Source organism: Streptomyces sp. NPDC050423 (genome assembly GCF_040655445.1).
In the GTDB taxonomy this organism is placed as follows: domain Bacteria; phylum Actinomycetota; class Actinomycetes; order Streptomycetales; family Streptomycetaceae; genus Streptomyces.
Map to the genome: position 1 here is coordinate 1 of NZ_JBFAJY010000023.1, position 111,184 is coordinate 111,184.

Genomic DNA, 111,184 nt, shown 5'->3' on the forward strand with positions numbered 1-111,184 from the left:
ACTGCAGGGGGGACCCTGTGGGAGAGTAGGACGCCGCCGAACTCCTTTTATAGTTAAGCCCCGTGCCCTTGTGGCACGGGGCTTTTCTGCGTTCCCGACCAGAAGGACGGGATGCGAGGTGACGTACGAGCAGGGCCTGGAGCGGTCCGACGACTTCTGGCGCGAGCGGGCTGCCGATGCGTCCGAGGCGGGGGACGGCAGGGTGCGGCGGTTCGTCGCCGAGGCGCCGGACGGAAGCTGGGCCGGCGGGGGCAGGTGATCAGGGGACGCTCGGCGTGCGGAGCTGTTGGGTCCAGCGGGCGCGGCCCTGTTCGGGGGAGCGGAGCAGGGCGACGGTGGGCAGGCCCTGGTTCGTGCCGGTCGCCAGCAGTTCGGGAAGCCGGGGCAGGGGTGCCACGGCTGCGACGTCGTCGAGGACGAGTGTCATTGGTGGGTCGAGCCGACCGTCGGATGACCGTGCGGCCATGCGGCGGCCGTGCTCGACCACGTCTGAGGCGAGCGCCGTGAGCAGGGGCATGGCTCCGGGGCCCGACCGTGGGTTCTCGATGGGCTCACCCACCACATAGAGGGTGCCCCCCTCGTCCGCAAAGGAATCCAGCGCGAGCGCATCGGCCCGGTTGGGGGTGCAGGCGTCGCGGATGTGGACCGAGGAGAGCGCGCCGAAGGCCCGAACGGTGAGCTCCTGGGCCATCTCGCGGCGTTCGGGGTGGGCGGTGAGCGCGGACTCCAGGAGTCCGGCGAGTCCGGACGCGGCCTTGGGGTGGGTACGGAGCAGCCGCACCGGTTCGTGGGCGGTGCCGCCCTGTGCCCAGCGGTGGACCTGGCGGAAGGGGCGGCCGTCGATGGCGGCGGCGTGCAGCCAGCACTGGAGGAGCGTTTCGGCGGTGTCGGCCGTGGCCGCGTCGATGCGGGCCTGCGGTCGGACGGGGGCGAGGAGGGCCGCGGCGCGGGCGGCCGCCCGGTCGGGCAGCTCACAGCCGGCGGTGGGTGTCCAGTGGAGCCGGGCCGGGGTGTCGCAGAGGTGGCCGGGATCGTAGATGAGGACCGGTCCCAGCTTGGCGCGGGCGTCCTTGGTCTCGGCCCAGACGCCGGGGTCGGAGGTGACGACGAGCACGGGTCCGTCGGCCTCGCTGATGGCCTGGATGACGGTGGGCCGGCGGGTGGCAGCCGGCCCGTAGACGACGAGGGGGGCGCGGGGAGAGGGCACGGTGAGCGGCGGTGCGGTCGCGAGGAGCTCGGTGGCGGCTTCGGCGGCTGTGGTGGGGGCGTCTGGGGTGTCGGGCGGGGGTGCGGCCTGTGGTGTCGGCTGTGGTTGGGCGAGGGGCAAGGTGAGGGGTTCTGTGGGCTCCTGGGTCGGGGCCTCGTGCACGTACTCCTGTCGCTTCCTCAGGTCGGGCCGCAGCCGGGTGTGTTCCGGCTGGTGGTGCTCCAGTTGCTCCAGCCGTTGGGCGCGCTGCCGGGACCGTACGGCGCGCCAGCGCGCGACCACGCCCATGACGAAGATGCTCAGCACCACCAGCACCATCAGTTCGCCGATGAACAGGCCCCAGAACAGGCCGTAACCGGAGAACTCCCCCGCGGGCGTGGTCGGCCAGGCGGCCGGCAGGTCGTGCGGGGCCTCCACCAGCCGGCGCATGGCCAGCGGGGTCTCCGCGAGGGTGACGCCGTGCGGCCAGGCGCCGTGCGCGAGGAGTCCGGACAGACCGGTGGCCGTCCAGGCCAGCAGGGTCAGCCCGAGCAGGAAGGCCAGCAGGCCGATCAGCAGCCCGTCGGGGATGCCGCCGCTGCCGTTCCCGTTGCCACCGGGCCGTGCCTCGCCGCGCCGTGCCATGTCATGCCACCGTTGACTCGGACGACTCGTTGAGCCGCTGCTGGTTCTCGATCCGGGCCGCGCGTTGTTCCGCCTCCAGTTCGGCGGCGCGTACGTCCTCCGGGAGCAGGTCGACGGGGGAGGACTCGGTCATGGCGCGGTCGGTGAAGACGAGGGGGCGTTCGGCCTCGGTGATCAGGTGTTTGACGACCTGGACATTGCCGTTGACGTCCCAGACGGCGATGCCCGGGGTGAGCGTGGGGATGATCTCGACCGCCCATCGGGGCAGCCCGAGCACCCGGCCGGTCGCTCTGGCCTCGTCGGCCTTCTGGGCGTAGATCGTGCGGGTCGACGCCATCTTGAGGATCGCCGCCGCTTCCCGGGCCGCGGCTCCGTCGACCACGTCGCTGAGGTGGTGGACGACGGCGACGAAGGACAGCCCGAGCCGTCGGCCGAACTTCAGCAGACGCTGGAAGAGCTGGGCCACGAACGGGGAGTTGATGATGTGCCAGGCCTCCTCCACCAGGAAGATGCGTTTCTTCCGGTCGGGCCTGATCCAGGTGTGCTCCAGCCAGACACCGACGATCGCCATCAGGATCGGCATGGCGATGGAGTTGCGGTCGATGTGCGAGAGGTCGAAGACGATCAGAGGGGCGTCCAGGTCGATGTCGGCGGACGTCGGCCCGTCGAACATGCCGCGCAGGTCGCCGTCGACGAGCCGGTCCAGGACGAGGGCGACGTCCAGGCCCCAGGCCCGTACGTCGTCTATGTCGACGTTCATCGCCGCGGCCGACTCGGGTTTCGGGTGGCGGAGCTGGTCGACGATGTCCATCAGGACGGGCTGGCGTTCGTCCTTCGTCTCGTTCACGAAGGCGTGCGCGACCTTGAGCGCGAAGCCGGACCGTTCGTCGAGGCCGTGGCCCATGGCGACTTCGATGATCGTGCGGAGCAGGGCGAGCTGCCCGGTGGTGGTGATCGCGGGGTCGAGCGGGTTGAGCCGGATGCCGCCGTTGAGCGCGGAGGTGGGGTCGAGGCGGATGGGGGTGAGGCCCAGCTCCTGGGCGATGAGGTTCCATTCGCCGACGCCGTCCTCGCCCTGGGCGTCCAGGACGACGACCTGGCGGTCGCGGAAGCGCAGCTGGCGGAGCACGTACGTCTTCTCCAGCGCGGACTTGCCGTTCCCGGATTCGCCGAGCACCAGCCAGTGCGGGGCGGGGAGCTGCTGTCCGTAGAGCTGGAAGGGGTCGTAGATGTAGCCCTTGCCGGAGTACACCTCGCGGCCGATGATCACGCCGGAGTCACCGAGGCCGGGGGCGGCGGTGGGCAGGTAGACCGCCTGGGCCTGTCCGGTCGAGGTGCGGACGGGCAGCCGGGTCGTCTCCACCTTCCCGAAGAGGAAGGCGGTAAAGGCGTCCGACATCGCGGACAGCGGATCTCGCATGGCGTGACCGACCTCCCTCTCGTCTCTCTCGGTCGTGTGCGGCTAGCGGCGGATGCCGGTGGCGAACGGCAGGGTGTTGACGAACGCGCGGTGGTGCTCGCGGTCGCACCACTCCAGCTTCAGGTACGACTTGCCGGCCGAGGCCCGGATCGTCCGCTTGTCACGGGCGAGGGACTCGGGCGAACGCGACGACACGGTGATGTACCCCACCAGGTTCACCCCGGCCGCGCCGCTCGCGAGATCTTCACCCCGCTGGTCGAGCCTGCCGTGGGCGGCGATGTCGCGGGGGTCGACGGTGCGGTTCATCTTGGCCTGCCGGCTGGCCTCGGCCTCGTCGTTGGTCTTCTCGGTGAGCATGCGCTCGATGGCGATCTCGGTGGGTTCGAGGTCCATGCAGACCGCGACCGTACGGATCACATCGGGGGTGTGGACGAGGAGGGGGGCCAGGAAGTTGACGCCGACCGGTGTCATCGGCCACTCCTTCACCCAGGCCGTGGAGTGGCACCAGGGCGCGCGGGTGGACGACTCACGTGTCTTGGCCTGGAGGAACGTCGGCTCGACCGCGTCCAGTTCGGCCGGCCAGGCGTTGCGCTTCGTCATGGCCTGGATGTGGTCGATGGGGTGGTCGGGGTCGTACATCGAGTGGACGAGGGAGGCCAGGCGGCTCTGGCCGAGCGGCTGGCGTACCCGGATGTCGGCCTCGGCGAGGCGGGCGCAGATGTCGGTGAGCTCGCGCGCCATGACGACCGCGAGTCCGGCGTCCCGGTCGAGCTTGCGGCCGCCGTGCGGGCGGGCGGCGCGGGCCATGGCGTTGGCCTCCGCGGCGAGCTCGCGGTCGAACTCCATGCAGGCGACGAGGTAGGCGCGGTGCTGCTCGCTGGAGGTGGAGACCATGGACTGGAGCTGGTCGTAGGACTCCTGGAGCCAGCCCGGGGAGGCCTTGTCGCCGCGCTGGGCGACGTCCTTGGCGTGTGCGTCGGGGTCGGCGGGGAGGGTGCGGGCCAGCATCTGGATGCGGGTCACGAAGCCGTCGCCGTTGGCGACGTGCTTGAGCAGCGTGCCGAACCGGTCGACGAGTGCTTCCTGGTCCTCGCTGTCGCGCAGCCCGACGCCGGGCCCCTCGATCTCGATCGCGGCGGTGACGGTGCGGCGGTCGGCGTGCAGGAGTACGGCGATCTCGTCCGGTCCGAAGGGCGCGGCCAGCCAGTTGATCCGGCCGATGCCGGGGGGTGGCCCGATCTCGACCTCGCGCCCGTCGGCGCTCACGCCCGCTTCCATGGCGCCGGACTTGTACGTGGTGCCGCGGCGCAGGGAGCGCTTGTAGCTGCGGTTGATCTCGAACCACTTGTAGAAGGTCCGGTGCTTGTACGGGACGTAGACGATCGCCAGGGCGAGCAGCGGGAAGCCGGTGAGCAGCACGATCCGCATGGACAGGACCGGGACGAGCAGCCCGCTCATCATGCCGAGGAACGCGCCGCCGATGATCAGGGCGATCTCGCCGGTCTCGCGGTTCTTGCCGACCATCGCGTTGGGTCTGGCCCGGCCGATGAGATACGTACGGCGGGGCGCGATCGGTTGGGACTGCGTGCTCAACGCCCGCCACCTCCTGTGCTGTTGTTACCTGAACCGCCTGATCCGCGGCGTGGGCCGCGGCTGCTGTGGGGGGTGCCGGAGGTGGGACCCGATCCGCTGCGGGGCGGAGGTGCGGCGGAGGGGACAGATCCGCCGCCGACCCCGCTCCCGGAGTTGCGGGAGCTGTGGGCGGCGACTCCGCCGCTGACCGGATTGGCGGGGCGTCCGCCGCCGCTGTTGTTGCCTCCGCCGCCGTCCTGGCCGCCGCCGCGGCTGCTGTGGGTCTTGATGCCCTGGGAGACGAGAGCCGCGGGAGAGCTGATCATCGCGGCGGCCTGGGAGCCGTCGGTGGCCTGCTTGCGGTTGGTGCGGGCGCCCTGGATCTCGTCGCCGAAGCCGGGGACGAAGCGGTAGATCATGCCGGAGGCGAAGATCGCGAGCAGGATGATGGCCAGCCCGGAGACGACGGCGGAGAACGCGTTGGGACCGTCGTCCGATGACAGCGCGCCGGCCAGGCCGAGCACGATGACGATGACCGGTTTCACCATGATCACCGCGATCATGATGCCTGCCCAGCGGCGTACGTGTCCCCACATGTTCTTGTCGACGAGCCCCGCGTACACGGCGGTTCCGAGCAGGGCGCCGACGTAGAGCAGGGCGGCCCGGATCACGAGTTCCAGCCAGAGGATGCCCGCGGCGAGGATCGACACCAGCGAGACGACGATCAGCATGATCGGCCCGCCGCCGATGTCGGAGTCCTTCTTGAGGGCCTCGGCGAACGACCCGAAGAAGACGTCCGTCTGCCCGCCGGAGGACGAGGCGATGACCTCGGTGACGGCGTCGGTCGCGGAGACGATCGTGTACAGGATCAGCGGCGTGAAGGCGGAGGCGAGGACCGTCAGCCACAGGAAGCCGATGGCCTCGGAGATGGCGGTGGTGAGCGGCACGCCGCGGATGGCGCGCTTGGCGACGGCTAGCAGCCACAGGATGAGCGTGAGCACGGTGGAGGCGGCGAAGACGATCGCGTACTGCTGGAGGAACCGGGTGTTCGTGAAGTCGACGTTCGCGGTGCTTTTGACGGCGTCGCTGAGCTTGCCGACGATCCAGGCGGCGGCGTCGGCACAGCCGCGGCCGAGGGAGGTGAGGGGGTCCAGGGCGGGGTCGGTGCTTTTGGGGGCGTTGGACTTACTGGTGCCTGCGCCGCCTTCGCAGTAGTCCTTGGCGGGGCCGACGATGAGTGAGCAGTTTCCATCCCCTGAGGGCGAGGGGGAAGGCGTCGGAGCCGCCGCAACGCGGGTTGCCAGAATCACCAAAGTCGCTTGGACGCTCGCCAGGGCCGCACTCAGCTTGAGCGCTTGCCGTGAATTAGCGGGCATAAGTAAACCCTCCGTACTCCTCGACGGCCTTGGCGATTTCATCGGCGTTGGAGGCCGTACGGTCGGTATTGACCGGTGCAGGGCCGTCCTCCTGGGCGAAGCTGTCGACCTTCCAGTCGTTGTTCTCCCACTGGAGCTTGAGCGTCATGGTGAACCAGTCGTTGCTCACAGGATTGGTGGAGCCGACACCGGCTGTGCCGAAGACTCCTGTGCACCACACCTCAACGGTGGCGGAAGAGTCCGCGAACTGCGTCACCTTGGTTCCGACAGGCGCGGTCCTTGAGATGTACGTCATGCCTTCAGCGGCCTTGCCGCTCTCGTCAAGGCCGACCTTGTCAAGGAAGTCCTTGCTGTAGGCCTGGTTGAACCTAGTTTCAAGTTCGCCGACTCTGCCTGCGACGAAGACTTGGCGTACGATCTGTGTCCGTTGAGCTGGTTTGAGGATGTCTGCGGATACAAGCGCCACGGAATAGTTCGCCGCCGCACTCTGCGCCCCTTGCTGGTCATGCGCGAACCCGGAGGCGATGTCGCCGTTCTTCCCCGCCACCGGCTTCGTCCCCGTAGCCGCGGTAGGCGCTGATCCGGCCTTCTTGCCCCTGCTTCCCGGTGTGCCGTCGCCGTCGTCACCGCCGCCGCCTCCGCCCATGTTCGCGAAGGCGATAGCGGCCAGCAGCAGGACCACCACGCCGATGACCGTGAAGAGGGAGCGGGATTTGCGGGGCGGGCGGCGGAGGCCGTAGCCGTCGCCGCCTTGGCCGTCGGGGAGGCGGGTACGGGTCTGGCGCGTACCGCCGAGGGTGCTGTAGCCGTCGTTCGAACGGCCGGAGTCGTTGCCGTAGCCGTCATCGTCGCCGGGACTCATGCCGCGTACGCCCCCTCAACCGTTGCCTGAACCGCCTCGTGGTACGACGGTAGCCGTGCTGGTTTCCGCGCGGGCGCGGTGTGGTGACTCGACATCAGGGAGACGCAACCTCTGCCGGTGGGCACGACGGACGGATGGTGGGGACGGGGCGGGATCGCCCCCGGACGCGGGCTGACGGCTGGTTAGACGGCCATCCCGTAGACGATGGTGAACAGGGTTCCCAGCGATCCGATGATGAACACACCGGTCAGACCGGCAACGATCAGCCCCTTGCCCTGCTCCGCGCTGAACGTGTCGCGCAGAGCCGTCGCGCCGATCCGCTGTTTCGCCGCTCCCCAGATCGCGATGCCGAGGCAGAGCAGGATGGCGATCGCCATCACCACCTCGATCATTACGCGGGCCTCGTTGCCCAAGGTCCCGAACGGCCCCCAGTTCGGGGCGATTCCGCCGATGATGGTGGTGATGTCGCCCTTTTCCGCTGCCAGGATCATGTAAGTCACCGCCCCTGCTGGGTAGTTCGGTGCCCGTGCCGCTCGGCACGAGTCACCCTCTATCTTCGCTGATGAAACTGCCTTCGTACGACGACTTGGCGGCTCTCTTTGCCCGGATCTCGCACATTTGACCGGTCTGACCGCCCTGACCTGCGGATCGAATCGGTGTGTGAGTGAATTACGTATCGTTACTCTGTGTATCACGGAGGGTGACGCCGGGCAATGATTGCCATCACGCCACCCTGGCCGAGACCTGCATCGAGGCCCGGACCGCAGCCATCGGGGCAGGCGGGGCGAGGTGGGTGCGCGCATCGTTCAGAGGAGCGAGCGGCGGGGGTTCGGGGGGCGAGGTGGTGTCGTCCAGGCCGGCGGTGGCCGGAAATCGCACCAGGAGCCGTCGAAGGGAAACGTTCCGGCCTCGGCGAGCCGTGCCACCGTGTCGCCCTCGGTCCGGATGGCGGCGGCTTCTTCGGCGGTCCAGTACGCGGGGTGGCCGGTCTTCTCGGCGAAGGACTGCTCGTCCTTCCACCGCCAGGTGCGGTCCGGCGCCACGTTGAGGTCGAGTTCGTGGTCGGCGATGTCGATGTCGTCACCGTGGTGGACCCGACGTTCCAGATTGACGTACCAGCCGCGGAACTTCTGTCTGCGCCCGAAGAGCCACAGGACGGAGTGGGCCGCGGCGGTCGGCTGGTAGAAGAGGGCGTTGCCCATCGGCCACCGGTCGGCGACCACGGGGTAGCCCTCGGCGGGGCGGTCGTGCGGGGCGATGTCCCGCAGGTGTGTGGCGCCGCGTGGGAGGACGGTCCGCCACATCGGTGTGCCGGTCTCCATCCACACCAGTTGACCCGCGGTCGTACGTTCGACGAGGCGCACGGGTACGGAGGCGCTCAGGTGGCCGCCTATGAAGAAGTTCCAGTGCAGGATCTGCCCCGGCTTGTCGCTCGCGTCCTCGCCCGTGCCCGCGTTCATGCAGATGATCATGCCCGCGGCGGGACGTCGGGACACGTGGCCGGGGGTATCTGTCGACATCCGGCCACGGTTCGTCCCCGGCCGTAGCTCACCGCCGCCGTACCTCTGGCTCGGCCGGTCCGGCGGCCGGTGCCGTCACCCGTACTGGACGGCTGTTCCGTACGCCTGGTGGAGCACGGTGGTCTCGACCGTCGGACCAGCCGTGAAGTGCGTTTTTGTGCACGTGTCCGAGACCGTGGTGACGCGCACCGTCATCACCGTGCCCGCGTGTCCGCCCGGTGGCTCGCGGCAGTTGTCCGGAGTCCGGAGTCCGGAGTCCGGAGTCCGGAGTCCGGACATCGCGTGGCTGAGGGAGTCGGCTTGGGCGCCCCGGATCATCCAGTTGTGGGACACCTCGCGTCCGGGCGGCAGCGTCTCGGTGGCGGTATGTGAACCGCGCGGTTCTGATGCGCCATCGGGTCGGTGTGGCGGCTGCCGCAGGGGCAGCGGAAGCGGGCCATCGCATGCTTCCGGCCACCTTCGGCGGTACCGCGTCGCTCTTTGCTGTGGTCAGGCCTCTGATGCCGGGATGGCCTCGGCCGCTCCGTGCGGCGATCCCGCGCGGAGTCTTGCGTGTTGAGCGATTCCGTCTGATGGTGATGGTTCTTGTTGTCTTCCGTTCGGAGTCGCTTCATGAGCGCATACCGTCCGAGCCGTCGTTCCGTCCTTTCGACCGGTGCGGCCCTCGCGGGCTGGGCCGTCTTCTCAGCGCAGAGACAGGCCTTCGCCGCGGACGGTCCCGGCCCCGAGTGGGACGCGGAGCCGAGAGTGTTCCAGGTCGGCAGAGAGGCGGCGCGGTCCAGGCTCGTGCCGTACGCGAGCGGCTCCGAGGCGCTGCGCGGAGACATGGAGAAGTCGCCCTACTTCCGCTCCCTGAACGGAACCTGGCGCTTCAAGTGGTCCAGGAACCCCGACGCCAGGCCGGCCGGCTTCGAGGCGCCCGACTACGACGACGACGGCTGGGACCGGATCCCCGTACCGTCGAACTGGGAGATCGAGGGCTACCCGGAACCGATCTATCTCAACATCCGCTACCCGTGGATCGGCTACGAGACCCCCGAGCCGCCCGCGGTTCCGCACGACTTCAACCCGGTCGGCTCCTACCGCCGCACCTTCACCGTGCCGCGCGACTGGTCGGGCCGGCGCACCTTGATCTCCTTCCAGGGCGTGAAGTCGGCGTTCTTCCTCTGGGTCAACGGCGAGCGGGTCGGCTACAGCGAGGACAGCTACACGCCCGCCGAGTTCGACATCACCGGCCATGTACGGCCGGGCGACAACACCCTGGCCGTCGAGGTCTACCGGTGGTCCGACGGCAGTTGGCTGGAGGACCAGGACATGATCGACCTGTCCGGGATCTTCCGGGACGTCTACCTGTACGCGGTCGCGCCGGTCCATGTGCAGGACCTGTTCGTGCGGACCGCGCTGGACGACGCGTACCGCGACGCGGTCCTCACGGTCACCGCGACGGTACGCAACCGGGGCGACGCCGACGCGGGCGGCCACCGGATCGAGGCGGTGCTGTACGACGGCCGGGGGCGACGGGTCGGCGCTCCCCTCACCGGGGACGTCGACCCGAAGGGTTCGGGGCAGGGCGAGGGGGACGTGGAGGTGACGCTGAAGGCGGACGTCGCCGCGCCCGCGCTGTGGTCGGCCGAGGACCCGAACCTCTACACCGTGGTCGTCACGCTCACCGATGGCTCGGGGCGGACGGTCGACGTCCAGCGGACCCGCACCGGCTTCCGCGAGGTCGAGTACGGGCCCGGGAAGTTCACCGTGAACGGCAAGCCCGTCATGTTCCGCGGCACCAACCGGCACGAGTCCGACCCCGACCACGGCCAGGCGATCCGCGAGCCCCGGATGCTCCAGGACATCCGGCTGATGAAGCAGCACAACATCAACGCCGTGCGCACCTCGCACTACCCCAACAGCCCGCGCTGGCTCGAGCTGTGCGACGAGTACGGCCTGTACGTCGTCGACGAGACGAACCTGGAGACGCACGGTGTGCGCGACACCGTGCCTGCCTCCCTGCCGGAGTGGACCGACGCCTGTGTCGACCGGCTCCGCTCCATGGTCGAGCGCGACAAGAACCACCCGAGCGTCGTGGTCTGGTCGCTCGGCAACGAGGCCGGCGGGGGCTCCAACTTCCGGGCGATGGCCGACTGGGTGCACGCCCGGGACGCCTCCAGGCCCGTGCACTACGAGGGCATGAACGAGGTCGCCGACCTGCACAGCGAGATGTACACCAAGCCGGCGGACGTGGAGGCGTACGGCAGGTCGGGCAAGGAGACGCCCTTCATGCTCTGCGAGTACGCGCACGCCATGGGCAACAGCAGCGGCAACCTCAAGGAGTACTGGGACATCTTCGACCGCTACCCGAACCTGCACGGTGCGTTCGTGTGGGACTGGGTGGACCAGGCGATCCGGCTCCCGGTGCCGGGCGACGCGAAGCACACCTATCTGTCGTACGGCGGGGACTGGCACGACGGATACCCCACCGACGCCAACTTCTGCTGCAACGGCCTGGTCGCGGCCGACCGTACGCCGCACCCCGGCCTGCTGGAGCTCAAGAAGGTCTACCAGCCGGTCGCCGTCGATGCCGCGGATCTCGCGGCCGGGACGGTCAGGGTGCGGAACAAGCACCTGTTCAGCGGCCTGGACGCGTACGAGCTGCGCTGGGAGGTGACCTGCGACGGCCGCAGCGTGCAGCACGGCAGGCTCGCGGCACCGAAGGTGGCCCCGGGCGGCGAGGGGACCGTGCGCATCCCCTGCCGGAAGCCGCAGAGGCCCGAGCCGGGTGCCGAGTACTGGCTGAACGTCTCCTTCGTACTGAAGGCAGCGGCCAGTTGGGCGGATGCCGGGCACACCGTGGCCGCCGAACAGCTCGGTCTCGACTGGCACACCCCGGCCCCCGCCGACCCGGCCCCCGGCACGCTGCCCGCCCTCGACCTCGACGAGACCGACGCGCGGGTGCGGATCAGCGGGCGCGACATGGACGTGGTCCTGGACAAGTCCACCGGAACGCTGGCGTCGTACCGGGTGAAGGGGCGGCTGCTGCTGGCCGGCGGCCCGGTGCCGAACTTCTGGCGCGGGCCCACCGACAATGACATCGGCCGCGGTGCCCAGAACTCCCTGCGGACCTGGCGGGACGCCGGCACCGACCGCGAGGTCACCTCCGTCACGACCGGCCGGCCCTCGCCCGGAGTGGTCACCGTCGAGGTGGAGTGCACCCTGCCCACCGCCCCCACGCCCTCCACCTGGACCACGGTGTTCACCGTGCGCGGGGACGGCGAGATCCGGGTCCGGCACACCCTGGAGGCTGCCGACGGGCTGCCCGACCTGCCCATGGTGGGCGCGCTGCTGACGCTCCCGAAGGGCTTCGAGCAGATCGACTGGTACGGGCGTGGCCCGCAGGAGAACTACTGGGACCGGCACACCGGAGCGTTCGTGGGCCGCTACCGCTCCACGGTCGACCAGCAGGTCGCGCCGTACGTCCGGCCCGAGCAGACCGGCAACATGACCGACGTGCGCCATCTGTCGGTCACGGACCGGTCGGGGACCGGACTCCTGGTGCGGGCCGATCCGGACGAGGGCGGACCCCTGCTGGAGACGAGCGTCCTGCACCACTCGCCGTTCGACCTGGACGGGCCCAGGCACCCCCACGAGGTGAAGCGGCGCGACGAGACGATCATGGGCGTCAACCACCGGCAGATGGGGGTCGGCGGCAACGACTCCTGGGGAGCCCCGCCGCTCGCGGAGTACCTGCTGCACGCGGGGCGCACCTATACGTACGCCTACCGGCTGCGGTCCGCGTAACCGGGCCGGGGCCCGAACTCCCGTCAGGAACGCCGTGTCCCGCCCTCCCCGGCACCGGGGAGGGCGGGACACGTACAGCGCCGGGACAGGACTCAGGCGATTGCTCCGCCCGTCCCCGTCGCTCCGCCGATGTAGTCGGTCATGGCCTTCCCGTCGTACACCGTGATGTCCACATAGGCGCCTTCGGGAATGTCGAAGTCCCAGAAGCCGTAGTCGACTACGGCCGACGTGCCCGGAGCCGAGTGCGTGCCGAGGTTGTGCGTACTGCCCTTGTACGAGTACTGGACGTGTACGTAGAACGTGTCGCCGTCATTCTTGGTGTCGTAGACGTAGAGCTTCTCGTCGTACGGATGGAACTCCACCTTGCCGATGAACGAACCGCCGGCGGAGAGCTCCATCTTGACGGCGTAACCTCCGGGGTCGCGCTGGAAGTACGTACCGTCGAACGGGTCGCTGAGCGTGCCGCCGCTGCACGGGCAGCTGCCCGTGTCGCGGTAGTACGTCTTGACCGTCGGGTTCGGGCTGTAGGCCTGGGCCGGTGCGGCCGTGCCGGCCAACGCCCCGGCCACCAGAGCCGTTCCGGCGAGCAGCCCCGCAATGCGTTGTTTGATCCTCATCCCGTTTCTTTCCCCGTTCGGACAGGTGCCGTTCGGCACCTGTCGGTCAACCCCTGTCACTGTGGCAGACGGGGAAGTGGCGGGGTAGCCCACGAATGGGTATAAGAATGAACCGAGTTGAGGAAGAGGAACTTCCGGGTCGGGATATTCCGTAAGGATGTGCGATTCAATATCAATATCAGTACCAGTACCAGTATCGGCATTGGTATCGGTATCGGTACTGGGAAGGATTCGGGGACGTCGTTCTCCTGGCCGGCTCTCTGCCGGGTATATCGCGGCTGGTGACCACGGCATCCACGGGCGCCGCGCAACCGGAACCCCGCCGGCACGGCCGGTGGCTGTCCGCCCGGCCGTTGACCGCCCTCGCGTCTCACTAAGGTTGTCAGGTGCGGAATTTCGTCCGGGTGCGACATTGCCCGTGACCTCGACGGCCGAACCGCGTTAGGAGAGATGTGCCCAAGACTGTCATCTCGCAAGAGACCGCCGCCTCGCCGCCCGTGAAGCCCGTCCCCCCGCCCTTCCTGCTGACCACACGGCAAGGGGAGGCGGCACGCGCGCTCCTCTCGTACGTGGTCGAACTGCCGCTCGCGTCCGTCGACGCCCAGTTCCTCGCCGTCGTCGTGGCCATCCGGGCCGCGCGGGGCGGCGTGGGCAATGTCACCGGCACCGACGTGCGCTCGTTGAAGCTGGAGGACCCACGCCGGGCCGTGGCCGATCTGGAGGCCGTCGGATGGCAGGTGCCCGGTCCGCTGGTCGACGGGGACCAGGACGTCCCGGTGGGGATCAGGGTGCCGGACATGAGCAGCGAGACGGACCACCCGCTGCCCCTGGGCAAGGGAACGCGGTCGCGGGTGTCGGGATGGGCCATGCGCGCGCGGATCGCGAAACCCGTCAAGAAGACGTCGCCGGCCACCCGGCTGGCCGCCCTGTTCCTGGCGGCCCACAGCACCTCCGAGCTCCACGGGCAGATCCCCGCCCAGCTGCCGGAGGCCTGCCGCGCCGCCGTGCCCGAACTCGCCGCCAAGGGCTTCCTCGCCGACCTCTCAGGCGACGCGTACCGGCTCGACCCGGTGGTGCGCCACCTCGCGGGCATGTTCCGCACCCCCGCCGAGATCGCGGAGGAGGCGCGCGCCGAGGCGAACCGGACGCCTGCCGCCCCCGAACCGGAGCCGATCGGCCCGGCCGAGTGGGCCGCGTGGAAGTCCGGCGTCAGTCCCGCTCTGCGGCGGCACGTCGAGGCGGTCGAACACTGCGCGCTGTGCCGGTTCTCCACCGGACGCGTCGCGAAGGCGTTCATGTACCCCCCCGCCGACGTCCCCGCCCCCCGGTCCGTGTTCACCGCCTACGACGTCTGGCAGGACGGGCATCCCGACCGCGGTCCGCAGGCCGCGGGCTTCGCCGCGGCCTTCCGCGCCGAACACGGTCACGGCCCCTCCTACGGCCAGCTGTGCAAGGGCCTGGGCTGGAAGCTGCCGCGGTCGCTGCGCGGCTTCGTCGTGCACCGGATCGTCGCCGAGGACTGGCTGACCGACACCTCACCGGTGCCGTGGACCCTGCGTCCGGGGAGGGTCGCCCAGGCCCATGGCATCGTCGTGCCGGGGCAGGCGGCCCGCAGCACCCGCTGACCGCGCCGCGAGGCTGTTCAGCGATCGAGCGGGGGCAGGGCGGCCAGGCAGGTCAGGCCGGTCTCGTCTTCGTGGCGCCGCGTGCGGAGAGGGCCAGCTTCGCGGCGATGAGGAGCGCGGCGAGGATGCCCGTGACGAGGACGGACGAGGGCGTGAACGTTGCGGCGAGAACGGCGGCGACCGCGACCGGATGCACGAGGTCGGCGGCCTCGCGCCGCACCGGGGTGGGGTGGTGCAGCAGCCACACGAGGGTGACGAAGACCGCGACCGGAACGGTGTAGGCCGCTGCCGCCGCGTGGTCGGAGAGGTGACCGTGCCCCGCGGTGTGGGTCACGTTGAGTGCGAGGCCGGCACCGACGGCAGCCGCGGAGGCGAAGACGAAGTAGTGCCCGTAGCCCCAGAGGAGAGCGATGCGGAGGGTGGTGAGCCGTCGGGGCGCACTCTGCGCGAAGTACAGCCACCACAGGGCGAAGACGGTCAGGATCCCCCCGACGAGGAGCGCCGCGAGGTCACCGAGAGCCGCGTGGGTGTCGAGGGAGGTGCGCACGGCGCCGGTGGCGGCGGTGATCGATTCACCGAGCACGATCAGCGTGAACAGGCCGTACCGCTCCGCGATGTGATGCGGGTGCCAGGTGGTGACGGCCGCTCGCTCGGCCCATACCGGGACGGCGATCTCGGCGACCACGAGGACCGCGAACGTCGCGAGTCCGCTTCCTTCGGGCAGGGCGAGTCGGGCGACCCAGCCGACCTGCACCACGAGGATCCCCACGGCGTAGCGCAGACAGCTGCGGCGCCGTTCGGGATCGGCACGGGCGGCGCGCAGCCACTGGGCGACCATGGCTAGCCGCATGATGACGTAGCCCCAGGTGATGACCGTGAAGTCCTCGTGCTGAACCGCCTCGGTCGCGCCGGCGGCCAGGACGAGCGCGCCGGTGATGTGTACGAGGGTGAGCAGCCGGTAGGGCACGTCGTCGGTGTCGTACGCGGAGGCGAACCAGGTGAAGTTCATCCAGGCCCACCAGATCGCGAAGAACACCATCGCGTACCCGAGCACCCCGTGGCCGATGCGCCCCTCGGCGAGTTCGTGCTCGAACGCCGTCGCCGCTTGTGCCACGGCGGTGACGAAGCAGAGGTCGAAGAAGAGTTCCAGCATGGTCGCGGTGCGGTGCTGCTCGTCGGCCGGGCGGGCGACCATCGGCCGGTGCCACGCGGACCCGTTGCGGGCGGGCTGTGAATGGCTCATGGGCCCGCATTCTTCCCGCCGGGCGGGCCGGGGCGCGGTTGATCGCGCCGGGTGGCGAAGGCCGCCGGACCGTGTGACCGGCCGGAGCTCCTCTCCCGTTGGAACGTGCGACTGGGCTGGGTCGGCACGGACTTCCGGGACCCGACCGCGCGGCGGCGGCACTGCACCGGTTCGCCGCGGCGGACCCGGGGGGCGGACGCCGCGGTGCCCCGGTCCACCGTTCGGGTGATCCATGGGCGGTGGCGCTCCGTTGGGGGGCCAGGGGAACAGCGGGACTGGCCGCCCCCGGACGCAGGGTGTGCGGCGTGTCGCGGTTGCCCGGTTTGGCACAGTGCCGCTCCAAGATCAAGGAGCGGGGTGAGCGGTGTGGCCGTTGTGGGGCAGCCCGGGGGGCGGCAGAGGCTGAGCGACCTGGGGGTCGGCGGGGGCGGCGGCGGGGACGAGCTGAGGCACAGCGACGGGGTGTGGGTGCGGGCTGCGGGTGGCGCGGAGGGGATGGCCGTGCACCTCGGGCCGGTGAGGACGGAGCTGGAGGTGGCGCACGAGGGTCTGCTCGCCGGTACGGCGGGGCTGAGCGCGCTTGCGGAGCTGGGGACGGTACGGGAGTCGTGGGAGCGGCGCTTCGAGTCCGCGCGCCGGGAGTGCGGGTCCCTGGCCGGGAGCCTGCGGACCGTCGCACGGGCCCAGGGCGAGACGAACGAGACCGTGAGGTCGTCCTTCTCCGCCGTGGCGAGTCGCACGCACGGGGACGAGCGTTGACGCCGCAGGCCGCCCCGCTGACCTGGGGCCAGTTACGGGACCTGAAGTGCGCCGAGCTGGAGGGCGCGGCCGACGGATGGGGAAAGGCGAGCAACCGCGCCGACGCCGGACGGGACCGGATCGAGAAGCAACTGCTGAACGGCTTGCGCGAGACCCAGCAGGGCGCGGCGGCGGACGCTGCGGTGGGCAGGCTGCGGCAGCTGGGCCGGAACCTGCAGTACGTGTACACGGAATGCGGCTTGGTCCGTACGGCCCTGAACAGCCTCGCCCACGAGATGAGGGCTCAGCAACGGGTGTTGCGGGACGCGTTGGACGAAGCGGAGGCGCTGAGGTTCACCGTGCACGCGGACGGCTCGGTGACCTACCCGGCGGCCGGGGAGGGCCTGATCGACGGGAAGCCGTTGGCGGGCGGCACGGCGTCGGTGGGGGCGGCGCCGGGACTGCTGCCGCCGTCGGGGCTGGTGGCCCCGAACCCGAACGCGGCCAAGGCGCAGGACATCGCGGACCGGGTGACGAAGGCCGTGCGGACAGCGGCCGAGATCGACTGGCGGTTCGCCGGAATCCTGCGAGAGCTGAAGGCCGAGGAGGGCCTGAAGGTCCCGGACCGGACGTGGACGGACGCGGCGCGCGACGCCGCATCGGTACGGGACGCGGCGCGCGGCTACCTGAAGGCGGGCATCCCGCTCGATGCGAGTCCGGCGGCGCGCCGGGCGTGGTGGGCGGGCCTGACGGACGAACAGCGCGAGGAGTACCTCGCGGTGTACCCGGACCAGATCGGCAACCTGGACGGCATCCCGGCCCTGGTCCGGGACGCGGCGAACCGCGACAACCTCCAACTGCTGATCGGCAAGCTGGAGGGGCGGGGCGATGAGGGGGCGGAGACGCAGTTGGCGGGGCTGCGGGAGATTGACCGGCAACTTCGGGCAGGCCATAGGCCTGGGGAGCCGCCCATGTACTTGCTTGGCATCGGAGATGAAGGGAATGGTCGCGCGATTGTTTCGTTCGGCAATCCAGATGCGGCTAGGAATGTTGCTACGTACGTTCCAGGGTTGAATACTTCCCTTGATAAAGAGTTTGCGGATAGCGACCTAAAGCGGGCGCGTGATACGGCGATTGGCGCTCGATATTACGATTCATCGAGTGCGGCAATTGTGTGGCTTGGATACGACGCGCCGCAGTCACCAGATGGGGTTAACAGTCTCGATGTGATGGGTGATGAGCGGGCCGAAAGAGGTGGAGTCTCTTTCAATCGCTTCATGGCTGGCGTTTCTGTCACGAATGAGAACGAGGATCCTCACATGACGGCGATCGGTCACTCGTACGGTTCGCGAACGGTTGGAGCAGCGACGCAGCATGGGGGTGGTATTCCAGGAGTGGATGACATTGTTCTGGTCGGAAGCCCAGGGGTGGGTGTTGACCGTGCTGAGGACCTTGGAGTGGGCAAGGACCACGTATTCGTCGGGGCAGCAGAGAACGACATCGTGACCAAACTTCCATCGAAGCAGCAGGCCGCCATCGGCGCCGTCGGCTGGGCTACTGCCGGCCCTCTTGGTGCGCACCTTCTCGGAGAGGTGGCGGATCAGGGAGATGATGATCTTTGGTTCGGTAAAGACCCAGCAAGTAGAGCTTTCGGTGCTCGACGTTTCCAAGTAGACGACGGGCCCAAGTTGGTAAGTGCCGAAGGCTTTTCGATTGATGCGCACTCTCGCTATTTCGATCCAAATAGAGATGCTGTGTCCGCGAACAACATCGCCCTTGTGGCAGCTGGGCGGCCGGGCAAGTTGAAGACTGAGGAGTATCGATGATGCGTGGTATCGCCAGTGTGGTTATTGGGCTGTCCTCGTGTGCGTTGATCTCTTCGTGTGTCAGCGATGTTGGGAAATTGGATGGTGGTGAAAGGGTGGGCATGGATATGCAGGAAGCTGCTGAGCGTGCTGACGGGCTACTTGATGACGTTCTGGCAGAGATTCGCCCAGAAGTCCATTGGACGCATGGTCCGACCACCACTGGGAGTTGCGACGTGACCCGCAGAAGGGTGATCATGACCACTATCTCCGCTGAGCGTCGCGGAAGCTTCTTGGGCCTGGTTGATCGGTTCTGGAGAAAGAGTGACTACAAGATCAAGGCCGTCAATAATGATGTTGATGTGCCAGCAATCTTTGCGCAAACGAGGGATGGCTTCGGGGTTAGCCTGATCGTTGGGGGCAAGGGGCAGGCCTTTTTCGAGGTCGACAGTCCGTGTGTCCGAGAGTCAGAGGTTGCTGAGCCCATGGCTGAGCCGAACGGACCGAGCTACGCGGATGCTGAAGTCATTCCCCGCCCCAACGTCCACTCCGACTTCTGGTCCGCCGGAGCGTCCTGATGGGCCATCAGTGACCCCAATGACTCGTACACACCGTCGAAACCGCCCATGAACCCGTCCCCGATGGGGGATGGTTGAGGGGTGCGGAAATTCTGGATGGTGGGTGGGATCGGCGTCGGGGCCGCCATGTGCTTCGTGGCGTTGCTCGTCGTCGGTACGTACTCCGCCGCGGCCGGCCTCGGGGGCGGCGGCGGTGGGGCTGTTGGGCTGGCCAAGGGGGCCGTGCCGGCCAAGTACCAGCCGTTGGTGGAGAAGTGGGGCAACCTCTGTCCCGCCATCAACCCAGCCCTCCTGGCCGCCCAGCTGTACCAGGAGAGTGGCTGGGACCCGGACGCCGAGAGTCCGGCCGCCGCGCAGGGCATTGCGCAGTTCATCCCCGGGACCTGGGCCGGGCACGGGATCGACGGGAACAACGACGGCAACCGGGACGTCTGGGATCCCGCCGACGCGATTCCCTCCGCCGCGTCGTACGACTGCGAACTGGCCGGGTACGTGAAGAAGGTGCCGGGGGACGCGACGGACAACATGCTGGCCGCCTACAACGCCGGTGCGTACCGGGTGATCAAGTCGGGCGGGGTCCCGCACATCGCGGAGACGGAGAACTACGTCAAGATCATCCGCTCCCTGGAGAAGAGCTTCGCCAAGCCCGTGGGCCGGGTGCAGCCCTCGCAGCAGGCCGCGGGCGCGATCTACTTCGCGCAGAAGAAGCTCGGCACGAAGTACCTGTGGGGCGGAAACGGCACGGCCGAGCAGGGCGGGCGGTTCGACTGTTCGGGGCTGACGCAGGCCGCGTACCGGACGGTGGACATCGAGCTGCCGCGGGTGGCGAACGACCAGTACAACGCCGGGCCGCACCCCTCGCGCGACGAGCTGCTCCCCGGTGACCTGGTGTTCTTCTCCGACGACCTGACCAACTCACGGGCCATCCACCACGTCGGCCTGTACGTCGGCGGCGGGTACATGATCAACGCTCCGTACACTGGTGCCGTCATCAGGTTCGACAAGATCGACTCGCCCGACTACTTCGGTGCGACACGCGTCACCAAGGACGGTGCCGCCGCCCTTCCGACCACGCAGCCGGCCGCCTGACCGTTGGGCGGCGGTGGCCGGAACTCTCTGTGAAGCCTGGGCCCTGAGCTGCGACGATGAGTCACTCTTCGATAACGTCATGGTGATCATTCGGTGGAGAGTGGAACGTACGCACGGGACGCGTCGTTCTCTGGTTGGACCGGGGCCGCAGCCACTGACCGAGCGTCGTCCCACGTACGTGATCGAAGCGAACACGGGGGTTCGTCAAAGCGGTGCACATGGGTGTGTGCCGCAGTACCAACAGCAGACAAGGCAAGGGGCCGCGGCAGATGGCTGGACTCGCACTGGATGGGTCGAACCCCGACGTCAGCCTGCTCTACGACATCAACGGGCTCGCCAAATCCGCTCCCACCTGGTTCGACCGGGTCATGGAGTTCATCGGCGAGTACGGGATCATGCTCGGCATGGTCCTGGTGGTCCTGTGGTGCTGGTGGAGTGTCCGCAGGCGCGGCACCTCCGAGGATTCGGTGACGGCTGTCTCCGGAATCGTCTGGGCGCCGCTCGCCGCGGGGATCGCACTGCTCATCAACATCCCGATCCGCGGATTCGTCGAACGGCCGCGGCCGTTCAAGGACCACCAGGGGCTGAACGTCCTGGTGGACGGGAAGAACGACTTCTCCTTCGTGAGCGACCACGCCACGATGGCGATGGCCCTGGGTGTCGGACTCTTCGTGGCGAACCGCAAGTTCGGCATCGCGGCGATCGGGCTCGCGCTGCTGGAGGGTTTCTGCCGGATCTACATGGGCGTTCACTACCCGACCGACGTCATCGGCGGTTTCGCCCTCGGCACGGCCGCCGCGCTGCTGCTCGCGCCGCTCGCGATGATGCTGCTGACGCCCCTGGTGGGTGCCGTCTCACGGTCTCCCCGGCTGGGCCGGCTCGTGCGGTCGCGCCGGCCGCTGTCGGCGGCAGGGGCCGGGAGCCGGGGCGAGGCCCTCGGGATTCCCGAGCCGCGGCCGGGATCGGGCGGCGGCGAGGACGGCGAGAAAGGACTCGCGGCGTAGGGGTGCAGACGCCGCGAGTCCTTGACCACGCAGGTCCTTGACCACGCAGGTGTTTGACCACGCAGGTGCTTGACCACGCAGGTGCTTGCAGGCTGACGTGCTTGCAGGCTCAGCCCTCGGAGGGCGCCCCGCCGCTGGTGGCGTTCCGCAGCCGCAGCCGCAGCCGCAGCCTCCCCCGACCGGCCACCGCGAGGGCGGTCCGGTCCGGGGAAGCGGCGGCTGTCCGCACTGGTGGCCCGGTGCTCAGAGCGACTGCGGGAACGTGAAGAAGCCGTCCGGGTCGTACTTCTTCTTCACGTCGCCCAGACGGGCGGCTGCCGTGCCGTAGTAGGCGTTCCGCCAGTCGGTCAGCGCCGGGTCCGCGTAGTTCTGGTATGCCGCTCCGGAGGCGTAACGGCGAAATGCGGAATGGGTGTCTTTCAGCCAGTTCTGTTGGGTGTTGCCCGAGGTGCCGGGGCGCCAGGCGCCGATGTACTGGGCGAGTATCCGCGAGCTCCGGTGGACGAACGCCGTGGCCTGCGGGCCGACCCGGTTGATGGCCCCGCCCAGCGCGGTGAGCGCGATCGAACCCCCGCCGCCCTGCGTCGCGTCGAGCCGGGTGAAGGCCTCCGTCCGGTCGAGGAGGGCCTGGACGCCGGCCGGGGGCAGCGAGTGGTCGTAGAAGTCGGACGCGGCCGCGTACGTCTCGCGCCGGAGGGTGCCCTGCGAGGTGCGGCCGGGTGTGGTGCCCGGCAGGTGGCACTGGGCGTCGGTGATGCCCGAGCAGCCCGCGTACACGAGCATCGCCTCCTGGTAGCTGCGGCGGCGCAGCGAGACGGAGGAGGCCGGGGCGCCGATCCGGTCGGCGAGGCGGTCGACGGCGTTCTGCAGATCGCCGTACGTGCCGAGGCTGAACGCCGCGACGGACACGGTCGGGTTGCCGCCGCCGGGGCCCGCCGCGAGGTGGGCGGAGGACCAGATCTCGTCCGGCTGGTCCGGGCCCCACTCCTGCCAGGCCGTGACGACGGACCGGGCCCGCGACCACGGCCAGGACATGTACGCGGTGACGGTCTGCGGGGCGGGGCGGGTGCGGAAGCGGAGTTCGGTGACGACGCCGAAGTTGCCGTTGCCGGCGCCGCGCAGCGCCCAGAAGAGGTCCGAGTGGTGTTTGGCGTCGGCGGTGAGGGTCTTGCCGTCGGCGGTGACGATCGTCGCGGCGGTGAGGCTGTCACAGGTGAGGCCGTATGCGCGGGATGCGACGCCGTGGCCGCCGCCGAGGGTGAGGCCGGAGACGGCGACCGTGGGGCAGGAGCCGCCGGGGATGGTCACGCCGTGCGCGGCGAGGCCCTGGTAGACGTCGAGGAGGCGGGCCCCCGCGCCGATCGTGCCGTTCCCGTCGACGCGGGAGAGTGATGAGACGTCAACGACGAGCCGGCCGTTGCCGCTCGACCAGCCGCCGTAGGAGTGGCCGCCGCTGCGGATGGCGACGGGTGTGGAGCTGCGCCGGGCGAAGGCCAGGCACTCGCGGATGTCGGCCTCGTGCCTGACGTAGGCGACGGCGGCCGGCTTCTGGCCGTCGTAGCGGGTGTTGTAGAGCTGACGGGCGGTCCGGTAGGCCGCGTCGTCGGGGCGTACGAGGGACCCGTCGAGGCTCTCGGCCAGCGCGGGCCAGTCCGCAGGGCCGGAGGGTGCGGTCGTCGACGGGGCCGCGGACGTGCCCGTGGCCGTCGGTGGGGCGGTCGATGTGGCCGGGGTCGAGCCGCCGGTGGGCGTGCCGGATCCGGTGTCGTCGCAGGCGGTGGTGGTGGCTCCGGTGAGTACGGCTGCGGCGCCCGCGGTCAGGACGGTGCGCCGGTTCGGCAGGGTCATCGGACCTCCGGGGTGGGGGGACGGGTCCTCGTGGGGCATGGCGGGCGGCCCGGTCAGGGGGCCGCGCGGTGCGCGTCGGCGTCGGCGCGGGCCCGGTCGCGGGATCTGCGGGCCGGTCCGGACCAGCCGCAGCCGCATCGGGCGGTGCAGAACGAGCCGCGTTCGACGGTGGTGGGTTCGTGGGCGGACCGGGCCGGTGGGACGGCCGGCGGAACCTCGGCGGTGTGTTGGTCATACACGCGTCCACGGTACTGGGCGGGGCCGTCCGGCGGTGAGGGGTGGGCGAGCGGCGTTACGGGGGGCAGGGGCCGTCGTTATCCGGAACGGGTGGGGGGCTCGGGCAAGCGGCACGGCGTTGGGGGTTGGCAGGCGATGGTGGTGCGGCAGCACAGATCCGGAGGCGGGGCGCGCGCTGTGTGTGCCCTCGCCGCGATGGGCGCGATGGCGGCGGCCGCCGGTTGCTCGGGCGGTGGCGGGGACCGGGTCGCGGCTGACGGCCGGGCCGGCGCCGGGGCCGTCGAAGCGGTGCGGCGGGCGGCGGTGGTGCTCGCCGGGACGGGGACCGGCGGCGCGTCCCCCGCGGGGAACTCCGGCGCGGAGAACCGGTCCGTGGCCGCAACCGCCGAGGTGAGTACGTCGATGGAGACGGCTGCGGGCGGTACCTGGGTGACGATCAGGGGCAGGGGGACGTACGACTTCCGTACCCGGTCCGGCCGGCTCAGGGTCGTCCTGCCGCAGGACGCCGCGGGCGAGGAGGAGCACCTGCCCATCACGGAACTGCTGACCCCCGGCGCGCTCTACATGCTGAACCGCGGCGCCGGGGTGCCCGAGGACAAGTGGGTCAGGATCGACACGACGGCACTGGCGGACGGCAACCTGGTGACCGGTGGGGTGACCGATCCGATGGCGGCGGCGGAGCTGCTGCGCGGGGCGCGCGCGGTGACGTATGTGGGCGAGACCGATCTGGCCGGGGTGACGGTGCGGCACTATCGGGGCACCACGGACATCGCGCGGGCCGCGCGGCAGGCGTCGGCCCCCTCGCGGGGTGCGCTGACGGCGGCGGCCAAGGGGTTCCGCACGCGGACGGTGTCGTTCGACGCCTATCTGGACGAGCAGGGGCGGCTGCGCAAGGTGCGCCACCGGTTCAGCTTCGCCAACGAGGGGCCCGCGGTGGAGGTGGTGTCGACGACGTTGCTGTACGGCTTCGGAGTGGCGGTCTCCGTACCGATCCCGGCCGGGCGCGACATCTACACCGGTGAGATCGAGCAGGGGCGGCAGCCGTGACCGCCCCGGACGGGGCGGGTCCCCGCGAGCCCGAGGTGATCCGAGGGGCACGCCCTAGGCATCTGGCTGAGGCGAAATGGCCCGTCCGTGCCATGCGCGGTGCGTGGTGCGCTCCCTACCCTAGGAAGTCGGCGACGGCAGTGAGAGGTGAGTGACGTGGTGACGCTCAGCGCACGGACCGTATCGGACCATGTGGCACTCGCCGAGATCGAGCTGTGCGGGGAGCTGATGATCGCGGCGTCGGCGGCGATCGGGGAACGGCTCAGCGCGGACCGCATCGACGAGGTGCTCGACGTCAAGGTGATCACCGAACGCACCACCGTCCCCCGGCAGGGAGAGCGCCGGGGGTGACGGGGGCGGTGTGACGGGCGCGACAGGGCCGGCGCGGCAGCGGGTGCCGGTGTCTCAGGTGCGCAGCAGCCGGGCGATGGCCTTGGTGGCCTCCTCGACCTTCGCGTCGATCTCCTCGCCGCCCTTGACCGCCGCGTCGGCGACGCAGTGGCGCAGGTGCTCCTCCAGCAGTTGGAGTGCGAAGGACTGGAGCGCCTTGGTGGAAGCCGACACCTGGGTGAGTATGTCGATGCAGTAGACGTCCTCGTCGACCATGCGCTGCAGGCCGCGGATCTGGCCCTCGATGCGGCGCAGGCGCTTGAGGTGCTCCGCCTTCTGGTGGTGGTAGCCGTGTATGCCCCGGTCGTGATCGGTGACGATCGCGGCCGCGGGAGCCGTGGCGTCCGCCGGGGTCGTGACGTCCGCGGCGTCCGGCGACTGGGCCGCCCCGGTGGCCTCGGTGGTGGTCATTACTGCCTCCCGTTTTCCCTTTACCCTGCCGTATATACCCCTGGTGGGTATATCCTAACGAATTCAGCTGAAACGTGACCGGGGCCCCGTGCTGATCACTCTGCCTGATGCGCGACACTGAAGAATGCCGGTTAGCCGTGGCCGGATGATGCGCCTAGCATCAGCCTGACCGAATCCAAAGCACCCCGAGGACCCCACGTGCGCTTTCGTCTGACCCCCAGGGAGACGAGCTTCTACGACATGTTCTCCGCGTCTGCGGACAACATCGTCACGGGCTCGAAACTCCTGATGGAACTGCTCGGGGCGGATTCTGCCTCCCGAGTCGAGATCGCGGAGCGTATGCGGGCAGCGGAGCACGCGGGGGACGATGCCACCCACGCGATCTTCCACCAGCTGAACTCCTCCTTCATTACGCCGTTCGACCGCGAGGACATTTACAACCTCGCATCCTCGCTCGACGACATCATGGACTTCATGGAGGAGGCAGTCGACCTCGTCGTGCTGTACCAGGTCGATGAGCTCCCCAAGGGTGTCGAGCAGCAGGTCGAGGTTCTGGCGCGGGCGGCGGAACTGACCGCCGCGGCCATGCCGAACCTGCGGACCATGGACAACCTCACCGAGTACTGGATCGAGGTCAACCGCCTTGAGAACCAGGCCGACCAGATCCACCGCAAGCTGCTCGCCCAGCTCTTCAACGGCAAGTACGACGCCATGGAGGTGCTGAAGCTGAAGCAGATCGTGGACGTACTGGAAGAGGCTGCCGACGCATTCGAGCACGTCGCGAACACGGTGGAGACCATCGCGGTCAAGGAGTCCTGAACCACGTGGACACCTTTGTACTGGTCGTGACCATCGGCGTCGCGCTCGGTTTCACGTATACGAACGGCTTCCACGACTCGGCGAATGCCATCGCCACCTCGGTCTCCACCCGGGCGCTGACCCCGCGTGCGGCACTGGCCATGGCAGCGGTGATGAACCTCGCCGGCGCGTTCCTCGGCAGCGGGGTCGCCAAGACCGTCAGTGAGGGCCTCATCGCGACGCCCGAGGGCGACAAGGGGATGGGAATCCTCTTCGCCGCGCTGGTCGGCGCGATCATCTGGAATCTGGTCACCTGGTACTTCGGCCTGCCGTCGTCGTCCTCCCATGCCCTGTTCGGCGGCATGGTCGGCGCCGCGCTCGCGGGCGGGACGCTGGTGCACTGGAGCGGGGTGCTCGACAAGGTCGTCATCCCGATGTTCGTCTCGCCGGTGATCGGCCTGGTGGTCGGCTATCTGGTGATGGTCGCCATCATGTGGATGTTCCGGAAGTCCAACCCGCACAAGGCCAAGCGCGGTTTCCGGATCGCGCAGACGGTCTCGGCCGCGGGCATGGCGCTCGGCCACGGTCTGCAGGACGCGCAGAAGACGATGGGCATCGTGGTGATGGCCCTGGTCATCTCCGGTCACGAGAAGTACAGCGACCCGATCCCGGTCTGGGTGAAGCTCGTCTGCGCGCTGATGCTGTCGCTGGGTACGTACGCGGGTGGCTGGCGCATCATGCGGACGCTCGGCCGCAAGATCATCGAGCTGGACCCGCCGCAGGGATTCGCCGCGGAGACGACGGGGGCGTCGATCATGTTCGGCTCGGCGTTCCTGTTCCACGCGCCGATCTCGACGACGCACGTCATCACCTCGGCGATCATGGGTGTGGGCGCCACGAAGCGGGTGAACGCGGTGCGGTGGGGTGTCGCGAAGAACATCATCCTGGGGTGGTTCATCACGATGCCGGCCGCGGCACTGGTCGCTGCGGCGAGCTACGGGATCGTCGTGCTGCTGTTCGGCTGACGCCGGCCTGGGCACCACGGGCTTGAAGTGGGTCCGCCCCCGCTCTCCACAGGAGAGCGGGGGCGGACCCTTCGCCTTGTGGTGGCACCGCCATGCAGCACCTCAAGGCCGTCTGCGGGAGAGGTTCCGGCTCAGCCGAAGCGGCCGGAGATGTAGTCCTCGGTGGCCTGGACCGACGGGTTGGAGAAGATGCGTTCCGTCTCGTCTATCTCCACGAGCTTGCCGGGCATACCGACCGCGGCGAGGTTGAAGAACGCCGTGCGGTCCGAGACGCGGGCCGCCTGCTGCATGTTGTGCGTCACGATGACGATCGTGAAGCGTTCCTTCAGCTCGCCGATCAGGTCCTCGATGGCGAGGGTGGAGATCGGGTCGAGGGCGGAGCACGGCTCGTCCATCAGCAGCACGTCCGGCTCGACCGCGATCGCGCGGGCGATGCACAGCCGCTGCTGCTGGCCGCCGGAGAGGCCGGAGCCGGGCTTGTTCAGCCGGTCCTTGACCTCGTTCCAGAGGTTCGCGCCACGCAGCGACTTCTCCACGATGTCGTTCAGGGCGTTCTTGCGGTAGCTGCCGTTCAGCCGCAGGCCCGCCGCGACGTTGTCGAAGATCGACATGGTCGGGAACGGGTTCGGGCGCTGGAAGACCATGCCGACCGTGCGGCGCACGGTGACCGGGTCGACGCCGGAGCCGTACAGGTTCTCGTCGTCCAGCAGCACCTTGCCCTCGACGCGGCCGCCGGGGGTGACCTCGTGCATCCGGTTCAGGGTGCGCAGGAAGGTGGACTTGCCGCAGCCGGACGGGCCGATGAAGGCGGTCACGGAGCGGGGTTCCACGGTCATGGAGATGTCGTCGATCGCCTTGTGGGCGCCGTAGTAGGCCGACAGACCACTGATGTCTATGCGCTTGGCCATCTGAATCACTGCTTTCCGTCGGCCTCAGCGGCCGGTCTTCGGGGCCTTCCAGCGGGCGATGCCGCGGGCCACCAGATTGAGGATCATGACGAAGGCGATCAGGACCAGGGCGGCGGCCCAGGCGCGGTCGTACGACGCGGTCTCGCCGATCTTGTACTGCTCGTAGATGTAGAACGGCAGTGAGGACTGGGCGCCTTCGAAGGGGTTCGGGTTGATCAGCTGACTGCCGAAGACCAGCAGGATGATCGGTGCGGTCTCTCCGGCGATGCGAGCGATGGCGAGCATGACGCCGGTGGCGATGCCGCCGATCGCGGTCGGCAGGACCACCTTCAGGATGGTCCGCCACTTCGGGATGCCGAGGGCGAGGGAGGCCTCGCGGAGCTCGTTCGGTACGAGCTTCAGCATCTCCTCGGTGGAGCGGACCACGACCGGGATCATCAGGATCGTCAGGGCCAGCGCGCCCATCAGGCCGGAGGGTTCGAGACCCGCGATCAGCATGATCGAGAGGATGAACAGGCCGGCCACGATGGACGGGATACCGGTCATCACGTCGACGAAGAAGGTGACGGCCCTGGCGAGCGAGCCCTTGCCGTACTCCACCAGGTAGACCGCGGTGAGCAGTCCGAGCGGGGCGGAGATCACCGTGGCGATGCCGACCTGTTCCAGCGTGCCGATCAGCGCGTGGTAGACACCGCCGCTGTCCTCGGACCCCAGGACACCGGCCATCGAGTGGGTCAGGAAGTAGAGGTCCAGGCGGCCCGAGCCGCGGCTGACGGTCGTCCAGAGGAGCGAGGCCAGCGGGACGACGGCGATCAGGAAGCACACCCACACCAGGCTGGTGGCGAGGCGGTCCTTGGCCTGCCGCCGGTTCTCCACGACGCTGGTCGCGACGTACGAGATCACCAGGAAGAGCAGCGCGGAGACCAGGCCCCACTGGACGCGGCTGTGCCAGCCGGCGGCCGCACCGGTGCCGACGCCGAGGGCGATCGACAGGGCGGCGAAGCCGAGCGGGGCCAGGCGGGGGAGCGTACGGCTGCTGAGGCTGTTGCCCGGTGCGGGCGGTGTGGGCGTCGGACGGTCCTGGACGCTGGTGGACGCGTGGTTCATGCGTTGGCCCCCGAGTACTCCTTGCGGCGGGCGATGATGAGCCGCGCGGCGCCGTTGACCAGCAGGGTGAGGACGAAGAGGACCAGGCCGGAGGCGATCAGGGCGTCGCGCCCGAACGCGTCGGCCTCGCCGAACTTCGCGGCGATGTTCTGGGCGAACGTCCCGCCGCCCGGGTTGAGCACGTGCAGCGAGATGAGGAAGCTCGGCGACAGGACCGTGGCGACGGCCATCGTCTCGCCGAGCGCGCGGCCCAGGCCCAGCATCGAGGCCGAGATCACGCCGGAGCGGCCGAACGGCAGCACCGAGAGGCGGATGACCTCCCAGCGGGTGGCGCCGAGCGCGAGTGCGGCTTCCTCGTTCATCTTCGGGACCTGGAGGAAGACCTCGCGGCTGACGCTGGTCACGATCGGCAGGATCATGATCGCGAGCAGGATGCCGACGGTGAAGAGCGAGCGGGCGACGCCGACCTCGGTCTTCTCGAAGATGTACGTCCAGCCGAAGAACTGGTCGAGCCAGAGGTTGAGGCCTTCGAGGTACGGCACGAGGACGAGCGCGCCCCAGATGCCGTAGACGATGCTGGGCACCGCGGCGAGGAGATCGACGACGTACGCGATCGGGGTGGCCAGCCTGCGCGGTGCGTAGTGCGAGATGAAGAGGGCGATGCCGACAGCGATCGGAACCGCGATGACCATCGCGATGATCGAGCTGACGACGGTCCCGAAGAGCAGGACCGCGATGCCGAAGACGGGGGGGCTGCCTGCCGGGTTCCAGTCGAAGGTGGTGAAGAAGTTGCCTTCGTCCTTCGAGATGGCGATGCCGGCGCGGTAGCTGAGGAACACGGCGATCGACGCCATGAGCACGAGCAGCAGGATGCCGGAGCCCTGTGACAGGCCCAGGAATATCTTGTCGCCGAGGCGACCGGTCGGCCTGGGGCGGGTGCGCCCGCCCGGCCGGACCGGTGGTGTCTCTGTCTGTGTGGTGGAAGCCATGGTCTTTCCGGTCTGTGTGGGGGAGCGGAGGGCTCCCCTGGCGGCGGTGCACCGGATGGGGGTGGTGGGGGCCGGCCGGTCCGGAGGGGTGTACCGGACCGGCCCGCCTGTCGCGTCTGCGTTCGTGCCGGTTGCGCGGGTTCGGTTACGAGAGGGAGGCGACCGTCTCGCGGACCTTGGTGTTGATCGCCTCGGGGATCGGGGCGTAGCCGGCCTCGGTGAGGAGCTGCTGGCCCTCGGTGGAGGCGGTGTAGCCCAGGAAGGACTTGACGGTGTCGAGGGTGTCGGCCTTGTTGCCGGTGTCGCAGACGACCTCGTACGTCACCAGGACCAGCGGGTAGGCGCCCTCGGCCTTGGTGGTGTAGTCGAGGTCGAGCGCCAGGTCCTTGCCGGTGCCCTTGACCTTGGCGGCGGCGATGGCCTTGGAGGCGTTCTCCGAGGAGGCCTTGACCGGGGCGGCGCCGCCGGTGTTGATGTCGACGGTGGAGATCTTCTGCGACGAGGCGTAGGAGAGCTCGAAGTAACCGATCGAACCGTCGACCGCCTTCACCTGGGAGGCGACACCGGAGGAGCCGGACGCGGCCTGGCCACCGGGGGCCGGCCACTTCTTCTCGGCCTCGTACTTCCAGTCGCTCGGGGCGGTGGCGGCGAGGTACTTGCCCAGGTTCTGGGTGGTGCCGGAGTCCTCGGAGCGGTGGAAGGGCTGGATCGGCTTGTCCGGGAGCTTGGCGCCGGGGTTGAGCTTGGCGATCGCCTCGTCGTTCCACTTCTTGATCTTGGTGTCGAAGATCTTGGCGAGCGTCGGGGCGTCCAGCGTCAGGCTGTCGACGCCTTCGAGGTGGAAGCCGACCGCGATCGGGCCGCCGACCATCGGGAGGTTGATGCCCTGGCCGGTCTTGCAGATCTTCTTCGAGTCGGCGGCCTCTTCGGGCTTCAGCGCCGAGTCGGAGCCGGCGAAGCCGACGGTGCCCTGGTTGAAGGCGACGATGCCCTCGCCGGACGAGGAGGAGTGGTAGTTGATCTCCACGCCGGAGCAGGCGGCCATGTAGTCCTTGACCCACAGGTCCATGGCGTTCTTCTGGGCGCTGGAGCCGGAGGCACGCAGCTGGCCCTTGGCGCCGTCGCACTTGACGTTCGAGGCGGCCTTCGTCTTGCCGCCGCTCCCGCCGGTGTCGCCGCCGCTGTTGTTGTCCGAACCGCACGCCGTGAGGACCAGGGCGCCGGAGACGGCGAGGGCACCGAGCGCGGTGGCACGAAGCCGGTTCTTGCGCTGAAGCTTCACTTTCGGGTGTTCCTTCCAGGAGCCGCCGAGGTTGTTTTCGTTCTACGACGGCGTGCGAGGTGATGGGTGGTGCGGAAGTCTTGGCCGGTGCGGGGGTTTCCCGGGTGATGCGGTGGTTCGCCGTGCACCGTGTACTGCCGAAATTAGGCAGCAGAGGTGAAGCGGTTTGCGGGGGTGGGTGAACGGGAGGTGAACCGTGTCGGGCGGCCTGGTTCCGGACCGCGGAGCGGGTCCGGGGGCGCGGCTTCGGGGGCCCGGTGCGGGGGCCGTGCCGAGGCGGCCCGGTCCCGCGCAGGGGTTCCGTCCTCCATACGCCGGACGGGCTGGCGGGCGGGCGCGGCCCGGACCGGCCGGACGGGCTGGCGGGCGGGCCCCGTCCCGAGCGGCTACGCGTTCGGCAGCGTCGGGAGGGCCGTGTCCAGCAGGGCGCGGTCGCGCGGGTGGGTCAGGCGGGCGCGGGCGGCCTCCGGCGGGAGCCACACCACCTTGTCCACCTCGCGGTTCGGGACGAAGGCGCCCGCCGTGGCCTCGGCGGACCAGTACGTGACCTCCTTCGGGCGTCCGTTCGCCGGGTACCGGACCATGGGGAGCACGGCGCCCGGCACGCAGTGGTGGCCCGTCTCCTCCAGGACCTCGCGCAGAGCCGCGTCCCGCGGGGACTCGCCGCGTTTCAGCTTGCCCTTGGGGAACGACCAGTCGTCGTAACGCGGCCGGTGCACGAGACAGATCTCCACGCCGTCGGCGCCGCCCGCGCCGTGCGTGCCGTGCGGCGGGCGGCGCCAGAGCACGCACCCCGCCGCCCGCACCGTGGTGCTCATCGCGCGGTCACGGCCGCCGCGTACGGCCAGGTCTCCCGGAACACCGCGCGCGCCGCCCCCACCTCGTGGCGCTGGTCGGCGTGGAGCACCCCCAGGGCGTACGCGGTCGCCGGGGCGATCCGCGGTGTGCGGGCCGCGGACGCCGCGGCGGCGGCGGCCTCCGCCGCGTCCCGGTGCAGGTCGAGCGCGTGACCCGGGCCCGCCAGGACCGGGTCGGGGGCGCCGTGCACCACCTCGTGGGCGTACCGGTGCAGCCGCAGCAGCAGGCGGGCCTGGTGCCAGGGCGCGTCCCGCGACTCGTTGTACGGCTCGGCCGCCTCGTCCGACGCGAGCGCCGCCACCGCGCCGAGCAGCCGCTGTTCGGCCCGGTCCGCGGGCTCGCCCAGCAGCTCGGCGGCGGGTGCGGCGGCCGCGGGGGCGAGCGGGACCTCGGAGGCGAGCAGCGCGACCGCGTCGGCCACGGCGTGGAAGCGGGAGGAGCCGAGCGCCTGGAGCGCCGCGGAGTGGGCGCGGGTCCGGGCGAGGGTGAGCCGGCGTTCCAGCAGTGCCCCGGCGCGTGCCGCGCCGACGCCGAGGCCGGCGCCCTCCTTGGCGGCGGCCTCGGCGGCACGGCCGCCACCGGACTCCGTTCGGGCCGCGGGCAGCGGTGGCCCCGAGAGCCCGTGCAGCGCGTCCAGGAGCCGGTTCAGCCGGTCCGCGTAGGCGTGCTCGCGGGCGAGCGTGCCGGACAGCCAGGCCAGTTCGGTGCGCAGCTGCTCGGCCCAGGGCGGGTCGAGCGCGGTCCGGAAGGTGTGCAGGGTGCCGCTGATCCGGCGGGACGAGCGGCGGAGCGCTGCGGCGGCCTCTTCGGCGGCCTGCGGACCGGCGTCCGTGGGGGTGCTGTTCTCGCGGTGCAGGCGCAGACTGCGCAGGAAGTCCGCTGCCTGCGCCCGGAGATACGGTGCGAGCACCGCCCCCGCGGTCACGTCCGTCCGGGTCTGGTGGTCAGGGCGTCGCACGCCGGCGCCTCCGGGCGTCAATGAGCATTTCCTGTACGTGCCGCAGCGGCCGGCCCTCCGCGTCCGTGGCGTGCCGGGTCCAGTTCCCGTCGGGGCCCAGGTGCCAGGAGGAGGTGGTGTCGGCCATGCCCGTCTCCAGGAGCCGGCTGAGCGCGGCCCGGTGGGCGGGGTCGGTGACCCTGACCAGGGCCTCGATCCGGCGGTCGAGGTTGCGGTGCATCATGTCGGCGCTGCCGAACCAGACTTCGGGTTCGCCGCCGTTGCCGAACGAGAACACCCGGGAGTGTTCGAGGAAGCGGCCGAGTATGGAGCGGACCCGGACGTTCTCGGAGAGCCCGGTGACGCCGGGGCGGATCGCGCAGATGCCGCGCACCCAGATGTCGACCGGCACACCCGCCTGCGCGGCCCGGTAGCAGGCGTCGATGATCGCTTCGTCGACCATCGAGTTGACCTTGACGCGTACGTAGGCGGTGCGGCCGGCCCGCTGGTGGGCGATCTCGTTGTTGATCCGGGCGATCAGCCCGTCCCGCAGTGACTTCGGGGCGACCAGCAGGCGGCGGTAGGTCTCGCGGCGCGAGTAGCCGGAGAGCCGGTTGAAGAGGTCGGAGAGGTCCGCGCCGACCTGCGGGTCGGCGGTGAGCAGGCCGAGGTCCTCGTACAGCCGGGCCGTCTTGGGGTGGTAGTTGCCCGTGCCGACGTGCGAGTAGCGGCGCAGGGTGTCGCTCTCCTGGCGGACGACGAGCGAGAGCTTGCAGTGCGTCTTGAGGCCGACGAGCCCGTAGACGACGTGGCAGCCCGCCTCCTCCAGTTTGCGCGCCCACTTGATGTTGGCCTGCTCGTCGAAGCGGGCCTTGATCTCGACGAGCACGAGGACCTGCTTGCCGGACTCGGCGGCGTCGATGAGGGCGTCCACTATCGGGGAGTCGCCCGAGGTCCGGTACAGGGTCTGCTTGATGGCGAGGACGTCCGGGTCGCCCGCCGCCTGTTCCAGGAAGGCCTGGACGGAGGTGGAGAAGGAGTCGTACGGGTGGTGCAGCAGCACGTCGCGTTCGCGCAGGGCGGCGAAGATGTCGGGCGCGGAGGCGGACTCGACCTCGGCGAGGTCGCGGTGGGTGCCGGCGATGAACTTGGGGAACTTCAGCTCCGGCCGGTCCAGCGACGCTATGCCGAACAGCCCGGTGAGATCGAGTGGTCCGGGCAGCGGGTAGACCTCGGCGTCGGACACCTTCAGCTCGCGGACCAGCAGGTCCAGCACGTACGGGTCGATGGACTCCTCGACCTCCAGGCGGACCGGCGGGCCGAAGCGGCGCCGCATGAGCTCCTTCTCCAGGGCCTGGAGGAGGTTCTCGGCGTCGTCCTCCTCGACCTCCAGGTCCTCGTTCCTGGTGACCCGGAACATGTGGTGCGCGAGGACCTCCATGCCAGGGAAGAGCTCCTCCAGGTGGGCGGCGATGACGTCCTCTATGGGGACGTAGCGCTGCGGGGAGGCCTCCAGGAAGCGGGTCAGCAGCGGCGGGACCTTGACCCGGGCGAAGTGGCGGTGGCCGCTGACCGGGTTGCGTACGACGACGGCGAGGTTGAGCGAGAGGCCGGAGATGTACGGGAAGGGGTGCGCCGGGTCGACGGCCAGCGGGGTCAGTACGGGGAAGACGCGCTGGCGGAAGAAGGTGAACAGGCGGGCCTGCTCCTTCTCGGTCAGCTCGGGCCAGCGGATCAGCTGGATGCCCTCGTCGGACAGGGCGGGGGCGACGTCCTGCTGGTAGCAGGCGGCGTGCCGGGCCATGAGTTCGCGCGAGCGGGTCCAGATCAGGTCGAGGACCTCGCGGGGCTGGAGTCCGGAGGCGGAACGGGTGGCGACACCGGTCGCGATCCGGCGTTTCAGGCCCGCCACCCGGACCATGAAGAACTCGTCCAGGTTCGAGGCGAAGATGGCGAGGAAATTAGCCCGTTCGAGGAGGGGGGTCGAGGGGTCCTCGGCCAGTTCCAGAACACGTTCGTTGAACGCGAGCCAACTGCGTTCCCGGTCCAGGAACCGGCCCTGCGGCAGCTCGTCCCCGTCGACATCGGGTTCGTACGCGTCGGCGTCGGCGTCGATGTCGGGGTCCAGATCGGCGGCGGTGGACAGGGCGGCGCTGCCGGAGGCGGGGGCGGCGACGGCGTGCGGCCGGTGTGCGGCGATGGAGCCGACGGAAGGCTGAGCGGCGGGCTGGACCGGGACCTCGGAGCTGGGCTGCTGGCTCATGGACCCATTCTTCCGCGCGGAGCGCTCCGGGGGCGCGTCGGAGGGGTGCGAGATCGCGGAGATCGCACGCTCGGCGCGTTCTCTGCCGGGAATTCGCCCGTTGCGGGGGGACGGCACAGCTGGCTGCATTGTGAGAGGGTCGCAAGGGCGTCTGAATGGCCGGTAACGGCGACATGACATGCAGGAAGCGGTGTGGCCGTGTCCGGGGGACGGTCAGGCCCCCGGACACGGCCGCGCGGCCGTGTGTCCGCTCAGCCGTGGCTGCGGCGCAGGACGCGGAAGGCGAGGGCGACGGCGGCCGCCGCGAGGCCGAGCAGGATGCCGGTCTCGACGAGCTGGAGCGGCCAGAAGTGCGAGGCCGGGTGGTAGTCGATGTACCACGAGGTGGCGCCGTGGCGGGCCATGCACGCGCCGACATCGGTGGCGTCGACGCAGGTGGTGTCGCCGAGCCGGGTGCCGTCAGCGGTCATCCAGCCGACGGCGACGTCGGAGGCTGCCGACGGGTAGCGGAGCCCGGTCCGGAGAGCCGGGGTGTCGGTCCGCATCGGCCACAGTCCGCTGCGTACGGCGTTCATGATCACGACCACCGCGGCGTAGGCGACCGCGGTGACGGCCATCGCGGGCAGCGTGCGCCGGATCAGTACCGCGGCGAGTGCGCCGAGCGCGAGGCAGAGCAGGGCGTAGCCCACGGGGGCGGGGCCCATCGCCCCGTACACCTCCCGCTCGAACCACTGGGCCGGGTAGTTCGTGCCGAGCCCTCGGGACCAGGCCCAGGCGTACACGGCCGACAGGACGGAGACGCCGGCCACGGTGAGGACGGCGGGTACGGCGAGCTTCGCGGCCAGCCAGCGGGTGGGCGTGACGGACTGGCTCCAGGAGAGCCGGTAGGTGCCGTCCTCCAGCTCCCGGCCGATCATGGGCCCGGCGACGAACAGGCCGATGACCGCGGGCAGGATCATCATCGCGACGCCCGCGTACGCGAGCAGGCGGCTGAAGTACAGCTCGACGCTGAGGAAATGGCGGACGGCGATGCCGCAGCCGTGGACGGTGTGCCGTACCGAGCAGCCGGTGCCGGCGAAGGTGGTGGCGGCGGCGGACGTCACCCACCAGGCCACGCCCACCAGGGCGATCCCGACGAGCGCGAGCGCCCCCGTGATCCACAGGACGCGGCGGTGCTGGAGTACGACGACGCGGGCCGGGCCGCGCAGGGCGAGGGCGCTCATGCCGCGTTCACCGGCTCACGGGTCCGGGCGTCCGCGCTCGGCGTGAGCAGCACGGGTGCGCCGGGGGAGCGGAGGTGGGCGAGGAGCAGCTCCTCCAGGGACGGTTCGGCGGTCTCCCAGTCGGTGTCCACCGGGCCCTCCTTACGGACGAGTGCGGTCAGCAGCCGTCCCGTGGTGCGGGATTCGACGACGGTGTGCGGGGCGAGGTCCCGTACCGGGCCGGTGAGCAGGGTGTGCGCGGTGAGCAGGTCGTCCGTCTCGCCGCCGAGCCGGATGCGGCCGTCGTCGACGAGGAGGAGGTAGTCGCAGGCGTCCTCCAGCTCGGCGAGGATGTGCGAGGACATCACGATGGTGGTGGAGCGCTCGGCGGCCTCGGCCATCAGGGCGCCCATCAGCTGGTGCCGGCCGAGCGGGTCGAGGTCGGCCATCGGCTCGTCCAGCAGCAGCAGTTCGGGCCGCTTGCCGAGGGCGAGGGCCAGGGCGAGCCGGGTGCGCTGGCCGCCGGACAGGGCGCGGACCCTGGCGTCCCGGGGGAGCGGCTCGACGATGCGCTCGGCGGCGTCCTGGTCCCAGGTGTCCGGGTTCAGCTCGGCGCCCGCCCAGAGGGTCTCGGTGACCGTCAACTGCGGGTACAGCGGCTTGTCCTGGGCCACGAAGGCCATGCGGCGGCGGGCGTCGCCGGGCGCCGAGCCCAGCACCCGTACCGTTCCCTCGGCCGGCCGCAGGAATCCCGCGGCCAGGCTCAGGAGGGTGGACTTCCCCGCACCGTTGGGTCCGACGAGGGCGCACACGCGCCCGGCGGGCAGCCGGAACGAGCAGTCGCGCAGCGCCCAGCCCCCGCCCCTGCCCCGGTACCTCATGCCGAGGCCCTCGGCCTCGATCGCAGCGCCTGTCATCCGGCCTGGTCCCCCTCGAAAGTCTTGGTCAGTACAGCGGTGAAGAGCGCGCTCACGTCGTCCTTGTCCAGGCCGGCGGCGCGGGCGCGGGCGGCCCAGTCGGCGAGTTCGGCGCGCAGCGGGGCGTCGTCGGCCGCCGCCGCGCCGCCGAGGGTCCGGGTGACGAAGGTGCCGAGACCGCGCCGGGCCTCGACGAGCCCTTCGCGCTCCAGCTCCCGGTAGGCCTTGAGCACGGTGTTCGGGTTGATGGCGGTGGCCTCCACGACCTCGCGTGCGGTGGGCAGCCGGTCGCCGGGCTCCAGCAGATTCAGCCGCAGGGCCTGTTTGGTCTGCTGGACGATCTGGAGGTACGTGGCGACGCCGCTGCGCCGGTCGATGCGGAACTCGACCGCTGCGGTCCGTGCCATGTTCACCCCTTTCACTAATTGAGTAGTGAAAGGGTGGCGTAAAAGAGGGGCGGCGTCAACCGACGCCGCCCCCGGGTGGGTTGTGGCCGCTCAGGACTCCGTGCGGTACATCAGGTCCACCTCGTGCGTGGTGAAGCCCATCCGCTCGTAGACCGCCACGGCCGCGGTGTTGTCCGCGTCGACGTAGAGCATCGCGGTCGGCAGGCCCTCGGCGGCGAGGTGGCGCAGCCCGATCGCGGTGAGCGCCTTGCCCAGGCCGCCGCCCTGCGCGTCGGGCCGGATGCCGACCACGTACACCTCGCCGAGCCGCTCCTCGGCGTGCACCTTCGTCCAGTGGAAGCCGATCAGCTCGGCGGCGCCGCCATCGGTGGAGCGCTCGGCGAGGAAGAAGCCCTTCGGGTCGAACCAGGGCTCGGCCTTGCGGTCGTCGAGGTCACGCTGGGTCAGTGAGCCCTGCTCGGGGTGGTGGGCAAAGGCGGCGCGGTTCACGGCCAGCCAGGCGGCGTCGTCCTGGCCGGGGACGAACGCCCGGACGGTGACGCCCGGCGGCAGTGCCGGCTCCGCGATGTTCAGCGGGCTCAACGGCCGCCGCAGCTGGCGCAGTTCGCGGAAGAGCGAGAGGCCGAGCACCTGCGCGAGATGGCGCGCCGCGGACCTGCCTCCGTGCGCCCACACCCGCAGCCGCTTCCCGGTGGCGGCCAGCAGCGCCGCCCCGAGCGCCCGCCCGTGCCCGTGCCCGCGGTGCGAGGGATGCACGACCAGCTCGGCGGCCGGCGCCTCCACGGGGTCGGTGTCCTCCAGCTGCGCGTACCCGACCAGCACGCCCCCGGCGGTCAGCAGGAAATGCCGCACACCTTCCCGGTGCCCGCCCCGCAGCTGAAGCCGCCCCTGCTCGGACACGGCCTGCCTGCCATCGGAGACGGCCGCCTCGGCGAGAAGCCCGGAGACGGCTTCCGCCTGCTCGGGGGAGAGGGCGCCGAGCGTCTGGATCTCGCGTCCGGGGGCGGGGAAGGGTACGTCAGTCGTCATGCTTACGAGCGTACGGGGGCGGCGGCGCGGAACGGAGGGTGGCGCCGGGCCCCGGAGAGGCCGGGAGTCCGGCTCACCCGGCGACCGGCGGGGTCTGCAGCACGTTGTCCGCGATGCGGGAGAGATCCTCGGCGCTCGGGAGCAGGGCGCGGACCCCGTCGGGCAGCGCGGCGTACGTACTGACGGCAAGGGGCTGGTTGTGTCCCCGCAGCGCGTACTCGACCATCGCCCGGTCGCGGCTCTCGGCGATGAGGATGCCGAGAGTGGGCCCGTCGTGCTCCTTGTCACGGACCAGGTCGTCGACGACCGAGACGTAGAAGCCGAGCTGCCCGAAGTGCCCGGGACTGGCTTTCCTGGTCTTGAGCTCCAGCACGACGTAGCAGTGCAGCTTGCAGTGGTAGAAGAGCAGGTCGATGCGGTATTCGCTGTCGCCGACCACGATGGGGTACTGGCGTCCGACGAAGGCGAAGCCGACGCCCAGTTCGGTCAGGAAGCGGACCAGGTTGGCGACGAGGGCGTCCTCCAGGTCCCGTTCGGCGGGCCGGCCCTCCAGTTCGGTGAAGTCGAGGCGGTACGGGTCCTTGAAGATCTGCTTCACCGCGTCGGAACCGGCGGGGAGCGTGACGTCGAAGTTGTTGGCCGCGGCGCCTTCGGCGAGGTGCAGTTGGGCGTGGATCATCGAGCCCAGGGGGTCGCGGGACCAGCCGTGATGAACGGCGTGCTGGGCGTAGAAGTCCCGCTCGAAGGTGGTCTTGCACTTGCTCATGAGGGTGACGATGTGGCCCCAGGGCAATTGTCCAACGGCTTGTTGGACAATTGAGTCCGGCCACGTCCTGGCCATCTGCTGCATGTAGTGGATGTTGGACCGGCTGAACCCCCGCTGGTTCGGGAACTCCGTCCGCAGCTCGGTGGCGATCCGGTCGACGACCTTCGTGCCCCATTTCTCTCCGCGCTGCCGATCCAGGATCGTCCGTCCGATCGCCCAGTACATCTGGAGCATTTCGGTGTTGACCTTGAGCTGTGCGCGCACATGTGCGCCCCGCACGATCGCCTTCAGATCGTCGATCATCTCGTGGAACCCCGGCGGCAGTCCTCACCCTCCTGATCCCTGCTGAGCAGGGACGACGGCCTTCGGTGTGGTGTTGCTGTCCACGGCGTACAGATTTGCGGCCTTGATGCGAGCGGTGACGTTTCTGCTCGCATATGTACGCCATAAGGGTGAACGGTCCGGTTCTGCTCAGTCGGCAACCAGTTCGTAACCCCGGACACCTGTCGCGCTACGCGCGTTGACTCTAGGCTGCGGCACGCAGGCTCCAGACTCGTCACCACTCTCAAACCTCCCGCTGAACTCACAAGGGGACCGATGTCAGCGACACCGCAGAAGAACCGCGCGTCCCGGCGGGTGCTCGCCGCCGCAGCCGGCCTTGCCACCGTCGGAGCGCTCGTCGCGGCCATGCCGGCCGGGGCGCAGGAGCGCGGCCACGGACACGGCAAGGACCACGGGCACCACAAGCCGGCCGGCACCGTCGATGTGCAACTGCTGTCCTTCAACGACCTGCACGGCAACCTGGAGCCGCCGGCCGGCTCGGCCGGCACGGTCAACGAGACGCTGGCCGACGGCACGACCAAGGCTGTTCCGGCCGGAGGGGTGGAGTACCTCGCCTCCTCGCTGCGTACCGCGCGCAAGGGCCACCCGTACTCGATCACCGCGGCCGGCGGCGACATGGTCGGCGCGAGCCCGCTGCTGTCGGGGCTCTTCCACGACGAGCCGACCATCGAGGCGCTCAACAAGATCGACCTCGACGTGACGAGCGTCGGCAACCACGAGTTCGACGAGGGTGCCACGGAGCTGGCCCGTCTCCAGAACGGCGGCTGCCACCCGGTCGAGGGGTGCTACGAGAAGGGCAAGAAGTTCAAGGGTGCCGACTTCCCGTACCTCGCCGCCAATGTGACGAGCGAGAAGACCGGCAAGCCGATCCTCAAGCCGTACACGGTGTGGAAGAAGAACGGCGTCAAGATCGGCTTCATCGGGGTGACCCTGGAGGGCACGCCGAACATCGTCACGGCCAACGGCGTCAAGGGCCTGAAGTTCCACGACGAGATCGAGACGGTCAACAAGTACGCCAAGGAACTGGACCGGCAGGGCGTCAAGTCCATCGTCGCCCTGATCCACGAGGGCGGCGCACCCGCCTCGTCGTCGTACAACTACGACTGCGACAGCCCGGGTGCAGGTGACGGCATCTCCGGGCCGATCACCGACATCGCCAAGGGCATCTCGCCGAAGGTCGACGCGCTGGTGACGGGCCACACCCACCAGGCGTACGTGTGCACCATCCCCGACCCGGCGGGCAACCCGCGCCTGGTCACCTCGGCCTCGTCGTTCGGCAAGCTGTACACGGACACGACGCTCACCTACGACCGCCGCACCAAGGACATCGTGCGCACGGCGGTGAAGGGCTCAGGTGCGTCGAAGGCGTCGAAGGGGTCGAAGCACCACCCGCAGCCCAAGCCCGCGAACCCGGTCTCGGCGAACCACATCGTCGACAGGGACCAGGCCCCGGCCAACGACATGACGGCCCTCATCGCGCGCTGGAACACCCTCGCGGCGCCGATCGCGAACCGGCCGCAGGGCTACATCTCGGCCGACATCAACGGCCGCGGCTCCACGGCCCCGGAGAAGCCGCTCGGCAACCTGATCGCGGACGCGCAGCTGGAGGGCCTCGCGCCGGCGGACAAGGGCGGGGCGGTCGTCGCCTTCATGAACCCGGGCGGCATCCGTGCCGACCTGGTGTACAAGGCGTCGGGCAGCGAGGGCGACGGCGTGGTGACGTACGGCGAGTCGTTCACCGTGCAGCCGTTCACCAACATGATGAACGTCCTCGACCTGACCGGCGCGCAGCTCGTCACCGCGCTCCAGCAGCAGGTCAGCGGCTCGAACGAGGCCAGCCCGAAGATCCTTCAGGTGTCGAAGGGCCTCACGTACACGCTGGACATGACGAAGTCGGGCGCCGACCGGGTGGTCGCCGACACGATTCTGCTGAACGGCGAGGCAATCGACCCCGCCAAGACGTACCGCGTCGCGATGAACGAGTTCCTGGCGGGCGGCGGCGACGGCTTCGCGGCGCTCGGTGCGGGCACCAACAAGCTGGTCGGCGCCTCCGACCTGGACCTGTTCAACGACTACCTGGTCGCGCACTCCACGGCCGCCGCGCCGCTGGCGCCGCCGGCGACTGACCGGATCACGGTCGTTCAGTAGCGAGTACGCACGCGAAGGGGCGGTGGGCCTTCCGGTCCACCGCCCCTTCGCGTGCGTACATCCGGGCCGCCCCGTCCCGGAACGCGTGGGGGCGGGCTCCTCTCACGAGGGCTGCGGGGCCCGGTCGTACTTGCGCATCAGGCCGGGGAGCCGTTCGGCCTCGGAGGCCTTGTGGTCACGGGTCTTCGCCAGCTCCCGCGCGTGTGCGTCGATGGCGGCGTTCTCGTAGCCCGTCTCGACGGCGAAGTTCACCCCCAGCACGTTGGTCCGCAGTTTGCAGGAGATGTCGGCCGTGGCGACGGCGACCTCCGCAGGGCTCGGCCCGGCGCTCAGCAGGTCCCAGCGCGCGTCCTCGATCGCCGCGTCGGGGTCGCGGTAGGTGAGTCCCTTGCCCCGCATACAGGAGGACCACCTGCGGTTCACCGCCGCGACGCGGGGGTCGGAGCGCGAGCGGTCGAACGCCTCACCGCGCAGTCGGGCGACCAGGTCGTAGCCCCGCTGGACCTCTGCCGTCCGGTCCCCGTGGACGGTGCGATCGGCCAGCCCGGCACATCCGCCGTCGGGGACGTCCTTGTTCCGCACGGGTGTTGTGAGCTTCTGCCCGTTGGGTTCCTGGCCCGACAGCACTCTGCGTTCCGGGACCGAAAGAGTGGTGGCGGCCTGTGGAGCACGAGTTTCGGCGGTCGCTTCGCCGAGGTGGTATCCGCGCCGTGCGGCGATGGTGCGCTCGCTGATTCCGTAGCGGCGGGACTCGTACTCGCGCCAGGTCGCGACCGTGGTGCCGATGTAGTCCGACGACAGGTGGGGCAGGTGTCGGAAGCCGTAGCCGCGCATGCAGTGCTGTTCCACACGGTAGATGAGGTACTCGCCGGTGGCCTGCTCCTCGGGTGTCGGCAGGTACGCGTTCAGCGGCAGCCGGAGGTCCACCGTGGTGGTCGGTGTGGGCGTGGCGACGGGCGGTCGGGTGGCCGAGGTACCCGGCGCTCCGCCGCCGCAGCCGGAGACGAGGAGCGAGGCGGCGAGCGCGGCGGCGGACAGTGCGGCGAGCCATGCCGCACGGCTCCGTGACGCGGCCCGTTCCGTGTTCACGCCTGGTGCTGCCACGATCAACTCCTGGATGAGGGGGCTCTTCCGGCCGCAGAGCGGGCTCCGCACGTCCCGCGCTGTTCGCGGTGCCCGGGACGTGCGGAGCGGCTGTGCGCAGTGGGCTCAGGTGCAGCTGTCCACGCGGATCGAGGCGTTGTTGTTGCGCAGATCGCCGTTCAGGTTCCCCGCATACCCGGCGTGCAGCCAGTTGGCGTCGCCCTTCCAGCCGGGGGAGTAGAAGACGGCGACGTGGCAGTTGGTGGTGTTGTTGCCCATCGAAGCGGCGTTGTTGCGCACCACCTGCCCGGCGCCGGCCGTACCGGTGCCGTGGTTGGCGAACTTGTTGCCGGCCAGGTCCTTGTCGGAGGTCCGGGTCGGCGTCCAGCTCGCGTTGGTGAGGTTGGGGCTGTAGTAGAGGCACAGGTAGGTGCCGCAGGGCTGCCAGAACGACGACCAGGTGTCGATGTTCGTCGAGGTCGCACCGGCCGCGGGCGCGAGCCCGAGCGTGACGGCGCCGACCGCGGCCATGGCGGTGGCGGCCAGGGCCGTCCGCTTGAGGGAGACGGTTCGTAACAGGTTCATCTGTGACTCCTGCGATTCTCGTGTGCGCGGATGGGACTGCCGGGCACTCGGCTCCCGCAGCCGCCTGAACGGCTGCGGGAGCCCACCCCCGTCGGCCCGGCCCCGGCCCGGTGCGAGCGGTCCGCACGAGGCCGAATTGGTGCTTCCGCCCGAGGAGGGCCGGTGCCACCCTCGAATGGCTTGCGTGTCCCATGGTCGGGACCGGGCCGCAGGACGGCGATCTGTTCGGTTCTGGCCGAACCGTGGGGCGCCGCCGGGGGAGGCCCGGCGCCGGAGCGAGGGGGACGGATGCTCAGGGTGCGATTCACGCCCGAGGACCTGCTGGGGGTGACGTTCGCGACCGGGCCCGCGCCGCTGATGGAGCTGGTCCTCGTGGCCGCGATGGCTCAGCGGGAGGTCTCACCGGTCTTCGGGCGGTGGCACCGCACGGTCCGGGCGGGCTTTCCGCGTGAGGCGCGCAGGCTGCTGGAGCTGGTGCCGCCGACGGCGACGGGGCCGATGTTCCTGGACCCGTTGAGCCGGGGACTGGAGGACGGCCTGGACACGGTCCTGTCGGCCCCCACGGACGCCGTCCGCGGCGAACTGGACCGGGTGTGCCGGACGAGCCGTCCGGTCACCCCGTGGCTTCGCGGGCTGGCGGACCGGGACGCGGCGGCCTGGCAGGAGCTGGAGCAGTCGCTCAGGTCGGCGTACACGGGCCTCGTGGGACCGTCCTGGAATCGCATCCGGTCGGGCTTCGACGCCGAGCGCGCCTGGCGCACCCGCCAGCTCGCCGAACACGGGATGCGCGCGACGCTGGCCGGTCTCGTCCCCGGTGGCCGCTGGCAGGGGACGACCCTGGTCCTCGACTGCGCGAAGGAAGCCGAGGTCAACCTGACCGGGCACGGCCTGGTACTGCTGCCGTCCGCCGTGTGGGACGGCCCGCCCGTGATGGCCGTGCACGACGACGCCCCGAGCGTCTTCATCTACCCGGCGCTGACACCGCTGCCGCTGCTGGGCGCACGCGACGGCGCGGACCAGCCGCTGAGCGCCCTGCTGGGACGGACCAGGGCCGCGGCTCTCGGCCTGCTCACCCAACAGCTCACGACCACGGACATCGCCCGGGAACTGGACATCAGCAAGTCGTCGGCCTCCGAACACGCGAAGGCGCTCCGGGACGCCCGGCTCATCGTCACCCAGCGCGAGGGCAAGGCGGTCTGGCACTCCTGCACCCCACTGGGGCTGGATCTGCTCACGGGGTCGGCCTGAGTCCGTGGCGATGCGCTGTTCCGACAATGACGTGCACCCGACATAATCCGAGGGCTTGCTCCCCACGGCATCCGGAGGCGTCCCCGCATGAGCCCGTACACAGCCAACCGCCGGAACTTCCTGGCCGGCGCACTGGCCGTATCCGCCACCGCCCTCCTGGGCGCGGCCCCCGCCCATGCCTCGTCCCGCCAGGCCCTCACCACCCAGGACTGGATGAGCGGCATCGCGGACGGCACCGCGTTGCAGCGGCTCACCATCCCCGGCTCGCACGACTCGGGCGCCCGCTACGGCGGACCCTGGACCGAGTGCCAGAACACCACGATCGCGGAGCAGCTGAACAGCGGGCTGCGTTTCCTCGACGTACGGTGCCGGATCACGGGTGGCTCCTTCGCGATCCACCACGGAGCCTCGTACCAGAACCTGATGTTCGGCGATGTCCTGGGCGCCTGCTGGGACTTCCTGGCGGCGCACCCCACGGAGACGGTGCTGATGCGGGTCAAGCAGGAGTACTCGGAGGAGAGCGACGCGGCGTTCCGGGCGGTCTTCGACGACTACCTCGACGTCAGAGGCTGGCGGCCGCTGTTCCACATCGATCCGGCGCTGCCCTCGCTGGGTGAGGCGCGCGGCAAGGTCGTGCTGCTTGCCGACAACGGAGGTCTGCCCGGGGTGCGTTACGCCGACCCGGGGCTCTTCGACATCCAGGACGACTACATGGCGGAGCCGTTCGCCAAGTACCCCAAGATCGAGGCCCAGTTCCGCAAGGCGGCCGAGCAGCCGGGCAAGCTCTTCATGAACTACGTCTCGACCGCCGCCCTGCTGCCGCCCCGCGGGAACGCGGACCGGCTCAACCCGCAGGTCCAGTCGTTTCTCGACGGCTCGGGGACGGCCGGCTGGACCGGTCTCGGCATCGTCCCACTGGACTTCCCGGCGACCCGGTCCGGGCTGGTGGAGTCGCTGATCCGGCACAACCCGGGGGCCTGAGCCGCCGTTCCGGGTCACGACGGGGAGCCGGTGGCCCGTACGGCCCGTTTGACGGCGTAGGCGCAGAGCCGGGTTCCGTAGAGGTCCAGGGCGTCGTCGGGATCGTCGTCGTAGTGGGCAGCCACTTCGTACCACCGGTCCCACGCGTAGAGCCGGGCGTGGCGGCGGTCGTCGTCCGTACGCGGCGGGGTGTCCGGCCGCCTGCTGTTCAGCCACTGCTGCCACTCCGGGTGGGTGGCGGGGTCGGCCGCGAGTTCGGCGTCCGCCGTGGGGGCCGGTGCGGCGGTCCGGTCCCGGGCGAGAGCGGCGGCGATGTACGCGGCCGGTCGTGCGGGGCGCCATCCGACGGCCATCCCGATGAGTTCGGCGGCGATGTCGTGGGCCTCCAGGCCCCGGTCGATCAGCGGGCGCAGTGCGAAGGCCAGACGGCGAAGCCCCTCCGGCTGGGTCCAGCCGACGAGCGGGCGTACGTGCCGCGCGATGCGGACGTCACGGGCCACCTGCCACGGGTTCCGGCGCGGCGAACTCCCACTGCCTCCTGCCCTGTTGTGCGCTGTGGCTCTCGCGCGCGGCGCGCACGTGCGCGAGGTAGTTGAAGCCCCCGTCCAGATCAGAGGTCGGTACGTCGTGGTGCCGCCCAGGAGAATGGGGTGCAGGCGGTGCACAACCTCGCCTGCGAGTACGCCCGTTGCCGACAGGGCGTGGATTCGGCCGGACGGCGGCCTTCGTCGCGAGCGCCCGCCCCCTGTCCGTCACTCCGGCCATCCGGGCCCGGTACCCGGCACCGTCGAGCCGGTGCCCCATCGCCTCGTCGTACGCGGCCGGGATCGTCGCCGCGTAGATCGTCGCGGTTGCCGTGTACGGGCGGCCCGGGAGTCGAAGGTTTCTCTTCGAGCCGTGCCGGTGCCACGCCAGTGCGCCCAGTTCCCGCAGCACCCGGACGTGACGCTTCACCGTCGCCGTCGACACTCCGCATCGGGCGGCCGTGCCTTCGAGGTCGTACAGGACGAAGCCCAGCCGGTAGTCCATCCTGGCCGCCAGGTCCCGGGCCACGGTCAGCGTCGTTTCCGTCGCGCGCGGATGCAGACCGGCGCCGGCCAGCCACGTCACGGCAGTCAGCCACGCCCGTGGCTGACTGTGCCGAGCAGGCGTCGAATCGACCTCTTGCATGGCGCGGGGAACAGGGGCCCAGGCCGGAACCGGGCATGGCGAAGGAGCGCAGCGTGAGGCCGCGCCGGTGGTGGGGCGCATTACGGTCCGTCGGGGTAGGCGCAGACCGGGGACGGCGGGCCGGATGGCCTGCCGGCCCCGCTTGTGGTGGGTGCCGGGGAGTTACGCCCTGCCGTCGCCCGGGACGGGCCGCCCGAGCGTGAACCAGACGACCTTGCGGCCGGGGTGGTGCTCGCCTGCGGTGTTCGCTCCCCAGGCGAGGGCGAGGCTGTCCACGATCATGAGCCCCCGCCCGCCCTCCTGTTCGGGTCCCGCGCGCAGTGCGCGCAGGAGCGGCGGGGCGGCGGGCCCGTCGTCCGCGACGGCGACGGTGACCCGTTTGCGGTTGACAGCCACGTGGACGCGGATCAGGGGCGTCCGGGTGTGGCGGTGGGCGTTGGTGACCACTTCGGTGACGCAGAGCTGCGCGTCCCCGACCAGGTCGTGGTGTCCGCTGACGCCCAGCAGTGAGGTGACGAAGTCCCGCGCGAGTTTGGCCGCGCTGGCGGTGTTCGGCAGGGTGAGCCGGTAGGTCTCGCCGCCGAGCGGACGGCTGGGCCGGGGAGTTGTAGTGGCGTGACTCATGTAGTTCTCCCAACGCGCTGCGGTCTGAACGGGTGTGTCGCTCGTTGAACGGCGGTAGGCGCCGTGCGGGGCAACGCAGCTCAGTACGGCCGAAGTTCGGCTTTCCCTGCGTGCCGATCGGTGTGGGTACTACCGTAGTGATGTGTATCAAGTGTTGTGGAACTACTCATAACTAAGGCAAGAAATAGACCCCTTCGAGGGATGCGGACACACTGGGATTCGACAAGAGGAGAGGCTGATGCCACCGAGGAAGCCCCCTACCGCGCGGCAGTGCCGACTGGGTGCGGAGCTGCGCAAGATGCGCGAGCGGGCCGGTTTGCTGCCGACCGAAGCCGCTGCCCTGTTGGGTACGGACCGCACCACGATCAGCAACACCGAGTCGGGGAGGTTCGGAGTGAGCGGCACGCGCGTGCGCACGTGGGCCGCCGCCTATGCCTGCCCCGACGCCGCCTATATCGACGCGCTGGTCGGTATGGCCGAGGAGCGGATAAAGGGGTGGTGGGAGGACTATCGCGGTGAACTCTCGGTGAGCGCGCTCGACCTGGCAGAACTGGAGCACCATGCGACCGGGTTCCGCTCCGTGCAGATCATGCATATGCCCGGGTTGCTCCAGACCGAGGACTACGCACGTGCTGTCTACGCGGAAGCGCTGCCCGCGCCGACCCCGGTCGGTTTGCGGCGGAGGCTGTCGCACCGACTCAGGCGGCGGGATGTTCTGGACCGTCCGGTTCCGCCCATGTGTGTCTTCCTGATCCATGAGGCGGCACTGCGGATGCAGTACGGAGGGCGCAAGGTTGCGGCCGGCCAGCTCGACCACCTGTTGAAGGAGTCGGAGCGGGACAATGTCACGGTGCGAGTGATCCCGTTCTCGGCGGGTGGCTTCCCGAACTCCGGGAGTTCCACCCACTATGTCTACGGTCCGGTCGCGCAGCTCGACACGGTGCAGACGGACACGCCGAGTGGCTCCGGCTTCGTGGATGCCGAGGCGCGTCTTCTGACCTTCCGCGCGGTGCTTGACCGGACGGAAGGCCGATCGCTCGATCCGCAGAGTTCAAGAGACTTCATCAAGGAAGTCGCAGAGCAAGTATGAAGGCGTGAGGACCATGGATATTCAGTGGCGAAAGTCGTCCAAGTCTGCCGATGCCGACGGCGACAACTGCTTGGAACTCGCTGAGAGCGGAGGGGAGATCCTCATACGGGAAAGCGACAACCCGGACGTGGTCGTCCGTACGACCCGCGTGAAGCTCCAGGCGTTCCTGAGTGGCGCGAAGGCCGGCGAGTTCGATGACCTGGCATAGCTGACCGCGTCTCGTCCGTCTCGGGTGGCCCCCACCGGCGCAGGGTGGGGGCCACCCGTTCTGCTGCCTGCTGCGTGTGGCGGGTTGTTCGTCTCACTCGTTAGAAGTCAAATGCTTGATACGGATCTGTATCACGCACTAGCTTCGTGACGTGGCGCCACGGGCTGACCCGGTGGCGGTCAACACCCCTGGTCTCTGCGCGGATTGGGGTTCCCGACGGGTCTCCTTGCCCGCCGCTCGTCACGCCGGTTGCGGGCAAGGAGGTCCCTTGGGTGAGCCTCAGGAGGCGACGTGGTGAGTGATTCCGAACCCGATAACCCCATCGCGCAAGCGTTCTGGTGCGAGCGGGTCACGTTCCGGACGATAGAGGCGGACGAGATCGCGGAGGTCCGCCGCTCGTCCACCCCGAGGCCGGCGGACGCGATCCGGCAGATCCGGGTGGACGTCCGCTCACTGGCTCCCGAGCTGCCGCCCCTGGAGCGGCACCGGGCTCTGAGCTGGGTCGACGGCGGAGGCTGCATCGGTGCTCTCGGGGCCCTGCATCGTGGGGACCCCTGCGGATTCTCGCTCAGCCATCGCGGTACGTGGATCGAGTGGACCGTTCGTCCCCAGGTGGTCGTCCACGTCGGCGGCAGGACCCGGCTGCCTCTACTCGGGGACGCGGTCGGCACCGCTCCCGCTGTGGCGTGCACCCATAAGGATGCGTGAGCCGGTCCCGCGCGGCGCGCGGCCGAGGGGAACCACGCGGTAGGTGTCGGCACCTGCGTTCTCTTTCCCAACTACCTCAGGGACACCCTGCTGAAGCTGGCGGAGGCGGGGCTGTACGAGCCGCTCCGGTCGGCTGACATCTTGGAGGAACTGAGGCGGAATGTCGCCGAGAAGGTATCTGCGGGTAGGGCCAAGGGGCTGGTCGAGGCGATGGCAGGGGCTTTTCCCGACAGTCTCGTCACGGACTACGCGAAGCTCGTATCAGCGATGACGAACGATCCGAAGGACCGGCATGTGCCGGCGGCGGCAGTCCGGGCGCAGGCGCACGCGGTAGTCACGCTGAATGTGCGGGATTTTCCGGCAGGCACGGCGGAGCCGTACGAGATCGAGGTGCTCGGGCCGGACGACTTCCTGCTGGACCTGCTCGACCTCACTCCGGTGGACGTGTTCGCGGTACTGCGGACTCGGGCGCAGAGCTACCGGCGCGAACCGCGCGATGTGCATGGGCTGCTGGACCGCCTGGCTGCCGGAGGAACTCCGCAGTTCGCAGCGGAGTTCCGGCGTCGCCTCTGAATCCCCGCCCCCTCACCCCAGCGGCGCGTCCGGCGGCGGCTGCGGCGCCCCCGGCAGGCGGATCGTCGCCACCGTGCCGTCGCCGTCGTCCGCCGGGAGCAGGGCGATCTCGCCGCCTGCCTGCTGGACCGTACGCGCGACGATCGACAGCCCCAGGCCGGAGCCGGGGAGCTGGCGGGCGGACGGGGAGCGCCAGAAGCGTGCGAAGACGTGGGGGAGTTCGTCCTCGGGGATACCCGGGCCGTGGTCGCGGACCGTCAGTTCGCCCCGGTGCAGGACCACGTCGATCGTGCCGCGCGTCGGGCTGAACTTCACCGCGTTGTCCAGGACGTTGACGACCGCCCGTTCCAGCGCGGCCGGTTCGGCGCGTACGTACCAGGGGGCCAGCTCCGCCGTGATGAGCAGCTCGGGGCCGCGCAGGCGGGCCCGTTGCAGGGCGGTGCGGGTGATGTCGTGCAGGGCGACCACCTGGAGCGGGCCCGGCTGGGCGGCGTCCGGGCGGGCCAGCTCCTGGAGGTCTCCGATGAGCGAGGCCAGCTCGGTCATCTGGGCCTTGACCGAGGACATCAGCGCCTTGCGGTCGTCCGGCGGGATGGCCCTGCCCGTCTCGTCGCTGCGGGCGAGCAGCTCCACGTTGGTGCGGAGGGAGGTGAGGGGGGTGCGCAGTTCGTGGCCCGCGTCCGCGATCAGCTGGGCCTGGCGGTCGCGGGAGGTGGCGAGGGAGGCCGTCATCGAGTTGAAGGAACGGGAGAGGCGCGCGATCTCGTCCTCGCCCTCGACCGGGATGCGGACGGTGAGGTCCTCGGTGCGGGCGACGTGCTCGACGGCCTCGGTGAGCTCGTCGACCGGGCGCAGTCCGGACCGGGCGACCCAGAGGCCCGCCGCGCCCGCGCCGACGACACCGATGCCGGAGACGAGGAGGAGGACCCAGGCCAGGGTGGAGAGGGGTTTGTCGATCTCGCTCAGCGGGCGGGCGACGGAGACGCCGAGGTCGAGGTCGGTGCGCGGCAGACCGGGCCCGCGCGACACCGTCACCGTCACCCGGTAGGTGAAGACCCGCATCTTCACCCCGTTGGCATCGACCTCGGAGTGAAGTGCCCCGCTCCGCGCGTGATTGACGACCGCGAGGTCGGCCGCGGTCACCGGGAGCGCGGACGAGTCCGGGGCGGTGCAGGCCGTCCCCTGGGCGTCGATGAGCTGGACGGTGAAGCCCGTGTAGGGCTGGGGCTGCAGCTTGCTGGTGCGGGTGCAGTACTGGTAGAGGCCGGCCAGGTATTCGTTGTCGACCTTCGTGGAACGCAGCGTCGTGTCCCGCTGCTGCTCAAGCTGCGCCTTCGTCACGAACCAGCAGGCCGCCGCGACCGCCGCCACCGCCACGGCCACCGCCACGGTGACCAGCAGCGCGAGCCGGGAGCGGAGCGGCAGGGCGCGGAACCGGTGCAGGGGCCCCGTCACCCCTCGCCCCCGCCGGGCCGCAGCGCGTACCCCACACCCCGCACCGTGTGGACGAGGCGCGGTTCGCCGCCCGCCTCCGTCTTGCGGCGCAGGTACATCACGTACACGTCCAGGGAGTTGGAGCTCGGTTCGAAGTCGAAGCCCCAGACCGCCTTGAGGATCTGCTCGCGGGTCAGCACCTGGCGCGGGTGCGCGAGGAACATCTCCAGCAGGGTGAACTCGGTGCGGGTCAGCTCGACGCGGCGGGTGCCGCGGCTGACCTCGCGGGTGGAGAGGTCCATCCGGAGGTCGGCGAAGGCCAGCACGTTGTTGTCGGGAAGGCCGCCGCCCGCCGTGGCCGCGTACGAGCTGCGGCGCAGCAGGGCCCTGATCCGGGCGAACAGCTCGTCCAGCTCGAAGGGCTTGACCAGGTAGTCGTCGGCGCCCGCGTCGAGTCCGGTGACGCGGTCGCCGACGGTGTCGCGGGCGGTGAGCATCAGGATGGGCGTGGTGGTGCCCGTGGCGCGGATGCGGCGGGCTGCGGTCAGCCCGTCCATCCGCGGCATCTGGATGTCGAGGACGATGAGGTCGGGGGCGTACGACTCCGCCTTGGTGAGGGCGTCGAGACCGTCGACGGCGACCTCGGTGCCGTAGCCCTCGAACGCGAGACTGCGTTGCAGGGCCTCGCGCACGGCGGGCTCGTCGTCGACGATCAGGATGCGTTGCGGATCGTCTTCGGCGGGGCTCATCGCTGCTTCGTCCTCTTCTCGGTCCGTACGGGCTGCGGCGCTGCCCTCCAGTTCCTCAGCCTCGCACGGCCCGGGTGCGGTGGCGCGGATCAGGAGCTGTCACCGGCCCGCAGGGTGTTCAGGTCGGCCTTGAGGGTGTTGACGGGGATGGCGAAGCCGAGGCCGACGCTGCCGGCGCCGGAGCTGCCCGAGCTTTCGGACGAACTCGCCGAGTACATCGCGGAGTTGATGCCGATGATCTCGCCGTTCATGTTGATCAGCGCGCCACCGGAGTTGCCCGGGTTGAGCGAGGCGTCGGTCTGGAGCGCCTTGTACGTGGTGGTGGAGTCGCCGGTGTCGCCGTTGAACTGCTTCCCGCCGAACTCGAACGGCCACTGCTGTCCGCCGCCCTGGCCCTGGCCCTGTCCCTGGCTGTTGTCGCCCTCCTTGGCGACCGTGACGTCCCGGTCGAGCGCGGACACGATGCCGCTGGTGACGGTGCCGGTCAGGCCCTCGGGCGAGCCGATCGCGACGACCTGGTCGCCGACGGCGATCTTGGAGGAGTCGCCGAGGGTGGCCGTCTTCAGCCCGCTCGCGCCCTGGAGCTTGATCAGCGCGAGGTCCTTGTCGGGATCGGTGCCGACGACGTCGGCGGTGTACGTCTTGCCGGTGCTGAGCGTCACCTTGACGGAGGAGGAGCCGGCGACGACGTGGTTGTTGGTGACGATCTCGCCGTCGGACGTGATGATCACACCGGAGCCGGTGGACTGGCCCGCGGTCGAGGTCGCGCTGATCTCGACGATCGTCGGTGACAGGGCCGCGGCCACGCCGGAGACGGTGCCCTTGCTGCTCTGCGAGACAGTGGTGCCGGGGATGACGCCGCTGCCGGTGCTGTTGGTGCCGTGGTCGGTGAGCTGCCCGATCACGGTGGCGGTGCCGCCGCCGACGATCGCCGCCGCGATGGCCACCGCCGCGAGGAGCGCGACCGGGCGGCGGGCCCGGCGCCGGGAGGCGGGCGGCTCGGGCGCGGGCTGCGGCAGCCCGGGGGCGGGCCACACGGGGTCGCCGCCGCCCGAGCCCGTCGGCTGCGCGGGCTGGTATGACGGCGGCGGCGGGTAGGCCGCGTCGCCGTTGCCGTACGAGGGGTACATCGGGTACTCGCCGCTCGGGCGCTGGCTCTCTGTCATGTCTAGAAGAGTGTCCAGCGAAGATGAGAGGAGCGTGAGGACGCTCTGAGAAGCCCGGCAGAACCTCGTATGCCCGATATAAGGACCCTGCCGGAGCGGGTCCTTATATCGGGCATACGCGACTCAGGACTGGACCCTGGCCGTCGGCGGCTCGCCGCAGCCGCAGGAGCGCCGGACCACCAGCGCCGAGGGGAACTGCTTCAGCCGCTCCCGCCGCGAGCCCGACACCCGGAGCGAGTCGTCGAGCACCAGGTCCACGGCCGCCCGCGCCATCGCCGGGCGGTCCGAGAAGACCGTCGTGAGCGGCGGATCGGTCAGTCCGGCTTCCTTCACGTCGTCGAAGCCCGCCACCGCGAGCTCGCCCGGCACATCGATCCGCAGCTCGCGCGCGGCCCGCAGCACCCCGATGGCCTGGTCGTCCGTCGCACAGAAGATCGCCGGGGGACGGTCCGGCCCCGCGAGGAGCTCCAGCGCCACCAGGTAGGCGTCGTAACGGTTGTACGGGGCCTGGAAGAGCCGGCCCTGTGTGGACCGCCCCGACTCGTGCATCGCCCGGCGCCAGCCCTCGATGTGGTCGGCGACCGGGTCGCCGACCGCCGGGGTCGACTCCACGCCGCCGAGGCACGCCACGTACTCGTTGCCGTGTTCCAGCAGGTGACGGGTGGCGAGCTGGGCGCCGCCGACATCGTCCGTGACGACCGCGACGTCGTCGATCGCCTCGGGCCGCTCGTGCAGCAGCACGACCCGGGCGTCCCACGCCTCTATCTCGGCGGCGGCCCGCTCGCTGGGGCCCTGGCTGACCAGGATCAGTCCGGAGACCCGCATACCGAGGAAGGCCCGCAGATAGTGGACCTCGCGCTCGTCGCGGTAGTCGGAGTTGCCGACGAGCACCATTTTCCCGCGCTCGGCGGCGGCCTGTTCGACCGCGTGCGCCATCTCCGCGAAGAACGGCTGCCGCGCGTCCGGCACGATCATCCCTATGAGGTCGGTCCGCCGCGAGGCCATCGCCTGGGCGACCCGGTCCGGCCGGTAGCCCAGCTCCTTGATCGCGGCGAGCACCCGCTCGCGCGTGGCCGGGGCAACCGGCCTGGGTCCGTTGTTGATGACATAGCTGACGACCGCTGTCGACGTCCCCGCCAGTCTCGCCACATCGTCCCGCGTCACCTTGGCCACGCGCGGCAGTCTACGCGGATGGACCTACCTCGTGGCAGGCCGGACCGGGGCTTCTTCCGAGACCTCGGTTACCTCCGGCTGCTCCGAACGGGTGAGGGTTTCGGCGGCTGCCTTCGCGGCGGCCGCCTTGGCCTCCTCGGCGGCGGCCCGCTCCACCTTCTCCGGCGCCACGAAGCGGTAGCCCACGTTGCGGACGGTGCCGATGAGCGACTCGTGCTCGGGGCCGAGCTTGGCGCGCAGCCGCCGGACGTGTACGTCGACCGTCCGTGTGCCGCCGAAGTAGTCGTAGCCCCAGACCTCCTGGAGCAGCTGGGCGCGGGTGAAGACCCGGCCCGGGTGCTGCGCCAGATACTTGATCAGCTCGAATTCCTTGAAGGTCAGGTCCAGGACCCGGCCCTTGAGCTTGGCGCTGTACGTCGCCTCGTCGATCGAGAGATCGCCGTTGCGGATCTCCATCGGGGAGTCGTCGGAGGTGATCTGCTGCCGGCCGGTGGCCAGCCGCAGCCGCGCCTCGACCTCGGCGGGACCCGCCGTGTCCAGCAGTACGTCGTCGATCCCCCAGTCCGCGGTGACGGCCGCGAGGCCGCCCTCGGTGACGACGAGGACGAGTGGACAGCCGGGTCCGGTGGACCGCAGCAGCTGACAGAGCGAGCGGACCTGGGGCAGGTCGCGCCGTCCGTCGATGAGGATGACGTCGGCACCCGGGGTGTCGACGAGAGCGGGGCCTTCGGCGGGCGCCACCCGCACGCTGTGGAGCAGGAGGCCGAGGGCGGGGAGCACCTCCGTCGACGGTTGGAGGGCATTCGTCAGGAGCAGCAGTGAACTCATCGCCGCCCACCTGCCTGGGTCGTCGGTCGATGATCGTGCACGGTTGGCTCGCCCATTACGTCGGTCCTCCTCGTTCCCTGCGAGAGGGGCACTCCCGGGCGGGGCCCGGGGGAGTATGCGGCACTGCTTCGTACGCTTATTCGTCTGTGGCCGTACGACGTTTCGTCATACGGGATATACGGGTTCGGCCCGGCGCCCAGGGCCGCTGAGCTTGTTGAAACGTCTCCGTAACAACGCGTGGAATGCACAAAAGGACCCGGGGGCTGCATTGCCCGGATCCTCTTCCCAGCAGAATAGCCCACATGAGTTCTGTGTCCGAGGGGCGATTTCGGAGTTCCCCTGTTCCCTTGATCACGCGCGGGCCGTCGCGGACCGCATTGCGGGCCGATGACGGGGTCCGGATCGAGGCGGTGTACGACCCGTGTACGGCGGATGACGGCGCATGCGCGGAGACCGGCGACGCCGGGACGGCGATCGTCGTCGCGCACGGTTTCACCGGTTCGGCGGACCGCCCCGCGGTGCGGCGCGCCGTGGAGGTGTTCGCCCAGCGTGCGGCCGTGATCACGTTCTCCTTCCGGGGGCACGGCGGCTCCGGCGGACGGTCCACGGTGGGCGACCGCGAGGTGCTGGACCTGGCTGCCGCGGTGGCCTGGGCGCGGTCCCTCGGGCACCGGCGCGTCGTTACGGTCGGGTTCTCCATGGGAGGTTCCGTGGTGCTCCGGCACGGGGCGCTGTATACGGATCCCGCGGCGGAGGGCGAGGGCGCCCGGTCCGTTCCGGTGCGCAGGGGGCGCACGGAAGCGCGTATGGGGGCGTATGCCGATGCGGTGGTGTCCGTGAGCGCCCCGGCGCGTTGGTACTACCGGGGTACGGCGCCGATGCGTCGCCTGCACTGGGTGGTCACCCGTCCCGCCGGCCGGCTCGTCGGGCGGTACGGCCTCCGGACCCGGATCGACCGCAACGACTGGGACCCGGTCCCGCTCTCCCCGGTCGAGGCGGTCCCGCGGATCGCCCCCGCGCCGCTGCTGATCGTGCACGGCGACAGGGACCCGTACTTCCCGCTCGACCACCCGCGGATGCTGGCCGACGCGGCGGACGGGGCCGCTGAGCTGTGGCTGGAGCGTGGCATGGGCCACGCGGAGAACGCGGCGGACGAGGCCCTGCTCACCCGCATCGCCGACTGGGCGACGGGCCGGTGACGCGGTGAACGATGATGGACAGCCGACGCGAGACGAGAGGAGCGCCGCCATGCCCGCGGGAACGATCCGTTACTGGGCGGCCGCCAAGGCCGCTGCCGGAACGGCGGAGGAGCCGTACGCCGCCGCGACGCTCAAGGAGGCGCTCGACGCGGTGCGCGACCAGCACCCCGGCGAGTTGACCCGAGTGCTGCAAAGGTGTTCGTTCCTCATCGACGGTGACCCCGTCGGGACCCGGAGCCATGAGACCGTACGCCTTGCCGAGGGCGGCACGGTCGAGGTGCTCCCGCCGTTCGCAGGAGGGTGAACCGCAGAACATGAGCAGCAGCGATCAGCAGCATCCGTACCCGAATCAGCCGCAGCAGCCGAATCAGCCGTACGGCCAGGAGCCGCGGCCGTACGGGGACCAGGCGTACGGGGACCCGGCCTACCCGGATCCCGCGTACGGGCAGCAGCCCCACGGCGGTCAGCCCCGGAGCGGTCAGCCGTACGGCGAACCGTCCTACGGGCAGCAGGCTCCCCACCCGGGCGGCGCGGCGCCGTACGCACCGCAGATGCCGCAGGGCACCTACGAGCCGCCGCAGATGCCGCAGGGCACCTACGAGCCGCAGCAGGCCGTACAGCAGCCCTACCAGGCCGCGCACCACACCCACCCCCGCCAGGCCGCACAGCAGCCGCACGAGCCGCAGCCGGCTCCTCAGCCCTTCCAGGCCCCGCCGGCGGGGGACGACTGGCCGGCCGGGGAGCAGGGCGTCGCGCAGACCTGGGAGGGCCAGACCTGGGACACCCAGTACCAGCCCACCATCCAGCCGAGGCAGCAGCCGGTGCAGCCCGCGCAGCCGGCGCAGGCCGCCGAGCCCGTCCGGCCCGCCGCCGACGCCGACCACCTCTCGCCGCAGGGCGCGTCCGGCGCGTACCCGCTGCCCCCGGAGGTCCCGGCCGCTCCTCCCGCCGCGCCCGCGCCGGTGGCCGCCGCCGCGGGCGCCGCGCAGGACGACGGATACAGCGCGCCCACCACGCTGGGCAACAGCCGCATCACGGACGCCCAGCGCGCACGGGCCGAGGGCCGTTCGCCGATCATCGCGCCCGGTATGCAGCCGGCCGCGATCACCGCGGGGCTCGGGCTGCTGCTCGCGCTCGGTGCGGCCATCGGCTCGTACGCCCTGGTCGTCCCGCTCGTACTGCTCCAGGCGGTGACCGCGGCCGGGTGGTTCCGGCTCAACGGCATGTGGCCGGCCCGGCAGGGCATCGCGCTCGCGTTCGCCGGCGGTCTCGTCGCCGATGTGGTGCTGCTGGCCGCGGGCCGGGAGAACGGGCCGGCCGCGATCCTCGGCACACTCGGTGTCTGGGTGCTGCTCACCATCGTCCTCCAGCTGCGCAGCCGGGCGGGTGCCGACGAGCGGATGCAGGGGCTGATGGCCACCGTCGCCTCGGCCGCGCTCGCGGTCCTGGCCGCCGGGCACCTCGCGGCGGTCCCGGACGCGGTGACGGTCGGCGGGGTCGCCGTCGCCCTCGCGGTGCTCGCACGGGCTCTGCCGCTGCCCGGACCGGCCTCCGTCGTGGCGGCGCTGGTCGTCGCCGCGGGTGCGGGTGCCGCGGCGGGTGCCGTCACCGATCTGGGGGCGAAGGGTGCGCTGCTCGGCCTCGCCGCCGGCGGCTGTGCGCTGATCGGGCTGCGGGTGGCCAGCTATGACTACCCGTCACGCTTCGTGCACATGACGGCCGGAGTCGCGCTGCCGCTCACCGCGGCCGCGCCCGCCGTGTACCTGATCGGCCGCGCGATCGCGTAACCGTCGCACGAGACCGTCACGCGAATCGCGTCACGTCTCACACGTCACAGAGGCCGAAGCCCTCCACGGGGAACCGATGGGGGGCTTCCGCTCGTCGATCACCCGGGGTGTGACGTGCGGCCGCAGTAGGCTCACGGGCGCCAGGGGTCCGAACGGACGCGGGTGGGGAGGACAGGCATGCGTGCACTGCGAATACTGCTGGTCATAGTGGTGGTTCTGGCCGGCGTGTTCATCGCCGTCGACCGCGCGGCGGTGTATTTCGCCGAGTCCCGGGTCGCGGACCGGGTACAGGTCTCCGGTACGGAGATCGGCTCGACGGACGTCGACATCAAGGGCTTCCCGTTCCTGACCCAGGTCGCCGGATCGGAGCTCGACGAGGTCGACGTGAAGATCACCGGCGTCGAGACCAGCGCGAACGGCCACACGCTCCGGATCAGCCGGATGAACGCCGAACTGCACCAGGTCCGGCTGACCGACGGGTTCTCCGGCGCCACCGCCGCACGGGCGACCGGGACGGCCGTGATCTCGTACGCGGACCTCACCAAGGCGGCCAGCGCGGACGTCGCCGTCGAGTACGGCGGCAACGGCAAGGTGAAGGTGACCGGCGCGGTCGACATCCTCGGCCGCACGATCTCGCGCAGCGTCCTGTCCACCGTCACCCTGGTCGACGGCCACACCGTCCGGGTGCACGCCGACAAGGTGCCGGGCGAGGGAATCCCCGGGCTGGAGGGCCTGGTGCGCAAGAAGGCCGACTTCGAGCGCGAGGTCGGCGGACTGCCGAACGGCCTGAAGCTGGAGAAGATCCAGCCGACCGCCGCGGGCCTGGAGATCTCGGTGACCGGCACCGACGTCTCGCTCGCCGGCTGACCCCCGCCACGACAGGGCCGCGACAGGGCCGCGACCGGGTCGCGACAGGGCCGCGCCACATACTGAGACGGCCGCGTCCGTTCCGTAGATGTCCGACGGGCGCGACGCTCCGGTGAGCGGCCCGGAAGTGGGCGCGACGGCCCCTCCGTCCCGCATGGTGGACGATCGTGTCTCAATATGCGACACAACGGTGACATGTCCGCCCGTACATCCCTACGATCGGTCCCATGCAGTGCTCTATTAGCGGTCTCCCACAGCGGGGACGGGCGGATCTCACGAAGCGGCGGGCAGTGGACCTGTGCCGCGTCGCCGCCATGCTCTGTCGCACTGTCTGAGCGGGATCCGTCGATTTCCCGCATTCCCGGCCCTTCGACCGTTCGTCGGGGCCATCCCGATGCCTCTGTGCACGCGCCGGACCGGCTCCCGTACATCCGCATCCCGCACCAACTCGCACCATCTCGCCGCAGACTGCCCCGGAGGAGAACACAATGAGCCGCAGTGACGTCCTGGTAGACGCCGACTGGGTCGAGGCCCACATCGACGACCCGAAGGTTGTCATCGTCGAGGTCGACGAGGACACCTCCGCGTACGAGAAGAACCACATCAAGAACGCGGTCCGGATCGACTGGACCAAGGACCTCCAGGACCCGGTCCGCCGCGACTTCATCGACCAGGCGGGCTTCGAGAAGCTGCTGTCCGGCAAGGGCATCGGCAACGACACCACCGTCGTCCTGTACGGCGGCAACAACAACTGGTTCGCGTCCTACGCGTTCTGGTACTTCAAGCTCTACGGTCACCAGGACGTCCGCCTGCTCGACGGCGGCCGCAAGAAGTGGGAGCTCGACTCCCGCGACCTGGTGGACGGCGACCAGATCCCGTCCCGCCCGGCCACCCAGTACAAGGCCAAGCCGCAGGACGAGTCGATCCGCGCCTACCGCGACGACGTCGTCGCCGCGATCGGCAACGAGAACATCGTCGACGTGCGCTCGCCCGACGAGTTCAGCGGCAAGCTGCTCGCCCCGGCCCACCTCCCGCAGGAGCAGTCGCAGCGTCCCGGCCACGTGCCGAGCTCGCGCAACATCCCGTGGTCGAAGAACGCCAACGACGACGGCACCTTCAAGTCGGACGACGAGCTCAAGGCCCTCTACGAGGACGAGCAGGTCGACCTGGCGAAGGACACCATCGCTCTCTGCCGCATCGGTGAGCGTTCGGCCCTGACCTGGTTCGTGCTGCACGAGCTGCTCGGCGTCGACAACGTCAAGAACTACGACGGCTCGTGGACCGAGTACGGCTCCCTCGTGGGTGTGCCGATCGAGCTGGGCGCCAACAAGTAGTTCTTCGCGCGCATCGGTGAGTCCCCGGAGAAATCGCGGGACTTGCCGACCGGCCCGCACCGGACCGGCACGAACCAGACCGGCATGACCCCCGATCAGAAGGACAGAACACCATGTGTGGAGCAAAGGCCGGCGGCCCCGACGCTTCGACGATCAAGCCCGGTGAGACCACCATCCAGGGCAGCGTGACCCGCGACGGCGAGCCCGTCACCGGCTACGTCCGCCTGCTGGACTCGACCGGTGAGTTCACCGCCGAGGTCCCGACCTCGGCCACCGGACAGTTCCGCTTCTACGCGGCCGAGGGCACCTGGACGCTGCGCGCCCTCGTCCCGGGCGGCAGCGCCGACCGCACGGTCGTGGCACAGACGGGCGGCCTCTCCGAGGTGGCCATCGCCGTCTAGGAGAGGTACCGGCTGCCGCCGCTCCGCGGCTGCCGAACCGGCCTGAGGGCCGTACCCCAGGGGGTTGGACGCCCACTGAACCGGGGTACGGCCCTTCGCGCCGTCCGGGCGTCGTCCCGTCCGCTCCAGGATCGGCTGAGCAGGCGGATCAGGCCTACGCTGGTCCTATGTACGCCCGACGCCGTCGCGCATATTTCCTGATGATGGGCGGATGTCTCGCCCTCTTCGTCTCGGCCTGGGCCTTCGTGAGGCTCTGGTCGGTTCCGGCCGCCATCATCATGTGTGTGATCGCCATGGTCATCCCGCCCGTCGCGGCGATCGTGGCCAACCGGAAGGGCCCGGAGGACCGCTGGTGGGACGATCCGCCCCCGGGCCCCAGGGGCGGGGCGGGCAAAGTGAACCCCACGGGCGACCCGGAGTCCGACGAGTGGTGGGACGAACTCGACGGGAAGAAGCGCCGCCGGTGACGGACCGGATCCGTCAGTAGACGAGGGCCTGGACGCCGTCGGCCATGATCTCGCTGACGAAGACCTGGGCGCCGGCGATCCGTACGCCCTCCAGGACGTCCTGCTCGGTGATGTCGCGGCGGGCCGCGCACTGGGTGCAGAGCGTGATGAGGCCGCCCGCCTGGATCGACTCGATCAGATCCGGCAGCGGCGCCGAATGCGGCAGTTCGAACTCGGCGGCCCGACCCGGCAGCGCGAACCAGGCGGATTCCCCGGTCAGCCAGAGCGAGACCTCCACGCCACTGGCGACGGCGACCGCCGCCACCGTGAACGCCTGCGAGCAGCGCTCGGCGGAGTCGGCACCTGCGGTCACCTTGATCACGAGCTTCTTCGGCATGTGCCGAACTCTAATCCTCGGGCGGGCCGCCCCGCGGAGCCGGCCGCCCCGAGGCAAACCCCGAACCGGCGGGCCGGGCCCCCACCCATTAGGCTGGGCCCCGGCCCGTACTGCTGCCATATCGCTCGTTCAAGGAGCTCCCGTGCTTGAGGCATTCTTCACCACCCTGCTGGTCCTGGTCTGTGTCGGCACCCTCGCCTTCGTCGGCCTGACCGTGAAGAAGCTGTACGAGGGTCAGCGCTGACCTCCCGGCTCCACGCGCGCCCCTCCCCGTCCCCCCGCCTCACAGATCGTCTGAGCCGCTCATGATCGAGATTCCGTCCGACCTCCACCCGGACCTCGTCCCGCTGGCCTTCCTCCTGGGCAACTGGGTGGGCGCGGGTGTGTCCGACTTCCCCGGTGCCGAGAAGTGCAACTTCGGCCAGGAGGTCTCCTTCAGCCACGACGGCCGGGACTTCCTGGAGTACGTCTCGCACTCCTGGGTGCTCGACGCCGAGGGCGAGAAGGTCCGGCCGCTGGAGTCCGAGTCCGGCTACTGGCGCATCGACAAGGACCGCAAGGTCGAGGTCGTGATGGTCCGGGACCAGGGCGTCATCGAGATCTGGTACGGCGAGCTGGCCCACAGGAAGCCGCAGATCGACCTGGTCACCGACGCGGTGGCCCGGACCGCGGCCTCCGGCCCGTACAACGGTGGCAAGCGGCTCTACGGCTATGTGAAGAGCGACCTGATGTGGGTCGGCGAGAAGTCCACGCCCGAGGTGGAGCTGCGGCCGTACATGTCGGCACACCTGAAGAAGGTCGTCACCCCCGAAGAGGTCGCCGCGATGGCGAAGAGCCTCGGTGACCTGCCGGACGACGGGATCGCGTTCTTCAAGTAGCCGGTGGGCGGTCACCCCGTCCCGCGGACTCCGCACTCCGCTGGGTGCGGCAGCCGCGCCCGCCTACACTGGGCCTGTGGTGAGCACCGACTGGAAGACCGATCTTCGGCAGCGCGGCTACCGGCTGACGCCGCAGCGGCAGCTTGTCCTGGAAGCCGTCGACACGCTGGAACACGCGACGCCCGACGACATCCTCTCCGAGGTGCGCAGGACCGCGTCCGGTGTGAACATCTCGACCGTCTACCGGACCCTGGAGCTCCTGGAGGAGCTGGGGCTGGTCAGCCATGCCCATCTGGGCCACGGAGCCCCGACGTACCACCTGGCCGACCGCCATCACCACATCCATCTGGTCTGCCGGGACTGCACGAACGTCATCGAGGCCGATGTCGGCGTCGTCGCCGAGTTCACCGAGAAGCTGCGCGGCACCTTCGGGTTCGAGACGGACATGAAGCACTTCGCGATCTTCGGCCGCTGCGCGGACTGCGCGGCGAAGGCGGCGGAGCGGTCCGCGAAGCCGGCCTGAGAGGTCGCCCGACCGTCTCCGCGGGCCCGAGTCGTACGCTGGTCGCATGAAGAGCCCCCTGCTGTCCCTGCCCGGCGCCGTCCCCGCCGAGGGCTGCGACGAAGGCGTCGCCGCGCACTACGGCGACCTGTTCCGCGAGCAGCGTGCCCTCGCCGACGGCTCCGGCCTCGTCGACCTCTCGCACCGCGGCGTCGTCACCGTCACCGGGAGCGACCGGCTGGCCTGGCTGCACCTCCTGATCACCCAGCACGTCACCGACCTGGCACCGGGTGAGGCCACCGAGTCCCTGATCCTCACCGCGAACGGGCACATCGAGCACGCCATGTACCTCGTCGACGACGGCGAGACCGTGTGGATGCACGTCGAGCCGGACACCCAGGGCGAGCTGATCGGCTACCTGGAGTCGATGAAGTTCTTCTACCGGGTCGAGGTCGCCGACCGCACCGAGGACTTCGCGGTCGTGTACCTGCCGGCCGGTTCCATCGCTCCGGCGCCGGAGGGAGTCGCGGTACGGGAGATGCCGTACGGCCGTGACCTGTTCCTGCCGCGCGCCGAACTCGAGGCGTACGCGGCGGAGAACGGCCCGGCCGCCGGGGTCCTGGCCTACGAGGCGCTGCGCGTCGAGGGCCACCGTCCGCGCCTCGGCTTCGAGACCGACCACCGCACCATCCCGCACGAGCTGGGCTGGATCGGCACCGCCGTCCACCTCCAGAAGGGCTGCTACCGGGGCCAGGAGACCGTGGCCCGGGTGCAGAACCTGGGCAAGCCGCCCCGCCGCCTGGTCTTCCTGCACCTGGACGGCAGCGAGGTGCTGCTCCCCGGGCACGGCACCCCGGTCCGGCTCGCGGCGGACGGGCCCGAGGGCCGTCAGCTCGGCTTCATCACCAGCTCCGCCCGCCACCACGAGCTGGGGCCGATCGCCCTGGCCCTGGTGAAGCGGAACGTGGCGGTGGACGCGGAGCTGCTGGCGGGGGAGAACACGGCGGCGGCCCAGGAGACGGTCGTCGAGCCGTAGACCCTGCCCTGCCGCCCTCCGGCCGCCGGATCAGACCTCGATGATGACGGTGAACGGGCCGTGGTTCGTGAGCGAGACCCGCATGTCCGCCCCGAACCGGCCCGTCTCCACCCGCGCCCCCAGCGCCCGCAGCCGCGCGACCACCTCGTCGACCAGCGGCTCGGCACTCTCGCCGGGCGCGGCGGCGTTCCAGGTGGGCCGGCGGCCCTTCCGGGCGTCCCCGTAGAGAGTGAACTGCGAAATCACCAGAAGCGGTGCATTCACATCGGAGCAGGACTTCTCGCCCTCCAGGATGCGGACCGACCAGAGCTTGCGGGCGAGCTGCGCCGCCTTCTCGGGGGTGTCCTCATGAGTGACTCCGACCAGCACACACAGGCCCTCGCCGATGATTTCGCCGACCACGGCGGGGCCGCCGCCCTCGCCGTCGGCGTCGGCCACCGTGACGCTCGCGCCGTCCACCCTCTGTACCACTGCACGCATACAGACCAACCTATCTTGGGCTGAACGGGTACAGAGCATCTCCACCGGCACCCTCGGAGTGGCACGATGCTCGGAGGCGGTGCGCCGACGCACCGGTCGAGGGGATGGACACAAGCATGAGCACCCATGGAACCGGGCAGTCCCCGGGCACCGTGCCGGTCACGCGTGCCGGCGTCAACAGCAGTGCGGGTACGGGTACGAGCACCATGCGCCCACCCGTGCAGCGGACCGGACAGGGCTCCGACGAAGGTCCGGCCGCGCCCCCGCCCGAACTGGGCGCCCTGCGGCTGCCGGAGCTGCGCACCCTGCGCCGCGACTCGCAGCGCGACGAGGCCGACCTCAGCTATGTGCGGCGGCTGGTCCAGGGCCGCATCGACATCCTGCGGGCCGAGCTGGCCCGGCGGCGGGACCCCGAGTCGCCGGTGGTGGACCGGCTCTCGGAGATCCTCGCCGACGCCCCGTCGCTGCACCGCTCCTCCGCCCGGCACGTGACGCTGAGCACCCCGCGCAGCGACGAGTACCGGCAGCTGGCCGCCGAGACGCTCGCCGAGGTCGAACTCTCCGACCTCGACGCCCGTACGGACGAAGAGCTGCACACCGCGATGGGCCGCCTGGTCCGCTACGAGCAGCAGGTCTCCCGGCGCCGTCACCGGCTCCAGCGCACCGCGGACGGCTGCAGTGCGGAGATCGCCCGCAGGTACCGTGACGGGGAAGCACAAGTAGACGACCTGCTCGCCTGAGGCAACCCCTCCGGGGGCGGGTCCCGCAGCCCGTCCCCGGAAGGCCACCATGACCTCCAGCGCAGCCCCGTCCGCCCCGTCCGGCGCCATATCCGGCCCGGCACCCGCCCCGCCGGTGCTGGCCGAGGTCGTACGGTCCGGTTTCGTCGAGGGCCACCATCGCGGATCACTGGTGGTCCTGGCCGCCGACGGCAGCGTCGAGCTGGCCATCGGCGATCCGGCGGCACCGGTCTTCCCCCGGTCGTCCAACAAGCCGATGCAGGCCGCGGCCGTGCTGCGGGCCGGGCTCGAACTGTCCGGGGAGCGGCTGGCGCTGGCCGCCGCGAGCCACGCCGGCGAGGGCTTCCACCTCGATCTCGTACGCAAGATGCTCACCGAGCACGGACTGTCGACCGACGATCTGCAGACCCCGCCCGACCTTCCGCTGGACCCGGCCGAGGCGGAGGCGTATCTCGCCGCGGGCCACGTCCGGGAGCGGATCACCATGAACTGCTCGGGCAAGCACGCGGCGATGCTCGCGGTGTGCGTGCGCAACGGCTGGGACCCGGCCACGTACCTCGACCCGGCGCACCCGCTCCAGCGGCTGGTCCACCAGGTGGTCGAGGAGGCGGCGGGCGAACCGGTCGCCGCGGTCGGCACGGACGGCTGCGGGGCGCCGCTGATGGCGATCTCCCTGGTGGGCCTCGCGCGGGCGTTCCGTACGTTCGTCACGGCGGCACCGGACACGGCGGAGCGCCGGGTGGCGGACGCGATGCGCGCCCACCCCGAGTACGTGGCGGGCACCCGCCGCCCCGACACCTGGCTGATGCGCGAGGTGCCGGGCACGCTGTCCAAGATGGGCGCGGAGGCGGTACAAGCGGTGGCGCTCGCGGACGGCAGGGCCCTGGCCTTCAAGGTCGACGACGGCTCGGGCCGTGCGCTCGGCCCCGTCCTGGCCCGTGCGCTGGGGCTGCTCGGGGTGGACGCCCCGGTGGTGTCGCGGATCGGCCGGGCGCCGCTGCTGGGCGGCGCCGCGGAGGTGGGGGAGATCCGGGCGGCGTTCTGACGCCGGTGCACGGGGCCGGGTTCCGGCCCGAACGCCGGTCCCGTACACCAGGAAAAGCGGGCGACATCCCGCACCGCCGTGTCTAGCGTGGAGCGCATGAACAGCCTTGAGGCCCGTCCCGTCACCGAGTCCGAGTTCGCCGACTGGCTGCGTGCCTTGAACACCGGCTTCCTGCGCCCGCCGACCCCCTCGGACGAGGAGGTGGCCGGACGGCTGCCGCACATGGATCCGGCCCGCGTCCAGGGGGTGTTCGACGCCGGCCGGTGCGTGGCGACGTTCCGTTCGTTCGCGCAGGAGCTGACCGTCGTCGGCGGGGCGACGGTGCCGGCCGACGCGATCACCAACGTCACCGTGACCCCCACCCACCGCCGTCGCGGGCTGCTCACCCGGCTGATGGCGAACGACCTGGCGGCGGCCAAGGAGCGCGGCGACGTGGCCGCCACGCTGATCGCCGCCGAGTACCCGATCTACGGGCGCTACGGCTTCGGTCCCGCGGCCTGGACCACCGAGTGGGAGATCGACATACCCCGGGCGGGGCTCGACCCCCGGCTGTCCGGGACGTCGCCCGCGGACGGCGGCCGGATCGACCTGGTGGACGGCGCGGAGGTGCGCAAGCTGGGGCCGGCCCTCCACGACCGGCTGCGGGCCCGGCAGCACGGGGTGGTGAGCCGCGGCGACCGCTGGTGGGACCTGACGACCGGCAACGCGCTCTTCCCGAACGACCACTGGACCGAGCCGTTCCACGCCGTCCACCGTGACGCCGAGGGCACCGTGGACGGTCTCCTCGTCTACCGCGCCGACGACCACTGGGGCGACGCCAAGCAGCCGCTGAACCGGGCGACGGTGCGCAGCATGATCGCGACGACCCCGGCGGCGGAGCGGGCGCTGTGGCACTTCCTCTGCTCGGTCGACTGGGTCACCACGGTCCGTACCGGCAACCGCGCCCCCGACGACCTGCTCCCGCTGCTCCTCCCGGACCCGCGCGCGGCCCGCGTGGTGACGCAGGCGGACTTCCTGTGGGTGCGCGTCCTGGACGTCGTACGCGCGCTGGAGGCCCGCACCTATGCGGTCCCCGGCTCCCTGGTCCTGGACATCCACGACGCCACCGGCCTCACCGCCGGCCGTTTCCACCTGGACGCGTCCCCGGCCGGCGCCACCTGCGCCCCGACGACGCGCAGCGCGGATCTGGCCCTGGACGTCAGGGAGTTGGGGACGCTCTACCTGGGCGACGAGTCGGCCCTGCGGCTGGCGGCCCTGGACCGCGTAGAGGAGCTGACCCCGGGCGCGGCGGCGCTGGCGGACGTGGTGTTCCGGGCGGGGCGGCGGGCCTGGTGCCCGGACGTGTTCTGACCGGACAGGTTCCGGCAGGAGTGCCCGGTTCCGTCGTCACCGGGTCCGCACCCTGAACAGCGCGCCCGACAGCGCCATCGCTGTCAGCAGGATGCCGCCGGCCCAGGTCAGCGCGATCCAGGGGGAGTTGCCCACCGGCTGGTCCAGCAGGAGACCGCGCAGGGACTCGATGGCCGGGGTGATGGGCTGGTGGTCGGCGAAGCCGTGGAGCCAGCTGGGCATGGAGTCGACCGGGACGAAGGCGCTGCTCGGGTAGGGCAGGAACGACATCAGGAAGGTGAATCCCCCGGCCGCCTCCGGGGTCTTGGCGAGCAGGCCGATCGCCGCCGACAGCCAGGACAGCGCGACGATGTACGCGACCAGGACGGCGAGGGCGAGGAGCCAGCCGGTGGCGGTGGCGGTGGGGCGGAAGCCGATCAGGAGGGCGACGCCCAGTACCAGGGCGGTGGAGACCAGGTTGCGGGCCGTGCTCGCGGCGACGTGGCCGGCGAGGATCGGCGTACCGCCGATGTCGAGGGTGCGGAAGCGGTCGATGATGCCGCTCTTCATGTCCTCGCTGACGGCCACCGCGGTGGTGGCGGAGCCGAAGCCGGCGCACAGGAGCAGGACGCCGGGGACGACGTAGGTGACGTACGCGGTGTGCGCGACCCCGGTGTCGATCGCGCCGCCGAAGAAGTAGACGAAGATCAGCATCAGCATGATCGGCAGCATCAGCGAGGTGACGAGGGCGTCGGTGTTGCGCCTGCTGATGCGCAGCGAACGGGCGGCCATCGTGCCGGCGTGGAGGAGCGGGGCGCGGATCCCGGACAGGGGCCGGGCCGGGGCGGTGGTGGCGAGCGTTTCAGACATGGGCGGCCGGTGTCCGCGTCGTCGCGGTCAGGGCCAGGAAGACGTCGTCGAGCGTGGTGGTGTGCAGGGTGAACCGCTCGACCGCCGTGCCGTCCGGGTCGATCTCGTCGAGCAGCGCCCGGACCCGGGCCGCCGAGCCGTCCGTCGGCAGCCCGAGGGTGAGGGTCGCGGGGGCGTGGTGGACGGCGCGGTGGGTGAGCCGGAGGTAGCTCGCGTGGTCGGCCATGACCAGGTCCAGGCGGTGTCCCCCGACGCGTGACTTCAGCGCGTCCGCGGTGCCCTCGGCGACCTTGCGGCCCCGGTCGAGGACGGCGATGCGGTCGGCGAGCCGGTCGGCCTCCTCCAGGTACTGGGTGGTGAGCAGGACCGTGGCGCCGTCGGTGGCCAGGCCGCGGACCACCTGCCAGAGCTCCTGCCGGCTGCGGGGGTCGAGACCGGTCGTCGGCTCGTCCAGGAAGAAGACCTCCGGCCGCGGGCTGCCGACCAGTCCGGCCGCCAGGTCGAGCCTGCGCCGCATGCCGCCGGAGTACGTGCGGACGGTGCGGCGGGCCGCTTCGGTGAGGCCGAAGCGTTCGAGGAGTTCGGCGGCGCGGTGGCGGGCGTCGGCCCGGGAGCGGCCGGCCAGCCGGCCCATCATGCGCAGGTTCTCCTCGCCGGTCTGCGTCTCGTCGACGGCGGCGTACTGCCCGGTGAGGCTGATGGCGCGGCGCACCCGGCTCCGGTCGGCCACGACGTCGTACCCGGCGACGCGGGCCGTGCCGCTGTCGGCGGTGGTGAGCGTGGCCAGGATGCGGACGGCGGTGGTCTTGCCCGCGCCGTTGGGGCCGAGCAGGGCGAAGACGGTGGAGCGGTCGACCCGGAGGTCCACGCCGTCCAGGACGGGCGGCGCTGCCGCTGCGTACGACTTGGTCAGGCCGTGGGCCTCGATCATGGCGGCCGGGGGCATGGGTGTGCCTCGTGGCATGGGTGCACCGCTTTCTGCGCATGGGGTCTTCTGCGTATTGGTTACGCGTTACTGTGTAAGGGTTACGCATAACTAGGATGGCCGTCAAGGGAAGGTGGGTTCAGGTGACGGAAGAGAACGGTTCGCCGGGCGGTACGGGCCTGCCGGTCAGCATCGAGGCCGCCTGGGGGCTGCGGGCGCGCCCGGTGAAGGGACCCAAGCCGGGGCTCACCCTGGAGCGCATCGTGGACGCCGCGGTGGCGGTGGCGGCGTCCGAAGGGCTCGGCGGGGTGTCCATGGGCCGGGTCGCCAAGGACCTCGGCGCCTCGACGATGTCGCTCTACCGGTACGTGGGCGCCAAGGACGAGCTCTACGTACTCATGCAGGAGGCGGCCATGGGCCCGCCGCCCCCGCTGCCCGCCCTGGAGGAGGGGGCCGGCTGGCGGGAGGCGCTCGCGCAGTGGGCCTGGGCGCAGCGCCGGGTCTTCCACCGCAACCTGTGGATGCTCCGCATCCCGATCTCCGGACCGCCGGCGAGCCCGCACTCCGTCGCCTGGTGGGAACAGGGCCTCCAGGCCCTCGAAGGCAGCGGTCTCGGGCCGGGCGACGCGGTCTCCGTCATCCTTCTGGTCAGTGGTTTCGTACGGAACGAGGCGCTGCTCATGGGCGATCTGGACGCGGCCGTCGAGGCGCGCGGCGTATCGGCGCAAGAGGTGATGGAGGGTTACGCCCGCACCCTGGACCGGCTGGTCGACCCCGAGCGCCATCCCGCGCTCTCCCGGCTGGTGGCGTCCGGCGTGATCCTGGGCCCGGAGGAGCCCGGCCACGAGTTCCGCTTCGGCCTCGAACGGGTGCTGGACGGCATCGAGGTGCTGGTCCGGGAGCGGCGTCGGTGAGTCCGGCCGTACGCTTCATGGTCATGAGCGGAGAGAAGCCCGGGTCCGGCGCGGCGGCGGACGAGGACGCGCCCCGTGGGCCGAACGCGCCCATGAGCCTGCGCGAGCGGAAGAAGCAGCTGACGTACCAGGCCGTCTCCGACGCCGCGATCGCGATGTTCCTGGAGCGCGGCTTCGACAAGGTCTCGGTGGCGGAGGTCGCGGCCGCCGCGGACATCTCCAAGCCGACGCTGTTCCGGTACTTCCCGTCCAAGGAGGACCTGGTCCTGCACCGGTTCGCCGATCACGAGGACGAGCCCGCCCGGACGGTCGCCGCCCGCGCGGACGGCGAATCCCCGCTGGACGCGCTGCGGCGCAACTTCCTGGACGGCCTGGAGCGGCGCGACCCGGTCACCGGCCTCTGCGACGTGCCCGAGGTGCTGGCGTTCCACCGGCTGCTCTACGGCACGCCGTCCCTGGTGGCCAGGCTCTACGCGTACCAGGGCCGCTCCGAGGCCGCTCTCGCCCGTGCCCTGGGCGACCGGGTGCCCGATCGGCTGGCCGCGGGCCAGATCATCGCGGTCCTGCGCATCCTCGCCCTGGACAACTGGCGGCGGATCAGCGCGGGACAGAGCGCGGACCAGGTGTACGGGGACGCGGTCGAGGCGGCGGAGCTGGGGTTCGCACAGCTGCGGTCGGGGCTGGGGCGGTAGGCCGCGGACCGCCCCAGCAGGTGTTCTGCGGCCGGGATGTGGTCGGGTACCCGGATCGTCATCCCACTCGGGTACCCGACCACTGCGCGGGTCTCAGCGACGCGGCCCTCTCACGTCGGCCCCGTCGCGAGGGGTACGAAGGCGTCGCTCCCCGGCGCGAGTGTGCGGATCAGCAGCTGGTGGCCCACTTGTGAGACCTGAGGTGCGACCCGGTGTTGCCCTTGGCGCCCTGGTGGACGCAGCCGTTGTAGCCCTTGTAGTCGGCACCCTTGTAGAACTTCACGTGCCGGTAGGAGCCATCCCCTCCCGTACCGCGGTTCCAGACCGACAGGACGTTCTTCGACCCGGACCAACTGCACTGGACGGTGCCGCCGCGCCAGTCGAGGTCGTCTCCGTCCCAAGCGCATACCGACCCGGTGCCGTTGGCGCCCGAGTAGACGCAGATGTCCCCGACGGCGCAGCCGCCCCACGCCGCCGTGGTGCCCGCGGGCGTGGCCGCCACTGCTCCGGATCCGGTGCTCAGCGCGCTTCCCAGTGCCAGCGTGGCTCCGAGCGCGGCAAGGGTCAAACGATGACGTCCCATGTGGTGTTGTCTCCTTCGGCTGGGGAGCCGCCGACAGCCGGCAGCTCCGTGCGCGACCGAGGTCGCGGGCTTCCCTGGCCCGCACGGTCCTTCTCGGGCCGTGCGGGGGAGACCGCCGCGTCAGGTGCGGCCGTCTCGGGATGACCTCAGCTTTCGCGGCCGGGCGATTGTCCGGCAGCCCCCTTTTGCCACTTCGGACAATCGCGGCGGCCCACGCGGGCGGGCGGTGTGCCGCCTTGTGGACGCCCGCCGAGGTTCGTAGCTTCGATGGGGCAGCCTGCGGATGAGGGGGAAGCCATGGGGCGTCGTGAGCGGCCGTTGGACATGGACGGGGGGCCTGTCGCCGAATTCGCCGGCGCCTTGCGGAAGCTGCGTGACAAGGCCGGAGGAATCACCTACCGGGCGATGGCGGGCAAGGGGCAGTACTCCGCCGCGACCCTCGCGCAGGCCGCTGCCGGAGTGCGATTACCGACGCTCCCGGTCGTCATCGCCTACGTCCGTGCCTGCGAGGGCGACTGCGAGGAGTGGGAGGAACGCTGGCAGCGGGCGGTACGTGAAGTGGGCGACGACAACGCGGCCTCGGAAGCGGGCAACTCCCCCTATCCGGGCCTGGCCCGCTTCGACGTCGAAGACCACGATCGGTTCTTCGGGCGGGACCACCTCGTCGACGAACTGGTCGACCTGTTCGTCCGAAGAGAGATGGTCGTGCTGGTCGGGCCGTCGGGCAGCGGCAAGTCCTCCTTGCTGCGGGCAGGACTGCTGCACCGCGTGCGGCAGGGCGCGACCCGTGGCCACCGGACATCCACGATCCGCATCCTCACACCCGGTCCGCGTCCTGCGCACACCCATGCCGGACTGCTCGATCCCACAGCCATGACCGAGGGCACGCTGCTCGTGGTGGACCAGTTCGAGGAGATCTTCACGCAGTGCTCGGACCCGGGCGAACGCGCACGCTTCGTTGAACTGCTGTGCTCCGCCCCCGGGGCCGGCCGCGGTGCACGAGTCGTGATCGCTGTCCGCGCCGACTTCTACGGTCACCTCACCCGGTATCGAGCACTCGCCGAGGCGGCCCGCAAGTCGACCCTGCTGGTGCCTCCCATGAGTGCGGAGGAGCTGCGCGAGGCGATCATCAAGCCCGCGGCACACGCCGGGCTCGTCGTGGAACGTGCGCTGACAGCGCGGCTCCTCAGCGAATCCGCCGACGAGGACGGCAGCCTCCCGTTGGTGTCCCACGCTCTGCTGGAGACCTGGCGACACCGCAGAGGGAGGGTACTGACCGAAGCCGCCTACGACGAGGCAGGCGGCATCCACGGCGCGATCGCCCGCACCGCGGAGGACCTCTACCGGCGCCTGTCACCCGACCGGGCCGACACGGCCCGGCGCATCCTGCTCCGCCTGGTCACCCCGGGCAAGGGCAGCCCGGACACCCGCCGGCCCGCCCCACGCGCCGAGATCACCGCGTTGGGTCCGGGCGGCACGCAGGACACCGAACTCGTCCTCGAACGCCTCGCCCGCGCTCGCCTCATCACCCTCGACGAGGACTGGGTCGATCTCGCTCACGAGGCCGTGCTCGCTGCCTGGCCCCGGCTCGGCTCATGGCTCGACGCGAGCCGCGACCGGGTCCGCGCCCAGCGCCGGCTCACGGAAGCGGCCGCCAACTGGCAGAGCCTTCAGTGCGACACCGGGGCTCTGTACCGGGGGCTGCGTCTGGACGAGGCTGCGGGGTACTTCGGCAGCCCGGAGCACAGCAGGGAACTGACCGATGGGGAACGACAGTTCCTCAAGGCCAGTCTCACCGCCCGGCGCCGGCGGCACCACCGCCGCCGGGCCGGGATCACCGTCCTGTCCGCTCTCCTTGCGCTGAGCCTCCTCGCCGGCCTGGCTGCCTGGCAGCAGAACCGGATCAGCGAGCAACGCCGCCGCGAGGCCGAGGCCCGCCGCCTCGTCGGTACCGCCGCCGGCCTTCGTCTGTCCGACCCACAGACCGCCATGCGCCTGAGCCTGGCCGCCTGGCAGGTTGCCGACCTGCCCGAGACGCGATCGGCGCTGCTGAGCGCCATGGTGCAGAAGCAGCAGGACGTCTTCACCGACCCGGACAGCAGTGCCGCGTCCATGCGCCACCTCACCCCTGACGGCCGCACGCTCGTCAGCGTGGGCGCGGACCGGGTGGCCCGCTGGGACGTCGACAGCCACCGGCGCATCGACGTGCGTCCCGGGCTCGGCCGGGACTTCGACGAAGCGGGCTTCATCCGCGCGGACGCCCGGTGGCTGCCGGTATTCGGCGGTGAAGCGGTCCCGGTGCACGGCCGTCGGACGGTCTCACTGCGTGACCTCACCACCGGACACACGGACAGAAGCACGGCGCTGTCCGCCTACGACGGAGCGGAGATGACGCCGAGCGGCCGCAGCCTTGCCGTCTACGACTCCGACGCGGCCGGCTACTCGGTCAGCCTGGTCGACGCGGAAACCCGGCGCGTACTCCTGCGGATCGAGGTTCCCGGAGGCGGCGGCACGGATACCGGGATGCTGGAAAGGATCCCCTGGGCCCGGCAGACGGCGCTGAGGCAGCAGTTGGAGATGGAGCATCGGCCCTTCACTCTCATGGGCGGACACTCCGTCATCCCTGATGGGCTCGTTCCCGATGCGACGGTCAGCTCCGATGACCGTTACCTGGCGCTGTGCACGGAAGGCGAGCGACTACAGCTGTGGGACGTCGGCAAAAAGCGCCGCATCTCCGCTGCGTGGCTTCCCGAAGTCACTCTTGAGCAGTGCGTTCACGAACACATCGTCTTCAGTCCGGACAGCGCATACCTCGGGGTGATCACCGACAGAGGGTTTCGCGCCTGGCACATCGCCTCGGGCCGGGAGCTGCCGCCGGTGGAACAAAGCGGGCTGAAGACCGCGGTGCTGAGCGAGGACGGCTCCTACCTGGCAGCCTCGGACGGCACGGAGATCCTCGTGTGGCGACTGGCCAACCCGGACTTCCCGTCGGTACGACACCAGTTGTCCGGCGAGACCGTCAAAGACCTCCGTCTCGATGCCGCGTCGCACACACTCCGCTACCTCGGCGGCCCCGAAGGATCTTGGGGGCCCCTCGTGCACACCCTCGACCTGGGGCCGATGTTCACCGCCCCATGGGGCCGCGCGCCCGCGCCGGCCCAGTACAGCCGCTCGGGCGACAAGCTCGCTGTCGCCCGGCCGGACCCGGACGGCCGGCACGTCCGCGTGCGCATCCTCGACGGAAAGACCGGTGCGCTGCTCGCAACGCCACCGCGCGTGCCCTGTCCGCAGTACGAAAAAATCCAGCACTGCGTCGTCGCTCTCGCTTTCGACTCCACAGGACGGACCCTCGCCTACGGTGTGACAGAAGTCGAAGACCCGTCCGACCCGGGGCGAATCGCCCTCTACGACGTGCCCCGGCAGCGCACCACCGCCGTCCTGGCGGGCAGCGACCTCAGCGGGATCGAATGGCGGGACATCGTCTTCACCCCGGACGACCGGAAACTGGTCATCGCCGGCGAACCGGGCCCGTCGGCGGTCATCCGGATCTGGGACGTCGGAAAGAAGGCCGTCACCGCCACCATCCCCGATGCGGCCGGCCGGCCGGTACTGAGCCCCGACGGCGCCCTGCTCACCACGACGCAGGGCACGGCGTACCGACTGCCCTCCGGCACACCGCTCCCTCCGTCGCGGACTCCGGGCAGGGCCACGGCCCTGGCCTTCAGCCCTGACGGGAAGTACCTGGCCGTCGGTGACGGCTCAGGCCGGGTCGGGCTCTGGGACGGCCGGATCACGCGGCGGCTCGGCGAACTCGCCGACCCGGACACGTCCACCTCCCAGTACGTGTCCGCCCTGGCCTTCACACCCGACAGCCGCACCCTGGCCGTCGCCGGAGACGAAGGGTCCGTGCAGCTCTGGGACTCCACCACCCACCAGCGCATCGGTATGCCCCTGCCGACCGCGGGTGACACCATCGGCAGCCTCGTCTTCGAGAGCGACCACGTGCTGCGGGCGGCGGGCAGCCACACGGCGGCCCACACCTACGAGCTGTCACCGCAGGCCGCGACCCGGGCGATCTGCCGCCGCACGGGAAGGCAGATCACTCCCCGCGAATGGCGCGCTTACCTTCCCGAAATCCCCTACGGACAGACCTGCCCGCGACGCGACTGACGCAGGCGCTGCTTGCCGGAGAGCCGGAGAGCCGGAGAGCCGGAGAGCCGGAGAGCCGGCGAATAGCCCTTAGGGGGTGTCCTCGGCGTGCTGCACCGCTTCGGCTATCTCCCGCACCCGGTCGAGCGTGATCCCGTTCCGCTGCTCCACGGCCAGCGGGTGGTCGGTCGGCTCCAGCTCGATGAGCGGGCGCCGGCCGATGGGGCGGGTGTGCGCGTTGGTCTTCAGGTTGGTCGTACGGGGGGAGTAGAGCCCCAGCTCGGTGGTCAGCCAGCCGAAGTACGGCTTCTCGGACTCCCGGCCCGGGGTCTCCCACACATCGAGGGTCCGGCCGAAGTTCTCCCGGCTCAGTGATACCCAGACGCCCCAGGAGAACGGCTCCTGGCTGCCCGCCACGGGTATCTCGATCAGACCCTTGATGAAGTAGTGCTCGTGTCTGACGATGCACTGGTCCGTCGAGAGCATGCTGTCCGGGTCGCTCTCCAGACTCGCGTCCCAGACGTCGGGCGCCATGGTCGAGTACCCCATGGGGAGTTCCGTATGGTGTCCGCCGCAGCGGGAGCAGGTGTAGCCGGGGTCGGGTGCCATGGGCGGGATCCTAGAGCGTCTGCCCGCGCGGGTGCCGCACGGGCCGTCAGCGGGGCCGCACGGGCGGTCACCGCCGGGCCCGCCGGACAGGCCCTGGCGGACATTCCCCGGCGCACGGCAGACGGCCGTCCGCCTGGTGACGGTGCCCGATGAGGGGCTACGGCCCGGCCTGCCGGCGGAACCGGACGGGGAGTAGCGCCGGGCCCGGCAGCCGAGGACCGTTTCCGCGCCGGGTGTTCACTGCGCGGCGGGGATCTCCAGCGCCGTTCCGTACAGCCGCGAGACGCGGGAGCCGGATGACCACGCGCCGGTCCGCGACCACTCGGGCCGGTCTGGCAGGGTAACAATTCGGTCTGTGGCGGATCGTCCGCAAGCGAACTTTCCCGGTGCGGTGCGGTGCGGTGCGGTGCGTTCCGGCGCGGCCGGTCCGGGACTATTTCGCTGGCCGAACCGGTTCCGCCCCCGCACAGTGGCCGTATGACCCACCCCGAAGCCGCCTTCCTGCCCGGTCTGGAGCTCTCCCGGATTCTGTACGAGGAGGGGGTGCGGCCGGTCCTGGACGCCGCCTTCCCCGGACTGCCGTACGCCGCCGCGCGGATCGGGCCGGGCTCCGAGGTGCTCGGCTTCGACACGGCCCGGTCGGCCGACCACGACTGGGGCCCGCGTCTGGACCTCTTTCTCGCGGCGGACGACGTGACGGCGCACGGCGAGGCGATCCGGCGGCTCCTGGCGGACCGGCTGCCGAAGGAGATCCGCGGCTGGCCCACCCACTTCCGCCCCGCCGATGACCCGCTCGACCCGGTCGGGCACATGGAGGCGACCGACGGGCCGGTCAGCCACCGCGTGGCCGCGCACGACCTCGGTGACTGGCTGACCCGGGAAGCCGGCTTCGACGCGTCGGCCGCCGAACCCGCCGTCCTGGACTGGCTCGCGATGCCGCAGCAGAGGCTCGCCGGGATCACCGGCGGCGCGGTGTTCCACGACGGCCCCGGCCTCCTCACCGCCGCGCGGCGGCGGCTGGCCCGGTATCCCGAACAGGTGTGGCGTTACCTGCTGGCGTGTCAGTGGCAGCGGATCTCCCAGGAGGAGGCCTTCGTGGGGCGCTGCGCCGAGGTCGGGGACGAACTCGGCTCGGCCGTGGTCGCGGCCCGGCTGGTGCGCGACCTCATGCGCCTCAGCCTGCTCCTGGAGCGGCGGTACGCGCCGTACGGCAAATGGCTGGGCAGCGCGTTCGCTCAACTGGACGCGGCCGAAGGGCTGTTGCCATCCCTGCGCGGCGCGCTGGCGGCCACGGACCTGTCGGAACGGGAACGGCACCTCTGTGCCGCGTACGAGGCGGTGGCGATCCGCCAGAACGCGAGCGGCCTCGTCGACCCGGTGGACCCGTCCCCGCGCCCGTACCACGGCAGGCCGTTCCTGGTCCTGCACGCGGAACGCTTCGCCCGCCCGCTGGCCGCCTCGGTCACGGACCCGGAGCTGCGCGGCCGTCCGCTGACCGGGGCCGTGGACCAGTGGGCGGACAGCGCGGACCTGTTGACGGGCGCGGGCGGGGACGCACTCCGGGCGGCGACGGAGGCGGCGACGGCCCACCGGTGACGCGGCGCCGCACGCCCTTCCAGCTGCTGCCGCCCTCACCGCCCGCGGCAGCAGCTGGAACCCCCCCCTCCGCATCCCGTGCCCACCGGGCGGCTCCGCTGCCGTACCGGCCTGTTCACGGCAGAAAGGAACCCTCCTGTGACCACTTTCCGCGCGTCCGACGGAACCCGGCTCGCCTACCGCGTCCACGGGGACGGCGACCCGCTCATCTGCGTCCCGGGAGGCCCCGCGGACTCCCGCTACCTGGGCGAACTCGGCGGCCTGTCCGATCACCGCCGCCTGATCGTCCCGGACCTGCGCGGCACCGGACGGTCCGCGGTCCCCGAGGACGCCTCGTCCTACCGCTGCGACCGCCTCGTCGACGACATCGAGGCCCTGCGCGAACACCTCGGCCTGCCCCGGCCGGACCTGCTCGCCCACTCGGCCGGTACGAACATCGCGACGCTGTACGCGGCCCGGTTCCCGCACCATGTGGGCAGGCTCGCCCTGATCACCCCGAGCACCCGGGCCGTCGGTATCGACATCACCGGGGAGGAGCGTCGCGAACTCGCGGCGCTCCGGAGGGGCGAGCCGTGGCACCCGGCCGCGTCCACCGCGCTGGACGCGATCACCCGGGGAGAGGGCGGCGACTGGGAGGCCGTGGCCCCCTTCTTCTACGGCCGGTGGGACGACGCGGCACGGGAGCACTCCGCGGCGAGCCGGCCGGAGAACCCGGAGGCCGTCGCCGGCTTCGGGGCCGAGGGCGCCTTCGACCCGGACGCCACCCGAGCGGCGATCGCCGGCTTCGGGTCCCCTGTCCTGCTGCTCGCCGGGGAGTTCGACCTGAACAGCACCCCTCGGTCGGCGGCCGGATTCGCCGCGCTGTTCCCCGGAGCGGCGCTCGTCGTGCAGCCGGGGGCGGGGCACTACCCGTGGCTGGACGACGCCGGCCGGTTCACCGCGGCGGTCGAGGCGTTCCTGGGGTGATCCGGGCGCGGCAGGCCCGGATCGCCCCGGCTGCCGAGTACCCGCCCCGGATCCGGGCGGGCGCCCGCGCTCGTGGTCGCGGGCGACAAGGACGCCTCCGCCCACCTGACCGTCCGCGGCCCGGACTGGCACGACGACCCGTACCACCTCTCCCCGGGCCCCAAGTCCCTGCTCACCCTGTTCGGTGCGGAGCACGGGCTCGGCGGGGTCTCCGGATACGACGTCGCCGAGACCACGGACGAGAACCCCGAGCGGGTCTCCGCCGGCCGGCGGCTCACCTCGGCCTACCTCCGTACGGAGCTCTGCCCCGGGGATTCCGCCCGGCAGGCGGCGCGGGAGGTGGCCGGCGGCCGGGGCGGAGCCGTTCGGGCGGGCCGAGTCCAAGTAGGCCGAAGAGGCGTCGTCTCCGGTCCGGCCTCGGGATGACGTGGTGGACGGGGATGCCCTGGGCAGACGGGGCTGACATGGCACGCGGGGATGACGTGGCACGCGGGCCGGGGTGATGCTTGCGGTCATGGAACTCTCGACGGCGTTCACGGAATTGCTCGGTGTGCGGTACCCGATCGTGCTGGCGCCGATGGGCGGATCGGCCGGGGGCGCGCCGGCGGCGGCCGTCTCCCGCGGCGGCGGACTCGGCATGCTGGGCGCCGGAATGGGGGACCGGGACTGGCTGGCCCGCGAACTGCCGGTCATGGCGGGCGTGCAGGAGCCCTGGGGCGTCGGGTTCCTGAGCTGGGCGGCTGATGCCGGTGCGGTCGGGCAGGCGCTGGAGTACGGGCCCCGGGCGGTGATGCTGTCCTTCGGGGACCCGGCCCCGTTCGTGGAACCCGTCCGTGCGGCCGGTTCGACGCTGATCATTCAGGTCACCGATCTGGAGGAGGCCCGGCAGGCCGTGGACCTGGGCGCCGACATCATCGTGGCGCAGGGCACCGAGAGCGGTGGGCACGGTGCCCGGCGCGGGCGGTCCACGCTTCCGTTCGTGCCGGTCGCGGTGGATCTGGCGGAGCACGTACCGGTGCTGGCGGCCGGTGGGATCGCTGACGGCCGCGGCGTGGCCGCCGCCCTGGCCCTGGGCGCTGCGGGAGCGGTCATCGGCACCCGGTTCCAGGCCACGGCGGAGGCGCTCGCCGACCCCTCGGTCACCGAGGCGCTCGTGCGGGGACGCGGGCAGGACACGGAGCGCAGCCGGGTTCTCGATATCGCGCGGGGGTCCCGGTGGCCGGCGAAGTACACGGCTCGCACCCTCGGCCACCCCTACCTCGACCGCTGGCGGGGCCGGGAGGCGGAACTCGCGGCGTCCGCCGGTGCCCGGCAGGACTATCAGGCCGATGTCGCCAGAGGCGATGTGCCGCCCCTGCCGGTATGGGCGGGCGAGGCCGTCGACCTCGTCACCGACATGCCGCCCGCGGCCGGTCTCGTCGCCACCCTGGCGGCTCAGGCGGTCGAGGCCCTGGCACGGGCGGGGCGGCGCTGACCGGGCCGGGACGGGGGAGCGGTCCGGGTGCGGGCCGCGTTACCCACCGACCTCGCGCACGTGTGATGTCGATGCCGTGACGGGCCGGCCGCTCCGGTCCGGGACGCGGAAGCGGGGCTCAGCGGCCTTCGGCCTGCGGCGGTTCCCAGACCGAGCAGTCGTGGGCGAAGAGCACCCGTCGCGGGTCGAAGTCGGCGAGTCGGTCCAGCCAGTGCTGATAGGGAGGAAGTGGCTGCTCCACGCCCTGAAGTGTCGCGTGGCGGGCCAGCTGCTCGGACGCGAAGTGGGAAGCGAAGTCGTGTGCCTGGCCGGCGAGGACCACTGTGCCGTCGCCCTGCCGGACGACCAGCGACTGGTGCCCCTGGGTGTGACCGGGCGTCGGAATGATCCGGATTCCCGGCCAGACCTCGGCTTCGCCCGCGATCTCCTCGTAGGTGGCGCCGGGAAAGTCGATGAGCTCATCGAACGTGTAGTCGCCCCGACGAGCGGTGGCCAGTTCGACGTCCTGGACCAGGACGGGCTTTCCGCTCAGGAGAGGGTTCCCGCCGCAGTGGTCGAAGTGCAGGTGGCAGTTCACGACCATGGAGATGTCGTCAAGGGCGACTCCGGACGCTGACAGGGCGTCCTGCAACGCTCGCCGGCGGGGCCGGTAGTGTGCTTCGGTCCCGGGGTCCGCGCTGCCGATCCCGGTGTCGAAGAGGATCAACCCCTTGTCGTGCCGCACCAGGTAGGCAAGGACGGGTTCGACCCGTGGCTGTGGGCCGCCCGTCTCCGATGCGGGCCGGATGAAGTACCCCAGATCGAGTCGGCGCACCACTGTATTCATCCCCATGCGGCCATCCTGCCAGCTCCCCGTATGACGTCCAGCCGGTCTGCCGACAGCGGAACGGGTCCCCGGTGTGCCAGGACACGGCGCAGGCCGCCGACGAGCAGTTCCCTCACGCGTGTCCGAGGCGCAGGGGCGATCCGTAGGGTCGTCGGACGGCTGTCCACGGGGATCTTCCGGGTCGATGGGCGTCTGCGCGACGGACTGGCGGCGTGCACCGGGATGTGCCGGGAACATCGCCGTCGCGGCTACGGCGAAGTGATCACCGTCGCCGCAGCGGCCGCTGTCCAAGAGCGGAGCGGGTTCGGCGAGACGTGGGCCCGGACCGGAGCAGCTTCGATGAGGTCGGCGCGGATCGCGTGAGGCAGGGGCACACCTGTCGCACAGGCTCAGACACCCGTACGAGTGGTTCGGAACACTTTTGCAAGCGTCTGCTTGCAAAAGTTAGCACCGAGGGTCCACCATCGAGGCATGGCATCACTCAACGTCGGCAATCTCGGCGAGTACCTGCGTGAGCAGCGGCGGACCGCACAGCTGTCCCTGCGGCAGCTCGCCGATGCCGCCGGGGTGTCCAATCCCTATCTCAGCCAGATCGAGCGCGGGCTGCGCAAGCCCAGCGCCGAGGTGCTGCAGCAGGTCGCCAAGGCGCTGCGGATCTCCGCCGAGACCCTTTACGTACGGGCCGGGATCCTGGACGAGCGGGAGCGGGACGAGCTGGAGACGCGGGCGGTGATTCTGGCCGATCCGTCGATCAACGAGCGGCAGAAGAGCGTGCTGCTGCAGATCTACGCCTCCTTCCGTAAGGAGAACGGGTTCGAGGACGAGCCCGGGGGCGAGGAGGGGAGTGCGTCCGGTGCGGACGCGCCCTTCAATGCCGACGGCAGTGCTGCCGATACAGCTTCAAAGCCTTCAAAACCCTCACACTGAGTCTGATGATCCGGGAGGACCACAGTCATGGCCATCACCGATGACCTGCGCAAGACCCTCACCGACCCGACCCCCCTCTACTTCGCCGCCGGTACGGCCGATCTCGCCGTGCAGCAGGCGCGCAAGGTTCCGGCGCTGATCGAGCAGCTGCGGGCCGAGGCGCCGGAGCGTATCGAGGCCGTGCGCAACACCGACCCCAAGGTCGTGCAGGAGAAGGTGACCGGGCAGGCCAAGGAGGCGCAGGCCACCCTCCAGGCCAAGGTCACCGAGGTGATCGGGGCGTTCGACACCGATCTGAAGAAGCTGGGCGAGAGCGCCCAGGACCTGGCGCTGCGCAGCGTGGGTGTGGCCGCCGAGTACGCGGTCAGGGCCCGGGAGACGTACGAGAAGGTCGCCGAGCGCGGCGAGCAGACCGTGCGGACGTGGCGGGGCGAGACCGCCGGGGAGATCGTCGAGATCGCCGTCGTCGTCGAGCCGCGCAAGGAGTCCAGGCCGGAGGCCGGGACGGCCAAGGCGGAGCCCAAGGCCGCGCCGAAGCCGGTCGCCAAGCCCGCGCCCGCCGCCAGGAGCGTCAAGGCGGAGGCCAAGCCCTCGCCCGCGTCCGCCAAGAAGGCGCCCGCGCGCAAGCCCGCCGCCAAGAAGCCCACGCCGCCCACCGGCAAGTAGCGCGACGGCCGGCAGGAGTGCCGGAAGGACGGTCGGGCACCTTTCGGGGTGCTCCGGCCGTTGTCCCGGTACCTTGGCCGCGAGGCGCTCATCCACCTACTAGGCGGTGCACATCATGTTGCTCGAAGGCTTCAATTCAATCCTCGGGCTGATCTACACGGCAATGCTGGTCCTTGCCGTGGTCGCCCTGATCATGGCCGCGGTCGTCCGCGAGGACGCCTACCGGGCTGCCGACAAGCGGACCAAGCCCTTCTGGCTGATCATCCTCGGCGTCACGGTGGTGGTGAACCTCTGGGTGCCCATGCTCTTCATCCAGCTCGCCGGGCTGGTCGCGACCATCGTGTTCTTCGTGGATGTGCGGCCCGCGCTCAAGGCCGTCACGGGCGGCGGCAACCGCCGCGGGGGATCGAGCAGCGACGGGCCGTACGGTCCCTACAACGGCGGGCGCTGAGCGCCTGCGGGTGACACCTGTCCGGGGCGGGGGCGCGGAATGCTCCGGCCCCGGTCGCCGTTGTGCGCCCTGCGGCGCACGATGTCCTCGTCGCGGTCGAGCAGGAGGACCGCGACGTCGTCCGTCAGTTCGCCGCCGTTCAGCTCGCGGACGTGGGTGACGGCCGCCTCCAGCAGGTCCTCGCCGGTCAGCCCCTCGGTCAGCTGGCGGTTGATCATCGCGACCATTCCGTCCTGTCCGAGGCGCTGCGTGCCGATTCCGGTCCGGCCCTCGATCAGTCCGTCCGTGTACATCATCAGGCTCCAGGAGCCGCCCAGCTCCACCTGCCGGCGCGGCCACCGGGCGCGCGGCAGCAGGCCCAGTGCCGGGCCGCCGTCCTGGTACGGGAGCAGGTGCGCGGCCCGCCCCTGGCGGGCGATCAGCGGTGCCGGGTGGCCCGCCAGGCAGAGGCCCGCGCGGCGTCCGTCGGGGGCGATGTCGACCGTGCAGAGGGTCGCGAAGATCTCCTCGCTCTCCCGTTCGTGCTCCAGGACCTGCTGGAGCGTGGAGAGCAGTTCGTCGCCGCAGAGCCCGGCCAGCGTCAGCGCCCGCCACGCGATGCGCAGCTCCACGCCGAGCGCCGCCTCGTCCGGGCCGTGCCCGCAGACGTCGCCGATCATCACGTGGACCGTGCCGTCGGTCGTACGGACCGTGTCGTAGAAGTCCCCGCCGAGCAGCGCACGGCTGCGGCCGGGGCGGTAGCGGGCGGCGAAGCGCAGATCGGAGCCGTCGAGCAGGGGCGTGGGGAGCAGGCCGCGCTCCAGGCGGGCGTTCTCCTGGGCCCGCAGCCGGGACTCGGTGAGCTGGTGCTGTGCGACGTCGGCGCGCTTGCGTTCGACGGCGTAGCGGATGGCGCGGCTGAGCAGCCTGCCGTCGAGCTCGTCGCGGAAGAGGTAGTCCTGCGCCCCCACCCGTACCGCTTCGGCGGCCAGCTCGGCGTCCTCCTGCGCCGTGAGGGCGAGTACGGCGTGCCGGGGCGCGATCCGCAGGACGTGCTTGAGGGTGGCCAGCCCGTCCGCCTCCTGCCCCTGCGCGGTACGTGCCTCGCCGCCGGACGGCAGGGCCAGGTCCAGCAGGATGCAGTCCACGTCGTCGGTGAGGAGCCGGCCGGCCTCGGTCAGATTACGGGCGGTACGGATACGGACCCGGGTGCCGGCCGCGGCCGGGAGTTCCGGGACGGTGAGGGTGCCCGCGGGGTCGTCCTCGATCACCAGGAGGGTGAGGTCGGCGCCATAGCTGGTCTCCGCAGCGGGAACGGAACGCTGCTGCGGTACGGGTACGGGCATCGAAATCGGGTTTCCTTCCCTCCCCCCGAGGGCGCGGCGGAGCGACGATCGACGACCCGCCAGACGGGGACGATAGCGGTACGGGATGTGGGAACGGAATGGCGCTCGATACGTGTCCGCCGTTCCGGAGCGGGCTTTAAGCCGCGGAAGGACGCAGATCCGGCGGGATGCGCCGGGGGCGCGGCCGTTTCCGGCACATGACAAAGGTCACGTGCCGCGCCGGGCCCCGGGTGGCGCGGGTCACGGCTGCGGGGCGGGGGTGGATCCGGGCCCGGCGGCGGGGCCGGAATCAGCGCCGTTTCCGGACTCCGCCCGCGCTTTGCCCGCGTCCGGCCCGTTCTCCGGCCGGCCTTAAGGGTGCCTTGAGGCTCTCTTAAGGCAGGCCGTCACCTGGCCGTCACTTGTCCGGGCGCACGACTCCGAGGATCTCCATCGAGCCCGCCCCCGCGAGTGTGACGTTGCGGCCGGGGCGCGGGGCGTGCACGATCGCGCCGTCGCCGACGTACATCCCGACGTGCGTGGCGTCACCGAAGTAGATGATCAGGTCGCCGGGGCGCATGTCCTTGATGGCGATGTGCGGCAGCTGCCGCCACTGCTCCTGCGAGGTGCGCGGGACCGGCCGCCCGGCCGCCGCCCACGCCTGGGACGTCAGCCCCGAGCAGTCGAACGACGAGGGGCCCTCGGCGCCCCATTCGTACGGCTTGCCGATCTGTGAGGTCGCGAAGGCCACCGCCTTCTTGCCGCTCGCGCTCGCCCCGCGATTGATCTCCTTCAGGGCGCCGGAACTCAGCCAGGCGGTCTGCGACTTGTACTCCGCCTGCTGTTCCAGCTCGAGGAGCCGGGCCCGCTCCTTCTTCTCCAGGCGGGACTCCAGCTTCTTGGCCGCCGCGATCTGCGCGTTGATCTTCTTCTTGGCCTTGGCCTGCTTGACGCGATTGGCTTCGAGCTTGGTCCAGTTGGTGCTGGCGTCCTGGGTGTACGTCTCCAGGTCCTCCTGGGTCCTGTTCAGTTCACCCAGGACCCCCTTGGCGGCCTGCTGGCCCTGGCGGGCCCGGCTGACTCCGTCCAGGAAGAGCTGCGGGTCGCCGCTGAGCATCAGCTGGGCACCGGCCGGCATTCCGGAGTTGCGGTACTGCTCGCGGGCCTGGGCGCCCGCCCTGCTCTTGAGGTCGGCGATCCTCGCCTGGCCCTCGACTATGGCCTGCGCCAGCTTGACGATCTCGCCCGACTGCTTCTTGGACCGCTCCTCGGCGAGGTTGTACGCGTCCGTCGCGGCCCCCGCCTTGCGGTAGAGGGCCTCGATCTCCTCGCGCACCTCTTCGAGGCTCTTCTTCCCGGACTTCGCCGGCTGCTCCGGCGCGGGGGGTATCGGAGCGGCGAAGGCCTGGACCGGTGCGGCCAGTACGGCCAGTGCGCAGACCAGCGTGATCGCCGCGGCGGCACTGTGGCGTCGGTTCACGAGCTCCCCCTCCGGACAGACCCGAACGGATCTGATTTACCGTCAGTAACTTATGGCACCGACGAGATCGTGCCATGCCGTACCGAAAAGCAACAGAGGCTCACACCTCTCCGGCACATTCCGGCTGGTCGCCGGTGCCGCAGACACGTTCCCCCGTACCGCTCCCCGTATCTGGGACGAACGGTGGCCGGCCGACGTTCCCGGCGGAGGGGGTGATCCTCCCCGTTCCCGGCGTGTCGGGCTACTGGCGGGGTTTCAGCGCCGCCCAGTTCACCGTGACTTCACCCTGGCGCCACCGCCGCACCCCGTCCGTCAGCGGCCAGTCGCCGGACAGCGCCCGTACCGCCGTGATCCAGCGCTGCCGGGCGCCCAGCGAGGCGTACGGCGACGCGGCGGCCCAGGCCCGGTCGAAGTCGCGCAGGAACGCGTGGACCGGCTCGCCCGGGACATTGCGGTGGATGAGCGCCTTGGGCAGCCGCTCCGCGAGGTCGGAGGGCCGGTCGAGGGAGCCGAGCCGGGTCGCGAAGGTCACCGTGCGCGGCCCTTCCGGGCCCAGCGCCACCCAGACGTGGCGGCGCCCGATCTCGTCGCAGGTGCCCTCCACCAGCAGCCCGCCCGGTGCGAGCCGCGCGCACAGCCGCTGCCAGACCGCGTCGACCTCGCCCTCGTCGTACTGGCGCAGCACGTTCGCCGCCCGGATCAGCGCGGGCCGCTCGGGCAGCGGGATCTCGAAGCCGCCGTGCCGGAACGTGAGGCCCTCGCGCTCGTACGGCTTCGCCGCGGCGACCCGGTCCGGGGAGATCTCGATGCCGACCACCGCGGTGCGCGGCTCGGCGTCGCGCAGCCGCTCCAGCAGTTCGACGGCGGTCCAGGGCGCGGCCCCGTACCCGAGGTCGACCGCGACGGGGGCGTCGGCGCGGCGCAGGGCGGGGCCGTGGGTGGCGGCGATCCAGCGGTCCATGCGGCGCAGCCGGTTCGGGTTGGTGGTCCCGCGGGTCGCGGTGCCGATGGGGCGCATGACACAGAGCGTAACGAGCGTCGTGCAGCGGATGCCGCACAGGCGTCGTGGCGACGCGCCGGAAACGCACTGTAATGATTTGGCAAAGCGGAAATGAAAGGAAGAGTTCCGCTGTTCCAGCCCTTCGAAGGGGCCGTGAGCCCCTTCGGTGCCATGCCTGAACGAGTCGGTTTCAAGTGCCTGAACGAGTCGGTACCAGTGCCCTGAACGAGGAGGACCGGACGACGTGAGCCAGTACGTCTCTCGGCTCGGCAGCAGCCGCGTCGCACCGCGTCTCAGGTTCCCCGCCGGTTTCTCCGGCTCCTTCCCGGGCGGCCACCGCAAGCCCCGCCGGATCGCCATGCTCTCCGTGCACACCTCCCCGCTGCACCAGCCGGGGACGGGCGACGCGGGCGGCATGAACGTCTACATCGTGGAGCTGGCCGAACGCCTCGCCGCGCTCAACATCGAGGTCGAGATCTTCACCCGCTCCACCACCGGCGCACTGCCGCCCGCGGTCGAGCTGTCGCCCGGTGTCCTGGTCCGCCACGTCGACGCGGGGCCGTACGAGGGCCTGGCCAAGGAGGAGCTGCCCGCCCAGCTCTGCGCCTTCACGCACGGCGTGATGCAGGCGTGGGCCGGCCAGCGCCCCGGCTACTACGACCTGGTGCACTCGCACTACTGGCTCTCCGGCCATGTCGGCTGGCTCGCCGCGCAGCGCTGGGGCGTCCCGCTCGTCCACGCCATGCACACCATGGCGAAGGTCAAGAACGCGTCGCTCGCCGAGGGCGACACCCCCGAGCCCGCCGCCCGGGTCATCGGCGAGACCCAGATCGTCAGCGCGGCCGACCGGCTGATCGCGAACACCGCGGAGGAGGCCGACGAGCTCGTCCGCTTCTACGAGGCCGATCCGCAGGCGGTGGCCGTCGTCCACCCCGGAGTCAACCTGGACCGCTTCCGCCCGGCCGACGGGCGGGCCGCGGCACGGGCCCGGCTGGGGCTGCCGCAGGACGCCCTGGTCCCGCTCTTCGCGGGCCGCATCCAGCCGCTGAAGGCCCCTGACGTGCTGCTGCGCGCGGTCGCCGTCCTGCTGGAGCGCGATCCCTCGCTGCGCTCGCGCATCGTCGTGCCCGTCGTCGGCGGCCCCAGCGGCAGCGGGCTCGCCAGGCCGGAGGGGCTGCACAAGCTGGCCGCCCGGCTCGGTATCGCGGACGTCGTACGGTTCCACCCGCCGGTCGGACAGGACCAGCTCGCCGACTGGTTCCGGGCCGCGTCCGTGCTGGTCATGCCCTCGTACAGCGAGTCCTTCGGCCTGGTCGCCATCGAGGCCCAGGCGGCGGGCACCCCGGTCGTCGCGGCGGCCGTGGGCGGGCTCCCGGTGGCGGTACGGGACGGGGTCAGCGGCTTCCTGATCCCCGGCCACGACCCGGAGGCGTACGCGGAGGCGCTGGCGCGCTTCGCGGACGCGCCGGAACTGGTCGCCCGCATGGGCGGCGCGGCCGCCGCGCACGCCCAGCGGTTCGGCTGGGACACGGCGGCGGCGGCGACCGCGGACGTGTACACGGAGGCGATGCAGGAACACCGGCGACGGGTGCGGTCGCGCCAGGTGTGAGGTCGAGCCGTGGGTGAGGTCGGGCCATGAGGTACGCGGCGGCCGGCGGATGTGGCGCCGCCCGTGGCGCGACGTACGCTCGGACCATGGCTGACGCACCCGATGAAGCGGCAACGACGCAGGTCACGCAGGTCACGCAGGTCATCGAGGCGGCGCTCGACGATGCCGGGCTCGACTGGGAGAGCCCCGCGCCCGGGAGTTACGTCGTCCAGCTGCCCGGCACCCGCAAGCTCTCCACCACCTGCTCGCTGCTCGTCGGCACGCACTCGCTCTCCCTCAACGCCTTCGTCATCCGGCACCCCGACGAGAACGACGCAGCGGTGCACCGCTGGCTGCTGGAGCGCAACCTCCGCCTCTTCGGCGTGAGTTACGCGATCGACTCGCTCGGGGACGTCTACCTGGTCGGCAAGCTGCCGCTCTCCGTGGTCACGCCCGAGGAGCTGGACCGGCTGCTGGGCGTGGTCCTGGAGGCCGCCGACGGCGCCTTCAACCCCCTCCTGGAACTCGGGTTCGCGAGCGCGATCCGCAAGGAGTACGCGTGGCGGGTGTCGCGCGGCGAGTCCACGCGGAACCTGGACGCGTTCACCCATCTGACCCAGCGCCCCGCCGGCTGACGGGGAGAAGCAGCCGCTGGTCAAGGTCGCCCGCCCGGATGCCGCCATCGGGATCGACCCGGGCATCAGGACCCTGGCCGTCCTCGCCGACAGCGACGGCACCGTGACCGAGGAACCCAACCCCCGCCACCTCGAACGCGCCCAGAAGCAGCTGCGCGTGCCAGCCGTGTCGTCTCGCGCCGGCGGGGTCCCGACCGGCGCACCGGACAGCAGCCCTCGTGCCGGTGGGAGAAGGCGAACCGGGCCCGACCGTCGGCGCTGCGGTCACCGCCCTGTCCGCAGCGCGGACTCCACCTCGCCGAGGGCCGCTTCGAGCCGCGGCGCGACCTCGTTCCACGTCCACTCCAGATCCGCCCCGGCCGTCTTCCGCGGCACGGTCTCCACCAGCATGATCAGGTAGAGGTACGAGCGGTAGAGCGCCAGCCGCAGCCGCAGCGAGTCACCGAACTCCACCGGGCCGCCCGGCGCCGACGCCCCGTAACCGTCGAGGAAGTCCTCGTCCTCCTCGATGTTCCCGAAGAGGGCGAGTGAGACGAAGTCGGCGGCCGGGTCGCCCCAGAACATCCGCTCCCCGTCGATGATCCCACCGATCCGCCGCGCCCCCGGCTCCCCGGTGACCAGGATGTTGCCCTGCCACAGGTCGAAGTGGACCAGGGCGGGGCGCGTGACGTCGTCCAGTACGTACGAGGCCGCGCCGAGCAGTCCGCGGATGTCCGGCGCCGCACGCGGCAGCCTCGCCGCGTAGGTCAGCGCGTCGGCCAGCACGGCGTCCGTCATCGTGGTGAACGCCTGCCGCCAGGTGGGCGCCAAGGGGGCGAGTGCCGCTGACGGGTAGCCGAACCCGCCGGGTGCCGGGACGGTGTGCAGCCGGCCGACGGCCCGGCCCAGGTCCCCGCGCAAGCGCTGCTCCTCGCCGTCGGCCATCGCGCCGGTGACCTCGTGCCAGGGCCGCCCGGGGCACGACGTCATGATCATGTACGCGCCCTCGGGGGCGGCCGGGTCGAGCCCGCTGTGCACGACGCGGGGGACCGGGGTCCCGTCGGCGAGGCCGGCCGCCGCGGTGTAGAAGGCGACCTCGTTGACCAACAGATCGCGCTCGTACCCGAGATGGGTCCCGGCGGTGGCGGGCGGCGGGGTCTTCACCACCCACTCCCGGCCGTCGGTGAGCCCGACCCGGGTGACGGCGTTGTACGTGCCGCCGGTGAGCGGGTCGCACGAGGCGATCAGCTCCGGTGGCACACCCACGGACCCGAGTACGGCGGACAGGGCGGAATCGATCGGCATCAGCGGACCCCCTTCGGACGGTCACCCCGGGGCGAGTTGCCGACGACCGGGCCGAATACCCAGCTCAGAGCGTTCTCGGAGTGATCACGACGTAGTCACGATCAGGGGCGCTGCCCGGTCTGACGGATTGCCAAACCACAGACGCCTCATAGAGTTGGCACACCCCCACGATCTCCCCAGGCCGCGCCGAACCCGGCGCCGGCCGCTCTCGTGCGGGCGAAACGACCTGATACAGAAGGATGGGCCATGCGACCCACTGCCATACGCCGTACCGCTGTCGCCGCGACCGTGATGTCCCTGGCCCTGCTCACCGCGGCCTGCGGTTCGGACACGGCGGACAAGGACGGCGGCAACAAGGGCAAGGCGGACGAGTCCGCTTCGGCCAAGCCCGCCGCCGCCAAGGCACTGACCGCCGCCGAGCTGGAGAAGGCCTCGCTCGCGCAGGGCGACGTCAAGAGCCACAAGATCACCAAGGCCGGTCCCGCCGACGCCGTTTCCGCCGGTGACGTCACCGCGGACAAGGCCGCCTGCGATGTCTTCGCCGACACCCTGATGGGCGCCAAGGCCGGTTCGCCCGCCGCGTCCACCCAGCGCAAGGTGATCAGCGAGCCGAAGAAGGGCGCCGACCAGGACAGCGCCGACCCCGAGGAGGCGTTCAAGGCCGCCTTCGACATCACGACGACGCTCACCACGCTCTCGTCCTACGAGGGCAAGGGCGCCGAGGAGGCGGTGGCCGCCCTGCGGACCGCCGCGACCGGGTGCGCGTCCGGCTTCACGATGAAGGCGGCCGGGTCCAAGCAGAAGATCGTCAAGATCACGGAGGAGCAGGTCAAGGCCGGCGAGGACGCCGCCGCCTGGACGGTGACGATCGAGTCGGACGGCGACAAGAGCACCATGAAGCTCGTGCAGGTCCGCCAGGGCGCCACGGTCGCCTCGTTCTCCTCGCTCAACCTGGCCGCGGCCTCCTCCGGCGGCGACTTCGAGTTGCCGAAGGCCGTGATCGACGCACAGGTCGCCAAGCTGGTCTGACCGCCGGCGCCCGACCGACCACTACTGGCCTGACCGACCGCTGCCCTGCCCGCCGGTCAGGGCAGCGGGACGAGCCGCACCACGGTGACGGTCAGGACGGACCCGGAGACGTAATAGAGCACGATCGCCCCGGCGACGGTGGCCTCGCGGCGGTCGTGCTCCTCCTTGACGGCCGACGACCCGTGCCCGTACGGCTCGCGTCCCAGGGAGCGTGCCATCTGGTCCCGGAAGGTGTCGCCGTCCGGCATCTTGGCCAGGGTGTCGTCGGCGGGTGGCGCATAAGAGATCCGGAAGCTCAAGCGACGCTCCGCCTCTCGGCCTCGTCCCGCGCCAGCCGGTCCAGAATGCGTTCCGCCTCGGGATCGGGCACGGCCTCCAGCATCCAGTGCCGCATCACGGCCTGGATGTCGTGCACCCCGGCCTCGTTGATGGCACGGTCGAACTCCTCGCGTCTCGCCTCGGGCAGGGCGGCGCGGATGGCCGGGATGCTGTTGGGCACCTCGACCTCGGCACCGCCGACAAAGGTCTTCAGAGGCTCACCCATGGCCGCTCTCCCGATCTCCCCGCATGCGCCACAGAGTACGACGCCGGGTACGGGCCGTCACCTCCGCCCGCGCCACCACCGCGACTTGGCGGCCGGCGCGGTGCCGGCCCCGGCGGCGGACTGCTCGGGCAGCTCCCGTACAGCGGCCCGGATGCGGTCAAAGGTGGCGACGGGGTGCCCCGGCCCCTCGCTCGGCAGCAGGACACCGAGGCAGACCAGCTGGAACCGGTTTTCCTCCAGGTGGAGTCCGACGAAGACCGGCGCCCCGGCACAGCCCTTCGGGGCGAGGCTGGCCCACACGAACCCCTGACCGTCACTGCCGCGCACGACATTCCCGACGATCACGGCCTGTTCGCGCTGTGTGCGGTCCGCCCCCACGTCGTGTCCGAGCACGTACGCCGGTATCGGACCGTCACCCAGCCGGGCGATGTCCTCGGTGGTCGCGGCCGTCCCGTCGGTGATCTCGTCGGTCGCCCAGGCCCACTTCTTCCGGCGCGCGAGGGCGTGCAGCACTGCGGTGGGCAGTACCGAGACACCGGAGTCACCGAGGGGGATCCAGCCCTCCTGGAACCGCAGCATCATCAGGGCGCCGGCACTCATGGCGGTCTCGGACAGACCGGGCCGCAGCCGTATCTCGGCGAGGTCGTAGCGGGTCAGCGCCCCTGCGGTCAGCAGGTACTGCCGGTACGTCGCGTTCCCGTCATCGTCCTCGGTGAGGAGATCGTTGAACCAGAACGCCGTCCCGAAGGCGTCGCCTCGGTGGGCCTGTTGGTACGGCAGCGTGCAGCGACCACTGCTGCTGACGATGGCATCGATGATGGAGCCGTGATCGGCCGTCTGTTCGGGCATGGGAACAGAACTTAGCGGAGTGCGGGCGACTACGGCCGGGGCGGCGCCTTGGGCGCCGACGCAGCGGGGCCCCGCCCGTGGATGAACCACGAGCGGGGCCCACGTGTGCGGGGGAGGGCTGTTACTTCTTGCCCTGGTTCTTCACGGCCTCGATGGCGGCCTTCGCCGCGTCCGGGTCGAGGTACGTGCCGCCCGGCTTCAACGGGCGGAAGTCCGCGTCCAGTTCGTACGCGAGCGGGATGCCGGTCGGGATGTTCAGGCCCGCGATGTCGGCGTCGGAGACGCCGTCGAGGTGCTTGACCAGGGCGCGGAGGCTGTTGCCGTGGGCGGCGACCAGGACCGTGTGGCCGGCCAGCAGGTCCGGGACGATGTCGTCGTACCAGTACGGCAGCATGCGGACGACGACGTCCTTGAGGCACTCCGTGCGCGGGCGCAGCTCCGGCGGGATCGTCGCGTAGCGCGGGTCGCCGCTCTGCGAGTACTCGGCGCCGTCCGGGAGCTCCGGCGGCGGGGTGTCGTACGAGCGGCGCCAGAGCATGAACTGCTCCTCGCCGAACTCGGCGAGCGTCTGTGCCTTGTCCTTGCCCTGGAGGGCGCCGTAGTGGCGCTCGTTCAGCCGCCAGGAGCGGTGCACGGGGATCCAGTGGCGGTCCGCCGCTTCCAGCGAGAGCTGGGCGGTGCGGATCGCGCGCTTCTGGAGCGAGGTGTGTACGACATCGGGAAGCAGGCCGGCCTCCGTGAGCAGCTCACCGCCGCGGACCGCCTCCTTCTCGCCCTTCTGGGTCAGGTTGACGTCCACCCAACCGGTGAACTGATTCGTCGCGTTCCATTCGCTCTCGCCGTGGCGGAGGAGGATCAGCTTGTACGGTGCGTCGGCCATGAGTCCGAGCGTAATCGAACCCGTGCGGGCCGCGCGCGCCCGGCCACGGAGCGGACAGCGGGACGGGGAGCCGGGCGGGAGTCAGGGGCAGTCGGCGGGCTTCGATTGACGGCAGGCGTCAATCGGGTGGCAGGGCGGAATCCGCGGTTCGTAATGTACGGATCGGTGGCGGGCCTCTTACCTCTTACCCGCGCCGATCCGATTCCTTACGTCCCCGGGGGGAACCCGCATGTCTGTCGCCGGTCTCAGGCGGGCCACCCGTGACACCGTCTCCGGTCTCCCCAGGGAGTTCTGGTGGCTGTGGACCAGCACCCTGGTCAACCGGCTCGGGGCCTTCGTCGCCACGTTCATGGCCCTGTACCTGACCCTGGACCGCGGTTACTCCGCCTCGTACGCCGGTCTGGTCGCCGCCGTGCACGGGCTCGGCGGGGTCGTCTCCTCGCTCGGGGCCGGGGTGATGACCGACCGGTTCGGGCGGCGGCCCACGATGCTGGTCGCGCAGGTCTCGACGGCCGTGTCGGTGGCGGTGCTCGGCTTCATGGTCCACCCGGTGGCCATCGCCGGTGTCGCCTTCTTCGTCGGCATGTCGAGCAACGCCTCCCGCCCCGCCGTGCAGGCGATGATCGCCGACATCGTGCCGGCCGAGGACCGGGCCCGCGCCTTCTCCCTCAACTTCTGGGCGATCAACCTGGGCTTCGCGGTCTCCTCGGCCGGTGCCGGGTTCGTCGCGGAGTACAGCTATCTCGCCGGCTTCGTCGGCGAGGCGGTGATGACGCTGGTCTGCGCCGTCGTCGTCTTCATGAAGATCCCGGAGTCCCGCCCGGAGAAGGCCGCCGCGCGTACCGCTGCCGGAGCGCCGGGCACCTCGGACGCCTCGGGCACCTCGGACGCCGATGAGGTGCGGCTCGGCACGGTGCTGCGCGACGGGCGGTTCATGGGCGTCGTCGGGCTGTCCTTCGTCATCGCCCTGATCTTCCAGCAGGGGTACGTGGGGCTGCCGGTGGCCATGGGGACGGACGGGTTCAGCAGTTCCGACTTCGGTACCGCCATCGCCGTCAACGGCGTGATGATCGTGGTGCTCCAGATCCCGGTCACCCGACTCATCCAGCACCGCGACCCGCGCCAGCTGCTCATCGTGTCGTCGCTGCTGGCGGGGTACGGATTCGGGCTGACCGTGTTCGCCGGCTCGGTCGCCGTGTACGCGCTGACGATCTGCGTGTGGACCGTCGCCGAGATCATCAACGCACCCGTGCAGAACGGCCTGGTCGTCCAGCTCTCCCCGGCCCACGGCCGGGGCCGCTACCAGGGCATGTACACGCTCTCCTGGGCCGCCGCTGCGCTGGTCGCCCCGCTGCTGTCCGGTGTGGTCATCGACCGCTTCGGGGCCGGGTGGCTCTGGGGGATGTGCGCGGTCCTGGGCACCGTCGCGGCGTTCGGATACTGGATGCTGATGCGGAATCTGCCGCAGGAGGGCGTGACGGTGGAGAGCAGCGGGCCCACCGTCGGTGCCGAGGCCGGTGCCGAGGCCGGTCCCGGCCAGGAACCCGCCGTGGAGCGGACGCCCTGAATCGGGACGCCGTCACCCGGACGGCCGTACGCGGCGGGCGCCCCGCGCGGGGCGCCCGCCGGTGCTCCGCGTCCGTCAGCCCGAGCAGCCGCCGCACTGGCACGGCGCTCCGGACTGGCATCCGCACCCGCAGCCCGAGCCGCAGCCGCAGGCGCCGAGGACGGCTCCGCGCGTCACGTCGGCGGCGGGTGTCTCCTGCTGGGGTTCGGTCGTGGGGGAATCGGCCATGGTTCCTCCTCAAGGCGTACGACAGGGCCGTAGGCCCGCAAGGAGCCCACGACCGGGGCGCACGGACAAGTCGTGCCGCCCCACCCCATTGCATGCCCACCCGGGCAGGCGCATCAACGGCGCACATGCGCAGGAACGCATGTGCGAGGCAATGCGCCGTCGTACGCCCGTCGCCCCTCCCCGCTACGCGCCGTCGTACGCCCGTCGCCTCCCGGCTACGCGGGTATGTGGCTGTGGGCTACGCGCCCTCCACCGGTGCCGCCTGCTGGATCTCGTCCGCGTGCTCACCCGTCACCAGGTACACGACGCGCTTGGCCACCGACACGGCGTGGTCGGCGAACCGCTCGTAGTAGCGGCCGAGCAGCGTCACGTCGACGGCCGTCTCGATGCCGTGCTTCCACCGGTCGTCCATCAGGTGCTGGAACAGCGTGCGGTGCAGCAGGTCCATCTCGTCGTCGTCCTGCTCCAGCTGGAGCGCCAGATCGACGTCCTTGGTGATGATCACCTCGGCCGCCTTGGCCATCAGGCGCTGCGCCAGCTGCCCCATCTCCAGGATGGTGGCGTGCAGGTCGTGCGGCACCGCCGCCTGCGGGAAGCGCAGCCGGGCCAGCTTGGCGACGTGCTGGGCGAGGTCACCCGAGCGCTCCAGGTCGGCGCTCATCCGGAGCGAGGTGACCACGATCCGCAGATCGGTCGCCACCGGCTGCTGGCGTGCCAGCAGGGCGATGGCCCTGGCCTCCAGGTCGTGCTGGAGGTCGTCGACCTTCTGGTCCGCGGCGATCACCGTCTCCGCGAGCTTGAGGTCGGCATCGAGCATGGACGTCGTCGCCCGGCCGATCGCCGACCCGACGAGCCGGGCCATCTCGACCAGCCCCTCGCCGATCGAGTCGAGTTCCTCGTGGTACGCGTCACGCATGGGAAGTCCCTCTCCAGTCCTTAACCGAGGCCGGGGCCAGCTCTGAACCCCACGCTCCTACGGTGACGTGGGTACGCGTCCGGATCCGACCGGTCAAGTGAACCGGTGCTTGCTCCTCGGTGAACTCTGGGCGACGAGTGTTCGAGTAGGCACTCGGATGGCTGGGAGAGTGTCCGCCGGGCCGCATAACCTGGAGGTATGGACGTGAACGCGGCGGTCGCCGCAGCTGCTGCGATCGCCGGGGTGTGTACCGGTGTGATCGCGATGCTGGCGTTCCGCTGGAGCGAGCGCGACCAGAAGAAGCCGACGCGTACCTCCCTGCGGCCCGACAGCAATGCCCCCCTGCCTCCCGGGGTCGACACGGTCCTGTCCGTGCTCAGCTCCTCCGCCGTCGTGCTCGACGAGAGCGACAGCGTCGTCAAGGCCAGCTCCGCCGCGTACGCGCTGGGACTGGTCAGGGGCGGGCGGCTCGCCGTCGAACCGATGCTGAACATGGCCAGGGACACCCGCCGTGACGGCGAGATACGGCAGGTGGAACTGGACCTCCCGCGCCGCGGTACCGGCCGGGGCGAGGCCCTCGCGGTCTCCGCCCGGGTCGCCCCCCTGGGCTCCCGGCTGGTCCTGCTGCTGGTCGAGGACCTCACCGAGGCCCGCCGCATCGAAGCGGTACGGCGCGATTTCGTCGCCAACGTCAGCCATGAGCTCAAGACCCCGACCGGAGCGCTTTCCCTGCTCTCGGAGGCCGTCATGGACGCCTCCGACGACCCGGAGGCGGTGGAACGGTTCGCGGGCCGGATGCAGATCGAGGCGACCCGGCTCACCAACCTCGTACAGGAGCTCATCGACCTCTCCCGGGTGCAGAACGACGACCCGCTGGAGGACGCCGAACCGGTCCGGGTGGACGAACTGGTCGCCGAGGCCATCGACCGCTGCCGGCAGCAGGCCGGCTCCAAACAGATCACCATGGCCGCGGGCGGCACCGCCGAGCTCCGCATCTGGGGCAACCGCGGCCAGCTCGCCGCCGCTCTCGGCAATCTCGTCGAGAACGCCGTCAACTACAGCCCCGCCCGCACCCGCGTCGGCATCGCCGTCCGCCGGGTGACGGTGTCCGGCGGGGACGAGATCGAGATAGCCGTGACCGACCAGGGCTTCGGTATCTCGGAGAAGGACCGCGAGCGGGTCTTCGAACGCTTCTACCGCGTCGACCCGGCCCGCTCACGGGCCACCGGTGGCACCGGCCTCGGCCTCGCCATCGTCAAGCACGTGGCCGCCTCGCACGGCGGGGAGGTCACGGTCTGGAGCTCGGAGGGACAGGGCTCCACCTTCACCCTGCGGCTGCCCGAAGCGCGCGCCGTACGGGAACGGGACCGCACATCAGGCGGACCGCTCATCGTCAACGGCGACGAGGGGCCCTACCCGGCCGCCGCCCCCGACACTCTTGATTCATTCCCTGCCCCGGAGGCTCTTCCGTGACCCGAGTGCTTGTCGTCGAGGATGAGGAATCCTTCAGCGACGTCCTGTCCTACATGCTCCGCAAGGAAGGCTTCGAGGTCGCCATCGCGGCCACGGGTCCCGACGGTCTGGACGAGTTCGAGCGCAACGGCGCCGACCTCGTGCTCCTCGACCTGATGCTGCCCGGACTGCCCGGCACCGAGGTGTGCCGGCAGCTGCGCAGCAAGTCCAATGTCCCCGTGATCATGGTCACGGCCAAGGACAGCGAGATCGACAAGGTCGTCGGCCTGGAAATAGGGGCCGACGACTATGTGACCAAGCCCTTCTCCTCGCGCGAGCTCGTCGCCCGCATCCGCGCGGTGCTGCGCCGCCGCGGGGAGCCGGAGGAGGTCGCCCCGGCCGCCCTGGAGGCGGGCCCCGTCCGGATGGACGTGGACCGTCACGTCGTCACGGTCTCGGGCGGGAAGGTCGACCTCCCGCTCAAGGAGTTCGACCTGCTGGAGATGCTGCTGCGCAACGCCGGCCGGGTGCTGACCCGGATGCAGCTGATCGACCGGGTCTGGGGCGCCGACTACGTGGGCGACACCAAGACGCTCGACGTCCATGTGAAGCGGCTGCGCGCCAAGATCGAGCCCGACCCGGGCGCGCCGCGGTTCCTGGTGACGGTGCGGGGTCTCGGGTACAAGTTCGAGCCGTAAACCGGCCCGCTGCCCTGAGGGGCGATAGCAGGGGCGATACGTACGGCTGAGGCGCCTCCCGGTCCGGGAGGCGCCTCAGCCGTATGCGCGCGTGCGGGGGAGTGCGGTCAGCCGTTCGGCTGGGCCGAGTCGGACGCCGCGTCGGTCGGCGTGGTCGTGTCGCTCGACGAGCCCGGCCCGGAGGGGGTGTCGGACGAGGCGCCGGCGGTCCCGGACGCGGAGCCGGTGGGCGTGGCGTCGGCCGAGGGCGTCGCGTTCGGCGGCTTCGGGAGCGCGCTGGGGCCGAAGCCCTCGAAGTAGCTGGTGGCCGGGACGACGATGACGCCCAGCGGGATGTCGCCGGACTCGCTGAACTTGAAGACCAGGTTCTGCACGTTGCCGTCCTGCGTGGCCTCGCTGCCGTTCTCGATCACGGCGGCGGCGTTGCCCTGGCCGCCGATCACCACCCGGCCGCCGGCCGGGACGACGACCGGGCCCGAGCCCTTGGCGGCGTGCAGCTGCACGGACGCGCTGGTGCCGGTCAGGGCGATGCCGTCGAGGGTCTCCGCCTTGGTGCTGTTGTTGAACAGCGTGGCGATCACGACGGCCGGGCCCTTGGCGTTGCGGTCCGGCTGGGTCACCACGTTGGCGTTCTGGATCTTGATGGCGCCGGCCGAGGTGGCGGCGTTGTCAGGCCTGACTTCGAGCGTCTGCGCGTTGTCTCCCGCACCACATGCGGAGAGCGCGGCGATCGAGAACGCGATGGCGGTGGCGGCGAGGGCGCCGTGTCGAAGGCTGCGGCTCACGGCGGTGGCAACTCCTTGAACGAGCGGACGTACGGACGAGGTCGGGCGAGTACTTCGGGCGAGTGGTGCCGAAGCCGCCCCAAGGGTGTGACAGCGGTCAGGTTACCGAGCCGTCGTCCCGGCCCCGCACCCGACCCGCCCCCCGGCGCTCCGGGGATCGGGGACCGGCTCGCGGGGCGGCCCGGGGGCGATGATTCGCAAGCCGCTCACATAACACGCTTGATCAATTCCTCCGGACGTTCGGCCCGCGCTTCCTGCGGATGTTCCACCCGTCTTGGTGTGCCCCGGCGCATTCATTGCGGATAATCCACGCGATGGCCCAACGTTGATCAATTTCATTGGTCATCGGCACTTACCGCCGTACGGGTGATCGATCCTCGAACGGCGCACGGAAAGTTCACCATCTTGAACCCGGCAAACCGGGACGTTAGGTCTCTTCCGAGCGGGTTCCGGCAGGTGTAACGTCCGCGTTTCTCCCTGCCCGTACAGCGGCTCCGACCTGCGAATACCGTCTCCGGCGAGCCTTCCGCAGCACGTACGTGTCGCAGTTGTCAAGCCCCGAGATATGCCCTGACCTGCGAAAACGCCATTCAGGAGAAGCTGTTCTCGTGTTACTCTGGATAGCCACGGAAGGGGTACCTGTCACATGACGTTCAAGGTTGGCGACACCGTGGTCTATCCCCATCACGGGGCCGCGCTGATCGAGGCTATCGAAACTCGCCAGATCAAAGGCGTGGACAAGACCTACTTGGTGCTCAAGGTCGCTCAGGGCGACTTGACGGTGCGTGTACCGGCGGACAATGCGGAGTTCGTGGGTGTGCGTGACGTTGTCGGGCAGGAAGGGCTGGACCGGGTCTTCGAGGTGCTTCGCGCGCCGTATGCCGAAGAGCCGACGAACTGGTCCCGACGCTACAAGGCAAATCTCGAGAAGCTCGCCTCCGGCGATGTCATCAAGGTCGCGGAAGTTGTTCGTGACCTGTGGCGTCGTGAGCGCGAGCGTGGACTCTCCGCAGGTGAGAAGCGCATGCTCGCCAAGGCTCGCCAGATCCTGGTGAGCGAGCTCGCTCTCGCGGAGAACACCAATGAGGACAAGGCCGAGGCTCTGCTCGACGAGGTCCTCGCGTCCTGAATCGGATCGCACCGGTCTGAGGCGTGAATAATGTGCCGCGGTGCCCGCTGACCAGCCGTATGAACGGCGTGTCGTCGGGCGCTGCGGCATGTTCGGATCCGGATTCCGACGGTTCGGCCGATGGTCTGCCGATGGTGGTCTGTCGGCGGTCCGGCCGATGGCCCGATCGGTGGTCCGGCCGGCTGGATTCCGACGGCCCGACTGCGGATTTCGGACAGACGGATTCCAGACACATTCCGGATTCCGGGCACAGGGATGCCGACGGGCGGTGAGGCCCGAGCACCCCGGATGTTGTTCTCGATGCGCCGACGCATTGGCCTCGTCGACGATCCCCCGGTACTTTGCTCGCGATCTTGTGAAGTCGACGTGTCAGGCCGATCCCGAGCCGGCCGGGCGGTCCTCGTCTCGCCCGGGGTCACGGAAAGGGTCCCGGTCGAGTCATGGCGTAGCGCCCGGCTCGATTGAGGCCATACCCACGTCGGCCGTGGAGACAAACATGCCGATGCTTCGGAGTGCAACCGATGTCTGATCAATCGCGTCCCTGCCGCACCGCCGCCGTGATTCCCGCGGCCGGCCGCGGCGTACGGCTCGGCCCCGGCGCCCCCAAGGCGCTCCGTGCGCTGGGCGGAACCCCCATGCTCGTCCATGCGGTACGGGCCATGGCGGCCTCCCGCCAGGTGTCCCTGGTCGTGGTGGTCGCACCGCCGGGCGGTGCCCCCGAGGTCAGGAATCTGCTCGACGAGCACGCGCTGCCCGAGCGCACCGAATTCCTCGTCGTTCCCGGTGGCGACACCCGCCAGGAGTCGGTGAGGCTCGGCCTGGACGCGCTGCCCGCCGATGTCTCCGCCGTCCTCGTCCATGACGCGGCCCGCCCCCTGGTGCCCGTCGACACGGTGGACGCGGTGGTCGAGGCGGTACGGGACGGGGCGCCGGCCGTCGTCCCGGCGCTGCCGCTGGCGGACACCGTCAAGGAGGTCGAGCCGGGTGCGCCGGGGGAGCCGGAACCGGTGCTCTCCACGCCGGTGCGGTCCAGGCTGCGGGCGGTGCAGACCCCGCAGGGCTTCGACCGCGACACGCTGGTGCGGGCCCATGAGCGGGTCGCCGTCAGCGGCGAGGGCGCGACCGACGACGCGGGCCTGGTCGAGCAGCTCGGGGTGCCCGTCGTGGTCGTACCCGGCCACGAGGAGGCGTTCAAGGTGACCCGGCCGCTGGACCTGGTCCTGGCCGAGGCGGTACTCGCACGCAGGAGGGCGAACGATGGCTTCTGAGGAACACGCCGTACCGGTGGAGCACGCCGTACCGGTGGAACGCGTCGTACCGGTGATCCCGCTCGTCGGGATCGGCACCGACATCCACGCCTTCGAGGAGGGCCGCGAGCTGTGGTGCGCGGGTCTCCTGTGGGAGGGCGAGGGCCCCGGGCTCGCCGGGCACTCCGACGCGGACGTCGTCGCGCACGCCGCGTGCAACGCGCTGTTCTCGGCCGCCGGGCTCGGCGACCTCGGGCAGCACTTCGGCACCGGGCGCCCCGAGTGGTCCGGCGCCGCGGGGGTCATGCTGCTGACCGAGGCGGCCCGGATCGTGCGGTCCGAGGGGTTCGAGATCGGCAACGTCGCCGTCCAGGTCGTCGGCGTACGGCCGAAGATCGGCAAGCGGCGCGACGAGGCGCAGAAGGTGCTGTCCGCCGCCGTGGGCGCGCCCGTCTCGCTCTCCGCCGCCACCTCCGACGGGCTCGGCTTCACCGGCCGCGCGGAGGGCATCGCCGGGATCGCCACCGCACTGGTCTACCGCACGGCCTGACCTGCCCCGGAGCCGTACAGCGGGCCCGGCCGGCCATCGGGCCCGCAGCCTTCTTGCACATCAGTCGCACGTACCCTGGTACGGCAATGAGGTGACGCGAGGGAGTGGAGAGGCGCCGGGATGAGTACGACGACGATGGCCGCGGTACGGGCCGATGCCGACGGATACGTCCTGCGCACCGCCACTCCACGTGACATCGGCGGGGCGCGGGCCGTGATGCTCGACACCGTCTACCGCGACCTGAGGTCCGGGTACGTGCCCCGCTGGCACGCCGACATCATCGACCCCGAGGCCAGCTACCTGCGGCCCGAGCGCTGCACCCTGCTGGTGGTCGAGCGCGACGGCGAGATCGTCGCGACGGGCGCCGTGCGCGACCGGGGGCCGCAGGCGCCGCCCAATCCGCAGTGGGTCGCGGACCGCTTCCCGTCCGGCACCACCGCCCAGCTGTGCCGGATCTACGTCCGGCCGGAGCACCGCAGGCACGGGCTGGCGCGGCGGCTGGTGCGCGAGCTCCGCGACTTCGTCGCACGGGCCGGCGGGTACGAGGCGGTCTATCTGCACACCGACCCGGCCGTGCCGGGCGCCGAGCCGTTCTGGCGGTCGCTCGCGCGGGAGGTGTGCGACGAACGCACCCTGCCCGGCCGCGGCCAGAGCATCGTCCACTTCGAGCTGCCGATGCCCGACGCCCGTTGAGGCGCCCGTCGAGCTGTCCCGTGGGCCGCTCACTGAACCACTTTAAGTGACAATCGTTTTCATATAAGGTCGTGCCATGCCCCCGTCCCGACTCCGTCGCGCCGCGCTGCCGCTGACCGCGGCCGCCCTCCTCGTCCCGCTCGCCACCGCCTGTTCCGGCGGCGCGAACGACACCACAGGCGCGTCGGACGGCGGCGGGAAACGACTCAGGGTCGTCATGGCCTTCCCGCCCGCCCAGGCGATGTCCCCCTACGGCGACGACGCCGTCACCCTCAGCCGCCTCGCGGTCATCGAGGGACTCACCTCCCTCGACCGCGAAGGCGCTGCGAAGCCCGCGCTCGCCGCGTCCTGGAAGCGCGAGAGCCCGAAGGCGTGGACCTTCACGCTGCGCGAGGCGTCCTTCCAGGACGGCACGAAGGTCGACCCGGCCGCCGTCGTCCGCTCCCTGAACGCCGCTCAGAAGGCCTCGCCCAAGCCCCGCGTCCTGTCCGACACCGGCATCACCGCGACCGCCCGGGGCGCCGCCACCGTACGGGTCGTCACCACCGAGGCCGACCCGCTGCTGCCCCAGCGCCTCGCCAACCCCTCCCTCACGATCCTGTCCGCCGCCGCCTACCGGGACGGCAGGGTGGACCCGGCCGGACACGCCACCGGACCCTTCACCCTCGCCGCCGTCAAGGGCGCGGTCAGCGCCACCCTGGAGCGCAACGACCACTACTGGGGCGGCAGGGCCGAGGCCCCCGGTGCCGACGTGACCTTCGTCGCCGACGGCACCGCCCGCGCCAACGCCCTGCGCACCGGGGCCGTCGACGTCGCCGAGTACGTACCGATCTCGCAGGCCTCCCTCCTCGGCGACCGGCTCGTCCACGAGTTCCCCTCCGCCCGCACCAACGGCCTCTCCCTCAACACGGAACACGGTGTCTTCGCCGACCCCGCGATGCGTGCCGCGGCCCGCGAGGCGATCGACTCCGAGGCCCTCGTCAAGGCTGTCTACGAAGGCCGCGCCGACAGCGCGCAGGGCCTCATCGGCCCCGGCGTGCCGTGGGCCGCCGACGCCCGCCGGGCCCCGGTCGACCGGGCGAGGGCCGCCGGCAAGGCGCAGGTCGCGAAGACGGAGCAGATCGTCCTCGCCACGTACACCAACCGGCCTGAACTCCCCGAGGTCGCCACCGTCGTCCAGCAGCAGCTCCAGAAGCGCGGCTTCACCGTCAAGCAGGTCGTCCGCGACTACGCCCAACTGGAGGCCGACGCCCTCGCCGGCAGGTACGACGCCTTCATCCAGGCGCGCAACACCCTCCTGGACACCGCGGACCCCGTCTCCTACCTCGCGTCCGACTTCACCTGCGACGGCAGCTTCAACATCTCGCAGCTCTGCGACGAGCGCGTCGATACCGATGTGAACAAGGCCGCCGAAGTCGCCGGCACCGAAGCCCGCCACCGCGCCGCGATGACCGCAGAGGCCGACGTCCTCGGCACCGACGCCCTGGTACCGCTGCTCCACGAGCGCTTCGTCCAGGGGTACGACGAAAGCCGCGTCCGCGGTGTCTCGCTCGACCCGATGGAGCGCACCCTCATCACCGCAGACACCCGCGTCGGATGACCGGGTGAAGTACCTCGCCGGACGGTTCGCCGCCCTCCTCGCGGTCCTCGCCGTCATCGGCCTGCTGCCCCGGCTGACCCGCACCGACCCCGCGCTGACGATCCTGCGCGCCCGGTACGCCGACCGGCCGCCCACCCGGGAGACCCTCGACGCCATCCGCACCGAAACCGGACTCGACGGCGGCCCCCTCCACCTCCTCGGCGACTGGCTCGGCGGACTCCTCCGCGGCGACCTCGGCACCTCCTGGGTCTCGGGGCAGCCCGTCGCCCCCGACGTGATATCCGCCCTGGGCGTCTCGCTCACCCTCATGGGCGTCTCCCTCGCCGTCGCCGTGCTCCTCGCCGCGGCGCTCGCCGCCGGAACCCTGCGGCGCGGGGCGGCGCGCCGCATCGTCACCACCCGCGCGGGAGTCGGCGCGGCCGTCCTCGCCGCCTTCCCCGAGTTCCTGATCGCCGCCGTGCTCGCCGCCCTCGTCGCCGTCCGGCTCGGCTGGCTCCCCGCGCTCGGCTGGGGGACCCCCGCGCAGGCGGTGCTGCCCGCCCTCGCCATGGGCATCCCCGCCGGCGCGCTGCTCGGCCGGCTGCTGGACGACGCACTGCCCGCCGCGTTCGCCGAACCCTGGGCGCGCGCCGCCGCCGCCGGCGGACTGCCCGCGACCCGCATCGCCCGCCACGCCCTGCGCCGCGCCCTGCCGGGACTGCTGCCCCAGCTCGGCCTGATCGTCGTCGGGCTGACCGGCGGAGCCGTCGCCGTCGAGACCCTCTACGCGATCCCCGGCCTCGGTGGCAGCGCCCTGGCCGCCGCGCTCGCCCAGGACCTCCCGGTCCTCCAGGCCTGCGTCCTGCTGCTGCTGCTCCTCGGTGTGGCCGCCGGACTGGCCGCCCGCCTCGCCTCCCGCACCCTGCTCGGCCCCGCCCTGCACGACGGCGCGCTGCCCGCGCTCCTGCCGCCCGTGCTCCCGGCCCGCCGGGTGCTGACCGCGGCCGCCGTCGTCCTGGCCGCGCTCTTCGCCGCCGTCACCGTCGCCGGACTCCTGCGCGACCCGCTCCAGATCGACGCCGCGGCCCGCCTCGCCGGACCGTCCACCGCCCACCCGTTCGGCACCGACTCGCTCGGCCGCGACATCCTCGCCCGGCTCGGACACGGCGCCGCCCGTACCGTCCTCACCGCCGTCGCCGTGTCCGCGGCCACCCTGCTGATCGGCCTCGCGCTCGGAGCCGTACGCGCCGGAGCGCTCACCGAGACCGCCAACGCGCTGCCCGCGATCCTCACCGGCCTCGTCGTCGCCGGTGTCGCCGGACCCGGCCCCTGGAGCGCCGCCGCAGCCGTCACCGCCGTCGCCTGGGCCCCCATCGCCGCACACACCAGCGCCCTGTACGCCCAGGAACGCGCCGCCCCGCACATCGCCGCCGCCCGCGCCCTGGGCGCCGGACGCGCACACCTGCTGCGCCGGCACGTCCTGCCCGGCGTCCTGCCCCCCGTCGTCCGCCACGCGGCCCTGCGCGTCCCCGCCATCGCGCTGGCCCTCGCCTCCCTGGGCTTCCTCGGCCTCGGCACCGCGCCCCCGTCCCCGGAATGGGGCCGGATGCTCTCCGAGAACCTCCCCTACGCCGAACGCGCCCCCTGGGCCGTACTCGCCCCCGCCGCCGCCCTCGCCGTACTCGGCGCGACGGCCGTCCTCGCCGCCGCGGCCGTCCGGGGAGTGCGACACCGCAAGGGTGCCGCGTGAGCGCCGCCCCGGGCCCGGCCCCGGACCGCTACCTGCGCCTCCTCACCACCACCCAGTTCGCGTTCAACATCGGCTTCTACGCCGTCCTGCCCTACCTCGCCACCCACCTCGGCACCGGCCTCGGCATGGCCGGCTGGCTCGTCGGACTCGTCCTCGGCCTGCGCACCTTCAGCCAGCAGGGCCTGTTCGTCATCGGCGGCGCACTCACCGACCGGTACGGGCCCCGCCCCGTCGTCCTCGCCGGCTGCGCCCTGCGCATCGCCGGATTCGGCTGGCTCGCCTTCGCCGGGTCCACCGCGACCGTCATCGGCGCCGTCCTGCTGACCGGACTCGCCGCCGCGCTCTTCTCACCCGCTGTCGAGTCCGAGACCGCCCGCGAGGCCGTCCGGCACGAGAAGGAGACCGGCACCCCGCGCGCCCGGGTGCTCGCCCGGTTCTCCGCCGCCGGACAGGCCGGGGCGTTCCTCGGACCGCTCCTCGGTTCGGCCCTCCTGCTCCTGGGCGGCGGGTTCCGGGCCGCCGCCCTCGCCGGGGTCCTCGTCTTCGTCGCGGTCCTCGCCGGACACGCCCGGCTGATGCCGCGCCGCGCCCCCGCGGCCCGGACGACCCCGCACCAGGGCTCCGTGCGCGAGGTCTTCGGCAACCGCCCGTTCCTGCTGCTCTGCCTCACGTACAGCAGCTACCTCGTCGCGTACAACCAGCTCTACCTCTCGCTCCCGGCCGAGGTGCAGCGCGCCACCGGCTCGCAGACCGCTCTCGGCTCGCTGTTCGCGCTCTCCTCGCTGCTGGTCGTCTGCGCCCAGCTGCCGGTGACCCGCTGGGCCGCCCACCGCCTCGCACCGCGTACCGCTCTCGTCGCCGGGCTCGCCACCGTCGCCGCCGGGTTCGCCGCGGTGCCCCTGGCCCCCGGCGGGCCCGCCGGACTGCTGCCCGCGGCCGCCCTCGTCGTCCTGCTCACCCTCGGGCAGATGCTGCTGGTGCCGGCCGCCCGCGGTCTCGTACCGGATCTCGTCGCCGACCGGCACCTCGGACTGGCCACCGGAGCGCTGTCCTCGGTCTCCGGAGTGGCCGTACTCGCGGGCAGCGCGGCCACCGGGGCTCTGCTCGGTGTCCCCGCACCCGTCCGGTGGGCGGTGCTCGCAGCCGTCCCGCTCGCGGGCGCCGCCCTCGCGCTGACCCTTCCGGCGGGCGGGAAGGCGGGTGCGAACGGGAGCGCGGACGGGAAGCGGGCCGGGCAACCGGTGACCTCCTCAGGACGTACGCCATGACCGCCGCGCTCCCCGCCGGACTCAAGGCGCTTGTGGCCGGGCGAACCCGGGCGATAACAAGTGTCATCGCATTCCTCCAAAGGGGTCGCGGGGCACTGGTGCGCGCCCACTACCCTTGAGGCGTGACTATTCGCCTGTACGACACCAGCGCCCGGCAGATCCGTGACTTCGTCCCGCTCACAGCGGGCTGTGTCTCGATCTACCTCTGTGGCGCCACTGTCCAGGCCGCCCCGCACATCGGGCACATCAGGTCCGGACTGAACTTCGACATCATGCGCCGCTGGTTCGAGCACCGCGGGTACGACGTGACGTTCGTCCGGAACGTCACCGACATCGACGACAAGATCATCACCAAGTCGGCCGAGCAGGGCCGCCCGTGGTGGGCCATCGGGTACGAGAACGAGCGCGCGTTCAACGCCGGCTACGACGCGCTGGGCTGCCTCCCGCCCACGTACGAGCCGCGCGCCACCGGCCACATCACCGAGATGATCGAGATGATGCGGGGCCTCATCGAGCGCGGCCACGCCTACGCGTCCGACGGCAACGTCTACTTCGACGTGCGCTCGTTCCCCGGCTACCTGTCGCTCTCCAACCAGGACCTGGACGATCTGCGCCAGCCCTCCGGCGACGGCGAGACCGGCAAGCGCGACCAGCGCGACTTCGCCATGTGGAAGGCGTCCAAGCCCGGCGAGCCCAGCTGGGAGACCCCCTGGGGCCGCGGCCGTCCCGGCTGGCACCTGGAGTGCTCCGCCATGGCGCACAAGTACCTCGGCACCGCCTTCGACATCCACGGCGGCGGCATCGACCTGATCTTCCCGCACCACGAGAACGAGATCGCCCAGGCCAAGGGCTTCGGCGACGAGTTCGCGAAGTACTGGGTGCACAACGGCTGGGTCACCATGTCCGGCGAGAAGATGTCGAAGTCGCTCGGCAACTCCGTACTCGTCAGCGAGATGGTCAAGGCCTGGCGCCCCGTCGTGCTGCGGTACTACCTCGGCACCCCGCACTACCGGTCCATGATCGAGTACAGCGAGGAGGCCCTGCGCGAGGCCGAGTCCGCGTTCGCGCGCATCGAGGGCTTCGTCCAGCGCGTCACCGAGAAGGCCGGCGAGACCGTCGCCCCGGCCACCGAGGTGCCGCCCGCCTTCGCCGAGGCGATGGACGACGACCTGGGCGTCCCGCAGGCCCTCGCGATCGTCCACACCACCGTCCGCCAGGGCAACTCCGCCCTCGCCGCCGACGACAAGGAAGCCGCGGTCGCACGTCTCGCCGAGGTCCGTGCCATGCTCGGGGTACTCGGCCTCGACCCGCTCGATGACCACTGGGCCGGCGAGAGCGACCGCGGCGACGACCTCCACGGCGTCGTCGACACCCTCGTACGGCTCGTCCTCGACCAGCGCCAGTCCGCACGCGAGCGCAAGGACTGGACGGCGGCCGACGCCATCCGCGACCAGCTCAACCAGTCCGGGCTCGTCATCGAGGACAGCCCGGCCGGACCACGGTGGACACTCGGCCCGCGCCAGTAGTCCTCCCGAGTGCCGCCCGGCCCGCCGGGCGGCACACTTTCACTTACGTACACGTACGCACGTCTGAAGCAACGAAACAGGTAGGTCATGGCCGGGAACAGCCAGCGCAGGAACCGCCGCACGTCCAACAAGAAGGGCATGCAGGTCGGCAGCGGTGGTCAGCGACGCCGTGGTCTCGAAGGCAGGGGACCGACGCCGCCCGCCGAGGACCGCAAGAAGCACAAGAAGAACCGCATGGCGACCGCCAAGGCCAAGCAGGCCGCCAGTCGCCGCCCCGCGCCCCGGCGCGGCGGCGCCAAGGGCACCTCCGAGATGGTCGTCGGCCGCAACCCGGTCTTCGAGGCGCTGCGCGACGGCGTCCCCGCCACCACCCTGTACGTCCAGCAGTACATCGACAACGACGAGCGGGTCCGCGAGGCCCTCCAGCTCGCCGGCCAGCGCGGCAACATCAACCTGATGGAGGCCCCGCGCCCCGAGCTCGACCGGATGACGAACGGCCTGAACCACCAGGGCCTCGTCCTCCAGGTCCCGCCGTACGAGTACGCGGAACCGCAGGACCTCACCGCCGCCGCGTACGACAACGGCGAGGACCCGCTGATCGTCGCCCTCGACGGCGTCACCGACCCGCGCAACCTCGGCGCCATCGTCCGCTCCGTCTCCGCGTTCGGCGGCCACGGCGTGGTCGTGCCCGAACGCCGTGCCGCCGGAATGACCGCCGGAGCCTGGAAGTCCTCCGCCGGGACGGCCGCCCGCACCCCGGTCTCCAGGGTCACCAACCTGACCCGCGCGCTGGAGGCGTACAAGAAGGAAGGCATCACCGTCGTCGGCCTGGCCGCCGACGGCGAGCACACCGTCGAGGACCTCGAAGCGCTCGGCGGCCCCGTCGTCATCGTCATCGGCAGCGAGGGCAAGGGCCTCGGCCGCCTCGTCGGCGAGACCTGCGACTACCGGGTCCGCATCTCGATGCCCGGTGGCGCCGAGTCCCTGAACGCCGGTGTCGCGGCCGGCATCGTGATGTACGAGGTCGCCCGCCGCCGCGCCTGAGGCTCTGCCGGGCCCGGGAGTCTGCCGGGGTGCCCCTCAGCCACCCGGCAGGACCACCCGTACGGGCGGCGGCCGACGGAGGAAGCCCCCGGCGCCGGCCGCCCCCGGACGGCCCTGTCGGGGGGCGCATCGGGCCGCGCGTACGCCCCACCGTGCCCCGCCACCACCGGTTGACGGGCCTCGGACACTTCGACGCAGTCAAGGCAGTGTCCTAAACACACATCACTCGGTTAGATGAGTGTGGACACCAGAACGCCTCGGTTCGACGAACAACCCGCCCTGAGCATGACCAAGGTGGACTGCGACCCTGCGCAGGTCATCGTCAACCACGCCAGCTTCCGGGTGCGGCTCGCACCCGGCCAGCGCGCACGGCTGCGCGGTGTGACCCCCGCCGGTGCGCCCAGGATCCCCGTCATGAGCGGCCCCGGAGCGGGGCGCGGCCGGCGCGCCCCCGTCGTGTGGAGCGG

Annotated in this window: 110 protein-coding genes and 2 pseudogenes (1 of these 112 cut by a window edge); 59 read left to right on the forward strand and 53 right to left on the reverse strand. The window is 71.0% G+C overall.

Annotated elements, in window-relative coordinates; all coding sequences use genetic code 11:
• Positions 1 to 121 precede the first annotated feature (121 nt).
• A pseudogene (locus tag AB0I52_RS18340) lies at positions 122 to 247 on the forward strand (GNAT family N-acetyltransferase); the annotation flags it as partial.
• A 12-nt stretch (positions 248 to 259) separates the two neighbouring features.
• Here AB0I52_RS18340 and AB0I52_RS18345 read toward each other — a convergent pair.
• The 8 genes from AB0I52_RS18345 to AB0I52_RS18380 form a co-directional block, all read right to left on the reverse strand.
• Positions 260 to 1,831: a type IV secretory system conjugative DNA transfer family protein gene (locus AB0I52_RS18345; protein ID WP_363073744.1), complete on the reverse strand. Its 1,572-nt coding sequence runs from the start codon at positions 1,829 to 1,831 to the stop codon at positions 260 to 262.
• 1 nt (position 1,832) lies between these two features.
• Positions 1,833 to 3,251 (reverse strand): ATP-binding protein, encoded by a 1,419-nt coding sequence (locus AB0I52_RS18350; RefSeq protein WP_363073746.1) that lies wholly within the window; start codon positions 3,249 to 3,251, stop codon positions 1,833 to 1,835.
• 42 nt (positions 3,252 to 3,293) lie between these two features.
• Positions 3,294 to 4,844 carry an SCO6880 family protein gene (locus AB0I52_RS18355; protein ID WP_363073748.1) on the reverse strand — a complete coding sequence of 517 codons (1,551 nt, stop codon included), beginning with the start codon at positions 4,842 to 4,844 and terminating at the stop codon, positions 3,294 to 3,296.
• The gene (locus AB0I52_RS18360; protein WP_363073749.1) at positions 4,841 to 6,199 is read right to left on the reverse strand and encodes a hypothetical protein; all 1,359 of its coding nucleotides are present in this window, start codon (positions 6,197 to 6,199) and stop codon (positions 4,841 to 4,843) included. The genes AB0I52_RS18355 and AB0I52_RS18360 overlap by 4 nt, the downstream gene beginning before the upstream one ends.
• Entirely contained in the window at positions 6,189 to 7,061 is an 873-nt protein-coding gene (locus AB0I52_RS18365) for a hypothetical protein (protein WP_363073751.1), read from the reverse strand. The genes AB0I52_RS18360 and AB0I52_RS18365 overlap by 11 nt, the downstream gene beginning before the upstream one ends.
• 182 nt (positions 7,062 to 7,243) lie before the next feature.
• Positions 7,244 to 7,552, reverse strand: coding sequence for a hypothetical protein (locus AB0I52_RS18370; RefSeq protein ID WP_024493027.1), 309 nt, complete (start codon positions 7,550 to 7,552; stop codon positions 7,244 to 7,246).
• Positions 7,553 to 7,867: 315 nt separating this feature from the next.
• Complete coding sequence (locus tag AB0I52_RS18375; protein WP_363073931.1) at positions 7,868 to 8,521, reverse strand: DUF402 domain-containing protein; 654 nt, start codon at positions 8,519 to 8,521, stop codon at positions 7,868 to 7,870.
• Between the two features lie 135 nt (positions 8,522 to 8,656).
• Positions 8,657 to 8,914: a hypothetical protein gene (locus AB0I52_RS18380; RefSeq protein WP_363073753.1), complete on the reverse strand. Its 258-nt coding sequence runs from the start codon at positions 8,912 to 8,914 to the stop codon at positions 8,657 to 8,659.
• 279 nt (positions 8,915 to 9,193) lie between these two features.
• Between AB0I52_RS18380 and AB0I52_RS18385 the strand changes: the two genes are divergently transcribed.
• A complete protein-coding gene (locus tag AB0I52_RS18385) occupies positions 9,194 to 12,373 on the forward strand; it encodes a glycoside hydrolase family 2 TIM barrel-domain containing protein (protein WP_363073755.1) in 3,180 nt (1,059 codons plus the stop codon).
• 92 nt (positions 12,374 to 12,465) lie between these two features.
• Here AB0I52_RS18385 and AB0I52_RS18390 read toward each other — a convergent pair whose 3' ends face one another.
• On the reverse strand, positions 12,466 to 12,990 hold the full coding sequence (locus AB0I52_RS18390) for a hypothetical protein (RefSeq protein ID WP_363073757.1): 525 nt from the start codon (positions 12,988 to 12,990) through the stop codon (positions 12,466 to 12,468).
• A gap of 452 nt (positions 12,991 to 13,442) precedes the next feature.
• Here AB0I52_RS18390 and AB0I52_RS18395 point away from each other — a divergent pair, with 452 nt between their 5' ends.
• Positions 13,443 to 14,615, forward strand: a complete 1,173-nt coding sequence (locus tag AB0I52_RS18395; RefSeq protein WP_363073759.1) for a hypothetical protein — start codon at positions 13,443 to 13,445, stop codon at positions 14,613 to 14,615.
• Between the two features lie 52 nt (positions 14,616 to 14,667).
• Here AB0I52_RS18395 and AB0I52_RS18400 read toward each other — a convergent pair whose 3' ends face one another.
• Entirely contained in the window at positions 14,668 to 15,858 is a 1,191-nt protein-coding gene (locus AB0I52_RS18400) for a low temperature requirement protein A (protein ID WP_363073761.1), read from the reverse strand.
• A 357-nt stretch (positions 15,859 to 16,215) separates the two neighbouring features.
• Between AB0I52_RS18400 and AB0I52_RS18405 the strand changes: the two genes are divergently transcribed.
• The 5 genes from AB0I52_RS18405 (at position 16,216) to AB0I52_RS18425 (ending at position 21,072) form a co-directional block, all read left to right on the forward strand.
• Positions 16,216 to 16,617, forward strand: coding sequence for a hypothetical protein (locus AB0I52_RS18405; protein ID WP_363073763.1), 402 nt, complete (start codon positions 16,216 to 16,218; stop codon positions 16,615 to 16,617).
• The gene (locus AB0I52_RS18410) at positions 16,614 to 18,422 is read left to right on the forward strand and encodes an alpha/beta hydrolase (protein ID WP_363073765.1); all 1,809 of its coding nucleotides are present in this window, start codon (positions 16,614 to 16,616) and stop codon (positions 18,420 to 18,422) included. Before AB0I52_RS18405 ends, AB0I52_RS18410 begins: the two co-directional genes overlap by 4 nt.
• Positions 18,419 to 18,979: a hypothetical protein gene (locus AB0I52_RS18415; protein WP_363073767.1), complete on the forward strand. Its 561-nt coding sequence runs from the start codon at positions 18,419 to 18,421 to the stop codon at positions 18,977 to 18,979. The genes AB0I52_RS18410 and AB0I52_RS18415 overlap by 4 nt, the downstream gene beginning before the upstream one ends.
• A gap of 96 nt (positions 18,980 to 19,075) precedes the next feature.
• Positions 19,076 to 20,068, forward strand: a complete 993-nt coding sequence (locus tag AB0I52_RS18420; protein ID WP_363073769.1) for a bifunctional lytic transglycosylase/C40 family peptidase — start codon at positions 19,076 to 19,078, stop codon at positions 20,066 to 20,068.
• A 269-nt stretch (positions 20,069 to 20,337) separates the two neighbouring features.
• The gene (locus AB0I52_RS18425) at positions 20,338 to 21,072 is read left to right on the forward strand and encodes a phosphatase PAP2 family protein (protein WP_363073771.1); all 735 of its coding nucleotides are present in this window, start codon (positions 20,338 to 20,340) and stop codon (positions 21,070 to 21,072) included.
• Between the two features lie 243 nt (positions 21,073 to 21,315).
• Here AB0I52_RS18425 and AB0I52_RS18430 read toward each other — a convergent pair whose 3' ends face one another.
• Positions 21,316 to 22,920: an FAD-binding protein gene (locus AB0I52_RS18430; RefSeq protein WP_363073773.1), complete on the reverse strand. Its 1,605-nt coding sequence runs from the start codon at positions 22,918 to 22,920 to the stop codon at positions 21,316 to 21,318.
• Between the two features lie 53 nt (positions 22,921 to 22,973).
• Positions 22,974 to 23,159: a hypothetical protein gene (locus AB0I52_RS18435; RefSeq protein WP_363026777.1), complete on the reverse strand. Its 186-nt coding sequence runs from the start codon at positions 23,157 to 23,159 to the stop codon at positions 22,974 to 22,976.
• Positions 23,160 to 23,292: 133 nt separating this feature from the next.
• Between AB0I52_RS18435 and AB0I52_RS18440 the strand changes: the two genes are divergently transcribed.
• Positions 23,293 to 24,204 (forward strand): hypothetical protein, encoded by a 912-nt coding sequence (locus AB0I52_RS18440; protein ID WP_363073775.1) that lies wholly within the window; start codon positions 23,293 to 23,295, stop codon positions 24,202 to 24,204.
• A gap of 156 nt (positions 24,205 to 24,360) precedes the next feature.
• Entirely contained in the window at positions 24,361 to 24,555 is a 195-nt protein-coding gene (locus AB0I52_RS18445; protein ID WP_363073777.1) for a hypothetical protein, read from the forward strand.
• A 54-nt stretch (positions 24,556 to 24,609) separates the two neighbouring features.
• On the opposite strand, the gene AB0I52_RS18450 is transcribed toward AB0I52_RS18445, so the two are convergent.
• Entirely contained in the window at positions 24,610 to 25,005 is a 396-nt protein-coding gene (locus tag AB0I52_RS18450) for a metal-sensitive transcriptional regulator (RefSeq protein ID WP_363073779.1), read from the reverse strand.
• Positions 25,006 to 25,203: 198 nt separating this feature from the next.
• On the opposite strand from AB0I52_RS18450, the gene AB0I52_RS18455 reads away from it, so the two are divergent.
• Together AB0I52_RS18455 and AB0I52_RS18460 are read left to right on the forward strand one after the other, a co-directional pair.
• On the forward strand, positions 25,204 to 25,824 hold the full coding sequence (locus AB0I52_RS18455; RefSeq protein ID WP_024493297.1) for a DUF47 family protein: 621 nt from the start codon (positions 25,204 to 25,206) through the stop codon (positions 25,822 to 25,824).
• A 5-nt stretch (positions 25,825 to 25,829) separates the two neighbouring features.
• Complete coding sequence (locus AB0I52_RS18460) at positions 25,830 to 26,828, forward strand: inorganic phosphate transporter (RefSeq protein WP_363073781.1); 999 nt, start codon at positions 25,830 to 25,832, stop codon at positions 26,826 to 26,828.
• A 131-nt stretch (positions 26,829 to 26,959) separates the two neighbouring features.
• On the opposite strand, the gene pstB is transcribed toward AB0I52_RS18460, so the two are convergent.
• From pstB to AB0I52_RS18520, 12 genes are all read right to left on the reverse strand, one after another.
• Entirely contained in the window at positions 26,960 to 27,736 is a 777-nt protein-coding gene (pstB, locus tag AB0I52_RS18465) for a phosphate ABC transporter ATP-binding protein PstB (protein WP_363073783.1), read from the reverse strand.
• Between the two features lie 24 nt (positions 27,737 to 27,760).
• Positions 27,761 to 28,843 (reverse strand): phosphate ABC transporter permease PstA, encoded by a 1,083-nt coding sequence (pstA, locus tag AB0I52_RS18470; protein WP_363073785.1) that lies wholly within the window; start codon positions 28,841 to 28,843, stop codon positions 27,761 to 27,763.
• Positions 28,840 to 29,832 carry a phosphate ABC transporter permease subunit PstC gene (gene pstC, locus AB0I52_RS18475; protein ID WP_363073787.1) on the reverse strand — a complete coding sequence of 331 codons (993 nt, stop codon included), beginning with the start codon at positions 29,830 to 29,832 and terminating at the stop codon, positions 28,840 to 28,842. The genes pstA and pstC overlap by 4 nt, the downstream gene beginning before the upstream one ends.
• A 145-nt stretch (positions 29,833 to 29,977) precedes the next feature.
• Entirely contained in the window at positions 29,978 to 31,114 is a 1,137-nt protein-coding gene (gene pstS, locus AB0I52_RS18480) for a phosphate ABC transporter substrate-binding protein PstS (RefSeq protein WP_363073789.1), read from the reverse strand.
• Positions 31,115 to 31,500: 386 nt separating this feature from the next.
• A complete protein-coding gene (locus AB0I52_RS18485) occupies positions 31,501 to 31,932 on the reverse strand; it encodes an NUDIX hydrolase (RefSeq protein ID WP_363073791.1) in 432 nt (143 codons plus the stop codon).
• On the reverse strand, positions 31,929 to 32,930 hold the full coding sequence (locus AB0I52_RS18490) for a CHAD domain-containing protein (protein ID WP_363073793.1): 1,002 nt from the start codon (positions 32,928 to 32,930) through the stop codon (positions 31,929 to 31,931). The genes AB0I52_RS18485 and AB0I52_RS18490 overlap by 4 nt, the downstream gene beginning before the upstream one ends.
• A complete protein-coding gene (locus AB0I52_RS18495) occupies positions 32,917 to 35,172 on the reverse strand; it encodes an RNA degradosome polyphosphate kinase (protein ID WP_363073795.1) in 2,256 nt (751 codons plus the stop codon). The genes AB0I52_RS18490 and AB0I52_RS18495 overlap by 14 nt, the downstream gene beginning before the upstream one ends.
• A 251-nt stretch (positions 35,173 to 35,423) precedes the next feature.
• On the reverse strand, positions 35,424 to 36,395 hold the full coding sequence (locus tag AB0I52_RS18500) for a hypothetical protein (RefSeq protein ID WP_363073797.1): 972 nt from the start codon (positions 36,393 to 36,395) through the stop codon (positions 35,424 to 35,426).
• Positions 36,392 to 37,291 carry an ABC transporter ATP-binding protein gene (locus AB0I52_RS18505; protein ID WP_363073799.1) on the reverse strand — a complete coding sequence of 300 codons (900 nt, stop codon included), beginning with the start codon at positions 37,289 to 37,291 and terminating at the stop codon, positions 36,392 to 36,394. The genes AB0I52_RS18500 and AB0I52_RS18505 overlap by 4 nt, the downstream gene beginning before the upstream one ends.
• Positions 37,288 to 37,698 (reverse strand): GntR family transcriptional regulator, encoded by a 411-nt coding sequence (locus AB0I52_RS18510; protein ID WP_363073801.1) that lies wholly within the window; start codon positions 37,696 to 37,698, stop codon positions 37,288 to 37,290. Before AB0I52_RS18510 ends, AB0I52_RS18505 begins: the two co-directional genes overlap by 4 nt.
• Before the next feature lie 90 nt (positions 37,699 to 37,788).
• Positions 37,789 to 38,727, reverse strand: a complete 939-nt coding sequence (gene mshD, locus AB0I52_RS18515) for a mycothiol synthase (protein ID WP_363073803.1) — start codon at positions 38,725 to 38,727, stop codon at positions 37,789 to 37,791.
• Positions 38,728 to 38,800: 73 nt separating this feature from the next.
• Entirely contained in the window at positions 38,801 to 39,796 is a 996-nt protein-coding gene (locus tag AB0I52_RS18520) for a PDDEXK nuclease domain-containing protein (RefSeq protein WP_363073805.1), read from the reverse strand.
• A 294-nt stretch (positions 39,797 to 40,090) separates the two neighbouring features.
• On the opposite strand from AB0I52_RS18520, the gene AB0I52_RS18525 reads away from it, so the two are divergent.
• Entirely contained in the window at positions 40,091 to 41,983 is a 1,893-nt protein-coding gene (locus AB0I52_RS18525; protein ID WP_363073807.1) for a 5'-nucleotidase C-terminal domain-containing protein, read from the forward strand.
• A gap of 102 nt (positions 41,984 to 42,085) precedes the next feature.
• On the opposite strand, the gene AB0I52_RS18530 is transcribed toward AB0I52_RS18525, so the two are convergent.
• Both AB0I52_RS18530 and AB0I52_RS18535 read right to left on the reverse strand, forming a co-directional pair.
• A complete protein-coding gene (locus AB0I52_RS18530; protein WP_363073809.1) occupies positions 42,086 to 43,087 on the reverse strand; it encodes a hypothetical protein in 1,002 nt (333 codons plus the stop codon).
• A gap of 105 nt (positions 43,088 to 43,192) precedes the next feature.
• On the reverse strand, positions 43,193 to 43,651 hold the full coding sequence (locus AB0I52_RS18535) for a hypothetical protein (RefSeq protein ID WP_363073811.1): 459 nt from the start codon (positions 43,649 to 43,651) through the stop codon (positions 43,193 to 43,195).
• A 297-nt stretch (positions 43,652 to 43,948) separates the two neighbouring features.
• On the opposite strand from AB0I52_RS18535, the gene AB0I52_RS18540 reads away from it, so the two are divergent.
• Positions 43,949 to 44,899, forward strand: a complete 951-nt coding sequence (locus AB0I52_RS18540; protein WP_363073813.1) for a winged helix-turn-helix domain-containing protein — start codon at positions 43,949 to 43,951, stop codon at positions 44,897 to 44,899.
• Positions 44,900 to 44,986: 87 nt separating this feature from the next.
• Entirely contained in the window at positions 44,987 to 45,880 is an 894-nt protein-coding gene (locus AB0I52_RS18545; RefSeq protein ID WP_363073815.1) for a phosphatidylinositol-specific phospholipase C, read from the forward strand.
• A gap of 14 nt (positions 45,881 to 45,894) precedes the next feature.
• Here the strand turns inward: AB0I52_RS18545 and AB0I52_RS18550 are convergent, their stop codons facing one another.
• From AB0I52_RS18550 to AB0I52_RS18560, 3 genes are all read right to left on the reverse strand, one after another.
• Complete coding sequence (locus AB0I52_RS18550; RefSeq protein WP_363073817.1) at positions 45,895 to 46,380, reverse strand: hypothetical protein; 486 nt, start codon at positions 46,378 to 46,380, stop codon at positions 45,895 to 45,897.
• On the reverse strand, positions 46,370 to 46,990 hold the full coding sequence (locus AB0I52_RS18555; RefSeq protein WP_363073819.1) for a hypothetical protein: 621 nt from the start codon (positions 46,988 to 46,990) through the stop codon (positions 46,370 to 46,372). The genes AB0I52_RS18550 and AB0I52_RS18555 overlap by 11 nt, the downstream gene beginning before the upstream one ends.
• Positions 46,991 to 47,212: 222 nt before the next feature.
• A complete protein-coding gene (locus AB0I52_RS18560) occupies positions 47,213 to 47,674 on the reverse strand; it encodes an ATP-binding protein (RefSeq protein WP_363073821.1) in 462 nt (153 codons plus the stop codon).
• Between the two features lie 238 nt (positions 47,675 to 47,912).
• On the opposite strand from AB0I52_RS18560, the gene AB0I52_RS18565 reads away from it, so the two are divergent.
• From AB0I52_RS18565 to AB0I52_RS18580, 4 genes are all read left to right on the forward strand, one after another.
• Positions 47,913 to 48,764 (forward strand): helix-turn-helix transcriptional regulator, encoded by an 852-nt coding sequence (locus tag AB0I52_RS18565; RefSeq protein WP_363073823.1) that lies wholly within the window; start codon positions 47,913 to 47,915, stop codon positions 48,762 to 48,764.
• Positions 48,765 to 48,777: 13 nt separating this feature from the next.
• Complete coding sequence (locus AB0I52_RS18570; protein ID WP_363073825.1) at positions 48,778 to 48,972, forward strand: DUF397 domain-containing protein; 195 nt, start codon at positions 48,778 to 48,780, stop codon at positions 48,970 to 48,972.
• 294 nt (positions 48,973 to 49,266) lie between these two features.
• Positions 49,267 to 49,680 carry a hypothetical protein gene (locus AB0I52_RS18575; RefSeq protein ID WP_363073827.1) on the forward strand — a complete coding sequence of 138 codons (414 nt, stop codon included), beginning with the start codon at positions 49,267 to 49,269 and terminating at the stop codon, positions 49,678 to 49,680.
• A gap of 87 nt (positions 49,681 to 49,767) precedes the next feature.
• Positions 49,768 to 50,253 (forward strand): PIN domain-containing protein, encoded by a 486-nt coding sequence (locus AB0I52_RS18580; RefSeq protein ID WP_363073933.1) that lies wholly within the window; start codon positions 49,768 to 49,770, stop codon positions 50,251 to 50,253.
• A 12-nt stretch (positions 50,254 to 50,265) separates the two neighbouring features.
• Here AB0I52_RS18580 and AB0I52_RS18585 read toward each other — a convergent pair whose 3' ends face one another.
• The 5 genes from AB0I52_RS18585 to AB0I52_RS18605 form a co-directional block, all read right to left on the reverse strand.
• On the reverse strand, positions 50,266 to 51,708 hold the full coding sequence (locus AB0I52_RS18585; protein ID WP_363073829.1) for a HAMP domain-containing sensor histidine kinase: 1,443 nt from the start codon (positions 51,706 to 51,708) through the stop codon (positions 50,266 to 50,268).
• The gene (locus AB0I52_RS18590) at positions 51,705 to 52,436 is read right to left on the reverse strand and encodes a response regulator transcription factor (protein WP_363073831.1); all 732 of its coding nucleotides are present in this window, start codon (positions 52,434 to 52,436) and stop codon (positions 51,705 to 51,707) included. Before AB0I52_RS18590 ends, AB0I52_RS18585 begins: the two co-directional genes overlap by 4 nt.
• A gap of 89 nt (positions 52,437 to 52,525) precedes the next feature.
• Complete coding sequence (locus AB0I52_RS18595) at positions 52,526 to 53,602, reverse strand: trypsin-like peptidase domain-containing protein (RefSeq protein WP_363073833.1); 1,077 nt, start codon at positions 53,600 to 53,602, stop codon at positions 52,526 to 52,528.
• A 123-nt stretch (positions 53,603 to 53,725) separates the two neighbouring features.
• Entirely contained in the window at positions 53,726 to 54,775 is a 1,050-nt protein-coding gene (locus AB0I52_RS18600; RefSeq protein ID WP_363073835.1) for a LacI family DNA-binding transcriptional regulator, read from the reverse strand.
• Between the two features lie 24 nt (positions 54,776 to 54,799).
• Positions 54,800 to 55,603, reverse strand: coding sequence for a response regulator transcription factor (locus AB0I52_RS18605; RefSeq protein WP_363073837.1), 804 nt, complete (start codon positions 55,601 to 55,603; stop codon positions 54,800 to 54,802).
• Positions 55,604 to 55,905: 302 nt separating this feature from the next.
• Here AB0I52_RS18605 and AB0I52_RS18610 point away from each other — a divergent pair, with 302 nt between their 5' ends.
• From AB0I52_RS18610 to AB0I52_RS18645, 8 genes are all read left to right on the forward strand, one after another.
• On the forward strand, positions 55,906 to 56,802 hold the full coding sequence (locus AB0I52_RS18610) for an alpha/beta hydrolase (RefSeq protein WP_363073839.1): 897 nt from the start codon (positions 55,906 to 55,908) through the stop codon (positions 56,800 to 56,802).
• A 49-nt stretch (positions 56,803 to 56,851) separates the two neighbouring features.
• The gene (locus tag AB0I52_RS18615) at positions 56,852 to 57,106 is read left to right on the forward strand and encodes a MoaD/ThiS family protein (RefSeq protein ID WP_363073841.1); all 255 of its coding nucleotides are present in this window, start codon (positions 56,852 to 56,854) and stop codon (positions 57,104 to 57,106) included.
• Positions 57,107 to 57,116: 10 nt separating this feature from the next.
• Positions 57,117 to 58,589 (forward strand): hypothetical protein, encoded by a 1,473-nt coding sequence (locus AB0I52_RS18620; RefSeq protein WP_363073843.1) that lies wholly within the window; start codon positions 57,117 to 57,119, stop codon positions 58,587 to 58,589.
• Between the two features lie 177 nt (positions 58,590 to 58,766).
• Complete coding sequence (locus AB0I52_RS18625; protein ID WP_363073845.1) at positions 58,767 to 59,456, forward strand: DUF2993 domain-containing protein; 690 nt, start codon at positions 58,767 to 58,769, stop codon at positions 59,454 to 59,456.
• A gap of 227 nt (positions 59,457 to 59,683) precedes the next feature.
• Positions 59,684 to 59,791 carry a putative leader peptide gene (locus AB0I52_RS18630; RefSeq protein ID WP_353962123.1) on the forward strand — a complete coding sequence of 36 codons (108 nt, stop codon included), beginning with the start codon at positions 59,684 to 59,686 and terminating at the stop codon, positions 59,789 to 59,791.
• 153 nt (positions 59,792 to 59,944) lie between these two features.
• On the forward strand, positions 59,945 to 60,790 hold the full coding sequence (locus AB0I52_RS18635) for a sulfurtransferase (RefSeq protein WP_363073847.1): 846 nt from the start codon (positions 59,945 to 59,947) through the stop codon (positions 60,788 to 60,790).
• 113 nt (positions 60,791 to 60,903) lie between these two features.
• Positions 60,904 to 61,191, forward strand: coding sequence for a DUF1416 domain-containing protein (locus tag AB0I52_RS18640; protein ID WP_018490348.1), 288 nt, complete (start codon positions 60,904 to 60,906; stop codon positions 61,189 to 61,191).
• A 167-nt stretch (positions 61,192 to 61,358) separates the two neighbouring features.
• Entirely contained in the window at positions 61,359 to 61,658 is a 300-nt protein-coding gene (locus AB0I52_RS18645; protein ID WP_363073849.1) for a DUF3099 domain-containing protein, read from the forward strand.
• 13 nt (positions 61,659 to 61,671) lie between these two features.
• Here the strand turns inward: AB0I52_RS18645 and AB0I52_RS18650 are convergent, their stop codons facing one another.
• Positions 61,672 to 62,034: a DsrE family protein gene (locus AB0I52_RS18650; protein ID WP_123460672.1), complete on the reverse strand. Its 363-nt coding sequence runs from the start codon at positions 62,032 to 62,034 to the stop codon at positions 61,672 to 61,674.
• Between the two features lie 305 nt (positions 62,035 to 62,339).
• Here AB0I52_RS18650 and AB0I52_RS18655 point away from each other — a divergent pair, with 305 nt between their 5' ends.
• From AB0I52_RS18655 to AB0I52_RS18665, 3 genes are all read left to right on the forward strand, one after another.
• Positions 62,340 to 62,912 carry an FABP family protein gene (locus tag AB0I52_RS18655; RefSeq protein ID WP_363073851.1) on the forward strand — a complete coding sequence of 191 codons (573 nt, stop codon included), beginning with the start codon at positions 62,340 to 62,342 and terminating at the stop codon, positions 62,910 to 62,912.
• A 76-nt stretch (positions 62,913 to 62,988) separates the two neighbouring features.
• Positions 62,989 to 63,435, forward strand: a complete 447-nt coding sequence (locus tag AB0I52_RS18660) for a Fur family transcriptional regulator (protein WP_363073853.1) — start codon at positions 62,989 to 62,991, stop codon at positions 63,433 to 63,435.
• A gap of 46 nt (positions 63,436 to 63,481) precedes the next feature.
• Positions 63,482 to 64,450 (forward strand): glycine cleavage T C-terminal barrel domain-containing protein, encoded by a 969-nt coding sequence (locus AB0I52_RS18665; RefSeq protein ID WP_363073855.1) that lies wholly within the window; start codon positions 63,482 to 63,484, stop codon positions 64,448 to 64,450.
• A 30-nt stretch (positions 64,451 to 64,480) separates the two neighbouring features.
• Here the strand turns inward: AB0I52_RS18665 and dtd are convergent, their stop codons facing one another.
• Positions 64,481 to 64,930 (reverse strand): D-aminoacyl-tRNA deacylase, encoded by a 450-nt coding sequence (gene dtd, locus AB0I52_RS18670; RefSeq protein WP_363073857.1) that lies wholly within the window; start codon positions 64,928 to 64,930, stop codon positions 64,481 to 64,483.
• A gap of 116 nt (positions 64,931 to 65,046) precedes the next feature.
• Between dtd and AB0I52_RS18675 the strand changes: the two genes are divergently transcribed.
• The 3 genes from AB0I52_RS18675 (at position 65,047) to AB0I52_RS18685 (ending at position 68,065) form a co-directional block, all read left to right on the forward strand.
• Positions 65,047 to 65,670, forward strand: coding sequence for an ABC transporter substrate-binding protein (locus tag AB0I52_RS18675; RefSeq protein ID WP_363073859.1), 624 nt, complete (start codon positions 65,047 to 65,049; stop codon positions 65,668 to 65,670).
• A 49-nt stretch (positions 65,671 to 65,719) separates the two neighbouring features.
• On the forward strand, positions 65,720 to 66,715 hold the full coding sequence (locus AB0I52_RS18680) for an asparaginase (RefSeq protein ID WP_363073861.1): 996 nt from the start codon (positions 65,720 to 65,722) through the stop codon (positions 66,713 to 66,715).
• A 96-nt stretch (positions 66,716 to 66,811) separates the two neighbouring features.
• Entirely contained in the window at positions 66,812 to 68,065 is a 1,254-nt protein-coding gene (locus tag AB0I52_RS18685; RefSeq protein ID WP_363073862.1) for a GNAT family N-acetyltransferase, read from the forward strand.
• A 36-nt stretch (positions 68,066 to 68,101) separates the two neighbouring features.
• Here the strand turns inward: AB0I52_RS18685 and AB0I52_RS18690 are convergent, their stop codons facing one another.
• Both AB0I52_RS18690 and AB0I52_RS18695 read right to left on the reverse strand, forming a co-directional pair.
• Positions 68,102 to 68,836, reverse strand: coding sequence for an ABC transporter permease (locus AB0I52_RS18690; protein WP_363073935.1), 735 nt, complete (start codon positions 68,834 to 68,836; stop codon positions 68,102 to 68,104).
• A gap of 70 nt (positions 68,837 to 68,906) precedes the next feature.
• Positions 68,907 to 69,878: an ATP-binding cassette domain-containing protein gene (locus AB0I52_RS18695; protein WP_363073864.1), complete on the reverse strand. Its 972-nt coding sequence runs from the start codon at positions 69,876 to 69,878 to the stop codon at positions 68,907 to 68,909.
• Positions 69,879 to 69,982: 104 nt separating this feature from the next.
• Between AB0I52_RS18695 and AB0I52_RS18700 the strand changes: the two genes are divergently transcribed.
• Together AB0I52_RS18700 and AB0I52_RS18705 are read left to right on the forward strand one after the other, a co-directional pair.
• Positions 69,983 to 70,753, forward strand: coding sequence for a TetR/AcrR family transcriptional regulator C-terminal domain-containing protein (locus AB0I52_RS18700; RefSeq protein WP_363073866.1), 771 nt, complete (start codon positions 69,983 to 69,985; stop codon positions 70,751 to 70,753).
• 17 nt (positions 70,754 to 70,770) lie between these two features.
• Positions 70,771 to 71,445 carry a TetR family transcriptional regulator gene (locus AB0I52_RS18705; RefSeq protein WP_363073937.1) on the forward strand — a complete coding sequence of 225 codons (675 nt, stop codon included), beginning with the start codon at positions 70,771 to 70,773 and terminating at the stop codon, positions 71,443 to 71,445.
• A gap of 169 nt (positions 71,446 to 71,614) precedes the next feature.
• On the opposite strand, the gene AB0I52_RS18710 is transcribed toward AB0I52_RS18705, so the two are convergent.
• Complete coding sequence (locus AB0I52_RS18710; RefSeq protein ID WP_363073868.1) at positions 71,615 to 72,028, reverse strand: peptidase inhibitor family I36 protein; 414 nt, start codon at positions 72,026 to 72,028, stop codon at positions 71,615 to 71,617.
• A gap of 297 nt (positions 72,029 to 72,325) precedes the next feature.
• Between AB0I52_RS18710 and AB0I52_RS18715 the strand changes: the two genes are divergently transcribed.
• Positions 72,326 to 76,198 carry a hypothetical protein gene (locus tag AB0I52_RS18715; protein WP_363073870.1) on the forward strand — a complete coding sequence of 1,291 codons (3,873 nt, stop codon included), beginning with the start codon at positions 72,326 to 72,328 and terminating at the stop codon, positions 76,196 to 76,198.
• Positions 76,199 to 76,267: 69 nt separating this feature from the next.
• On the opposite strand, the gene AB0I52_RS18720 is transcribed toward AB0I52_RS18715, so the two are convergent.
• Positions 76,268 to 76,726: a DUF2199 domain-containing protein gene (locus tag AB0I52_RS18720; RefSeq protein ID WP_363073939.1), complete on the reverse strand. Its 459-nt coding sequence runs from the start codon at positions 76,724 to 76,726 to the stop codon at positions 76,268 to 76,270.
• 537 nt (positions 76,727 to 77,263) lie between these two features.
• Between AB0I52_RS18720 and AB0I52_RS18725 the strand changes: the two genes are divergently transcribed.
• The 4 genes and pseudogenes from AB0I52_RS18725 to AB0I52_RS18740 all read left to right on the forward strand — a co-directional run bounded on the left by AB0I52_RS18725 (position 77,264) and on the right by AB0I52_RS18740 (position 80,822).
• Positions 77,264 to 78,382, forward strand: coding sequence for a DUF4037 domain-containing protein (locus AB0I52_RS18725; RefSeq protein WP_363073872.1), 1,119 nt, complete (start codon positions 77,264 to 77,266; stop codon positions 78,380 to 78,382).
• Between the two features lie 138 nt (positions 78,383 to 78,520).
• Positions 78,521 to 79,348: an alpha/beta hydrolase gene (locus tag AB0I52_RS18730; RefSeq protein ID WP_363073874.1), complete on the forward strand. Its 828-nt coding sequence runs from the start codon at positions 78,521 to 78,523 to the stop codon at positions 79,346 to 79,348.
• 63 nt (positions 79,349 to 79,411) lie between these two features.
• A pseudogene (locus tag AB0I52_RS18735) lies at positions 79,412 to 79,736 on the forward strand (chlorophyllase); the annotation flags it as partial.
• Positions 79,737 to 79,862: 126 nt separating this feature from the next.
• Positions 79,863 to 80,822 carry a nitronate monooxygenase gene (locus AB0I52_RS18740; RefSeq protein ID WP_363073876.1) on the forward strand — a complete coding sequence of 320 codons (960 nt, stop codon included), beginning with the start codon at positions 79,863 to 79,865 and terminating at the stop codon, positions 80,820 to 80,822.
• A gap of 118 nt (positions 80,823 to 80,940) precedes the next feature.
• Here the strand turns inward: AB0I52_RS18740 and AB0I52_RS18745 are convergent, their stop codons facing one another.
• Positions 80,941 to 81,654 carry an N-acyl homoserine lactonase family protein gene (locus tag AB0I52_RS18745; RefSeq protein WP_363073878.1) on the reverse strand — a complete coding sequence of 238 codons (714 nt, stop codon included), beginning with the start codon at positions 81,652 to 81,654 and terminating at the stop codon, positions 80,941 to 80,943.
• 465 nt (positions 81,655 to 82,119) lie between these two features.
• On the opposite strand from AB0I52_RS18745, the gene AB0I52_RS18750 reads away from it, so the two are divergent.
• From AB0I52_RS18750 to AB0I52_RS18760, 3 genes are all read left to right on the forward strand, one after another.
• On the forward strand, positions 82,120 to 82,575 hold the full coding sequence (locus AB0I52_RS18750) for a helix-turn-helix transcriptional regulator (RefSeq protein ID WP_363073880.1): 456 nt from the start codon (positions 82,120 to 82,122) through the stop codon (positions 82,573 to 82,575).
• Positions 82,576 to 82,602: 27 nt separating this feature from the next.
• On the forward strand, positions 82,603 to 83,241 hold the full coding sequence (locus AB0I52_RS18755) for a hypothetical protein (protein WP_363073882.1): 639 nt from the start codon (positions 82,603 to 82,605) through the stop codon (positions 83,239 to 83,241).
• 115 nt (positions 83,242 to 83,356) lie between these two features.
• Entirely contained in the window at positions 83,357 to 83,692 is a 336-nt protein-coding gene (locus tag AB0I52_RS18760; protein ID WP_362959637.1) for a DUF2516 family protein, read from the forward strand.
• Here the strand turns inward: AB0I52_RS18760 and AB0I52_RS18765 are convergent.
• The 3 genes from AB0I52_RS18765 to AB0I52_RS18775 form a co-directional block, all read right to left on the reverse strand.
• Positions 83,674 to 85,017 carry a fused response regulator/phosphatase gene (locus AB0I52_RS18765; protein ID WP_363073884.1) on the reverse strand — a complete coding sequence of 448 codons (1,344 nt, stop codon included), beginning with the start codon at positions 85,015 to 85,017 and terminating at the stop codon, positions 83,674 to 83,676. The two genes, AB0I52_RS18760 and AB0I52_RS18765, sit on opposite strands and share 19 nt — an antisense overlap.
• 397 nt (positions 85,018 to 85,414) lie before the next feature.
• Positions 85,415 to 86,476, reverse strand: coding sequence for an NlpC/P60 family protein (locus tag AB0I52_RS18770; RefSeq protein ID WP_363073886.1), 1,062 nt, complete (start codon positions 86,474 to 86,476; stop codon positions 85,415 to 85,417).
• Positions 86,477 to 86,717: 241 nt separating this feature from the next.
• Positions 86,718 to 87,494, reverse strand: a complete 777-nt coding sequence (locus tag AB0I52_RS18775) for a class I SAM-dependent methyltransferase (protein WP_363073888.1) — start codon at positions 87,492 to 87,494, stop codon at positions 86,718 to 86,720.
• Positions 87,495 to 87,720: 226 nt separating this feature from the next.
• Here AB0I52_RS18775 and mshA point away from each other — a divergent pair, with 226 nt between their 5' ends.
• A complete protein-coding gene (gene mshA / locus AB0I52_RS18780; RefSeq protein ID WP_363073890.1) occupies positions 87,721 to 89,085 on the forward strand; it encodes a D-inositol-3-phosphate glycosyltransferase in 1,365 nt (454 codons plus the stop codon).
• A gap of 86 nt (positions 89,086 to 89,171) precedes the next feature.
• A complete protein-coding gene (locus AB0I52_RS18785) occupies positions 89,172 to 89,699 on the forward strand; it encodes a YbjN domain-containing protein (RefSeq protein WP_363073892.1) in 528 nt (175 codons plus the stop codon).
• 264 nt (positions 89,700 to 89,963) lie between these two features.
• Here AB0I52_RS18785 and AB0I52_RS18790 read toward each other — a convergent pair whose 3' ends face one another.
• Positions 89,964 to 90,983: an aminoglycoside phosphotransferase family protein gene (locus AB0I52_RS18790; protein WP_363073894.1), complete on the reverse strand. Its 1,020-nt coding sequence runs from the start codon at positions 90,981 to 90,983 to the stop codon at positions 89,964 to 89,966.
• Positions 90,984 to 91,229: 246 nt separating this feature from the next.
• Between AB0I52_RS18790 and AB0I52_RS18795 the strand changes: the two genes are divergently transcribed.
• Positions 91,230 to 92,012 (forward strand): hypothetical protein, encoded by a 783-nt coding sequence (locus AB0I52_RS18795; protein ID WP_363073896.1) that lies wholly within the window; start codon positions 91,230 to 91,232, stop codon positions 92,010 to 92,012.
• A 56-nt stretch (positions 92,013 to 92,068) separates the two neighbouring features.
• On the opposite strand, the gene AB0I52_RS18800 is transcribed toward AB0I52_RS18795, so the two are convergent.
• The 4 genes from AB0I52_RS18800 to AB0I52_RS18815 all read right to left on the reverse strand — a co-directional run bounded on the left by AB0I52_RS18800 (position 92,069) and on the right by AB0I52_RS18815 (position 94,285).
• On the reverse strand, positions 92,069 to 92,311 hold the full coding sequence (locus AB0I52_RS18800; protein WP_363073898.1) for a hypothetical protein: 243 nt from the start codon (positions 92,309 to 92,311) through the stop codon (positions 92,069 to 92,071).
• Positions 92,308 to 92,556 (reverse strand): hypothetical protein, encoded by a 249-nt coding sequence (locus AB0I52_RS18805; protein ID WP_362959612.1) that lies wholly within the window; start codon positions 92,554 to 92,556, stop codon positions 92,308 to 92,310. Before AB0I52_RS18805 ends, AB0I52_RS18800 begins: the two co-directional genes overlap by 4 nt.
• A gap of 57 nt (positions 92,557 to 92,613) precedes the next feature.
• Positions 92,614 to 93,405, reverse strand: coding sequence for a hypothetical protein (locus AB0I52_RS18810; RefSeq protein ID WP_363073900.1), 792 nt, complete (start codon positions 93,403 to 93,405; stop codon positions 92,614 to 92,616).
• A 121-nt stretch (positions 93,406 to 93,526) separates the two neighbouring features.
• A complete protein-coding gene (locus AB0I52_RS18815) occupies positions 93,527 to 94,285 on the reverse strand; it encodes a phosphoglyceromutase (protein ID WP_363073902.1) in 759 nt (252 codons plus the stop codon).
• 229 nt (positions 94,286 to 94,514) lie between these two features.
• On the opposite strand from AB0I52_RS18815, the gene AB0I52_RS18820 reads away from it, so the two are divergent.
• Positions 94,515 to 95,852, forward strand: a complete 1,338-nt coding sequence (locus AB0I52_RS18820; protein ID WP_363073904.1) for an MFS transporter — start codon at positions 94,515 to 94,517, stop codon at positions 95,850 to 95,852.
• A gap of 75 nt (positions 95,853 to 95,927) precedes the next feature.
• Here AB0I52_RS18820 and AB0I52_RS18825 read toward each other — a convergent pair whose 3' ends face one another.
• Together AB0I52_RS18825 and phoU are read right to left on the reverse strand one after the other, a co-directional pair.
• Positions 95,928 to 96,080 carry a hypothetical protein gene (locus AB0I52_RS18825; protein WP_363073906.1) on the reverse strand — a complete coding sequence of 51 codons (153 nt, stop codon included), beginning with the start codon at positions 96,078 to 96,080 and terminating at the stop codon, positions 95,928 to 95,930.
• A gap of 238 nt (positions 96,081 to 96,318) precedes the next feature.
• Positions 96,319 to 96,996: a phosphate signaling complex protein PhoU gene (gene phoU / locus AB0I52_RS18830; protein WP_024489694.1), complete on the reverse strand. Its 678-nt coding sequence runs from the start codon at positions 96,994 to 96,996 to the stop codon at positions 96,319 to 96,321.
• Positions 96,997 to 97,194: 198 nt separating this feature from the next.
• Between phoU and AB0I52_RS18835 the strand changes: the two genes are divergently transcribed.
• The gene (locus AB0I52_RS18835; RefSeq protein ID WP_363073909.1) at positions 97,195 to 98,469 is read left to right on the forward strand and encodes an ATP-binding protein; all 1,275 of its coding nucleotides are present in this window, start codon (positions 97,195 to 97,197) and stop codon (positions 98,467 to 98,469) included.
• Positions 98,466 to 99,146 (forward strand): response regulator transcription factor, encoded by a 681-nt coding sequence (locus AB0I52_RS18840; protein WP_362959596.1) that lies wholly within the window; start codon positions 98,466 to 98,468, stop codon positions 99,144 to 99,146. Before AB0I52_RS18835 ends, AB0I52_RS18840 begins: the two co-directional genes overlap by 4 nt.
• A 107-nt stretch (positions 99,147 to 99,253) precedes the next feature.
• Here AB0I52_RS18840 and AB0I52_RS18845 read toward each other — a convergent pair whose 3' ends face one another.
• A complete protein-coding gene (locus AB0I52_RS18845) occupies positions 99,254 to 99,931 on the reverse strand; it encodes a DUF461 domain-containing protein (RefSeq protein WP_363073911.1) in 678 nt (225 codons plus the stop codon).
• 646 nt (positions 99,932 to 100,577) lie between these two features.
• On the opposite strand from AB0I52_RS18845, the gene AB0I52_RS18850 reads away from it, so the two are divergent.
• The 10 genes from AB0I52_RS18850 to AB0I52_RS18895 all read left to right on the forward strand — a co-directional run.
• Positions 100,578 to 101,060 carry a CarD family transcriptional regulator gene (locus AB0I52_RS18850; RefSeq protein ID WP_006380568.1) on the forward strand — a complete coding sequence of 161 codons (483 nt, stop codon included), beginning with the start codon at positions 100,578 to 100,580 and terminating at the stop codon, positions 101,058 to 101,060.
• 521 nt (positions 101,061 to 101,581) lie between these two features.
• Positions 101,582 to 102,328, forward strand: a complete 747-nt coding sequence (ispD, locus tag AB0I52_RS18855; RefSeq protein ID WP_363073913.1) for a 2-C-methyl-D-erythritol 4-phosphate cytidylyltransferase — start codon at positions 101,582 to 101,584, stop codon at positions 102,326 to 102,328.
• Positions 102,318 to 102,857, forward strand: coding sequence for a 2-C-methyl-D-erythritol 2,4-cyclodiphosphate synthase (gene ispF, locus AB0I52_RS18860; protein WP_363073915.1), 540 nt, complete (start codon positions 102,318 to 102,320; stop codon positions 102,855 to 102,857). The genes ispD and ispF overlap by 11 nt, the downstream gene beginning before the upstream one ends.
• Before the next feature lie 120 nt (positions 102,858 to 102,977).
• A complete protein-coding gene (locus AB0I52_RS18865) occupies positions 102,978 to 103,550 on the forward strand; it encodes a GNAT family N-acetyltransferase (protein WP_363073917.1) in 573 nt (190 codons plus the stop codon).
• A 76-nt stretch (positions 103,551 to 103,626) separates the two neighbouring features.
• Positions 103,627 to 105,150 (forward strand): ABC transporter substrate-binding protein, encoded by a 1,524-nt coding sequence (locus AB0I52_RS18870; RefSeq protein ID WP_363073919.1) that lies wholly within the window; start codon positions 103,627 to 103,629, stop codon positions 105,148 to 105,150.
• 4 nt (positions 105,151 to 105,154) lie between these two features.
• Entirely contained in the window at positions 105,155 to 106,879 is a 1,725-nt protein-coding gene (locus tag AB0I52_RS18875; RefSeq protein ID WP_363073921.1) for an ABC transporter permease subunit, read from the forward strand.
• Entirely contained in the window at positions 106,876 to 108,147 is a 1,272-nt protein-coding gene (locus tag AB0I52_RS18880) for an MFS transporter (RefSeq protein ID WP_363073923.1), read from the forward strand. The genes AB0I52_RS18875 and AB0I52_RS18880 overlap by 4 nt, the downstream gene beginning before the upstream one ends.
• A gap of 122 nt (positions 108,148 to 108,269) precedes the next feature.
• Positions 108,270 to 109,673 carry a cysteine--tRNA ligase gene (cysS, locus tag AB0I52_RS18885; RefSeq protein WP_363073925.1) on the forward strand — a complete coding sequence of 468 codons (1,404 nt, stop codon included), beginning with the start codon at positions 108,270 to 108,272 and terminating at the stop codon, positions 109,671 to 109,673.
• Between the two features lie 87 nt (positions 109,674 to 109,760).
• Entirely contained in the window at positions 109,761 to 110,717 is a 957-nt protein-coding gene (gene rlmB / locus AB0I52_RS18890) for a 23S rRNA (guanosine(2251)-2'-O)-methyltransferase RlmB (RefSeq protein ID WP_363073927.1), read from the forward strand.
• A 234-nt stretch (positions 110,718 to 110,951) separates the two neighbouring features.
• Positions 110,952 to 111,184, forward strand: the beginning of a protein-coding gene (locus tag AB0I52_RS18895; protein ID WP_363073929.1) for a DoxX family membrane protein. It continues 1,495 nt past the right edge of the window; 233 of the gene's 1,728 nt are visible here — the first part of the coding sequence; it begins with the start codon at positions 110,952 to 110,954; the stop codon falls past the right edge of the window.

Bases quoted from the DNA above. Each gene is read 5' to 3' on its own strand.
- AB0I52_RS18345 (WP_363073744.1), bottom strand. From the start codon at position 1,831: ATGGCACGGCGCGGCGAGGCACGGCCCGGTGGCAACGGGAACGGCAGC.
- AB0I52_RS18350 (WP_363073746.1), bottom strand. From the start codon at position 3,251: ATGCGAGATCCGCTGTCCGCGATGTCGGACGCCTTTACCGCCTTCCTC.
- AB0I52_RS18360 (WP_363073749.1), bottom strand. From the start codon at position 6,199: ATGCCCGCTAATTCACGGCAAGCGCTCAAGCTGAGTGCGGCCCTGGCG.
- AB0I52_RS18365 (WP_363073751.1), bottom strand. From the start codon at position 7,061: ATGAGTCCCGGCGACGATGACGGCTACGGCAACGACTCCGGCCGTTCG.
- AB0I52_RS18370 (WP_024493027.1), bottom strand. From the start codon at position 7,552: ATGATCCTGGCAGCGGAAAAGGGCGACATCACCACCATCATCGGCGGA.
- AB0I52_RS18375 (WP_363073931.1), bottom strand. From the start codon at position 8,521: ATGAACGCGGGCACGGGCGAGGACGCGAGCGACAAGCCGGGGCAGATC.
- AB0I52_RS18385 (WP_363073755.1), top strand. From the start codon at position 9,194: ATGAGCGCATACCGTCCGAGCCGTCGTTCCGTCCTTTCGACCGGTGCG.
- AB0I52_RS18390 (WP_363073757.1), bottom strand. From the start codon at position 12,990: ATGAGGATCAAACAACGCATTGCGGGGCTGCTCGCCGGAACGGCTCTG.
- AB0I52_RS18400 (WP_363073761.1), bottom strand. From the start codon at position 15,858: ATGAGCCATTCACAGCCCGCCCGCAACGGGTCCGCGTGGCACCGGCCG.
- AB0I52_RS18415 (WP_363073767.1), top strand. From the start codon at position 18,419: ATGATGCGTGGTATCGCCAGTGTGGTTATTGGGCTGTCCTCGTGTGCG.
- AB0I52_RS18420 (WP_363073769.1), top strand. From the start codon at position 19,076: ATGGTGGGTGGGATCGGCGTCGGGGCCGCCATGTGCTTCGTGGCGTTG.
- AB0I52_RS18425 (WP_363073771.1), top strand. From the start codon at position 20,338: ATGGCTGGACTCGCACTGGATGGGTCGAACCCCGACGTCAGCCTGCTC.
- AB0I52_RS18430 (WP_363073773.1), bottom strand. From the start codon at position 22,920: ATGACCCTGCCGAACCGGCGCACCGTCCTGACCGCGGGCGCCGCAGCC.
- AB0I52_RS18440 (WP_363073775.1), top strand. From the start codon at position 23,293: ATGGTGGTGCGGCAGCACAGATCCGGAGGCGGGGCGCGCGCTGTGTGT.
- AB0I52_RS18450 (WP_363073779.1), bottom strand. From the start codon at position 25,005: ATGACCACCACCGAGGCCACCGGGGCGGCCCAGTCGCCGGACGCCGCG.
- pstB (WP_363073783.1), bottom strand. From the start codon at position 27,736: ATGGCCAAGCGCATAGACATCAGTGGTCTGTCGGCCTACTACGGCGCC.
- pstA (WP_363073785.1), bottom strand. From the start codon at position 28,843: ATGAACCACGCGTCCACCAGCGTCCAGGACCGTCCGACGCCCACACCG.
- pstC (WP_363073787.1), bottom strand. From the start codon at position 29,832: ATGGCTTCCACCACACAGACAGAGACACCACCGGTCCGGCCGGGCGGG.
- AB0I52_RS18485 (WP_363073791.1), bottom strand. From the start codon at position 31,932: ATGAGCACCACGGTGCGGGCGGCGGGGTGCGTGCTCTGGCGCCGCCCG.
- AB0I52_RS18495 (WP_363073795.1), bottom strand. From the start codon at position 35,172: ATGAGCCAGCAGCCCAGCTCCGAGGTCCCGGTCCAGCCCGCCGCTCAG.
- AB0I52_RS18500 (WP_363073797.1), bottom strand. From the start codon at position 36,395: ATGAGCGCCCTCGCCCTGCGCGGCCCGGCCCGCGTCGTCGTACTCCAG.
- AB0I52_RS18505 (WP_363073799.1), bottom strand. From the start codon at position 37,291: ATGACAGGCGCTGCGATCGAGGCCGAGGGCCTCGGCATGAGGTACCGG.
- AB0I52_RS18510 (WP_363073801.1), bottom strand. From the start codon at position 37,698: ATGGCACGGACCGCAGCGGTCGAGTTCCGCATCGACCGGCGCAGCGGC.
- mshD (WP_363073803.1), bottom strand. From the start codon at position 38,727: ATGACGACTGACGTACCCTTCCCCGCCCCCGGACGCGAGATCCAGACG.
- AB0I52_RS18520 (WP_363073805.1), bottom strand. From the start codon at position 39,796: ATGATCGACGATCTGAAGGCGATCGTGCGGGGCGCACATGTGCGCGCA.
- AB0I52_RS18525 (WP_363073807.1), top strand. From the start codon at position 40,091: ATGTCAGCGACACCGCAGAAGAACCGCGCGTCCCGGCGGGTGCTCGCC.
- AB0I52_RS18535 (WP_363073811.1), bottom strand. From the start codon at position 43,651: ATGAACCTGTTACGAACCGTCTCCCTCAAGCGGACGGCCCTGGCCGCC.
- AB0I52_RS18545 (WP_363073815.1), top strand. From the start codon at position 44,987: ATGAGCCCGTACACAGCCAACCGCCGGAACTTCCTGGCCGGCGCACTG.
- AB0I52_RS18560 (WP_363073821.1), bottom strand. From the start codon at position 47,674: ATGAGTCACGCCACTACAACTCCCCGGCCCAGCCGTCCGCTCGGCGGC.
- AB0I52_RS18565 (WP_363073823.1), top strand. From the start codon at position 47,913: ATGCCACCGAGGAAGCCCCCTACCGCGCGGCAGTGCCGACTGGGTGCG.
- AB0I52_RS18570 (WP_363073825.1), top strand. From the start codon at position 48,778: ATGGATATTCAGTGGCGAAAGTCGTCCAAGTCTGCCGATGCCGACGGC.
- AB0I52_RS18590 (WP_363073831.1), bottom strand. From the start codon at position 52,436: ATGAGCCCCGCCGAAGACGATCCGCAACGCATCCTGATCGTCGACGAC.
- AB0I52_RS18595 (WP_363073833.1), bottom strand. From the start codon at position 53,602: ATGACAGAGAGCCAGCGCCCGAGCGGCGAGTACCCGATGTACCCCTCG.
- AB0I52_RS18605 (WP_363073837.1), bottom strand. From the start codon at position 55,603: ATGAGTTCACTGCTGCTCCTGACGAATGCCCTCCAACCGTCGACGGAG.
- AB0I52_RS18610 (WP_363073839.1), top strand. From the start codon at position 55,906: ATGAGTTCTGTGTCCGAGGGGCGATTTCGGAGTTCCCCTGTTCCCTTG.
- AB0I52_RS18615 (WP_363073841.1), top strand. From the start codon at position 56,852: ATGCCCGCGGGAACGATCCGTTACTGGGCGGCCGCCAAGGCCGCTGCC.
- AB0I52_RS18620 (WP_363073843.1), top strand. From the start codon at position 57,117: ATGAGCAGCAGCGATCAGCAGCATCCGTACCCGAATCAGCCGCAGCAG.
- AB0I52_RS18625 (WP_363073845.1), top strand. From the start codon at position 58,767: ATGCGTGCACTGCGAATACTGCTGGTCATAGTGGTGGTTCTGGCCGGC.
- AB0I52_RS18630 (WP_353962123.1), top strand. From the start codon at position 59,684: ATGCAGTGCTCTATTAGCGGTCTCCCACAGCGGGGACGGGCGGATCTC.
- AB0I52_RS18635 (WP_363073847.1), top strand. From the start codon at position 59,945: ATGAGCCGCAGTGACGTCCTGGTAGACGCCGACTGGGTCGAGGCCCAC.
- AB0I52_RS18640 (WP_018490348.1), top strand. From the start codon at position 60,904: ATGTGTGGAGCAAAGGCCGGCGGCCCCGACGCTTCGACGATCAAGCCC.
- AB0I52_RS18645 (WP_363073849.1), top strand. From the start codon at position 61,359: ATGTACGCCCGACGCCGTCGCGCATATTTCCTGATGATGGGCGGATGT.
- AB0I52_RS18650 (WP_123460672.1), bottom strand. From the start codon at position 62,034: ATGCCGAAGAAGCTCGTGATCAAGGTGACCGCAGGTGCCGACTCCGCC.
- AB0I52_RS18655 (WP_363073851.1), top strand. From the start codon at position 62,340: ATGATCGAGATTCCGTCCGACCTCCACCCGGACCTCGTCCCGCTGGCC.
- AB0I52_RS18665 (WP_363073855.1), top strand. From the start codon at position 63,482: ATGAAGAGCCCCCTGCTGTCCCTGCCCGGCGCCGTCCCCGCCGAGGGC.
- dtd (WP_363073857.1), bottom strand. From the start codon at position 64,930: ATGCGTGCAGTGGTACAGAGGGTGGACGGCGCGAGCGTCACGGTGGCC.
- AB0I52_RS18675 (WP_363073859.1), top strand. From the start codon at position 65,047: ATGAGCACCCATGGAACCGGGCAGTCCCCGGGCACCGTGCCGGTCACG.
- AB0I52_RS18680 (WP_363073861.1), top strand. From the start codon at position 65,720: ATGACCTCCAGCGCAGCCCCGTCCGCCCCGTCCGGCGCCATATCCGGC.
- AB0I52_RS18685 (WP_363073862.1), top strand. From the start codon at position 66,812: ATGAACAGCCTTGAGGCCCGTCCCGTCACCGAGTCCGAGTTCGCCGAC.
- AB0I52_RS18690 (WP_363073935.1), bottom strand. From the start codon at position 68,836: ATGGCCGCCCGTTCGCTGCGCATCAGCAGGCGCAACACCGACGCCCTC.
- AB0I52_RS18695 (WP_363073864.1), bottom strand. From the start codon at position 69,878: ATGCCACGAGGCACACCCATGCCCCCGGCCGCCATGATCGAGGCCCAC.
- AB0I52_RS18705 (WP_363073937.1), top strand. From the start codon at position 70,771: ATGGTCATGAGCGGAGAGAAGCCCGGGTCCGGCGCGGCGGCGGACGAG.
- AB0I52_RS18710 (WP_363073868.1), bottom strand. From the start codon at position 72,028: ATGGGACGTCATCGTTTGACCCTTGCCGCGCTCGGAGCCACGCTGGCA.
- AB0I52_RS18715 (WP_363073870.1), top strand. From the start codon at position 72,326: ATGGGGCGTCGTGAGCGGCCGTTGGACATGGACGGGGGGCCTGTCGCC.
- AB0I52_RS18720 (WP_363073939.1), bottom strand. From the start codon at position 76,726: ATGGGGTACTCGACCATGGCGCCCGACGTCTGGGACGCGAGTCTGGAG.
- AB0I52_RS18725 (WP_363073872.1), top strand. From the start codon at position 77,264: ATGACCCACCCCGAAGCCGCCTTCCTGCCCGGTCTGGAGCTCTCCCGG.
- AB0I52_RS18740 (WP_363073876.1), top strand. From the start codon at position 79,863: ATGGAACTCTCGACGGCGTTCACGGAATTGCTCGGTGTGCGGTACCCG.
- AB0I52_RS18745 (WP_363073878.1), bottom strand. From the start codon at position 81,654: ATGGGGATGAATACAGTGGTGCGCCGACTCGATCTGGGGTACTTCATC.
- AB0I52_RS18750 (WP_363073880.1), top strand. From the start codon at position 82,120: ATGGCATCACTCAACGTCGGCAATCTCGGCGAGTACCTGCGTGAGCAG.
- AB0I52_RS18755 (WP_363073882.1), top strand. From the start codon at position 82,603: ATGGCCATCACCGATGACCTGCGCAAGACCCTCACCGACCCGACCCCC.
- AB0I52_RS18760 (WP_362959637.1), top strand. From the start codon at position 83,357: ATGTTGCTCGAAGGCTTCAATTCAATCCTCGGGCTGATCTACACGGCA.
- AB0I52_RS18765 (WP_363073884.1), bottom strand. From the start codon at position 85,017: ATGCCCGTACCCGTACCGCAGCAGCGTTCCGTTCCCGCTGCGGAGACC.
- AB0I52_RS18775 (WP_363073888.1), bottom strand. From the start codon at position 87,494: ATGCGCCCCATCGGCACCGCGACCCGCGGGACCACCAACCCGAACCGG.
- AB0I52_RS18785 (WP_363073892.1), top strand. From the start codon at position 89,172: ATGGCTGACGCACCCGATGAAGCGGCAACGACGCAGGTCACGCAGGTC.
- AB0I52_RS18790 (WP_363073894.1), bottom strand. From the start codon at position 90,983: ATGCCGATCGATTCCGCCCTGTCCGCCGTACTCGGGTCCGTGGGTGTG.
- AB0I52_RS18795 (WP_363073896.1), top strand. From the start codon at position 91,230: ATGCGACCCACTGCCATACGCCGTACCGCTGTCGCCGCGACCGTGATG.
- AB0I52_RS18805 (WP_362959612.1), bottom strand. From the start codon at position 92,556: ATGGGTGAGCCTCTGAAGACCTTTGTCGGCGGTGCCGAGGTCGAGGTG.
- AB0I52_RS18810 (WP_363073900.1), bottom strand. From the start codon at position 93,405: ATGCCCGAACAGACGGCCGATCACGGCTCCATCATCGATGCCATCGTC.
- AB0I52_RS18815 (WP_363073902.1), bottom strand. From the start codon at position 94,285: ATGGCCGACGCACCGTACAAGCTGATCCTCCTCCGCCACGGCGAGAGC.
- AB0I52_RS18820 (WP_363073904.1), top strand. From the start codon at position 94,515: ATGTCTGTCGCCGGTCTCAGGCGGGCCACCCGTGACACCGTCTCCGGT.
- AB0I52_RS18825 (WP_363073906.1), bottom strand. From the start codon at position 96,080: ATGGCCGATTCCCCCACGACCGAACCCCAGCAGGAGACACCCGCCGCC.
- phoU (WP_024489694.1), bottom strand. From the start codon at position 96,996: ATGCGTGACGCGTACCACGAGGAACTCGACTCGATCGGCGAGGGGCTG.
- AB0I52_RS18835 (WP_363073909.1), top strand. From the start codon at position 97,195: ATGGACGTGAACGCGGCGGTCGCCGCAGCTGCTGCGATCGCCGGGGTG.
- AB0I52_RS18850 (WP_006380568.1), top strand. From the start codon at position 100,578: ATGACGTTCAAGGTTGGCGACACCGTGGTCTATCCCCATCACGGGGCC.
- ispD (WP_363073913.1), top strand. From the start codon at position 101,582: ATGTCTGATCAATCGCGTCCCTGCCGCACCGCCGCCGTGATTCCCGCG.
- ispF (WP_363073915.1), top strand. From the start codon at position 102,318: ATGGCTTCTGAGGAACACGCCGTACCGGTGGAGCACGCCGTACCGGTG.
- AB0I52_RS18865 (WP_363073917.1), top strand. From the start codon at position 102,978: ATGAGTACGACGACGATGGCCGCGGTACGGGCCGATGCCGACGGATAC.
- AB0I52_RS18870 (WP_363073919.1), top strand. From the start codon at position 103,627: ATGCCCCCGTCCCGACTCCGTCGCGCCGCGCTGCCGCTGACCGCGGCC.
- rlmB (WP_363073927.1), top strand. From the start codon at position 109,761: ATGGCCGGGAACAGCCAGCGCAGGAACCGCCGCACGTCCAACAAGAAG.